This window comes from Microbispora sp. CA-102843, assembly GCF_050936215.1.
GTDB lineage: Bacteria > Actinomycetota > Actinomycetes > Streptosporangiales > Streptosporangiaceae > Microbispora.
Map to the genome: position 1 here is coordinate 1080326 of NZ_JBNJNF010000001.1, position 112452 is coordinate 1192777.

At 71.2% G+C, this 112452-nt stretch carries 109 protein-coding genes and 1 pseudogene (1 of these 110 running past the window's edge); 56 read left to right on the plus strand and 54 right to left on the minus strand.

Annotated elements, in window-relative coordinates; translation table 11 throughout:
- The 4 genes from ACQEVJ_RS05020 to ACQEVJ_RS05035 all read right to left on the minus strand — a co-directional run.
- On the minus strand, window positions 1–317 hold the beginning of the coding sequence (locus ACQEVJ_RS05020) for a serine/threonine-protein kinase (RefSeq protein WP_433097638.1). Its footprint begins 1177 nt before the window's first position; the window shows 317 of its 1494 coding nt (coding positions 1–317); it begins with the start codon at window positions 315–317; the stop codon falls past the left edge of the window.
- 42 nt (window positions 318–359) lie between these two features.
- A complete protein-coding gene (locus tag ACQEVJ_RS05025; protein ID WP_433097640.1) occupies window positions 360–1823 on the minus strand; it encodes a serine/threonine-protein kinase in 1464 nt (487 codons plus the stop codon).
- A gap of 99 nt (window positions 1824–1922) precedes the next feature.
- Window positions 1923–3575, minus strand: a complete 1653-nt coding sequence (locus ACQEVJ_RS05030) for a fumarate hydratase (protein ID WP_433097642.1) — start codon at window positions 3573–3575, stop codon at window positions 1923–1925.
- A gap of 300 nt (window positions 3576–3875) precedes the next feature.
- Window positions 3876–4799: a DMT family transporter gene (locus ACQEVJ_RS05035; protein ID WP_433097644.1), complete on the minus strand. Its 924-nt coding sequence runs from the start codon at window positions 4797–4799 to the stop codon at window positions 3876–3878.
- 67 nt (window positions 4800–4866) lie between these two features.
- Here ACQEVJ_RS05035 and ACQEVJ_RS05040 point away from each other — a divergent pair, with 67 nt between their 5' ends.
- Entirely contained in the window at window positions 4867–6255 is a 1389-nt protein-coding gene (locus ACQEVJ_RS05040; RefSeq protein ID WP_433097646.1) for a PLP-dependent aminotransferase family protein, read from the plus strand.
- Here the strand turns inward: ACQEVJ_RS05040 and ACQEVJ_RS05045 are convergent.
- On the minus strand, window positions 6245–7468 hold the full coding sequence (locus ACQEVJ_RS05045; protein WP_433097648.1) for an MFS transporter: 1224 nt from the start codon (window positions 7466–7468) through the stop codon (window positions 6245–6247). The two genes, ACQEVJ_RS05040 and ACQEVJ_RS05045, sit on opposite strands and share 11 nt — an antisense overlap.
- Before the next feature lie 83 nt (window positions 7469–7551).
- Window positions 7552–9942 carry an ATP-binding protein gene (locus ACQEVJ_RS05050; RefSeq protein ID WP_433097650.1) on the minus strand — a complete coding sequence of 797 codons (2391 nt, stop codon included), beginning with the start codon at window positions 9940–9942 and terminating at the stop codon, window positions 7552–7554.
- 92 nt (window positions 9943–10034) lie between these two features.
- Between ACQEVJ_RS05050 and ACQEVJ_RS05055 the strand changes: the two genes are divergently transcribed.
- Entirely contained in the window at window positions 10035–10688 is a 654-nt protein-coding gene (locus ACQEVJ_RS05055; protein ID WP_433097652.1) for a DUF1707 SHOCT-like domain-containing protein, read from the plus strand.
- Here ACQEVJ_RS05055 and glpX read toward each other — a convergent pair.
- A complete protein-coding gene (glpX, locus tag ACQEVJ_RS05060) occupies window positions 10685–11713 on the minus strand; it encodes a class II fructose-bisphosphatase (protein WP_433097654.1) in 1029 nt (342 codons plus the stop codon). The genes ACQEVJ_RS05055 and glpX overlap by 4 nt on opposite strands.
- A 146-nt stretch (window positions 11714–11859) precedes the next feature.
- Here glpX and ACQEVJ_RS05065 point away from each other — a divergent pair, with 146 nt between their 5' ends.
- Entirely contained in the window at window positions 11860–12453 is a 594-nt protein-coding gene (locus tag ACQEVJ_RS05065) for a TetR/AcrR family transcriptional regulator (RefSeq protein ID WP_433097656.1), read from the plus strand.
- Window positions 12454–12499: 46 nt separating this feature from the next.
- Complete coding sequence (locus ACQEVJ_RS05070) at window positions 12500–13048, plus strand: DUF4245 domain-containing protein (RefSeq protein WP_433097658.1); 549 nt, start codon at window positions 12500–12502, stop codon at window positions 13046–13048.
- Here the strand turns inward: ACQEVJ_RS05070 and ACQEVJ_RS05075 are convergent.
- Window positions 13037–13627 carry a LysR family transcriptional regulator gene (locus ACQEVJ_RS05075; RefSeq protein WP_433097660.1) on the minus strand — a complete coding sequence of 197 codons (591 nt, stop codon included), beginning with the start codon at window positions 13625–13627 and terminating at the stop codon, window positions 13037–13039. The two genes, ACQEVJ_RS05070 and ACQEVJ_RS05075, sit on opposite strands and share 12 nt — an antisense overlap.
- A 73-nt stretch (window positions 13628–13700) precedes the next feature.
- Between ACQEVJ_RS05075 and ACQEVJ_RS05080 the strand changes: the two genes are divergently transcribed.
- A complete protein-coding gene (locus tag ACQEVJ_RS05080; protein ID WP_433097662.1) occupies window positions 13701–14090 on the plus strand; it encodes a RidA family protein in 390 nt (129 codons plus the stop codon).
- Between the two features lie 6 nt (window positions 14091–14096).
- Here the strand turns inward: ACQEVJ_RS05080 and ACQEVJ_RS05085 are convergent, their stop codons facing one another.
- Window positions 14097–14354 (minus strand): exodeoxyribonuclease VII small subunit, encoded by a 258-nt coding sequence (locus tag ACQEVJ_RS05085; RefSeq protein WP_433097664.1) that lies wholly within the window; start codon window positions 14352–14354, stop codon window positions 14097–14099.
- 134 nt (window positions 14355–14488) lie between these two features.
- On the opposite strand from ACQEVJ_RS05085, the gene asnB reads away from it, so the two are divergent.
- Window positions 14489–16330 carry an asparagine synthase (glutamine-hydrolyzing) gene (gene asnB / locus ACQEVJ_RS05090; RefSeq protein WP_433097666.1) on the plus strand — a complete coding sequence of 614 codons (1842 nt, stop codon included), beginning with the start codon at window positions 14489–14491 and terminating at the stop codon, window positions 16328–16330.
- Between the two features lie 22 nt (window positions 16331–16352).
- On the opposite strand, the gene xseA is transcribed toward asnB, so the two are convergent.
- Window positions 16353–17558 carry an exodeoxyribonuclease VII large subunit gene (gene xseA, locus ACQEVJ_RS05095; protein WP_433097668.1) on the minus strand — a complete coding sequence of 402 codons (1206 nt, stop codon included), beginning with the start codon at window positions 17556–17558 and terminating at the stop codon, window positions 16353–16355.
- A gap of 120 nt (window positions 17559–17678) precedes the next feature.
- Window positions 17679–18668 (minus strand): hypothetical protein, encoded by a 990-nt coding sequence (locus ACQEVJ_RS05100; RefSeq protein ID WP_433097670.1) that lies wholly within the window; start codon window positions 18666–18668, stop codon window positions 17679–17681.
- Between the two features lie 128 nt (window positions 18669–18796).
- Here ACQEVJ_RS05100 and ACQEVJ_RS05105 point away from each other — a divergent pair, with 128 nt between their 5' ends.
- Complete coding sequence (locus tag ACQEVJ_RS05105) at window positions 18797–19762, plus strand: 4-hydroxy-3-methylbut-2-enyl diphosphate reductase (RefSeq protein ID WP_433097672.1); 966 nt, start codon at window positions 18797–18799, stop codon at window positions 19760–19762.
- 12 nt (window positions 19763–19774) lie between these two features.
- On the opposite strand, the gene ACQEVJ_RS05110 is transcribed toward ACQEVJ_RS05105, so the two are convergent.
- The gene (locus ACQEVJ_RS05110) at window positions 19775–20275 is read right to left on the minus strand and encodes a DUF6542 domain-containing protein (RefSeq protein ID WP_433097674.1); all 501 of its coding nucleotides are present in this window, start codon (window positions 20273–20275) and stop codon (window positions 19775–19777) included.
- 10 nt (window positions 20276–20285) lie between these two features.
- A complete protein-coding gene (locus tag ACQEVJ_RS05115; RefSeq protein ID WP_433097676.1) occupies window positions 20286–21587 on the minus strand; it encodes a DNA recombination protein RmuC in 1302 nt (433 codons plus the stop codon).
- Window positions 21588–21696: 109 nt separating this feature from the next.
- Here ACQEVJ_RS05115 and ychF point away from each other — a divergent pair, with 109 nt between their 5' ends.
- On the plus strand, window positions 21697–22785 hold the full coding sequence (gene ychF / locus ACQEVJ_RS05120) for a redox-regulated ATPase YchF (protein ID WP_433097678.1): 1089 nt from the start codon (window positions 21697–21699) through the stop codon (window positions 22783–22785).
- A 37-nt stretch (window positions 22786–22822) separates the two neighbouring features.
- Here ychF and ACQEVJ_RS05125 read toward each other — a convergent pair whose 3' ends face one another.
- Entirely contained in the window at window positions 22823–23299 is a 477-nt protein-coding gene (locus ACQEVJ_RS05125; RefSeq protein WP_433097680.1) for a GNAT family N-acetyltransferase, read from the minus strand.
- A gap of 142 nt (window positions 23300–23441) precedes the next feature.
- Between ACQEVJ_RS05125 and ACQEVJ_RS05130 the strand changes: the two genes are divergently transcribed.
- The 11 genes from ACQEVJ_RS05130 (at window position 23442) to ACQEVJ_RS05180 (ending at window position 37804) form a co-directional block, all read left to right on the plus strand.
- Window positions 23442–23888: an RNA polymerase sigma factor gene (locus ACQEVJ_RS05130; RefSeq protein WP_433112570.1), complete on the plus strand. Its 447-nt coding sequence runs from the start codon at window positions 23442–23444 to the stop codon at window positions 23886–23888.
- Window positions 23881–24825 carry a hypothetical protein gene (locus ACQEVJ_RS05135; protein WP_433097682.1) on the plus strand — a complete coding sequence of 315 codons (945 nt, stop codon included), beginning with the start codon at window positions 23881–23883 and terminating at the stop codon, window positions 24823–24825. The genes ACQEVJ_RS05130 and ACQEVJ_RS05135 overlap by 8 nt, the downstream gene beginning before the upstream one ends.
- A gap of 542 nt (window positions 24826–25367) precedes the next feature.
- Complete coding sequence (locus tag ACQEVJ_RS05140) at window positions 25368–26378, plus strand: conjugal transfer protein (protein WP_433097684.1); 1011 nt, start codon at window positions 25368–25370, stop codon at window positions 26376–26378.
- Between the two features lie 50 nt (window positions 26379–26428).
- Window positions 26429–26716 carry a hypothetical protein gene (locus ACQEVJ_RS05145; RefSeq protein WP_139577384.1) on the plus strand — a complete coding sequence of 96 codons (288 nt, stop codon included), beginning with the start codon at window positions 26429–26431 and terminating at the stop codon, window positions 26714–26716.
- A gap of 22 nt (window positions 26717–26738) precedes the next feature.
- Window positions 26739–29495, plus strand: coding sequence for a TcpE family conjugal transfer membrane protein (locus ACQEVJ_RS05150; RefSeq protein ID WP_433097686.1), 2757 nt, complete (start codon window positions 26739–26741; stop codon window positions 29493–29495).
- Between the two features lie 30 nt (window positions 29496–29525).
- The gene (locus tag ACQEVJ_RS05155) at window positions 29526–32003 is read left to right on the plus strand and encodes an ATP-binding protein (RefSeq protein WP_433097688.1); all 2478 of its coding nucleotides are present in this window, start codon (window positions 29526–29528) and stop codon (window positions 32001–32003) included.
- An 80-nt stretch (window positions 32004–32083) separates the two neighbouring features.
- Entirely contained in the window at window positions 32084–34513 is a 2430-nt protein-coding gene (locus ACQEVJ_RS05160) for a type IV secretion system protein (RefSeq protein ID WP_433097690.1), read from the plus strand.
- On the plus strand, window positions 34513–35163 hold the full coding sequence (locus ACQEVJ_RS05165; protein ID WP_433097692.1) for a hypothetical protein: 651 nt from the start codon (window positions 34513–34515) through the stop codon (window positions 35161–35163). The genes ACQEVJ_RS05160 and ACQEVJ_RS05165 overlap by 1 nt, the downstream gene beginning before the upstream one ends.
- Window positions 35160–36320, plus strand: coding sequence for an NlpC/P60 family protein (locus ACQEVJ_RS05170; protein WP_433097694.1), 1161 nt, complete (start codon window positions 35160–35162; stop codon window positions 36318–36320). The genes ACQEVJ_RS05165 and ACQEVJ_RS05170 overlap by 4 nt, the downstream gene beginning before the upstream one ends.
- Window positions 36317–36745: a (deoxy)nucleoside triphosphate pyrophosphohydrolase gene (locus tag ACQEVJ_RS05175; protein WP_433097696.1), complete on the plus strand. Its 429-nt coding sequence runs from the start codon at window positions 36317–36319 to the stop codon at window positions 36743–36745. Before ACQEVJ_RS05170 ends, ACQEVJ_RS05175 begins: the two co-directional genes overlap by 4 nt.
- A 141-nt stretch (window positions 36746–36886) precedes the next feature.
- The gene (locus ACQEVJ_RS05180) at window positions 36887–37804 is read left to right on the plus strand and encodes a hypothetical protein (protein WP_433097698.1); all 918 of its coding nucleotides are present in this window, start codon (window positions 36887–36889) and stop codon (window positions 37802–37804) included.
- Window positions 37805–37904: 100 nt separating this feature from the next.
- On the opposite strand, the gene ACQEVJ_RS05185 is transcribed toward ACQEVJ_RS05180, so the two are convergent.
- From ACQEVJ_RS05185 to ACQEVJ_RS05215, 7 genes are all read right to left on the minus strand, one after another.
- The gene (locus ACQEVJ_RS05185; RefSeq protein ID WP_357043204.1) at window positions 37905–38657 is read right to left on the minus strand and encodes a succinate dehydrogenase/fumarate reductase iron-sulfur subunit; all 753 of its coding nucleotides are present in this window, start codon (window positions 38655–38657) and stop codon (window positions 37905–37907) included.
- Window positions 38657–40543: a fumarate reductase/succinate dehydrogenase flavoprotein subunit gene (locus ACQEVJ_RS05190; RefSeq protein WP_433097700.1), complete on the minus strand. Its 1887-nt coding sequence runs from the start codon at window positions 40541–40543 to the stop codon at window positions 38657–38659. Before ACQEVJ_RS05190 ends, ACQEVJ_RS05185 begins: the two co-directional genes overlap by 1 nt.
- 27 nt (window positions 40544–40570) lie before the next feature.
- Window positions 40571–41374, minus strand: coding sequence for a hypothetical protein (locus tag ACQEVJ_RS05195; protein ID WP_433097702.1), 804 nt, complete (start codon window positions 41372–41374; stop codon window positions 40571–40573).
- A 147-nt stretch (window positions 41375–41521) separates the two neighbouring features.
- On the minus strand, window positions 41522–41959 hold the full coding sequence (locus ACQEVJ_RS05200) for a response regulator (RefSeq protein WP_433097704.1): 438 nt from the start codon (window positions 41957–41959) through the stop codon (window positions 41522–41524).
- A complete protein-coding gene (locus ACQEVJ_RS05205; protein WP_433097706.1) occupies window positions 41952–43523 on the minus strand; it encodes a sensor histidine kinase in 1572 nt (523 codons plus the stop codon). The genes ACQEVJ_RS05200 and ACQEVJ_RS05205 overlap by 8 nt, the downstream gene beginning before the upstream one ends.
- A complete protein-coding gene (locus ACQEVJ_RS05210; RefSeq protein ID WP_433097708.1) occupies window positions 43520–44671 on the minus strand; it encodes a PP2C family protein-serine/threonine phosphatase in 1152 nt (383 codons plus the stop codon). The genes ACQEVJ_RS05205 and ACQEVJ_RS05210 overlap by 4 nt, the downstream gene beginning before the upstream one ends.
- 83 nt (window positions 44672–44754) lie before the next feature.
- The gene (locus ACQEVJ_RS05215) at window positions 44755–45681 is read right to left on the minus strand and encodes a LysR family transcriptional regulator (protein ID WP_433097710.1); all 927 of its coding nucleotides are present in this window, start codon (window positions 45679–45681) and stop codon (window positions 44755–44757) included.
- Between the two features lie 199 nt (window positions 45682–45880).
- On the opposite strand from ACQEVJ_RS05215, the gene ACQEVJ_RS05220 reads away from it, so the two are divergent.
- The 5 genes from ACQEVJ_RS05220 (at window position 45881) to ACQEVJ_RS05240 (ending at window position 50501) form a co-directional block, all read left to right on the plus strand.
- Complete coding sequence (locus tag ACQEVJ_RS05220; RefSeq protein WP_433097712.1) at window positions 45881–46669, plus strand: succinate dehydrogenase cytochrome b subunit; 789 nt, start codon at window positions 45881–45883, stop codon at window positions 46667–46669.
- 77 nt (window positions 46670–46746) lie between these two features.
- Window positions 46747–48678, plus strand: a complete 1932-nt coding sequence (locus ACQEVJ_RS05225) for a fumarate reductase/succinate dehydrogenase flavoprotein subunit (RefSeq protein WP_433112573.1) — start codon at window positions 46747–46749, stop codon at window positions 48676–48678.
- Window positions 48675–49415, plus strand: a complete 741-nt coding sequence (locus tag ACQEVJ_RS05230; protein WP_433097714.1) for a succinate dehydrogenase/fumarate reductase iron-sulfur subunit — start codon at window positions 48675–48677, stop codon at window positions 49413–49415. The genes ACQEVJ_RS05225 and ACQEVJ_RS05230 overlap by 4 nt, the downstream gene beginning before the upstream one ends.
- Window positions 49416–49579: 164 nt before the next feature.
- Window positions 49580–50032 carry an STAS domain-containing protein gene (locus ACQEVJ_RS05235; protein WP_433097716.1) on the plus strand — a complete coding sequence of 151 codons (453 nt, stop codon included), beginning with the start codon at window positions 49580–49582 and terminating at the stop codon, window positions 50030–50032.
- Window positions 50033–50150: 118 nt separating this feature from the next.
- Window positions 50151–50501 (plus strand): STAS domain-containing protein, encoded by a 351-nt coding sequence (locus ACQEVJ_RS05240; RefSeq protein ID WP_433097718.1) that lies wholly within the window; start codon window positions 50151–50153, stop codon window positions 50499–50501.
- Here ACQEVJ_RS05240 and ACQEVJ_RS05245 read toward each other — a convergent pair.
- The 3 genes and pseudogenes from ACQEVJ_RS05245 to ACQEVJ_RS05255 all read right to left on the minus strand — a co-directional run bounded on the left by ACQEVJ_RS05245 (window position 50498) and on the right by ACQEVJ_RS05255 (window position 51292).
- Complete coding sequence (locus tag ACQEVJ_RS05245) at window positions 50498–50887, minus strand: Clp protease N-terminal domain-containing protein (RefSeq protein ID WP_433112576.1); 390 nt, start codon at window positions 50885–50887, stop codon at window positions 50498–50500. The genes ACQEVJ_RS05240 and ACQEVJ_RS05245 overlap by 4 nt on opposite strands.
- Before the next feature lie 30 nt (window positions 50888–50917).
- Window positions 50918–51058, minus strand: a pseudogene (locus ACQEVJ_RS05250) (Clp protease N-terminal domain-containing protein); the annotation flags it as partial.
- Window positions 51059–51292, minus strand: coding sequence for an RNA polymerase subunit sigma-70 (locus tag ACQEVJ_RS05255; RefSeq protein ID WP_079316659.1), 234 nt, complete (start codon window positions 51290–51292; stop codon window positions 51059–51061). It lies immediately after the preceding pseudogene.
- 112 nt (window positions 51293–51404) lie between these two features.
- Here ACQEVJ_RS05255 and ACQEVJ_RS05260 point away from each other — a divergent pair, with 112 nt between their 5' ends.
- Both ACQEVJ_RS05260 and ACQEVJ_RS05265 read left to right on the plus strand, forming a co-directional pair.
- A complete protein-coding gene (locus ACQEVJ_RS05260; RefSeq protein WP_433097720.1) occupies window positions 51405–53123 on the plus strand; it encodes an ABC transporter ATP-binding protein in 1719 nt (572 codons plus the stop codon).
- A 2-nt stretch (window positions 53124–53125) separates the two neighbouring features.
- On the plus strand, window positions 53126–54886 hold the full coding sequence (locus ACQEVJ_RS05265; RefSeq protein ID WP_433097723.1) for an ABC transporter ATP-binding protein: 1761 nt from the start codon (window positions 53126–53128) through the stop codon (window positions 54884–54886).
- A 6-nt stretch (window positions 54887–54892) separates the two neighbouring features.
- Here the strand turns inward: ACQEVJ_RS05265 and ACQEVJ_RS05270 are convergent, their stop codons facing one another.
- Entirely contained in the window at window positions 54893–56968 is a 2076-nt protein-coding gene (locus ACQEVJ_RS05270) for a DPP IV N-terminal domain-containing protein (protein ID WP_433097725.1), read from the minus strand.
- Window positions 56969–57010: 42 nt separating this feature from the next.
- Here ACQEVJ_RS05270 and mshB point away from each other — a divergent pair, with 42 nt between their 5' ends.
- The 4 genes from mshB to ACQEVJ_RS05290 all read left to right on the plus strand — a co-directional run bounded on the left by mshB (window position 57011) and on the right by ACQEVJ_RS05290 (window position 59968).
- The gene (mshB, locus tag ACQEVJ_RS05275; RefSeq protein WP_433097727.1) at window positions 57011–57916 is read left to right on the plus strand and encodes an N-acetyl-1-D-myo-inositol-2-amino-2-deoxy-alpha-D-glucopyranoside deacetylase; all 906 of its coding nucleotides are present in this window, start codon (window positions 57011–57013) and stop codon (window positions 57914–57916) included.
- 9 nt (window positions 57917–57925) lie between these two features.
- Complete coding sequence (locus tag ACQEVJ_RS05280) at window positions 57926–58357, plus strand: DUF6113 family protein (protein WP_433097729.1); 432 nt, start codon at window positions 57926–57928, stop codon at window positions 58355–58357.
- Window positions 58358–58409: 52 nt separating this feature from the next.
- Window positions 58410–58847 carry a hypothetical protein gene (locus ACQEVJ_RS05285; RefSeq protein WP_433097731.1) on the plus strand — a complete coding sequence of 146 codons (438 nt, stop codon included), beginning with the start codon at window positions 58410–58412 and terminating at the stop codon, window positions 58845–58847.
- A gap of 272 nt (window positions 58848–59119) precedes the next feature.
- The gene (locus tag ACQEVJ_RS05290; protein ID WP_433097733.1) at window positions 59120–59968 is read left to right on the plus strand and encodes an MBL fold metallo-hydrolase; all 849 of its coding nucleotides are present in this window, start codon (window positions 59120–59122) and stop codon (window positions 59966–59968) included.
- Between the two features lie 58 nt (window positions 59969–60026).
- On the opposite strand, the gene ACQEVJ_RS05295 is transcribed toward ACQEVJ_RS05290, so the two are convergent.
- Window positions 60027–60173, minus strand: a complete 147-nt coding sequence (locus ACQEVJ_RS05295; RefSeq protein ID WP_433097735.1) for a hypothetical protein — start codon at window positions 60171–60173, stop codon at window positions 60027–60029.
- Between the two features lie 82 nt (window positions 60174–60255).
- Window positions 60256–60618, minus strand: coding sequence for a hypothetical protein (locus ACQEVJ_RS05300; RefSeq protein WP_433097737.1), 363 nt, complete (start codon window positions 60616–60618; stop codon window positions 60256–60258).
- A gap of 115 nt (window positions 60619–60733) precedes the next feature.
- Here ACQEVJ_RS05300 and rraA point away from each other — a divergent pair, with 115 nt between their 5' ends.
- The gene (gene rraA, locus ACQEVJ_RS05305; RefSeq protein ID WP_433097738.1) at window positions 60734–61216 is read left to right on the plus strand and encodes a ribonuclease E activity regulator RraA; all 483 of its coding nucleotides are present in this window, start codon (window positions 60734–60736) and stop codon (window positions 61214–61216) included.
- A gap of 40 nt (window positions 61217–61256) precedes the next feature.
- Here the strand turns inward: rraA and ACQEVJ_RS05310 are convergent, their stop codons facing one another.
- From ACQEVJ_RS05310 to ACQEVJ_RS05345, 8 genes are all read right to left on the minus strand, one after another.
- Window positions 61257–63170 carry a DUF222 domain-containing protein gene (locus tag ACQEVJ_RS05310; RefSeq protein WP_433097740.1) on the minus strand — a complete coding sequence of 638 codons (1914 nt, stop codon included), beginning with the start codon at window positions 63168–63170 and terminating at the stop codon, window positions 61257–61259.
- 521 nt (window positions 63171–63691) lie between these two features.
- Window positions 63692–64804 carry a cysteine--tRNA ligase gene (locus ACQEVJ_RS05315; protein ID WP_433097742.1) on the minus strand — a complete coding sequence of 371 codons (1113 nt, stop codon included), beginning with the start codon at window positions 64802–64804 and terminating at the stop codon, window positions 63692–63694.
- Between the two features lie 65 nt (window positions 64805–64869).
- On the minus strand, window positions 64870–66735 hold the full coding sequence (locus ACQEVJ_RS05320; RefSeq protein ID WP_433097744.1) for a sigma factor-like helix-turn-helix DNA-binding protein: 1866 nt from the start codon (window positions 66733–66735) through the stop codon (window positions 64870–64872).
- Between the two features lie 55 nt (window positions 66736–66790).
- Window positions 66791–68851, minus strand: coding sequence for a UvrD-helicase domain-containing protein (locus ACQEVJ_RS05325; RefSeq protein WP_433097746.1), 2061 nt, complete (start codon window positions 68849–68851; stop codon window positions 66791–66793).
- A gap of 3 nt (window positions 68852–68854) precedes the next feature.
- Window positions 68855–70471 carry a hypothetical protein gene (locus ACQEVJ_RS05330; protein WP_433097748.1) on the minus strand — a complete coding sequence of 539 codons (1617 nt, stop codon included), beginning with the start codon at window positions 70469–70471 and terminating at the stop codon, window positions 68855–68857.
- A 66-nt stretch (window positions 70472–70537) separates the two neighbouring features.
- A complete protein-coding gene (locus ACQEVJ_RS05335; RefSeq protein WP_433097750.1) occupies window positions 70538–71314 on the minus strand; it encodes a class I SAM-dependent methyltransferase in 777 nt (258 codons plus the stop codon).
- A gap of 125 nt (window positions 71315–71439) precedes the next feature.
- Window positions 71440–72531 carry an ABC transporter substrate-binding protein gene (locus ACQEVJ_RS05340; RefSeq protein WP_433097752.1) on the minus strand — a complete coding sequence of 364 codons (1092 nt, stop codon included), beginning with the start codon at window positions 72529–72531 and terminating at the stop codon, window positions 71440–71442.
- Window positions 72532–72617: 86 nt separating this feature from the next.
- On the minus strand, window positions 72618–72851 hold the full coding sequence (locus ACQEVJ_RS05345; RefSeq protein WP_433097754.1) for a hypothetical protein: 234 nt from the start codon (window positions 72849–72851) through the stop codon (window positions 72618–72620).
- A gap of 97 nt (window positions 72852–72948) precedes the next feature.
- Here ACQEVJ_RS05345 and fdxA point away from each other — a divergent pair, with 97 nt between their 5' ends.
- The 7 genes from fdxA to ACQEVJ_RS05380 all read left to right on the plus strand — a co-directional run bounded on the left by fdxA (window position 72949) and on the right by ACQEVJ_RS05380 (window position 78511).
- Entirely contained in the window at window positions 72949–73275 is a 327-nt protein-coding gene (fdxA, locus tag ACQEVJ_RS05350; protein WP_433097756.1) for a ferredoxin, read from the plus strand.
- A 44-nt stretch (window positions 73276–73319) separates the two neighbouring features.
- Entirely contained in the window at window positions 73320–74399 is a 1080-nt protein-coding gene (gene dapC, locus ACQEVJ_RS05355; protein WP_433097758.1) for a succinyldiaminopimelate transaminase, read from the plus strand.
- 11 nt (window positions 74400–74410) lie between these two features.
- The gene (locus ACQEVJ_RS05360; RefSeq protein ID WP_433097760.1) at window positions 74411–75046 is read left to right on the plus strand and encodes a DUF4178 domain-containing protein; all 636 of its coding nucleotides are present in this window, start codon (window positions 74411–74413) and stop codon (window positions 75044–75046) included.
- Window positions 75047–75068: 22 nt separating this feature from the next.
- Window positions 75069–75869 carry a hypothetical protein gene (locus ACQEVJ_RS05365; protein WP_433097762.1) on the plus strand — a complete coding sequence of 267 codons (801 nt, stop codon included), beginning with the start codon at window positions 75069–75071 and terminating at the stop codon, window positions 75867–75869.
- Between the two features lie 24 nt (window positions 75870–75893).
- Complete coding sequence (gene dapE / locus ACQEVJ_RS05370; RefSeq protein ID WP_433097764.1) at window positions 75894–76949, plus strand: succinyl-diaminopimelate desuccinylase; 1056 nt, start codon at window positions 75894–75896, stop codon at window positions 76947–76949.
- Between the two features lie 227 nt (window positions 76950–77176).
- Complete coding sequence (locus tag ACQEVJ_RS05375; protein WP_433097766.1) at window positions 77177–77923, plus strand: TIGR00730 family Rossman fold protein; 747 nt, start codon at window positions 77177–77179, stop codon at window positions 77921–77923.
- A 9-nt stretch (window positions 77924–77932) separates the two neighbouring features.
- Window positions 77933–78511, plus strand: coding sequence for a TIGR00730 family Rossman fold protein (locus ACQEVJ_RS05380; RefSeq protein ID WP_433097768.1), 579 nt, complete (start codon window positions 77933–77935; stop codon window positions 78509–78511).
- 8 nt (window positions 78512–78519) lie between these two features.
- Here the strand turns inward: ACQEVJ_RS05380 and ACQEVJ_RS05385 are convergent, their stop codons facing one another.
- On the minus strand, window positions 78520–78792 hold the full coding sequence (locus ACQEVJ_RS05385) for a hypothetical protein (protein ID WP_433097770.1): 273 nt from the start codon (window positions 78790–78792) through the stop codon (window positions 78520–78522).
- A 43-nt stretch (window positions 78793–78835) separates the two neighbouring features.
- Here ACQEVJ_RS05385 and ACQEVJ_RS05390 point away from each other — a divergent pair, with 43 nt between their 5' ends.
- Both ACQEVJ_RS05390 and ACQEVJ_RS05395 read left to right on the plus strand, forming a co-directional pair.
- Entirely contained in the window at window positions 78836–79282 is a 447-nt protein-coding gene (locus ACQEVJ_RS05390) for a hypothetical protein (RefSeq protein ID WP_433097772.1), read from the plus strand.
- On the plus strand, window positions 79276–79857 hold the full coding sequence (locus tag ACQEVJ_RS05395; protein WP_433097774.1) for a DNA-3-methyladenine glycosylase I: 582 nt from the start codon (window positions 79276–79278) through the stop codon (window positions 79855–79857). Before ACQEVJ_RS05390 ends, ACQEVJ_RS05395 begins: the two co-directional genes overlap by 7 nt.
- 86 nt (window positions 79858–79943) lie before the next feature.
- Here the strand turns inward: ACQEVJ_RS05395 and ACQEVJ_RS05400 are convergent, their stop codons facing one another.
- Window positions 79944–80723 carry an enoyl-CoA hydratase-related protein gene (locus tag ACQEVJ_RS05400; RefSeq protein WP_433097776.1) on the minus strand — a complete coding sequence of 260 codons (780 nt, stop codon included), beginning with the start codon at window positions 80721–80723 and terminating at the stop codon, window positions 79944–79946.
- A gap of 37 nt (window positions 80724–80760) precedes the next feature.
- Window positions 80761–81585: a PaaX family transcriptional regulator gene (locus ACQEVJ_RS05405; protein WP_433097778.1), complete on the minus strand. Its 825-nt coding sequence runs from the start codon at window positions 81583–81585 to the stop codon at window positions 80761–80763.
- Window positions 81586–81711: 126 nt separating this feature from the next.
- On the opposite strand from ACQEVJ_RS05405, the gene ACQEVJ_RS05410 reads away from it, so the two are divergent.
- The 3 genes from ACQEVJ_RS05410 to ACQEVJ_RS05420 all read left to right on the plus strand — a co-directional run bounded on the left by ACQEVJ_RS05410 (window position 81712) and on the right by ACQEVJ_RS05420 (window position 83877).
- On the plus strand, window positions 81712–81879 hold the full coding sequence (locus ACQEVJ_RS05410; RefSeq protein ID WP_076433904.1) for a DUF3117 domain-containing protein: 168 nt from the start codon (window positions 81712–81714) through the stop codon (window positions 81877–81879).
- 77 nt (window positions 81880–81956) lie between these two features.
- Window positions 81957–83405 carry a leucyl aminopeptidase gene (locus ACQEVJ_RS05415; RefSeq protein ID WP_433097780.1) on the plus strand — a complete coding sequence of 483 codons (1449 nt, stop codon included), beginning with the start codon at window positions 81957–81959 and terminating at the stop codon, window positions 83403–83405.
- Between the two features lie 73 nt (window positions 83406–83478).
- Window positions 83479–83877 (plus strand): hypothetical protein, encoded by a 399-nt coding sequence (locus ACQEVJ_RS05420; RefSeq protein WP_433097782.1) that lies wholly within the window; start codon window positions 83479–83481, stop codon window positions 83875–83877.
- A 37-nt stretch (window positions 83878–83914) separates the two neighbouring features.
- Here ACQEVJ_RS05420 and ACQEVJ_RS05425 read toward each other — a convergent pair whose 3' ends face one another.
- Window positions 83915–84544 carry an O-methyltransferase gene (locus ACQEVJ_RS05425; RefSeq protein ID WP_433097784.1) on the minus strand — a complete coding sequence of 210 codons (630 nt, stop codon included), beginning with the start codon at window positions 84542–84544 and terminating at the stop codon, window positions 83915–83917.
- 185 nt (window positions 84545–84729) lie between these two features.
- Between ACQEVJ_RS05425 and sigE the strand changes: the two genes are divergently transcribed.
- From sigE to ACQEVJ_RS05445, 4 genes are all read left to right on the plus strand, one after another.
- Window positions 84730–85338 carry an RNA polymerase sigma factor SigE gene (gene sigE, locus ACQEVJ_RS05430; protein ID WP_079319394.1) on the plus strand — a complete coding sequence of 203 codons (609 nt, stop codon included), beginning with the start codon at window positions 84730–84732 and terminating at the stop codon, window positions 85336–85338.
- Window positions 85335–85898, plus strand: a complete 564-nt coding sequence (locus tag ACQEVJ_RS05435; RefSeq protein WP_433097786.1) for an anti-sigma factor family protein — start codon at window positions 85335–85337, stop codon at window positions 85896–85898. Before sigE ends, ACQEVJ_RS05435 begins: the two co-directional genes overlap by 4 nt.
- Before the next feature lie 106 nt (window positions 85899–86004).
- The gene (locus tag ACQEVJ_RS05440) at window positions 86005–87294 is read left to right on the plus strand and encodes a S1C family serine protease (RefSeq protein WP_433097788.1); all 1290 of its coding nucleotides are present in this window, start codon (window positions 86005–86007) and stop codon (window positions 87292–87294) included.
- Window positions 87295–87427: 133 nt separating this feature from the next.
- Window positions 87428–87775, plus strand: coding sequence for a sec-independent translocase (locus ACQEVJ_RS05445; protein ID WP_433097790.1), 348 nt, complete (start codon window positions 87428–87430; stop codon window positions 87773–87775).
- 13 nt (window positions 87776–87788) lie between these two features.
- Here the strand turns inward: ACQEVJ_RS05445 and ACQEVJ_RS05450 are convergent, their stop codons facing one another.
- Genes ACQEVJ_RS05450 through ACQEVJ_RS05460 form a run of 3 tightly spaced genes read right to left on the minus strand, consistent with a single transcriptional unit; the run spans window position 87789 to window position 90642 of the window.
- Window positions 87789–88928, minus strand: coding sequence for an Mrp/NBP35 family ATP-binding protein (locus tag ACQEVJ_RS05450; protein ID WP_433097792.1), 1140 nt, complete (start codon window positions 88926–88928; stop codon window positions 87789–87791).
- A gap of 17 nt (window positions 88929–88945) precedes the next feature.
- Entirely contained in the window at window positions 88946–89440 is a 495-nt protein-coding gene (locus ACQEVJ_RS05455) for a DUF1003 domain-containing protein (RefSeq protein WP_433097794.1), read from the minus strand.
- On the minus strand, window positions 89437–90642 hold the full coding sequence (locus tag ACQEVJ_RS05460; RefSeq protein ID WP_433097796.1) for a magnesium transporter MgtE N-terminal domain-containing protein: 1206 nt from the start codon (window positions 90640–90642) through the stop codon (window positions 89437–89439). Before ACQEVJ_RS05460 ends, ACQEVJ_RS05455 begins: the two co-directional genes overlap by 4 nt.
- A gap of 85 nt (window positions 90643–90727) precedes the next feature.
- On the opposite strand from ACQEVJ_RS05460, the gene ACQEVJ_RS05465 reads away from it, so the two are divergent.
- Window positions 90728–91672 carry an EamA family transporter gene (locus ACQEVJ_RS05465; protein ID WP_433097798.1) on the plus strand — a complete coding sequence of 315 codons (945 nt, stop codon included), beginning with the start codon at window positions 90728–90730 and terminating at the stop codon, window positions 91670–91672.
- A gap of 4 nt (window positions 91673–91676) precedes the next feature.
- On the opposite strand, the gene ACQEVJ_RS05470 is transcribed toward ACQEVJ_RS05465, so the two are convergent.
- A complete protein-coding gene (locus tag ACQEVJ_RS05470) occupies window positions 91677–92054 on the minus strand; it encodes a hypothetical protein (protein WP_433097800.1) in 378 nt (125 codons plus the stop codon).
- Between the two features lie 35 nt (window positions 92055–92089).
- Here ACQEVJ_RS05470 and ACQEVJ_RS05475 point away from each other — a divergent pair, with 35 nt between their 5' ends.
- The 3 genes from ACQEVJ_RS05475 to ACQEVJ_RS05485 all read left to right on the plus strand — a co-directional run bounded on the left by ACQEVJ_RS05475 (window position 92090) and on the right by ACQEVJ_RS05485 (window position 97709).
- Window positions 92090–93028 (plus strand): HpcH/HpaI aldolase/citrate lyase family protein, encoded by a 939-nt coding sequence (locus ACQEVJ_RS05475; RefSeq protein WP_433097802.1) that lies wholly within the window; start codon window positions 92090–92092, stop codon window positions 93026–93028.
- Between the two features lie 28 nt (window positions 93029–93056).
- Window positions 93057–94202, plus strand: coding sequence for a lysostaphin resistance A-like protein (locus tag ACQEVJ_RS05480; RefSeq protein WP_433097804.1), 1146 nt, complete (start codon window positions 93057–93059; stop codon window positions 94200–94202).
- Between the two features lie 135 nt (window positions 94203–94337).
- Window positions 94338–97709 carry a hypothetical protein gene (locus ACQEVJ_RS05485; RefSeq protein ID WP_433097806.1) on the plus strand — a complete coding sequence of 1124 codons (3372 nt, stop codon included), beginning with the start codon at window positions 94338–94340 and terminating at the stop codon, window positions 97707–97709.
- Here ACQEVJ_RS05485 and ACQEVJ_RS05490 read toward each other — a convergent pair.
- On the minus strand, window positions 97696–98091 hold the full coding sequence (locus ACQEVJ_RS05490) for an NUDIX hydrolase (RefSeq protein WP_433097808.1): 396 nt from the start codon (window positions 98089–98091) through the stop codon (window positions 97696–97698). The two genes, ACQEVJ_RS05485 and ACQEVJ_RS05490, sit on opposite strands and share 14 nt — an antisense overlap.
- Window positions 98092–98163: 72 nt before the next feature.
- Here ACQEVJ_RS05490 and ACQEVJ_RS05495 point away from each other — a divergent pair, with 72 nt between their 5' ends.
- Genes ACQEVJ_RS05495 through ACQEVJ_RS05505 form a run of 3 tightly spaced genes read left to right on the plus strand, consistent with a single transcriptional unit; the run spans window position 98164 to window position 100531 of the window.
- Window positions 98164–98808 (plus strand): DUF6758 family protein, encoded by a 645-nt coding sequence (locus tag ACQEVJ_RS05495; protein ID WP_433097810.1) that lies wholly within the window; start codon window positions 98164–98166, stop codon window positions 98806–98808.
- A gap of 42 nt (window positions 98809–98850) precedes the next feature.
- On the plus strand, window positions 98851–99561 hold the full coding sequence (locus tag ACQEVJ_RS05500; protein WP_433097812.1) for an MBL fold metallo-hydrolase: 711 nt from the start codon (window positions 98851–98853) through the stop codon (window positions 99559–99561).
- Between the two features lie 4 nt (window positions 99562–99565).
- The gene (locus tag ACQEVJ_RS05505) at window positions 99566–100531 is read left to right on the plus strand and encodes a RecB family exonuclease (protein ID WP_433097814.1); all 966 of its coding nucleotides are present in this window, start codon (window positions 99566–99568) and stop codon (window positions 100529–100531) included.
- Here ACQEVJ_RS05505 and ACQEVJ_RS05510 read toward each other — a convergent pair.
- The 3 genes from ACQEVJ_RS05510 to ACQEVJ_RS05520 all read right to left on the minus strand — a co-directional run bounded on the left by ACQEVJ_RS05510 (window position 100482) and on the right by ACQEVJ_RS05520 (window position 104599).
- Window positions 100482–101393, minus strand: a complete 912-nt coding sequence (locus tag ACQEVJ_RS05510) for an oxygenase MpaB family protein (protein ID WP_433097816.1) — start codon at window positions 101391–101393, stop codon at window positions 100482–100484. The two genes, ACQEVJ_RS05505 and ACQEVJ_RS05510, sit on opposite strands and share 50 nt — an antisense overlap.
- A gap of 10 nt (window positions 101394–101403) precedes the next feature.
- Window positions 101404–102288, minus strand: a complete 885-nt coding sequence (locus tag ACQEVJ_RS05515; protein WP_433097818.1) for an alpha/beta fold hydrolase — start codon at window positions 102286–102288, stop codon at window positions 101404–101406.
- Window positions 102289–102607: 319 nt separating this feature from the next.
- Complete coding sequence (locus tag ACQEVJ_RS05520) at window positions 102608–104599, minus strand: DEAD/DEAH box helicase (protein ID WP_433097820.1); 1992 nt, start codon at window positions 104597–104599, stop codon at window positions 102608–102610.
- A 421-nt stretch (window positions 104600–105020) separates the two neighbouring features.
- Here ACQEVJ_RS05520 and ACQEVJ_RS05525 point away from each other — a divergent pair, with 421 nt between their 5' ends.
- Window positions 105021–105680: a ferritin-like fold-containing protein gene (locus ACQEVJ_RS05525; RefSeq protein ID WP_433097822.1), complete on the plus strand. Its 660-nt coding sequence runs from the start codon at window positions 105021–105023 to the stop codon at window positions 105678–105680.
- A 435-nt stretch (window positions 105681–106115) separates the two neighbouring features.
- Here ACQEVJ_RS05525 and ACQEVJ_RS05530 read toward each other — a convergent pair whose 3' ends face one another.
- The 5 genes from ACQEVJ_RS05530 to ligD (ACQEVJ_RS05550) all read right to left on the minus strand — a co-directional run bounded on the left by ACQEVJ_RS05530 (window position 106116) and on the right by ligD (ACQEVJ_RS05550) (window position 109209).
- On the minus strand, window positions 106116–106346 hold the full coding sequence (locus ACQEVJ_RS05530; protein WP_433097824.1) for a DUF3107 domain-containing protein: 231 nt from the start codon (window positions 106344–106346) through the stop codon (window positions 106116–106118).
- 94 nt (window positions 106347–106440) lie between these two features.
- Window positions 106441–107061 (minus strand): TetR/AcrR family transcriptional regulator, encoded by a 621-nt coding sequence (locus ACQEVJ_RS05535; protein ID WP_030507436.1) that lies wholly within the window; start codon window positions 107059–107061, stop codon window positions 106441–106443.
- A gap of 72 nt (window positions 107062–107133) precedes the next feature.
- Window positions 107134–107379, minus strand: a complete 246-nt coding sequence (locus tag ACQEVJ_RS05540) for a hypothetical protein (protein WP_433097826.1) — start codon at window positions 107377–107379, stop codon at window positions 107134–107136.
- A gap of 22 nt (window positions 107380–107401) precedes the next feature.
- The gene (gene ligD / locus ACQEVJ_RS05545) at window positions 107402–108283 is read right to left on the minus strand and encodes a non-homologous end-joining DNA ligase (protein ID WP_433097828.1); all 882 of its coding nucleotides are present in this window, start codon (window positions 108281–108283) and stop codon (window positions 107402–107404) included.
- The gene (ligD, locus tag ACQEVJ_RS05550) at window positions 108280–109209 is read right to left on the minus strand and encodes a non-homologous end-joining DNA ligase (protein ID WP_433097830.1); all 930 of its coding nucleotides are present in this window, start codon (window positions 109207–109209) and stop codon (window positions 108280–108282) included. Before ligD (ACQEVJ_RS05550) ends, ligD (ACQEVJ_RS05545) begins: the two co-directional genes overlap by 4 nt.
- A gap of 104 nt (window positions 109210–109313) precedes the next feature.
- On the opposite strand from ligD (ACQEVJ_RS05550), the gene ACQEVJ_RS05555 reads away from it, so the two are divergent.
- On the plus strand, window positions 109314–110234 hold the full coding sequence (locus tag ACQEVJ_RS05555) for a Ku protein (RefSeq protein WP_433097832.1): 921 nt from the start codon (window positions 109314–109316) through the stop codon (window positions 110232–110234).
- A 230-nt stretch (window positions 110235–110464) separates the two neighbouring features.
- Here the strand turns inward: ACQEVJ_RS05555 and ACQEVJ_RS05560 are convergent, their stop codons facing one another.
- Both ACQEVJ_RS05560 and ACQEVJ_RS05565 read right to left on the minus strand, forming a co-directional pair.
- On the minus strand, window positions 110465–110767 hold the full coding sequence (locus tag ACQEVJ_RS05560; RefSeq protein ID WP_433097834.1) for a hypothetical protein: 303 nt from the start codon (window positions 110765–110767) through the stop codon (window positions 110465–110467).
- A 598-nt stretch (window positions 110768–111365) separates the two neighbouring features.
- Window positions 111366–111911 carry a hypothetical protein gene (locus tag ACQEVJ_RS05565; protein WP_433097836.1) on the minus strand — a complete coding sequence of 182 codons (546 nt, stop codon included), beginning with the start codon at window positions 111909–111911 and terminating at the stop codon, window positions 111366–111368.
- Between the last annotated feature and the right edge of the window lie 541 nt (window positions 111912–112452).

The following is a 112452-nucleotide window of genomic DNA, read 5'->3' on the forward strand; positions in this document are numbered from 1 at the left end:
ATCACCTGTTCCAGCGAGCGCCCCTCGACCAGCTCCATGATGATCCACGGGATGCCGTCGGACACGATCACGTCGTGGATGGTGGCGACGGAGGGATGGCTGACGCGCGCCGCCATGCGACCCTCGCGCATCATGCGTTCGCGCAGCTCCTGCCGTTGCCGGGGGCTGAGCGAGGGGTCCTGGCGGATCTCTTTGACCGCGATCTCCCGGCCCAGCGACCGGTCGTACGCCCGCCAGACGGTGCCCATGGTTCCCCGGCCGATGCGGCTGCGCAGCTCGTAGCGGTCGGCGAGCGGCCGCGGGTGCTGTTCCGGCATATCTAGAAAGATAGCGATTCCACCTTGGAAATCGCTTTCCGGTTACTTGATGAAGATTCTCGGCCAATACCGGCGCGGGAGCAGGATCTTGATCACCTTCGCTACGTGCCGCATCATGGGAATGCGTACGACGTGGTGGAGGGCGGGCTCCGGCGGCTTGCGGTGCAGGCCCTCGCTCGGCCGCCGGCGCTGGGACGGCACGGACGGCATCTCCCGCGAGTAGCCGAAGTCGCGCGGATAGCCTCGGTGGTGGCCGGACTGCCCCAACTGCTGGTGCGGGCCGCTGAATGAGCCGCTGTGTGAGCCACTGTGCCGCAGCTGACCGCTCTGACCGCTCTGACCGCTCTGACCGCTCTGACCGAACTGTCCATACTGTCCGGACTGCCCGGGTTGCCCGCGTGGAGTGAACAGGTCGTACCGCCCCGAGGCGTACAGGTCGTACGCGTGGGACTGGACGGGCTCCCCGGGCCGGTACGGCTGGCCGTACGGCCCCTGCTGGCGGTAGGGCCCGGAGTCGCGGTCGCGTGGGGTCACCTTGGGCGTGGGCCGCGACTCGGCCCGGTGCTGTCCCCGCTGGCTGCGCTGCTGCGGCTTCCGGGTGTCCGGAGCGGCGGGCTGCGGGGCGATGGGCGGCGGCGTGGGCCGGCCGGCCCGGAACGGGGAGACGAACGGGTCCTCGGCCGCGCCTCCGGCCGCGATCCTGGACAGCGCGTGGGCCGCGCGGACGCCGTCGAGCCTGGCCGCGGGGTCGATCTGGAGCAGGCCGCGAAGGACCGGGGCGAGCGGGCCCGCCTTCTCCATGGGGATCGGAGCGCCGCTGGTCAGCGCCGCGAGCGCGGCGGCCGCCGTACGGCGCCCGTGCAGGCCGCGGCCCTCGACGGCGGTGTAGAGGGTTGCGCCCAGCGACCACAGGTCGGCCGCCGGGCTCGCCTTGTCGCCGAGGACGCGTTCCGGGGCGATGTATCCCGCGGAGCCGAGGACGATCCCGGCCTGGGTGATGGAGGCGTCGCCCTCCAGGGCGGCCAGCCCGAAGTCGGTCAGCACCGCCCGGTCGTCGTCGGTCACCAGCACGTTGCTGGGCTTCACGTCCCGGTGCAGGATGCCCTTGGCGTGGACGGCGCGCAGCGCGCCGAGCACCTGCCGGCCGATGTCGGCCACCCGGCGCGGCGGCAGCGGGCCCTCCTGGCGGATCAGCTCCTCCAGCGACCGCGCCCTGAGCAGCTCCATCACGATCCAGGGACGGTCGTCCTCCGTGATGACGTCGAAGACCGTGATGACCGAAGGGTGGGCGACCATGGCGGTCGCCCGGCCCTCGCGTTCGGTGCGCGCGCACAGCTCCGCCCGCAGGTCCTCGTCCAGGACCAGTGGGAGGCGCACCTCCTTGACAGCCACCTCGCGGTCGAGCAGCTCGTCACGCGCGCGCCACACAGTGCCCATCCCGCCGCGCCCGACCGGCTCGATCAGCCGATAGCGCGCGGCTAGCAGGTATCCGGACGGCGCACGCATGGGTGGCAGCTTACCGATTTGTGTAGTGCGACCTGTAGAGACCATGCCGGGAAATTGTTGAGATCTTCTGTCAAAGATCCTGACAACTTCCCCGCAGGGTCAGCGGCGTCCGATGGTCAGGACGGGGCCGGTGGTGTCGGCGAAGAAGTCGTCGCCCTTGTCGTCGACGACGATGAAGGCCGGGAAGTCCACGACCTCGATCTTCCAGACCGCCTCCATGCCCAGCTCCGGATATTCCAGGACCTCGACCTTCTTGATGCAGTCCTGGGCCAGCCGGGCGGCCGGGCCGCCGATCGAACCGAGGTAGAAGCCGCCGTACTTCTGGCACGCCTCGGTGACCTGCTTGGACCGGTTGCCCTTGGCCAGCATCACCATCGAGCCGCCCGCTGCCTGGAAGCGCTCGACGTACGAGTCCATCCGCCCGGCGGTGGTGGGGCCGAAGGAGCCGGACGCGTAACCCTCGGGGGTCTTGGCCGGACCGGCGTAGTAGACGGCGTGGTCCTTCATGTACTGCGGCATGTCCTCGCCGGCGTCCAGCCGTTCGGCGATCTTCGCGTGGGCGATGTCGCGGGCCACGACGAGGGGGCCGGTGAGCGACAGCCGGGTCTTCACCGGATAGTTGCTCAGCTCGGCGAGGATCTCCGGCATCGGGCGGTTGAGGTCGATGCTGACGACATCGCCGCCGAGGTGCTCGTCGGTGGTGTCGGGCAGGAAGCGGGCGGGGTCGGTCTCCAGCTGTTCGAGGAAGACGCCCTCCGGTGTGACCTTCGCGAGCGCCTGCCGGTCGGCGCTGCAGCTCACCGCGATGGCGACCGGGCAGGACGCGCCGTGCCTGGGCAGCCGGATGACGCGTACGTCGTGGCAGAAGTACTTGCCGCCGAACTGCGCGCCTATGCCCAGCTTCTGGGTCAGCTCGAAGACCTTCTTCTCCATCTCCAGGTCGCGGAAGCCGTGCCCGCTCGGGGAGCCCTCGGTGGGGATGGAGTCGAGGTAGCGGGCCGAGGCGTACTTCGCGGTCTTCAGGGCGTACTCCGCGCTGGTGCCGCCCACGACGATCGCCAGGTGGTACGGCGGGCAGGCGGCGGTGCCGAGCGAGCGGATCTTCTCCTCCAGGAAGGCGAGCATCCGCTTCTCGTTGAGCACCGCCTTGGTCTCCTGGTAGAGGAACGACTTGTTGGCCGAGCCGCCGCCCTTGGCCATGAACAGGAACTTGTACTCGTCCGGGTGGCCGTTGGGGTCCTCGGCGTACAGCTCGATCTGCGCCGGCAGGTTGGAGCCGGTGTTCTTCTCGTCCCACATCGTCAGCGGAGCCATCTGCGAGTAGCGCAGGTTGAGCCTGGTGTAGGCGTCGTACACGCCCCGGCTGAGGTGCTCGGCGTCGCGCCCGTCGGTCAGCACGTGCCGGCCGCGCTTGCCCATGACGATCGCGGTGCCCGTGTCCTGGCACATCGGCAGCACGCCGCCGGCCGAGATGCTCGCGTTCTTGAGCAGGTCGAGGGCGACGAAGCGGTCGTTCCCGCTCGACTCGGGGTCGTCGACGATCTTGCGGAGCTGGGCCAGGTGGGACGACCGCAGGTAGTGCGAGATGTCGTGGATCGCGGTCTCGGTGAGCAGCCGCAGAGCCTCCGGCTCGACTTCCAGGAACCTGCGTCCCGCCGCCTCGGTGACCCGCACCCCCTCGGTGGTGATGAGGCGGTACTCCGTCTCGTCCGGTCCAAGCGGGAGCAGGTCGGTGTAGTCGAACTCCGGCATCGTCCTCGGTTCCTCGTGGTCTGCCCGGTCGGGCGCGCCCGCCGCGCGGACCGCCCATGGTCTTTGCACAGCGTACGGCGCGCGGGCCGCGGTCATCATGTCCGGGCTACGAGTAGATTTTGAATAACTTCATACTGAACATCCGTCAAGAAAGCGGGATAATTAAGACATAGGGCGCAGGGGGGGGAGGGGTCATGAACGCCGAAGTATGGGTCATGGTCATCTTCGCGATCGGCATTCTCGTGGCCCTGGCGGTGTCGCTGCTCGTGCTCGTGCTGCGGCAGGTCAAGGAAGGCGACATCACCTGGTGGTCCCCTCGGACGCGAGTGACCTCGCGCGACGAGCCGAGAAATGCCGAGCAGGCGGACGAGAAGAAGGCGAGCGGAGCCCGAGGGCGATCCCGCTGATGACGAGGGCCGCTCCCGCCAGGTCGGCCGGGGAGGGGACGGCGATCCCCAGAAGGGCGGCCGTGGCGAGCGCGCCGACGGGGATCATCCCGGCGAACAGCCCGGCCCGGTCCGCGCCCAGGCGGGGCAGCGAGCGGTACCACAGAAAGAACGCCACGGTCGTCACCACCAGGGCGAGGTAGGCGAGGCCGGCGGTCTCTGCGGCGGTCGGCACGCGCAGCACGTGACGGCCGTCCAGGGCGACGCCGGCGACCAGCAGGAACGGCACCGCGAGCGCGGCCGTCCAGGCCGACAGCCGGACGGGGCCGATCAGCGGCAGCAGCGGCAGGGCGAGCAGCGAGAAGCAGAGCTCGCAGACCAGGGCTCCCAGCGACCACAGCAGTCCGGTCAGGTTGCCGCTGCCTGCGCCGGTCGCCAGCGAGGCTCCGGCGACCACCACCAGACCCGCGGCCACGACGCGCGGGGACGGCCGGGCGCCCGTGAAGATCGGGCCCACGAGGGCGAGCGCAAGCGGCACGGTGCCGAGGACGATGCCGGGCAGCGCGGGCCCGGCCGCCCGGGTCGCCTCGACCACGCAGACGTTGAACAGCACGAGCCCCGTCAGCGACAGCGCGGCGAGCAGTCCCCACTGTCGCGGCCGGAGCCGCACCAGGCCGAGGCCGCGCGCCCGGGCGACGGCGAGCAGGACCACGGCGGCGAGGGCATAGCGGAGCGCCTGACCCCCGTAGACCGGATAGTCCGCGATGACGCCGGAGACGGCCGCCAACGTTCCCACGAGGAACATCGCTCCCGCTGCTCCGGCCACATGAGTGTTCATGTCAGGTGATGCTAGGGACGGCTTGGTCCTGGGCTCTGGTCCAATCGCGGGGCATTAGAGTGGACCAATGGCCGATCTTCATCTCGTGGTCGACAGGGCCGCGGGCGGGCTCGCCGCGCAGATCGCCCGCGGGATGCGCGAGGCCGTCCGGTCCGGGCGGCTCGTCCCGGGCGCCCGGCTGCCCGCCACCCGCGACCTCGCCCGCGATCTCGGCCTGTCGCGCGGCGTCGTCGTCGAGGCGTACGAGCAACTCGTGGCCGAGGGACTCCTCGAATCCAGGACCGGCGCCGGCACCCGGGTCGCGGCGGGGGCCGGGCGGCACGCCGCCGCCGAGCACATCGCGGACGAACCGCACTGCTGGCCCCACTACGGTCACCGGCCCACCTCGCCCGACCTCGGCGCCTTTCCCCGGCAGGCCTGGCTCGCCGCCGTCCGGCACGTCCTGGCCACACTGCCCAACGACGCGTTCGACTACGGCGACCCGGGCGGGGTGCCCGCCCTGCGCCGCGAACTCGCCGCGTACCTCGGCCGGGTGCGCGCGGCGGACACGCCGGCGGACCACGTCATGATCGTGACCGGGGTGGCTCAGGGGCTCAGCCTCGTCGTCCAGGTCCTGGTGCGGGACCGGGGCCGCAGGATCGTCCTGGCCGTCGAGGACCCGACGAGCGGGCGTCAGATACCGCTGCTCCGCCGGGCCGGGGCGGACATCGTCCCCGTGCCCGTCGACGGGGAGGGGATCGTCGTCGAGGCGCTGCCCGGCGACGCCGACGCCGTGGTGGTCACCCCCGCGCACCAGTACCCGACCGGCGTCGTCCTGTCCCCGGCCCGCCGCGCCGCGCTGATCGACTGGGCGGCCCGCACGGGCGCTCTCGTGCTTGAGGACGACTACGACGCGGAGTTCCGCTTCGACTGCGACCCCGTCGGGTGCCTGCAGGGCCTCGCGCCCGACCGGGTCGTGCTCGCCGGCAGCGTGAGCAAGGCCCTCGCCCCGGGACTGCGGCTCGGCTGGATCGCCGCGCCGCCGCGGGTCGCCCGTGCCGTACGGCTCGCGCGCGGGGAGTTCGACCTCGGCTCGCCGGTCATCGACCAGTACACGCTCGCCCACCTCATCGCCGTCGGGGCGTACGACCGGCACCTGCGCCGGATGCGCCGGGAGTACCGGCGGCGCAGGGACGCCCTCGTCGGCGCCCTGGCCGAACACCTGCCCTGGATCACCGCGCGCGGCATCTCGGCGGGACTGCACCTCTACGCCGAGATGAACGACGGGGTGGACGGCGGGGGCGACCCCTCCGGCCTGGCCGAGGCCGCTCGCGCCGCCGGCCTGTCCGCCGAGGTCGTGACGTCGGCCCACGGTTCGCCGGGGCTGGTGATCGGGTTCGCCCGCCTGCCCGCCCACCGCGTCACCGAGGCCGTACGCGCCCTGGCGGGAAACGCCGAGGGGGATGTCAGGGGGTGACGACGGTGGTCGCGGTGGCCGGGTCGGCCGTACGCGGCTGGAAGCCGCGCGCGAGCAGGATGATCGCGGCGGCGAGGACGAGCGGCGCGGCGAAGGCGACGCGGAAGCCGGAGGCGTCGGCGAGGCCGCCGACGAGCGCGGCTCCGACGATGAACCCCACGTAGTTGAACATGTTGACCCGGGCGATCGCCACGCCCGTGCCCGCCGGGTCGAGGCGGCCGGCCGCGGAGAACGACTGCGGGGCGACGACGGACAGGCCGATCCCGGTGAGGGCGAAGCCCGCGATCGCCAGCGGCACCGTCGGCGCCGCCACGATCGCGACGAAGCCCAGCGTCGCGACGGAGCCCCCGGCGCGCACGATGGCCGCCGGGCCCCACCTGCGCACCGCGAAGTCGCCGCCGACGCGCACCAGGAACGTGGTGAGCTGGTAGGCCCCCAGGGCCAGCGGGATCACGGTCGCCGAGGCGTGCAGGACCTTGTCCATGAAGACGGTGCCGAAGTTGGAGACCGACGAGTCGCCGACGTAGAGGAACGCCATCGCGAGGCAGAGGGGGATGATCGGGCGCCACGCGACCCCGGCCGGCCTGCCCGCGCCCGCGCTCTCGTCCTGGACCGCGGCTGCGGGGTGCTCCTCCTCCGGCCGGTAGAGCCAGAGCGAGGAGAGGACGGCGACGGCGGCGGCAGGGACGAGGGCGATCGCGAACGTGACGGGCAGGCCGAGGTCGAGCGTGGCCGCCGCCGAGGCCCACAGCGACCCGATGACCGCCGCCACGCTCCACAGTGCGTGGAACCCGGTGAGCACCGCCCGGCCGTACTCCCGTTCGACCGCGACACCCTGCATGTTCATGCCCGCGTCCACCCCGCCCAGGGAGAGGCCGAACAGGACGTTGGCCGCCACCAGCATGGTGACGTTCGGGGCGAGGCCCGCGAGCACGACGGCGGCGCAGGCGAGCGGCTGCGCCAGGCGCAGGATCAGGCGGCTGCCCCACCGGGACGCGGCGGCTCCGGCGAGCGCGCTCCCGACCCCCGCGATGACCGGGACGACGAGGAGCAGGATGGTCAGCTCGCCGTCGGTCAGGCCGTGCTTCTTCTGCAGGGCCGCCACCTGGGTGAGCAGCGTGGCGAAGGTGAGGCCCTGGACGAAGAACACCGCGAACGTGGCGAGCCGCGCCTGCCGATCGCGAGGAGTGGGCACAGAGTCCTGCGCTGGCATCGTGGGCCTCCACGAACATGAGGGGGGTTCAAGTTTTCGTCAGCGTAGGAGCCGTCACCCGCCCGGTCAATGGGGTGGGCCGGTCAGGACCGGCCGCCTGCCTCGCGTGCGGCCATCCAGGCGGCGATCTGGGCCCTGGAGGCGAAGCCGAGCTTGTCCAGGATGTGCTCGACGTGGCCCTCGACGGTGCGCTGCGAGATGACGAGAGCGGAGGCGATCTCCTTGTTGCTCCGTCCCTGGGCGATCAGCTCGGCGATCTCCCGCTCCCGCCGGGTGAGCGGGGACGGCTCGGCCGCGGAGACCGTCGTCGCGGGGCGCCCGGGCGGCCTGGGCTCGGCCTCCACGACCGTCTCGTCCTGGCGCGTACGCCCGCCCTCGGCCCGGTCCCCGAGCGCCTCCTCGATCGCCTCGTCCGACGTCATCCTGCGGCCCCGGCGCAGCTCCCGGCCGAACGCCTTGTCGCCCATCCTGCTCCGGAGCGTGGCCAGGCAGCTCTCGTGGAACTCGGCGAGCCGCTTGACCCTGGTCGGGGTCAGGCCCATCGTGCGTCCGATCTCCTCGACGGCTCCCAGGAGCCGCGCGGCGTCCGCGTGACGGCCTTTCCTCGTGAGGAGCCAGGCGAGCGTCTGCAGGTTCGTCGCGGTGTTCAGCCGGTCGCCGAAGTCGCGGCCCAGAGCCAGCCCCTCGCGTGCCAGTGCGGTCGCCCGCTCGTCGTCGCCGCACTGCCACAGGTAGATCGCGAAGATCGTCAGGGCCCAGGCCCGGCCGACTCTCTCCCCGTGGCTGCTGGTCAGCTCGATGCTCCGCTCGAACAGCTCCGTCGCGCGCTCGCGGTCGCCGAGCTGGCCCAATGTCGCCGCCAGCGTGGTCAGGGACATCAGTATCCCGGTCTTGTGACCCGCGGCCTCCTGTTCCACGAGGGCCAGGTTCAGCAGTTCGGCGCAGCTCGGGTAGTCGCCCCTGTAGTGCGCCGCCAGCCCGGCGATCAGGGACGCGTGCGCCAGGACCTCCGGATCGCCCAGTTCCTCGGCCAGCGCCCGGCCCTCGTCGAGAAGAGGCAGGCCCGCCGCGGCGTCCCCCTGCGTGAGCGCCATGAAGGCGTCGGAGAGCAGAGCGCGGGCGCGCAGCTCCGTGCGTTCCGGCGCCGCCGCCAGCGTGCGGTCGAGCCAGTGGCGACCCTCGTTGTAGAAGGCGTTGGTCATCCAGTAGGGCTCGCTGAGCAGGGTCGCCATGCGCAGCCCGGCCTCCGCCTCGCCGGGCTCCTGCAGGCAGCAGTCCATCGCGGCGCGGAGGTTCGCCTGCTCCAGGTTCAGCCGCCTGGACCAGGAGAACTGGTCGGGGCCGAACCACTCGGCGGCGGCCTGCCGCACCAGCAGGAGATAGTGGTTCCGGTGCCGCCGCTGGAGCGACCGGCGTTCCGCGGGCCCGCCGAGTCGCTTGCGGCCGAACTCGCGCAGGGTGTCGAGCATCCGGTAGCGGACCACGCCGGCGTGCTCCTCGCGCAGCAGCAGCGACTTGTCCAGCAGCGCGTCGAGCAGGTCGAGCACGTCGTCCCGTTCGATGCCGTCGCCGGTGCACACCGCCTCGACCGCGTCCAGGTCGAAGTGCGAGGGGAAGATCGACAACCGGGTCCACAGCGTCCGCTCGGCGCCGGGCAGCAGCTGGAAACTCCAGTCGACCAGCGCGTGCAGGGTCTGCTGACGCGGCACCGCCGTACTGCTGCCTCCGGTGAGCAGGCGGTAGCGGTCGCGCAGGCGCTCGACGAGCGCGTTCACCGACAGGGCCCGCAGCCGCACCGCGGCGAGCTCGATGGCCAGGGGGATGCCGTCGAGCTGGCGGCACAGCTCGGCGACGGCCGCCTGGTTGTCCTCGGTGACGGTGAAGCCGGGCAGGACCGCGGCCGCCCGTTCCGTCAGCAGACTGATCCCGTCGTACAACTCCAGCGACCTGCGGTTGAGCGGCCGGCCCGGCTCAGGGACGGGCAGCGGCGAGATCTTCATCTGATGCTCGCCGGTGATGCCGAGCGACTGCCGGCTCGTCGCGAGGATGCGCAGCTCGGCAGCCGCGCGCAGGAGCCGGTCGGCGAGCACGGCGCAGGCGTCACGCAGGTGCTCGCAGTTGTCCAGCACGAGCAGGGTCCGCTGCGACGACAGCACCTGCTCCAGCGCGTCAACCGGGCCGGCCGCCGACTCGTCCCGCACGCCCATGGTCGCCGCCACCGTCTCCACCACGAGCTCGGGGTCGGTGACGGTGCTCAGGTCCACCAGGCAGACGCTGTCGAACGCGCGGCGCTGCTCGGCGGCCGCCCGCAGGGCCAGCCGGGTCTTGCCGACGCCGCCCACCCCCGTGAGGGTCACCAGGCGCGACGCCGAGAGCAGCCGCCTGATCTCGGCCAGCTCACGCCTCCGGCCGACGAAACTCGTAAGATCGGCCGGAAGGTTGCCGACCTGCCGTGTCACCGCCCCCGCGACCACCTCCTCACGCTAAGGGCCCTGAAGTCCCTGGTCAACGTCGGGCGTCGCGTCGCATGGTGACCGCCGGGCGGGGAGCGCATACTCTCGATGGTGTGAGCAGCAGCGAGCCCTCAGCCGTGAAGTGGATCTCCGCCTTCCTCTCGCCGCGCACCCCGGACACGCCGGACCCCTCCCTGCTGCGGGCCTCCGACGCCGACCGGGAGCGGATCGTCGCGGTGCTCGTGGACGCCGTCACCGACGGGCGGCTCACGCCGCTGGAGCACGAGGAACGGGTGGAGCGTGTCTGGGCCGCCCGGACCCTCGGCGAGCTGGCCGAGCTGACCGTGGACCTGTTGCCGCCGGAGAGCCAGCCGTTCCGGGTGGACAGCCGTCCCGTCACCGCCTTCTTCCGTACGGAGACCCGCGGCGGCCGGTGGGTCGTGCCCTCGCAGGTGCCGGTGACGTCCCTGGGCGGCACGGTCTCGATCGACCTGTGCGAGGCGCTGCTCCAGTCGCGGCACGTGGTGGTGCAGCTCGCCGTCATGGCCGGCACGATCACGCTGACGGTCCCCGAGGGCGTGCGGATCGTGACCGCCCCGGACGCCCGCGTCCGGTCGCTCAAGAACGAGGTGCGGCTCCCGCCGGGCGCGACCGGCTTCGCGCCGGACGCGCCCGTGATCGAGCTCGCCGGGTTCGTCTTCGGCGGCAAGGTCGTCGCCCGGTCGCCGAAGCGCCCCCGCCCCCGCCGCCGCCTGTTCGGCCTCTAGACGGCTGTGTCGAAGTTGATGGCGCTGTAGGCGCCGAGCTTCCAGAGCTGGTGCTCGCTCTCGATCTTGCGGATCGTGCCCGACCGTCCCCGCATGACGAGGGAGTGCGTCACCGCCGCGCCGCCCTGGAACCGCACGCCGTGCATCAGCTCGCCGTCGGTGATTCCGGTCGCGGCGAAGAACACGTCGTCGGAGCGTACGAGGTCATCGGTGGTGAGCACCTGGCCGAGGTCGAGCCCGGCGTCGAGGGCCTTGCGGCGCTCCTCCTCGTCGCGCGGCCACAGCTTGCCCTGGATGACGCCGCCCATGCACTTGAGTGCGCAGGCGGCGACGATGCCCTCGGGCGTGCCGCCGATGCCGAGCATCAGGTCGACACCGGTGCCGTTGCGCGCCGCCATGATCGCGCCGGCCACGTCGCCGTCGGTGATGAAGCGGATCCGGGCGCCGGTCTCCCGGATCTCCTTGACGATCCGCTCGTGCCGGGGCCGGTCCAGGATCACCACGGTGACGTCGGACGGCTTGGCGCCCTTGGCCCGCGCCACGGCGCGGATGTTGTCGCCCACCGGGGCGTCGATGTCCACATGCTCGGCCGCCTGCGGGCCCGTGACGAGCTTCTCCATGTAGAAGACCGCGGACGGGTCGTACATGGAGCCGCGCTCGCTGACCGCGATCACGGAGATCGCGTTGTTCATGCCGAGCGCGCACAGCCGGGTGCCGTCGATCGGGTCCACGGCGACGTCGCATCCGGGGCCGGTCCCGTCGCCGACCTCCTCGCCGTTGTACAGCATCGGGGCGTTGTCCTTCTCGCCCTCGCCGATCACCACGACGCCCTTCATCGAGACCGTGTTGATCAGTTGGCGCATGGCGTTCACGGCGGCTCCGTCCGCCCCGTTCTTGTCGCCGCGTCCCACCCAGCGAGCGGCCGCCATCGACGCCGCCTCGGTCACCCTGACCAGTTCCAGAGCCAGGTTGCGGTCGGGTGCGCGTTCCCCCGTCGCCAGAGCGGCCGGTACGTGATCAGCCATTGATCCCCTTTTAGGTAGGTGCCGTTCTAGCGATCGTAGTTCGCGAAGCCGTTCTTGTCCGATTGGTCTGAACCTGTTGGGCCAGGTAGGAGGCCATTTGCGGTAGCGGACCCCCGGAACGGACGGGTCGGGGATATCGTCGCCGCATGAGCGGCGACACCGAACGACCAGTGACGATGCGCACGTCGGAGCGCGGCGCGGCGACCCGGCAAGCTCTCCTGGACGCCGCGAAGGAGACGTTCATCACGAGCGGCTTCGCCGAGGCGGGCGTCACCGACGTCGTGGCCAAGGCCGGCGCCAGCGTCGGCAGCCTGTACCACCACTTCTCCGGCAAGGCCGACCTCTACCTGACGCTGTTCGAGGAGTTCCAGAAGCGGCAGACCCAGCGCACCCGGCAGGCCGTGCAGGAGGCCAGGGCGGCCGGGGAGACCGACCCGATGCCCCAGTTCCTCGCCGCCGCGCGGGCCTACTTGGAGGGCTGTCTCACCGAGCGCGACCTCGCCGCGCTCTTCCTGCGTGGCGACGCCCCGCCCGGGTTCGAGGTCATCATGCGCGACCGCCTCCGGCAGTGGGCCAGGCGCACCGCGGCGCTTTTCGAGCACGAGGACGCCTTGGTCGTCGTCGTCACCGGCGCCCTGGCGGCCGTCGTGCAGGAGGTCACGCTGTCCGACGACCCGGAGCAGGCCCGGAGGATGGCCGAGGACGCTCTTCGCATCATCGGCGATATTCGGCACCCGTGACGGCCGGTACGGCCACCGCCCGCTGCACCGACTAATCTCGCATTACGTGGGACGATTCACCCAGGGACTCTACGGCTACGCGTTCGCGCTCCTCGTCTGCCTCGCCGGCGTCGGAGTGTTCCTGCTCATCACACCGCAGAGCCACACCGAGCACATTCCGCGGGTGGACTTCTCGATCGACAAGGTCAACGCGGCGCGCACCGCGCCGTACGAGATCGTCGCCCCGAACCGGGTGCTGCCCGACTGGGTGCCCAACAGCTCGTCGCTGACCCAGAAGAACGGCGTCGTGACATGGCGGCTGGGGTTCGCGACCGCCAAGCGGCAGCACGCCATGCTCGCTCAGAGCGACGAGAGGCCGGCCGCGGACTTCGTCAACCGCATGGCCAGCACCGACAAGCCCGGCGGGAGCCGCCAGATCGACGGCGTGACCTGGGAGGAGCGGTTCCGCCAGGACAAGAACCAGCGGACGCTGGTCCGCGTCTTCCCCGATCACGCGGTGGTCGTCACCGGAACGGCCGACTGGGACGAGCTGACCGCCCTCGTCCGGACCCTCGCACCCCAGGCCAAGCCCTCTCCAGTGCCGTCAACGGGCTGAACGCGCGAGCCGTACGGTCCGGAGGGCGGCCAGCGGGTGTGCGGACGGCAGCACGGCCACGAAGGGCTCGGTGAGCACCGTCCTGAAGGCGAGTTCCCCGGCAGCGTCGTCAGCAGGGGGCTCGCGCAGCAGGCCGACGTCGATGGCCTTGTCGCGCAGGGCGGCGATCCGCGGCGCGGTGGTCATCTCGTGGATGTCCAGGCGGACGTCGGGGAACCGCTCCCGGAACGCGCGCAGCAGACCGGGCAGGACGGTCAGGGCGAGGGAGGCGGCGAAGCCGATCCGCAGGCGGCCGGACCTGCCGCTGCCGAGGGCCCGGGCGGCGGCCAGCCCGTCGGCGAGATCGGTGAGGGCGCGCCTGGCGGCGGGCAGCAGTTCGCGGCCCGCCGAGGTCAGGGAGACGCGTCCCGGTTCGCGGGTGAACAGCGCGTGGCCGACCTTGTCCTCCAGGCGGCGGATCTGCTGGCTGAGCGGTGGCTGGGCGATGCCCAGGCGGGCCGCGGCATGGCCGAAGTGCAGTTCCTCGGCGAGCACGACGAAGGCGTGCAACTGCGCCAGGGGGAGTTCGGGACGCTCCATACGCACAGAGATATCAGGCCATGTCTGAGGGTGTATTAGACGTATCGCTGTGTGTCGGCCTAGCGTTCGGCGCATGACAGAGCGACGCGTGATCCTCAGCGGTTCGACGTTCGAGGAGCAGATCGGCTATGCCCGGGCCGTGGTGGACGGCGACCGGGTGCACGTGTCGGGGACGACCGGTTTCGACTACACCACCATGACGATCTCCGAGGACGTGGTGGAGCAGGCCGAGCAGTGCCTGCGCAACATCGAGGCCGCGCTGGCCGAGGCGGGCTGCGCCTTCGCCGACGTGGTGCGGGTGCGCTACCTGCTGCCCGACCGGGCCGACTTCGAGCCGTGCTGGCCGGTCCTGCGCCGCCGCTTCGGTGAGGTGCGGCCGGCCGCCACGATGATGGAGTGCGGTCTGGCCGACCCGCGCATGAAGATCGAGATCGAGGTCGACGCGCGGCGGCCCGGCATCTGACGGCCTCTAGAAAGGGGCCTCCTCGGGGCCGTTCGGCTGGGGCTCCTGGCGCTGGGCCATCGCGGCGGCCAGCTTCGCGCGGGCGCCCTGGAGCCACTCCTCGCAGATCGCCGCCAGTCTCTCTCCCCGCTCCCACAGCTCTATCGACTGCTCCAGCGTGAGCCCGCCCGTCTCCAGACGGCGCACCACCTCGGTCAGCTCCTCGCGGGCCTGCTCGTACGAGGGGGTCTGCTTGTCCGACGGAGCCTGCTTGTCCTCAGCCACGTCCCCACCTTAGAGGCCGGGACCGACACTCCGCGGCCTCTTAGGGGTGTCCGGTTTGGGCATAAATGTGGTGGTTAGTCTGTTACTTAGATGTACTAACCATCTGCGAGAGCGATGATTCGGGGGTCATCCTTATGTGCGGAATCAGCGGCTGGGTGGACTACGGACGCGACCTTCGTCGCGAACGGGAGACCGTGCAGGCCATGACAGACACGATGGCGTGCCGGGGGCCCGACGCCGAAGGGATGTGGCTCGCTCCGCACGCCGCGTTCGGCCACCGGCGGCTGGCCATCATCGACATCGAGGGCGGGCGCCAGCCGATGGCCGCCGAAGCCGGCGGCGAGGTCGTGGCCGCCCTCACCTACAGCGGCGAGGTCTACAACTTCAGGGAGCTGCGCGCCGAGCTCACCCAGCGCGGCCACCGGTTCCGGACCCAGAGCGACACCGAGGTCGTCCTGGAGGCGTACCTCGAATGGGGCGAGGACTTCGTCTCCCACTTCAACGGCATGTACGCCTTCGCCATCTGGGACGCCCGCCGCGAGGAACTGCTGCTCGTGCGCGACCGTATGGGGATCAAGCCCCTGTACTACTACCCGACGCCCAACGGGGTGCTGTTCGGCTCCGAGCCCAAGGCCATCCTGGCCAACCCGCTCGCCGAGCGGGTGATCGACGCCGACGGCCTGCGCGAGATCCTGGCCTTCGTCAAGACGCCGGAGAGCGCCGTCTTCCGGGGGATGCGCGAGGTGCGGCCCGGCCAGGTGGTGAAGGTGCGCCGAGAGGGCCTGAGCAAGCGCCGCTACTGGCAGCTGGAGGCCCGCGAGCACACCGACGACCTGAAGACCACTATCCGGACCGTGCGGGAGCTGCTCGACGACATCATCGAGCGGCAGCTCATCTCCGACGTGCCGCTGTGCACGCTGCTGTCCGGTGGTCTCGACTCCAGCGCGGTCACCGCGCTGGCGGCCCGTGCGCTCGCCGGCAAGGGCGGGGTGCGGTCGTTCTCCGTCGACTTCGCCGGCTACAGCGAGAACTTCCAGGCCGACGACATGCGCGACACCCCGGACACGCCCTACGTCCACGACGTCGTGCGGCACGTCGGCTCCGACCACACGGACATCGTGCTGGACTCGGCCGACCTCATGGACCCCGCCGTACGCGCGGCCGTCCTGCGGGCGAGGGACCTCCCGCTCGGCATCGGTGACATGGACACCTCCCTCTACCTGCTCTTCAAGGCGATCAGGGGGCACTCGACGGTGGCGCTGTCGGGCGAGTCCGCCGACGAGGTGTTCGGCGGCTACCGGTGGTTCCACGACCCCGAGGCGGTCAACTCCGGCACCTTCCCGTGGCTCGCCACCCACACGCAGACGGGCCTGTCCAGCCGGGGCGAGTTCCTGAACGAGGAACTGCTGCGCAAGCTCGACATCCCCGCCTACCGCGCGGACAGCTACCAGCGGGCGCTGGCCGAGGTGCCCCGGGTGCCCGGGGAGACCGGGCTGCAGAAGCGGATGCGGGAGGTCAGCTACCTGCACCTGACCCGGTTCGTGCAGATCCTGCTCGACCGCAAGGACCGCATGAGCATGGCAGTGGGCCTGGAGGTCCGGGTGCCGTTCTGCGACCACCGCCTGGTCGAGTACGTCTTCAACGCCCCCTGGGCCATGAAGACCTTCGACGGGCACGAGAAGAGCCTGCTGCGCGCGGCGACGGCCGACGTGCTGCCCCGGTCGGTGGTCGAGCGCCGCAAGGTGCCCTACCCCTCGACGCAGGACCCGGCGTACGAGCGCGCGCTGCGTGCCGAGGTGACCCGGGTGCTCGACGGAGACCCGGCCATCGGCTGCCTGGTGGACGCGGGCAAGGTGCGCACGATGCTCGACCAGCCCATGGGCGCGGTCAGTCTGCAGGGCGCCAGGACGTCACTGGAGGGCATCCTGCAGATGAACGCGTGGCTCGGCGCCTACGACGTGCGCCTCGCGATCTGACCCGCCCCGCCCGCGACCCGGGTCATGTGTCCTGGGCGGTCACCGTCACGCGGTCGTCGGAGAAGCGGATCGTGAGCTCGTCCCCCGGCTTGACGTCCCCGGCCAGGCGGACGACCTCTCCGGAAGGACGCTGCGCGATGGCGTAACCGCGCTCCAGGGTGGCGGCGGGGGAGAGGGCCACGAGCCTGGCCCTGAGATGTTCCAGCGAGTCGGCCGAGCGGTCCAGGGACGCCGAAAGGCAGCGCCTGGACCGCTCGCGCAGCGCGTCGACCTGCTCGGCCCGCCGGTCGAGCTCCCGGACGGGATCGGCGAGCGAGGGCCGGGAGCGTACGGACTCCAGCCAGGAGATCTCGCGCTCGACCCAGCCGCGCAGCACCCGGCGGCCCCGGTCCCTGAGCTGGTGGACAAGCGTGAGCTGCTCGCCCACGTCGGGCACGACCTTCTTGGCCGCGTCGGTCGGGGTCGAGGCGCGCACGTCGGCGACCAGATCGAGCAGCGGGCTGTCCTGCTCGTGGCCGATGGCGCTCACCACGGGCGTACGGCAGGCCGCGACGGCCCGCACCAGCGACTCGTCGGAGAACGGCAGCAGGTCCTCGAGGGAGCCGCCGCCCCTGGCGATGATGATCACATCGACCTCGCGGTCGGCGTCGAGCTTGCGCAGCGCCTCGGTCACCTCGCCCACGGCGTACGACCCCTGGACGGCGACCTGCTCCACCTTGAAGCGGACGGCGGGCCAGCGGCGGCGGGAGTTCTCCAGCACGTCACGCTCGGCCGCCGAGTCACGCCCGCAGATGAGCCCGACGGTGCCCGGCAGGAACGGCAGCCGTCTCTTCCTGTCGACGTTGAACAGACCCTCGCCCGCCAGCACCTGGCGGAGCCGTTCGAGCCGGGCCAGCAGTTCACCGATGCCGACGGGACGGATCTCCAGGGCCGTGAACGCGAACGAGCCCTTGTTGACCCAGAAGTCCGGCTTGACGTGCATCACGACGCGCGCGCCGTCGACGGGACGGGGCACGCTCGCCTCGTAGACCGCCCGCGCGCAGGTGATCCGCGCGGAGACGTTGGCCACGGGATCGCGCAGCGTCAGGAAGACGGTGCCGCCCCGGGCGGTCAGCTCGGTGATCTGCCCTTCGACCCAGACGGTGCCCAGTTTGCCGATCCACTGGGCGACCATCTGCAGCACCGACCTGATCGGCAGCGGTGCCTCAGGAGACGTCTTCGCGCTCAAGTGCCCTCCTCGCCTGGCCCGGCTCGCACCTGCAGGCTAGCCGTACCGCCCGACAATCCACAGGCGACCAGGCGGAGGACGCCGTCACCCGCCCGGCGTAAGGGCGGGCGCGGCTCGGGATCAGGACTCGGTCTGGAGCTTGGACAGCCGGTTCTGGAACATCCGGACCACCTCGGGGCGGTTCAGGTGTGCCTGCTCGTAGTCCAGCAGCGCGTGCATCTGCTCGACCGACTTGCCGCGCATCCGTGCCCGCAGCGACGCCACGGAGAGGTCCGCGTAGCCCGGCATCGGCTCGGCCGTCTCGGCCGCTTCCGCGGCGGGCTGCTCCGCCGGCTGTTCCACCGGCGTCTCGGCGGGGCTCTCGGGAGCCTGCTCGACGGCGGTGGTCTTCCTGCGGGTCCTGGTGGCCTTCGGCGCGGCGGTGGCCGTGCTTTCGGCGGCTTCGGTGGTCTCGGTGGTGGCCTTGCGGCGCGTACGCGGCTTCTTGGCCTCGGCCGGTGCGGCCTCTTCCGTGGTTTCGGCGGCTTCGGTGGTCTCGACGGTCCCGGCGGCTTCGGTGGTCTCGGTGGTGGCCTTGCGGCGGGTGCGCGGCTTCTTGGGCGCGGCGGTCCGGTCCAGGACCTCGGCGACGGCCGGAGGCTCGGCCTCGACGGGTACGGCGGGCAGGTCGAGCTTCTCCGCCTCGGCGGCAGGCGCGGCCTCGGGCTTCGGCTCGCCCGCGGCCTCCACAGCCTCCACAGCCTCTACAGCCTCCACGGCTTCGACGGCCTGAGGCTCGGCGGGCGCCGCCTCGGCCGGGGCCGCCTCGGCCGTCGGCGTCTCAGCCGTCGGCGCCTCGGTCGTCACCGGTTCGGCCTGCTCGCCCTGCTCGGCCTGCTTGGCCTTGCTCGGGCGAGGGGCGAAGATGACGGGCTCCCGGCGTGCGGGCCGCTCCTCGGCAGCCTGCTCGGCGGCCTGCTCGGTCCGCGGCGCCTCGGCGGTCTCGGGGCGCTCACCGTCGTGCGCCTCGCCGCCGGCGAAGCGCTCCTTGATGGTGGTCTTGATCTTGTCGCCGACCAGCAGCGCCTGTCCGACCCCGTTCAGAGCGGTCTGAAGTACGAAGACCGGCAAATCACGTAGAGGTTTCGTTATTGCTTTAAGGACGGACATTTCGGCTCCCGGGGAGATGCGTATCTGGTACACCCAGTCTTGCAAGACCAGGGTCAAGAGGCGGCTCGCGTTCCACATAGCATAGGAACATGGACGTGCAGACCTCAGCGAGCCGCCGTGTCCTGGTCGCCAAGCCCCGCGGCTACTGCGCGGGTGTCGACCGCGCCGTGCAGGCGGTAGAGCGGGCGCTTGAGCAGTATGGCGCGCCCATCTACGTACGCAAACAGATCGTGCACAACACCCACGTCGTGAAGACGCTGGAGGAGCGCGGCGCCGTCTTCGTGGAGGAGACCGAGGAGGTCCCCGAGGGGGCCATCGTCGTCTTCTCCGCTCACGGTGTGGCGCCCGCCGTGCACGAGGAGGCCGCGAGCCGCAGTCTCCGTACGATCGACGCGACGTGCCCGCTGGTGACCAAGGTGCACAACGAGGCCAAGAGGTTCGCGGCCAAGGACTACGACATCCTGCTCATCGGGCACGAGGGGCACGAGGAGGTCGAGGGCACCGCCGGTGAGGCGCCCGAGCACATCCAGCTCGTGGACGGGCTCGACGGCGTCGAGGGCGTGTCCGTACGGGACCCGGAGAGGGTGGTCTGGCTCTCCCAGACGACCCTGTCGGTGGACGAGACCACCGAGACGGTCGCCCGGCTGCGGACGCGGTTCCCGAATCTCATCGACCCGCCGAGCGACGACATCTGCTACGCCACCTCCAACAGGCAGACCGCCGTCAAGCAGATCGCCGCCGAGTCGGACCTGGTCATCGTTGTCGGCTCGGCCAACTCCTCCAACTCCAAGCGGCTGGTCGAGGTCGCCAAGGACTACGGCGCCGACGCGTCCTACCTCGTCGACGACGCCTCGTTCGTGCAGGACGAGTGGCTGGAGGGCGTGCGCACGGTCGGCCTGACCAGTGGCGCCTCCGTCCCCGAGGAGCTGGTGCGGGGAGTGCTCGCCAAGCTGGCCGACCACGGCTTCACCGATGTCGAGGAGGTCGATTCGGTGCAGGAGAGCATGCGGTTCGCCCTGCCCCACGAACTCCGCAAGGACCTCCGCGCCGTCTAGCGGGAATCCGGGTTACTCGTCGACGGCCTTGCCGTACACGCGGGGCTCGAAGTAGCCCTCCGGCTCCGGGTCGAACGTGCGGACACGGCCACGGCGGGAACGGGAGCCGGAGGCCTGGGCCGGTGTGGGCGCCGGCGCGCCGCGCAGCTCCCTCAGGTTGGCGGGCAGGCCGCGCACCCATGCGATCCCCAGCGCCAGCGCGGACCCGAGGAACAGCCACGGCGCGCCGGACGACAGCGCGGTGAACATGCCGAGTCCGAACGTCTGGAGCATCGAACCCGAACTGAGCGCCCGTACGAGTTCCACCAGCAGCGCCGCGACGAAGAAGACCAGCGGAGGCGTCACCACCAGCGGCAGCAGGTCCCGGGGACGCACCAGCAGGACCGCCGCGAGGCACCCGGCCGCGAACGCCGGCCCGGGCAGGAACGGCATGCCCACCAGAGTGATCACGAAGAGCATGACGATCGCCCCCCGAGCGGTCAGCCGCAGCCCCGCTCGATCGGTGCCTGTCATCGGGCCCCCCTTACGACAAGTCTCGCGTCAATTTACCGTTCTGACGATGCGGGGGTGGGGGGCTTACCCGCTCTTCACCTTCGAGTTCGGGGATGGCGACCGGCCGGGGGACCTCCTCCACCGCCGACGGGGTGTCGAGCGAGTAGTCCACCAGGCCGAGGTCGTTCATCTTCCGCGCGCTGACCAGGACCCGGCTCTCCAGCGAGCCGACCGTCTGGTTGTACGCGGTGACAGCTCTGGTGAGCGCCTTGCCCAGGCCGTCCACGTGACGTCCGAGACCGCCGAGCCGCTCGTACAGTTCCTTGCCCAGATCGAAGACGGCCTTGGCGTTCTCGCTGACCGAGGTCTGCTGCCAGGCGTACTGCGCGGTGCGGAGCATCGTGACGAGCGTCGTGGGAGTGGCGATGTGGACGCGTCTGCGCATCGCGTACTCCAGGAGCTCGGGGTCGCGCTCCAGAGCGGGCGCGAGGAACGCCTCACCGGGAATGAACAGGACCACGAACTCGGGCGACGGGCTGAACGCCTGCCAGTAGGTCTTGGCGGCTAACCGGTCCACGTGCTCGCGCACGTGCCGCGCGTGGGCGTCCAGCCGGGCCGAGGCGAACGCGGGATCGGCGGCCTCGGCCGCCTCCAGGTAGGCCGCGAGTGAGACCTTCGCGTCCACGACGACGTTCTTGCCGCCGCTGAGCCGTACGACCATGTCGGGCCGGACCACGCCGTCGCGAGTGCTGGCGCTCACCTGCTCGTCGAAGTCGCAGAAGCGCGCCATCCCGGCGATCTCCGCCACCCGGCGCAGCTGCAGCTCTCCCCAGCGGCCCCGGGCCTCCGGCCGCTGGAGCGCTCGCACCAGCGCGTCCGTCTGGGCCTTGAGCCGATCGGAGCTCTCCCGTACGAACTCCATCTGCTTGCTCAGCTCGGCGCGCGCGGCGCGGGCGCCCGACTCGCTCTCCCTGAGCTGGCTCTCCACCTTGGCGAGCGTCTCCCGCAGCGGCGCCACCAGGTTCTCGACCGCCTGCCTGCGCTGGTCGAGGTCGCCTGCCGCCTCGGCCCTCGTGGTGTTCAGCCGGTTCTCGGCGAGTTCGAGGAAACGCAGGTTGGCCACGTCGAGGGCGTGCGCGGAGATGGCCTGGAACCGCTCGGTGAGCTGGTTCTCCATGTAGGCCACCTTGTCCTCGGCCGCCCGCGTCCTCGCCTCGGCCTCGGCGACTTTGGCGGCCGCCTGGGCGGTGCGGCCCGCGGTCCGCATCCCGGCGAGTGCCGCGCCGACCACCACGCCGATCACCAGTCCCAGTGCGAGAGCCACGACATCCACGGTCTGGATGATTTCAGGCATTGGCGTGCCAAACAGGGAGGCGCGCCTGGGAGCAGGCCGAGGCCGTCGATGTCCGGTGCACCCCCCGAGGCCCCTAAACTCGTGGTACGTGAGCCTGAGCATCGGCATCGTCGGCCTGCCCAACGTCGGCAAGTCCACGCTTTTCAACGCCCTGACCAAGAGCGGGAACGCCTTGGCGGCCAACTACCCGTTCGCCACGATCGAGCCGAACGTGGGCATCGTCGGCGTGCCGGACTCCCGTCTGGACAAGCTGGCGGAGATCTTCGGCTCCGCGCGCATCCTCCCGGCCAAGGTGGAGTTCGTCGACATCGCGGGCCTGGTGAAGGGCGCGTCGGAGGGCCAGGGCAGGGGCAACCAGTTCCTCGCCAACATCCGCGAGACCGACGCGATCTGCCAGGTCATCCGGGTCTTCTCCGACCCCGACGTCACCCACGTCGACGGCGAGGTGGCGCCGGAGCGCGACATCGAGACGATCAACACCGAGCTGATCCTCGCCGACCTGCAGACGATCGAGAAGGCGCTGCCCCGCCTGCAGAAGGAGTCGCGCACCAACAAGGACCGCAAGGTCCTCTTGGAGGCCGCCGAGGCCGCGGCGAAGCTGCTCGACACCGGCACGACCCTGTACGCCGGGGGCAAGGCGGCCGGGATCGACCTCGCCGACCTGCGTGAGCTCCACCTCCTCACGGCCAAGCCGTTCCTGTACGTCTTCAACCTCGACGCCGACGAGCTGACCGACGCCGACCTGCGGGCCAAGCTCTCGGCGATCGTCGCGCCGGCGGAGGCCGTGTTCCTCGACGCCAAGATCGAGTCCGAGCTGGTGGAGCTGCCCGACGACGAGGCGCTGGAGCTGCTGCAGTCCGTCGGTCAGGAGGAGTCGGGCCTCGCCCAGCTCGCCCGGGTCGGCTTCGAGACGCTGGGCCTGCAGACGTACCTGACGGCCGGGCCGAAGGAGACCAGGGCCTGGACGATCCGCAAGGGCGCGACCGCTCCCGAGGCGGCCGGGGTCATCCACACCGACTTCCAGCGCGGTTTCATCAAGGCCGAGGTCATCTCGTTCGACGAACTGGTGGAGGCGGGCTCGATGACCGCCGCCAGGTCGGCGGGCAAGGCCCGCATCGAGGGCAAGGACTACGTGATGCGCGACGGCGACGTGGTGGAGTTCCGCTTCAACGTCTGAGCGTTTCCCCGGCTCCTCCTCCTCCTTCGCCTCCGCTTCAGGCGAGGTCGCGGTAGTAGTAGAACATCGGCTCCGTCGCCCCGGGCTCGCTGTTGGCGAAGCCGTGCGCCTCGTAGAAGCGGCGGGTGTCGGTGTCCTCACCGTCGACGTTGATTTCGAGCGTCTCCGCGCCGCGTTCCCTCGCGAGGCGGCACGCCGCTTCCAGCAGGGCGTGCCCGAACCGCTGTCCGCGCATGTCGGGCCGCACGTACAGCTCGTCCAGGATCGCGGCCGGACCCTCCTGCCAGACGCTGGGCCGGAAGGACAGAACCGCGACGCCAACGGCCGGTTCGCCGGTGAGAAGGGCGACGAGGTGGTCCCCGGCGACCATTCGGCGGAGGCGTGTCGTGAGCACCTCCGCGCCCGGTGACGGCGCGTCGAACTCGCGGTTGAAGGCGTCCAGCAACTCGGCGACGACAGCGGCGTCGGACGCCGTCGCCTGCCGTACCAGGTGCTCGTTCTGCGGTATGGCCACCTCTGAAACCTTCCTGCTCTGCCCGGCGGACTGCACGATATTTTCGAGCACCCGGGTAAGAGGCGGGTGACCATTCCTGCCCGGATCGCGTCTGGTCTGTTGTGACAGACACGAAGACGCGGGGGGCATCATCATCGAGGAGCTGTACCGCGAGCACTGGGCGCTCGTGTGCGGGTTCCTGTTACGCCGCACCCGCGACCCCCACCTCGCCGAGGACCTGGCCCAGGAGACGTTCGTCAAGGCGACCAGGGCGCTGCTCGGCTGGCGCGGCGGGAACCCGGCCGCGTGGCTGCTCACCATCGCCCGCAACGTTCTGGTCGACCACGTCCGGCGCCACCGCCGAGAGCTGGCCCTGCCCCACCCCGACGAGCTCGGCGTGCCCCCGCTGCACATCGAGTCGCTGGCCGTGCGCGACGTCCTGGACCGGCTGTCCGAGGAGCACCGCAGGTTGCTCACCCTGGTCTACTTCGAGGGCTTCTCACTGGTCGAGGTGGCCGCGATGACCGGTAAGAAGCACACCACGATCAAGACGGCCGTGTGGCGGGCCAGGGCCGCCTTCGCCGATCTCTACGGAGGTCCTCATGACTGACGACGATCTGCTGCCGCCCATGCCCGACTTCGATCCCAAGGCGACTCGCCGGGCCGTTCGGCGGGGTGTCGCCCGGACCGCGATCACGGTGCTGGCCGCGCTGCTCGTCCTCGTCCTGGCGGCGACTGTGGGCTCCAGCGTGGTCCAGCGGCGCGGCGACCGGGAACAGCGCATGACCGACGTGCTGGGCACCGCCTTGAAGATCTACAACCCCGGCTACGACATCGAAGTTCGAGACCGGGGTGCCACCACACCGCTGTCGATGTCGTTCACCGTGGCCGCCAGGCCCATGCGGGCCGTCGGGGGGTTCGTCGAGGGCTACGGTGGCGCGGAGCACGTCGTCACCCAGGACTTCTTCGGCCGCGTGGGCAGGCTGCCGCTCGGCAACTACGCCAACACCAACCTGAGCAGGGCGCTGATCAACGTGGGCACGGGCAACCAGCCCAAGGAGGACAGCCGCAAGGTGCTGGCCAGGCTCCCGGAGGGGCTCAACGCGCTGGCGGTGGTCGAGTTCGCCAAGCCGCTCACCACCGATGAGTTGGTCGCCTTCACCGCCAGACACAAGTCGTATGCCGAGAAGGTGGTCTTCGAGCGGCGTCCCAGGTCGATCCCCATCACGTGGGGAGGGCCGACGATGTGGGACCGAGCCCCGATGCCGGGAGGCGGAGAGGACCACGCGATCGAGCCCGACGAAACGATCAAGCTGGACCTCGCGAACTTCCGCCGCTGGGTCGGCATCCTCGAGGACCACGACGACGACAACCTGCACGACTTCGATCTGAGCCTTGCACGGCTGCGCAAAGCCGCGAACGACGGCCTGGCCTATGCCTACGTGGACTCGTTGGCGACGATCGGGGAACTGCGGAAGATTATCGAGGATCCGCTGGTCCAGACGGTGCGGGTAGCGGACGTCACCTACGATCTCGAACGGCCCTAGACGCATTCGGGAGGCTCCTTGAAGCATCGAGATGAGGCCGTTTGGCGCGAAGTCGCCGCGTGAATTCTCCCTTTTCGTGACAAATCTCTTCGCTGCCGTGACGGCATGACGGAGGGGGCGACGAGTGAGTCGTCCTCCTCGTCCTCCTTCGAGGCGTGCCGGTGAGGGGGCAGGCGTGGTTCGCGACACGACGGCCCCGCTCCGCGCGGGGCCGTCCGCTGTCCGAGGGTGGGGACGGGCGCGGGGGCGTACGGTCGGTTACGTTATGCCTGCGAGCTGCGAAGACAGCAATAGGTGGCGGTTAGGTAATCGATGTCCTCGCTGGCCAGGCGTAACGTGCTTTTCCGCAGAGTGGATAGATGTGGGGCGTCTCTACGGGATGTGGACCTGGTTTGCTCGGTCGCGGCGATGCTTGCACCATGGGCGTGGCTTACCTGGAAGAATTGGCGGGACCGCTAGGGTGAATACTTCAATGCGGTTAACCGGATCGAGAGCAAGAGGAAACCGCGCCAGCCGGAGGGATCGGCGCGAGCGGAGGCGTGATGGCTCGCAGGTCAGACGTCCAGCAGGATCCGCGGATCGCTGGCGACCCTGACCCATACCCACTGGAAGGCTTCGAGGCGGCGAGCGCCGCGCACGGCACCGCCCCCCGCCGCAGAGGCTGGAGCGGCGGTGGAGGCCGCTGGCTCGTCTGGACCGGGCGGGTCATCCTCTGGGCGCTGATCGTCGTCATCGTGGTCAACGGCGTCCGCGCCCCGTTCGATCGGCTGACGCAGGACGACCCGGCCGGCGTGGCCCCCACCGGCACGGCCACGTCCGGGTTCCCGGCGACGCAGGCGGCGGCCTTCGCCAACCAGTTCGCTGCGGTCTACCTCAACTACGACGCGGCCAACCCCCAGCAGCGCGCGGAACGGCTGAAGTCGTTCCTGCCGGAAGGCGCCGACGAGCAGTTCGGCTGGAACGGCTACGGACGCCTGTCGGCGGGGGCCTTCCAGTTCGCCGGCATCGACGTGATCGACGACCACAACGCCCGGGTGACCGTGACGTACCAGTCCGGGGGCAGCCGCGGTCTGCTGTCCGTGCCGGTCTACTACGACAACGGCAGGTTCGTGGTCTCGGCCCAGCCGGCCCTGCTGCCCGCACCGGGCCCGGCGGGCCTGCCCCAGCTTCCGGACCCCGACCGCGACTCCGCCACCGAGGCCGAACTACGTCCCCAGCTCGAAGGCTTCTTCAAGGCGTACGCCGCGGGCAACCAGGTCGACCTTCAGCGGTACGTCGAGAGCGGAGTGACCGTCAACGGGTTCAACGGCGAGTTCACCCTCGCCGAGCTGAAGGATGTCGTGGTCCCGCCTGGCGGCGCCGACAGCAGGGAGGTCACGGCGGTGGTCGTGTGGGCGGTGGCGTCCGGGCAGTCGGCGGCGGGGGCGAGCCCGGCGCAGGACCCGGCGGCGCAGCCGGCCGGTCTCGAGCAGGCCTATCAGTTGACGATCGAAAAGCAGGGCGGCAAGTGGTTCGTCAGGGACATCCAGGGTGCGAACCGGTCCGTGGGGTAGCGCATGCCCGGCATAGACATCGCTGATCCATACCCCCGGGAGGGCGAGAGTTGATACTGAAGACCATCGCGGACCACGTCCTTGATCTGGCCGCGCCGTCACCGGCGCCGACGACGGGCATCAACACCGAAGGTCTCGCCGACTTCCTCCGGAAGTTCTTCGCTCCGCTCTTCCTCGCGGTCGTCTCGGTCGTGGCGATCTTCTTCCTCTTCACCCGCGAGATCACCAGGTTCGTCCAGTTCATCATCCTGGCGATCGCGATCGGCGTGATCTTCTACGTTCCCAACATCATCGAGGTGACGGCGAAGGCGATCGCGGGCGCACTTGGCATCAAGTGATCGGGCGGAGAGGAGGTTCGGGGTGGATCTGCCCACATATACCAATATCTGGCGTATTGAGAAGCGGCTGTACAAGCTGTACGACCTACGGCTGCCAATGCCGCTTCCGGTCGTCTGGATCGGTGTGTTCGTGGGTGTCTCCGTGCCGTGGTGGGTCTTCCTCTACCTGATCGGACTGCCGTTCGCGGCCCCGTGGCACGTCATCTACCTCGTTCCCCCCGGCGTGCTCACCTGGCTCTCCACCCGTCCCGTCATCGAGAGCAAGCGCCTCACCGAGCTGCTCCAGTCGCAGGTCCGCTACATGAGCGAGCCGAGCACATGGTGCCGCATGGCCCCGTTCGACGAGGCGGACGAGATCGCGCTCACGGCGCGGGTCTGGCGGACCACACCGCCGGCCGCGGCGGCGCACGGCAGGGCGGCCCGCAAGGCGCGGCGCGCGGTCTCGGTCAAGGTGCCCGTCCCGAAGGTGTCCAGGACCGGCGCACGGGCGGCCTCGGGAGCCGCCGCGCGAGTGGGTCCGCACCAGGTGGACCTCTCACGTGTCGTACGCCCGGCCGTGGCGGCCGCGGCGGCCGCCGCCGCGCCGGTCACCGACACACCCCCCGCCACCACCTCCCGCAGCGCCGCCGTCGCCCGGGCCGGCGCCACCGGTGAGCGCGTCTTCTACCTCACGGAACCGCCCGCACTCCCCGCACTCCCCGCGCGCCCGGCCGAGCCGCAGACCGGCCACATCACCGGCCCGGATCGCGAACGCGACCCGCACGAGGGACACGGCTACGAGGACCACGGCCATGAGGAACACGGCCACGAGGACCACGGCCATGAGGGACACGGCGCCGACGAGGGCCACGAGGGCCACGAGGGCCACGAGCAGGGCTCTGTGCAGCCGGCGCCCCCTGCCGCTCCCGCCGAGTCTTCGGAGGCGCCCGCCGTCCCGCCCATCGGCACCGAGACGCTGCGCCGCCTGCGCAGGCTCGCCGCTTCGGCCGAACCCCACGCCGTACGGCCGTCGGGCGTGACCTCCTTCACCGAGCCGGCCGCAGGAGAGCCCGCGCACGAGGAGGGCCCCCGCGACGAGCGTGCTCACGACGAGCGTGCTCACGACGCCGAGGCCGGCGGGGAGGACGCCGGCGACCGGAGCGTCCCCGACCCGGTCCTTCCCGCTGACACCTCCGACATCGCCGACACCGTCCACATCGCTGACCCCAAAGACACCGCTGACCCCATCGACATCCCTGACACCGCGGGGGAGTCGCAGGGGCCCAAGGCTGCGCCCCAGGAGCCCGCCGATGACGCGGGCCAGGGGGACAACACGACGCAGCGGGACGCCGAGGCCCTTGAGCAGCATCGCAAGGGCCGCCCGCCGCGGCTCGTGCGTCCCCGCGTGCCGTGGGGCGAGTCGGCGGGCGAGGCGCCCGCGGCCACGGGGGAAACGGACGAGGGCGTGGCGGCCGGGCGGGCCGCGATGGAGGAGGCGGCGCCCGCAGCGGCTCCTCCTGTAGCGGCCTCTCCTGCATCGGCTTCTCCCGCGGAGGCCACGACGGAGCACGCACCGGCGGCCGACGCCTCCGACGCTTCCACCGAGGACACGCCGCCCACCGCGGACGCGCCCATCTGGATCAGGCCGTCCCACGCGCCGGGGTCCAGGCCGTACGAGAGCGCCGGTGCCCGCATCCCGAGCGTGCCCGCGGAGCCAAGCGTGCCCACGGGCAAGGGGGACGTGACGCCGCCTCCGGCGGGTCCGGCGGCGGTGTCGATCCGGGCCGTGCCCGCGGGGCCCCGTGCGGCCGGCCCGGCCGGCCCCGCCCGGCCGTCGCTGCCCACCCCGGGGACGACCACCCCCGGCAGGCCGGCGCACGAGGAGCCGCCGCGGCTGCGCCGCGTCGAGGCCGTCGTCGGGCGTGACACGTCGGGCGGTTGGCGGCGGCTGGCGCAGGTCGTCGTGGGCGGCAGCCGTACGGACGGCATGGAGATCGACGAGGCCCGGACCCGCGTCCCGCTCACCACGAGCAAACGGATCATGGTGCTCGGCTGCACGGGCGGCGCCGGGCAGACGACCACGGCGTTAATGCTGGGCCACACACTGGCCCGTTACCGCGAGGACCGCGTGCTCGCGCTCGACGCGAACACCGGAGAGGACACGCTCACGACGAGGATCGCCGCCGAGTCCCCCGAGACGCTGAGCTCGCTGATCGAGGGCTCGGAAGAGGTGACCGGCTACCTCGGCATGCGGGCATACACGACGCGCTGCGAATCGGGACTGGAGGTCGTCGGGGCGGACACCGACGACCGGGTGACGCAGCGCCTGGCGGAACGCGCGTTCCTGGCCGACTGGCGCAGGACGCTCGCCGCGCTCGACCGGCACTACCGGCTTACCGTGATCGACCCCGCGGCCGCGCTGGCGGCCCGGCTCCTGCCGTACGCCGACCAACTCGTGCTGGTCGCCCCCGCGAGCGAGGACGCCTCCGAGGCGGTGGCGATGACCTACGAGTGGCTCGACGGGCACGGCTGCTCCGACCTGCGGCGCCGTGCCGTCATGGTGATCAACGGCGTGAGCCGCCGCAGCCTCCCCGAGGTGGAGCAGGCCGAGGCGGTGGCCAGCGGCCGCTGCCGGGCGATCGTCCGGGTGCCATGGGAGGACGAGCTGGCCCCCGGGCGGCCGGGACCGGTCGACGTCAATCACCTCCGAATGGGCGGCCGCAGGGCGTACGTTGCGCTTGCGGGTGTGATCGCGAGCGGCCTGGCGGCTGTCCAGGCCAAGCAGGAGGTGGCCAGATGAGGGGCGAGCGAGGAAGCTGGTGAGAGGTCGATGAGCAGGGCGCGCAGTCGCCTCGCGGTGCGTTACTTCGACGATCGCGTTCTTCTCACCGACTCGGCGGCCTGGGCCTACTTCCGGCTGCCGACGGTGAGCTACGAGTTCCTCACCCCCGAGGAGCGCGAGGCGCTGGCCACCAACATCACGATCGCGCTGGCCGCGATCAGGATGCCCGACGCCGAGGTGCACCTGCGGATCGCGCACCGGGCCTACCCGGCCGCGGAGTGGGCGATGGCGCTCAACTCGACCTCCGACGAGGGCCCGGGCTGGCGGGAGTATCTGGAGGAGATGTACCGCCACGTCTGGGCCAAGGACTTCTGGAGCAAGGAGGTCTACCTCGGCGTACGGCTCGGGCCGCGCGGCGCGCAGCTCGGCACCGGCGTGCTGGCCCAGCTCTTCGGCTTCTACCAGCGCAGCGAGAAGGCGCTCGGCATCGAGGACGACCACGTGCCGGACAAGGAGATCGCCCGGTGGACCGAGGCCGCCGAGCGGCTCGGCCGGGCCCTGGCCTCCAGCGCGCTGTACGCCCGCCACGCCACCTCCACGGAGATCGCCTGGCTGTTCCAGCACGCGGCGGCCGGCGGCCTCGGCGAGCCGCTGCCCTCGGCCACGCCGCGCCGCAGGTGGGGCAAGGGCGAGATCGAGGCGCTGGTCGAGGGGCAGATCCACAACGGCAGGTCGCTGCTGCGGATCGTGCAGCCGGCCGGAGACTCCTACACCGCGCACCTGTCGTTCGCCCGGTTTCCCGACCTCATGCCGTTCCCCGACGGCGAGCCGTGGCTGCACTTCGCCGACCAGCTGCCGTTCCCGGTGGAGGTCTCCAGCCGGATGCGGCTGATCCCCCCGGTCAGGGCGAGCAAGGACGTGGCGCGCAAGCTGGCCCACGCCCGCGACATGGACATCCACATCCGCGAGGCGGGCGCCGAGGCGCCGCTCGCGCTGGCCGAGCAGATCGACGCCGCCCGCATGCTGGAGCACGGCATCACCAAGGAACGCCTGCCGTTCGTGTACGGCTGGCACCGGCTGAGCGTCAGCGCGCCGACCGAGGAGATGTGCGTCCAGCGGGTCGAGGCCGTCGTGGAGCACTACCGCGACATCGGCATCGACGTCGTCAACTCCACCGGCGACCAGTTCTCGCTGTTCTGCGAAGCCTTGCCGGGGGAGCGGCTGCGGGTCAACGCGTACGCCCAGCGGCAGCCGCTGCGCACGATCGCGGGCGGCATGGCCACCGCGACCGTCGAACTCGGCGACCGGGTGGACGAGTCGAACGCCGGGTGGATCGGGCCGTACGTCGGGGAGACCCTGGGACGGGCGCGCAGCATCGTCCACTTCGACCCGCTCGTCGCGGCGGCACGGAACCGCCCGACCGCCATCGCGATCACCGGTGAGCCGGGCGGCGGCAAGACCACGCTCGCACTACTGCTGATCTACCAGATGGCGCTGCGCGGCGTCACGATCGCGGTCATCGACCCCAAGGGCGACGCCGAGTCGCTCGTACGGCTGTTGCGCAACCGGGGCCGTAAGGCGCGGGTCATCCCGCTGGGGTCGGCGGCGCCTGGCCTGCTCGACCCGTTCTCGTTCGGCGACGACATCGCGACGAAGAAGACGATGGCGACCGAGACCCTGCGGCTGCTGCTGCCGAGGATGTCGGAGGAGCGCGAGTCCGCCATGATCCAGGCGGTCGCCGCGGTCTCCAACGAGCCCGACCCCTCACTGGGCAAGGTGGTGGACCACCTGGAGCAGTCCACGGACCCGGCGTCCAAGAACCTCGGCGCCGTGCTGCGGTCGATGTCGGAGATGCACCTGGCCCGGCTGTGCTTCGACGCCTCGGGCGGCGAGCAGATCGACACCGAGGGCTGGACGACCGTGTTCACGCTCGGCGGGCTAACGCTGCCCGACGTGATGACGGTCAGGGACGACTACTCCTACGAGCAGCGGCTGTCGGTCGCGCTGCTCTACCTGGTGTCGCAGTTCGCGCGCCGGCTGATGAACGGGCTCGACCGGCGCACACCGAAGGCGATCTTCCTCGACGAGGCGTGGGCGATCACGTCCACCCCCGAGGGCGCCAAGCTCGTGCCGGAGGTCTCCCGGATGGGCCGCTCGCGCAACACGGCGCTCGTCCTGGTCTCGCAGAACGCCGGTGACCTGCTCAACGAGCAGGTGACCAACTGTCTGTCGTCGGTCTTCGCGTTCCGATCGACGGAACGCGTGGAGGTCGAGCACGTGATGGAGCTTCTCGGCGTGGATCCGTCGGAGGAGCACAAGGCGGTGCTGCGCTCCCTGGGCAACGGGGAGTGCGTCTTCCGGGATCTGGACGGCCGGGCGGGCCGTATCGGGGTGGACCTGATCTCGGAGGAACTGCTGCGCTGGCTTGACACCAATCCGACACACGACAAACCGAACGAGAACGTGCATGATCTTCTTGACGGGGGCTCCGGTCGGTCGGGGGTCGCGCAGGAGGTGCGATCGTGAGCGTGTGCGGGAACGGTCCGAAGGGTCGCACCAGAGAGGGTGCCAGACGCGGTAGGAGGATTCGCCGGAGCCTGGCACTGTTGTTCGTCGCGTTCGCGGCGTTCGTGACGCTGCCGCTGGTCTTCCCCACCAGTACGGCGAGTGCGGTCGGGCCCTGTGACCTGTCGCCCAACCTCGCTCCCGAGATCGTGGGCGGCGGCGTCGACGGGCTGGTTCAGCCGCCGCCGACCGAGGACGCGGCGACCACCGCCGACCAGGGGACCGCGCAGGCGCCGAAGGAACCGGCGACCAACTACGAGCGGTACGGCATGGCCGGCCAGTTCTGGCACACCTACGACCTCGGGTGCTCCGACGTCACGGCCGTGCTCGGCAACGCGTGGGCCAACACGGTCTTCTCGTGGGCCAAGGCCGTCGACCGCCTGACGATCAGCACCTACCAGGCGGCGGCCACCGAGGGCCCGCTGCAGCCCATCAAGGAAGTCGCCGACAAGATCGTCGCCAACCTCGCCAACGCGATGTACTGGCCGTACCTGCGGCCGATCGTCATCCTCGGCGCGATCTGGCTGGCGTGGTACGGCCTGATCCGCAAGCGCGCGACGACGACCACCGAGGGCGTCATCTGGATGGTCCTCGCGGTCACGGTCGCGATCTGGTTCTTCAGCCGCCCGGGTGACTTCACCGGCCTCGGCAAGACCGTGACCGACAAGACCGGCGAGATCGTGAACTCGGCGTTCTCCGGGCTGCCGGGGGCGGGTGGCGCGTCCTGCCTGCCGATGAAGGAGACCGCGCCGGGCGAGGTGCCGAGCGCGCCCACGGCGGGCGGCTACGGCCGCCAGGGCACGCCAGGCGTGGAGCAGAACGCCGACGCCCTGTGGTCGGTCCTGGTCTGCAAGCCGTGGCTGATGGGCGAGTTCGGCACGGCCGACCCCGACTCCGGTCTCGTGAAGGGCCTGGGTGCCAAGCTGCTCAACCTCCAGGCGATCGACGCCGCGGAGCAGGCCGACAAGCAGACGCCGGCAGCCGACGTCCACCAGCAGCGGTTCGAGGAGGAGGTCGCCAAGCCGATGCAGAGCACCCCGGCGTACTTCCTGTTCCAGGGCAAGGACTGGACCAGCCGCCTGGGCATCGCGATCGGCGCGTTCATCGCGGCGATGGTCGCCGGTCTGCTCATCTTCCTCGTGGCGGTGTCGCTGCTCGTCCTGAAGGTCGGCTTCCTGTTGCTGCTGATGCTCGGGCCGGTCTTCCTGTTGATCGGCGTGCATCCGGGCTCCGGCCGCATCATCGCCATGCGCTGGGTGGAGATGCTGGTCGGCACCCTGCTGCGCCAGGCCGTGCTGGCCCTGGTGCTCGGCGTCCTCGTGTACGGCTACGCGCTGATCATCTCGACCAACCTGCCGTGGGGCATGCAGATCCTGTTCATGGCGCTGCTGACGATCGCGGTCTTCTTCTACAGACGGCCGTTCCAGCACCTGTTCGCCTCGATGGACGGGCACACGTTCACCACCCGGGTGCTCGGCGAGGCCGCCACCGCGCCGACCCTCTCGCGGGCGGCCAACGTGCTGCCGCCGGTCGCGGCGGCCCGGGCGGGCCGGTGGGGCCTGCGCAAGGCCGAGCCGGTCATCAGCGCGGCCGCGATGGCGACCGGCGCGGGCACGGCGGGCGTGGCGCAGGGCCGCGTGCGCGGCGAGGAGGGCGCGGGCAACGTCCCTGCCCAGGCCGGAGCGCGTGCGGGGGCGCAACCCGCGCCGCTCGACGCCGACGCGCAGGGGGCCGGTCGCCGCAAGGCCGGGGTCGCCGCCTCACGTCCGGGAACGGCCCCGCCGCTCAACCTGTCGGGGGTGCGGCCCGCCGGGTCCGTACGGTCGTCCATGGCGTCCGTCGCACAGTCCGTCGCACAGTCCGGGGCGAAGGCCGGGGCGTCGTCGGCGGGGAGCCCGTCGGCCCCGCCGCAGCGGGTCACCGGTGCCTCCGCCGCGCCCGTGCCGTCCGCCGCACAGTCATCCGCACAGCCCGCCGCACCGTCCCGCGTCCGTCCGAGCGGCGGTTCGAGCGGTGGATCCAGTGGGGGTTCCGGCGGGGGTTCCGGCGGCGGCTGGTTCAGCGGCAGGTCAGGCGGCTGGGCCTCCCGGCCGTCGTCCACCCGGCCGTCCGGCGGGAGCTCGGGCGGGTTCTTCGGCGGTAGCGGTTCGCGTGGTTCGTCGGGCGGGTCGAGCAGGTCGGGCGGCTCGGGTGGGCTGTTCGGCGGCTCCTCCGGCAGGTCCTCGAACAGGTCGTCAGGTGGTTCGTCCGGCGGCCTGTTCGGCGGATCGTCCCGGCGGGGCGACGGCGGCCGTTCCCGGCCCGCCCCGTCGCGGGACTCCGGTTCGTCCGGCGGTTCGTCGTCCAGCCGTCCCCGTTCGGCCGAGCCGCCCCCGCTCTGGCTGCCGAGCAGGGGAGAGGGCACGCGCCGCGACAGCGACGCGCCGGCCCCCTTCTGGGCCAAGCCCGCCGACCGCGACTCCGGCGACTGATGAGAGGCCGAAACAGCGATCGGGGGAAGGGCCTCGCCTTCGCGGCGGCCGTCGTGGTGCTCGCCGCCGTCGGCGTCTACCTCACGATGAGCCCGCCGTCGGGTTCCTCCTCCGGGGACGACGAGCAGACGAGGGAGCAGTCCGTCGTGGCCACCGCGCGGGCGACGACCGCGGTCCGGGAGCCCAGCCCGGTGGCCACGACTCCCGGCGCCTTCGACGTGTACGCGTACCTGCCGTTGTCGAGGGAGGAGATCGGCGCGGCGGCCGACCTGGCGCGCCGCTTCACCGAGGCGTACGGCACCTTCTCTCCCGGCGAGGAGCCGGCGGCGCGCGCCGACCGGCTGAAGCGGTTCGCGACCGACGAGTTCGCCGGCCAGCTCACCAGGACCGTCACCGACCCCGCGGTGGTTGAGCAGAACGAGGCCGACCAGGTGACGTCCAAGGGGTCGGCGAAGGTGGCGACGATCCGCGACATGACGGCCAGCCAGGTGGTGTTCGTCGTCGACTCGGTCCGGCATGTGACGGACAAGAACGGCCAGAAGGACGTGCCCGAGCAGTTCGCCGTGACCGTGGTCAAGGCGGGGACCGACTGGCGGGTGTACGACCTGCAACTGGCCGACGCCGGTCAGGACGGGGACAACTCGCCGTGACCGCCCCGCCGCGCATGACTTCGCCCGGCGCCTCGACGCGCGTCGTGCGCAGGCTCGCGTCGGCGGGGCGGGACTGGCGGATGATCGCGGTGGCCCTCGTCGTGATCGTCCCGGCCACGCTGCTCGGCTCGATCATCCTGATGACCCCCAGCCCGTCGATCCTCTTCGGCGGCGGCGCGGCCGAGAGCTGTGCCGAGGCGGCCACGGGGGCAGCCGGCGGGGCCGCCGCCGACGTCTCGCAGACGGCCCAGGGCGACATCCCGGGTGACTACCTGGAGCTCTACAAGAAGTTCGGCAAGCAGATCGGCGTGCAGTGGAACGTCCTGGCCGCCATCGGCAAGCGGGAGACGAACCACGGCCGCTCGACGCTGCCGGGGGTGCGCAGCGGCACCAACTACGCGGGGGCCGCAGGGCCGATGCAGTTCCTCATCAGCACCTGGGGCGGCCAGGCCAAGATGAAGATCGAGCCGGGCATCAACGGCTACGCCTCCGACGGCGACGGGGACGGCTACGGCGACATCTACAATCCGGCGGACGCCATCCTCGGCGCGGCCAAGATGCTCAAGCGCAACGGCGCGCCCGACGACCTCAGAAAGGCGATCTTCGTCTACAACCGGGCTACCTGGTACGTCGACCAGGTGCTGGAGATCGCCAAGCGCTACGCGGCGACCGGGGACATCGGCGTGCCGCCGGAGGCCGACCCGGCCTGCGACTCCGGCTTCGTCGACAGCGCCCCCGACGAGGTCGTACGCAAGATCCTCGAGTACGCTCTGGCGCAGCGGGGCAAGCCGTACCGGTGGGGCGGCACGGGCCCGGACGCCTTCGACTGCTCGGGGATCATCTACATGGCCTACCGCAACGCGGGTCTGACCATTCCCCGCACGACCTTCGGCCAGTGGCCCTTCGGGATGAAGATCGAAAAGGGGCAGGAGCAGCCCGGCGACCTCGTCTTCTTCAACGCCGGTCCTGGCACGTCCAAGGACAATCCGGGGCATGTCGGCATGGTCGTGTCGCCCGGCAAGATGGTCGAGGCGCGGTGCACGCTGTGCGGGCCCATCAAGGTCACGACCTACCGCGACCGGCCCAACATCGTGGGCTTCACCCGGCCGCTGGAGAACGAGACCGTCATCGCGCAGTTGAAGCGGGCGCAGACGTGACGGACACGCAGCTCGTCGTCGGGGCCGCGATCGTCGAGGGCGGCCGCCTCCTGGCCGCTCAGCGGTCCGGACCTCCGGCGTTGCGCGGCGGCTGGGAGTTCCCCGGCGGGAAGGTCGACCCGGGGGAGGACGAGCGCGCGGCGCTGGTGCGTGAGTGCGCCGAGGAGCTCGGCGTCCAGGTCGTCCTCGGACGCCAGGTCGGCGGGGACTGGCCGCTGCCCAGTGCCTCCCCCAGTGCCTCCTCTAACGCCTCTCCCGGCGGCTACGTGATGCACGTGTGGCTCGCCTCCGTCGTCGCGGGCGTGCCCCGTCCGCTGGAGCACCTCGCGCTGCGCTGGCTGGAGCCGCACGAGCTGTACGACGTGCCCTGGCTTGCGGCCGACCTGCCGGTCGTCGCCGCGATCGAGAAGCTGCTGCCCGAATAGTCGCCGAATCGTTCGCAAGATCGGGCTTTGCTCCCGCTTTTACCAAACTACAATCGGTGCTGACTTCAAAGCCGGGCCGACGGGAGGCGAGCGGTGATCGGACGCGCTTACATGAGAGCCGCGTCCTCGGCTGTCGCATCCGTGGCCATCGCCACACTGGCGATCCTGGCCGTGGGCCCGGTGATCGGCGCCAACGCCGACCCGGTGGAGCCATGTGACCCCGGCCAGGACCCCCAGTGCGCCGTCGTCACGGTCACCGTCACCCAGACGCCACCGGCCTCCTCCTCGGCGGACGCGAGCCCGACCGCCGAGCCCGTGGTGACCAAGACCGTCACCATCACGCCGACGCCGAAGCAGACCAAGACGCCCAAGCCGGCCACGACGACGACCGCTCCCCCCGCGTCCAGCACGGAGCAGAACCCGCCGCCGCAGTCGCAGACGATCCCCACGCTGACCGACCCCCCCGTCACGGATCCCAGTCCGAGCCCGGAGGACAACGGACAGGTGGTCCTGCCTCCCGCGTCGTCCGAGCAGCAGCCGTCGCCGGACGTGGCGCAGCAGACCCCCAGCACGGGCGTGTCGTTCGAGCAGCCCGATCCCCAGACGGTGCCGATCGAGATCCGCAACGCGTCCCCCGAGTACGACAAGCCGACGCTGGCCCACCGGCTCGCCATCCCCGCCGGGGTGCTCGTGGGCATCGCGCTGATCGCCTGGCTGATCTTCGAGGGCCGGCTGCGGAGGATGGCGCACGCCGCCGCCGTACGGCGGGGAGGCCCGGCCGCGGCGCGGACGCCGGCTCCCGAGGTGGCGGCCTACCCGGCGGCCACCCCCGGCTACGCCCCGATGGTCGGCTTCGTGCCGGTCCAGCACTACACCGTGGGCTATCCGCAGCAGCCCTACGGCTACCCGGTGCCGTACGGCTACGCTCAGGCCCAGCCGTACGGGTACCCGGTGGCCGACCCCGCCCAGATGCAGGCGCAGCAGGCACATCAGCCTCAGCAGCCTCAGCAGGGCATGGCCGACCCCTGGAGCCAGGCGGTCGGCGAGGACCAGCGCTGACGAAGCAGCACTGACGAAGCAGCACTGACGAAACGGCACTGACGAAACGCAGAGGCGCCGCCCGGGAAGCCCGGGCGGCGCCTCTCGTCTGCCGGTCAGCTCAGCGCTGGCGCTTGAAGATCTTCGAGCCCAGCCAGACCAGCGGGTCGTACTTCCGGTCGACCACGCGCTCCTTCATCGGGATGATCGCGTTGTCGGTGATCTTGATGTGCTCCGGGCAGACCTCGGTGCAGCACTTGGTGATGTTGCAGTAGCCGAGGCCGTGCTCCTCCTGCGCCGGCTCCTTGCGCTCCGCGACGTCGTACGGATGCATGTCGAGCTCGGCGATCCGGATGAAGTAGCGCGGGCCGGAGAAGGCCGGCTTGTTCTCGTCATGATCGCGGATCACGTGGCAGACGTTCTGGCACATGAAGCACTCGATGCACTTGCGGAACTCCTGCGAGCGCTCGACGTCGACCTGCTGCATGCGGTACTCGCCCGGCTTGACGTCGGCGGGCGGCGTGAACGACGGGACCTCGCGGGCCTTCTGGTAGTTGAACGACACGTCCGTCACCAGGTCCTTGATGACCGGGAACGTCCGCAGCGGCGTGACCGTGATGGTCTCGCTCTCCTCGAAGGTGGACATCCGGGTCATGCAGCCCAGCCGGGGCTTGCCGTTGATCTCCATCGAGCACGAGCCGCACTTGCCGGCCTTGCAGTTCCAGCGGACCGCGAGGTCGGGAGCCTGCGTGGCCTGGAGCCGGTGGATGACGTCGAGGACGACCTCGCCCTCGTTCACCTCGACGGTGAAGTCCTCCAGGCGGCCCTCGCCGCCCTCACCGCGCCAGACGCGGAACTTCGCCTTGTATCCCATCACGACTCCTTGACCGCGGCGTCGTATTCCGCCAGCTCTTCCTCGGTGAGGTACTTCTCCAGCTCGGAGCGCTCGAACAGACCGATGAGGTCGCCCCGCATGGACGGCTGGACCTTCTCCTCGACCGTGACGGACGTGCCGTCCGGCTTCGCGGAGCAGACCAGCAGCTTGCGCCGCCACTCGGCCGACATGCCGGGGAAGTCGTCCCGGGTGTGGCCGCCGCGGCTCTCCTCCCGCAGGAGCGCGGCCTTCGCCACGCACTCGCTGACCAGCAGCATGTTGCGCAGGTCGAGCGCGAGGTGCCAGCCGGGGTTGTAGATCCGGCTGCCCGAGGAGGCGGTGTTCTTGGCCCGCTCCTTGAGCTTCTCGACGACCTGGAGAGCCTCGCTGATCTCCCCGGACTTGCGGATGATGCCGACCAGGTCGTTCATCGTGCGCTGCAGCTCGTGGTGGACCTCGTACGGGTTCTCCCCGCCGGTCCGCTCCAGCGGGGCCAGGGCCTCGGCCTTGGCCTCCTCGAGGCCGGTCACGGCCGGCCGCTTGGCCAGCCCGTCCACGTACGCCGCGGCTCCGGCGCCGGCCCGGCGGCCGAACACCAGCAGGTCCGACAGCGAGTTGCCGCCGAGGCGGTTGGAGCCGTGCATGCCGCCGGAGACCTCGCCGGCCGCGAACAGGCCGGGGACCGACGCCGCGCCGGTGTCGGCGTCCACCTCGACGCCGCCCATGACGTAGTGGCAGGTCGGGCCGACCTGCATGGGCTCCTTGGTGATGTCGACGTCCGCCAGCTCCTTGAACTGGTGGTGCATCGACGGCAGCCGCTTGGTGATCTCGGCGGCGGGCAGGCGGGTGGACACGTCGAGGAACACGCCGCCCTGCGGTGAGCCGCGCCCGGCCTTCACCTCGGCGTTGATCGCCCTGGCCACCTCGTCACGGGGCAGCAGCTCCGGGGGACGGCGGTTGTTGGCCTGGTCGTCGTACCAGCGGTCCCCCTCCTCCTCGGTCGTGGCGTACTTGTCCTTGAACACGTCCGGGATGTAGTCGAACATGAAGCGGCGGCCCTCGGAGTTGCGCAGGACGCCGCCGTCGCCGCGCACCGACTCGGTCACCAGGATGCCGCGCACCGACGGGGGCCAGACCATGCCCGTCGGGTGGAACTGGATGAACTCCATGTTGATGAGCTTCGCGCCGGCGAGCAGGGCCAGCGCGTGACCGTCACCGGTGTACTCCCAGGAGTTCGACGTGACGACGTACGACTTGCCGATGCCGCCGGTGGCCAGGACCACGGCGGGGGTGTCGAAGACGATGAAGTCGCCCGTCTCGCGCCAGTAGCCGAAGGCCCCCGAGATGGCGTCCCCGTCCTTCAGCAGCCGGGTGATCGTGCACTCGGCGAAGACCTTGATGTACGCCTCGGGGTCGCCGTGCAGCTTCTCGTCCTCCTGCTGCAGGGCGACGACGCGCTGCTGGAGGGTGCGGATCAGCTCCAGGCCGGTGCGGTCGCCGACGTGGGCGAGGCGCGGGTACTCGTGGCCGCCGAAGTTGCGCTGGCTGATCTTGCCGTCCTTGGTGCGGTCGAACAGCGCGCCCCAGGCCTCCAGCTCCCAGACGCGGTCCGGGGCCTCCTTGGCGTGCAGCTCCGCCATGCGCCAGTTGTTGAGGAACTTGCCTCCGCGCATGGTGTCGCGGAAGTGCACCATCCAGTTGTCGTTCGGGTTGACGTTGCCCATCGCGGCGGCGGCGCCGCCCTCGGCCATGACCGTGTGGGCCTTGCCGAACAGCGACTTGCAGACGATGGCCGTCCGCTTGCCCTGCTGCCGCGCCTCGATCGCCGCGCGGAGCCCCGCTCCACCGGCTCCGATGACGACGACGTCGTATTCGTGACGCTCCACCTTGAGATCCTTACAACGACGTGCTGCTTAAGCGAACGGGAAGTTGATGACGCCCTTGGCGACGAGCCGGACGTACAGGTCCGCGATCACGATCGAGGCCATGGACGCCCAGGCGAACTGCTGGTGCCTCGCGTTGAGCTTCGAGACCAGCGTCCACGCCTTGTAGCGCAGCGGGTGCTTGGAGAAGTGATTCAGGCGCCCGGCGGTGATGTGGCGGCAGGAATGGCAGCCGAACGTGTAGGCAAGGACCAGAATCGCGTTCACCACGAGGATGATCGTGCCGAGGCCGACGTGCCCCCAGTTGCCGTTCTCGTCGCGGAAGGACAACACCGCGTCGTACGTCAGGATCAGACCGATGATCACGGCGACGTAGAAGAAGTAGCGGTGGACGTTCTGCAGGATCAGCGGCAGGCGCGTCTCGCCGGTGTACTTGCCGTGCGGCTCGGCCACCGCGCACGCCGGGGGCGAGAGCCACCACGAGCGGTAGTACGACTTGCGGTAGTAGTAGCAGGTGAGCCGGAAGCCGCCGGGGAAGGCGAGGATCAGCAGTCCCGGCGGCAGGGTGTACCAGTCGCCGAACGGAGCGAACCCGAACAACCGGGCCCCTTCCGGACAGGACGTCGCCGCCAAGCAGGGCGACGAGAAGGGGGCGATGTACGACCCGGCGAGCACGCTTCTGTCGAACATCGCCCAGAAGCCGTAAATCAAGAACAAGAAGAGTCCGGCGAACGTGAGCGCCGGAGCCAGCCACCATCGGTCGGTTCGAAGAGTGCGCACCCTGATCTGTGCGCGTTGTTTCCTTGCCGCGCTCTCGGCCGTTGTCTGGGTCATCGGAGACCTTCCACCCTCACTGACTCCGCGCACGCCGGAGTGACCGCGCCGTACTGCTCAGGCCGTGCGCGTTATTGGTGGGGCACACATTACGACGAGCACATCACGAAGTGTGAGGAGCGTCACTCCTCCCCCATGTGATCTCGGTCACTTCCCCGGCAGTTTGACGACGGTCACGAAGAATTCGTCGATCTGCTGTACTACCCGGGTGAACTGGTCGAAATCCACGGGCTTGGTAATGTACGCGTTGGCGTGCAGGTTGTATCCCCGCAGGATATCCTGCTCGGCCTCCGATGTGGTCAGGATCACAACGGGGATGGTCCGCAGGGAGGGGTCCTTCTTGACCTCCTCCAGCACCTCGAAGCCGTTCACGCGGGGCAGGTTGAGGTCGAGCAGCACCAGATCGGGCCGGGGCGCCGAGGCGTACTGCCCCTCGGCCCGCAGGAAGGCCAGCGCCTGCTCGCCGTCGTTGACCACGTGGAGGTTGTTGCCGACCTTGTTGTAGGAGAACGCCTCCTGGCAGAGCAGGACGTCGCCCGGGTCGTCCTCGACCAGGAGCACCTCAATCGGGCGGAACTCATTCATCGGGGTCTCCCAGGGCCGGCAGGGTCCAGCGGAACGTGGCTCCGGCGTCCTCGCTCGTGTCGAGCCAGATCCGGCCGCCATGATATTCGACGATTTTGCGGCACAGGGCCAGTCCGATGCCCGTCCCGGGATAGACGTCCCTCGGGTGCAGGCGCTGGAAGATCAGGAAGATCCGGTCGGCGTACTTCGGCTCGACGCCGATCCCGTTGTCCGAGCAGCTGAACTCCCACATCTCGCCGTCCCGCCGTACGCCGATGTGGACGCGGGGAGGCTCCTCGGAGCGGAACTTGAGCGCGTTGCTGACGAGGTTCTGGAAGAGCTGGGTCAGCAGCGTGCGATTGCCGACGACCTTGGGCAGGTCGTCGTGGGTGACCGTCGCGCCGGTCTCCGACAGCCGGGCGTCGAGGTTGCGCAGGGCGCCGGCCAGGGCGTCGCCGCTGTCCATCTCCTCCTGCTCGCCGCCGACGCGGCCGACCCGCGAGAAGTCGAGCAGGTCGTTGATGAGCAACTGCATGCGGCGGGCGCCGTCGACGGCGAAGCCGATGTACTGCCGGGCGCGGTCGTCGAGCCGGTCGGCGTAGCGCTGCTCCAGCATCTGGGTGAAGCTCGCCACCTTGCGCAGGGGCTCCTGCAGGTCGTGGCTGGCCACGTAGGCGAACTGCTCCAGCTCACGGTTGGAGCGCCTGAGCTCCTCGGTCTGCTCGGCGAGCAGCTGGCGGGCCTTGACGGACGACTGCCACTCGGCCATGATGCGGCGGCGCATCCCGTCGACGTGGCCCGACAGCTCCCACAGCTCGGCCGGCCGCTCGACCCCGATCTCGTGGTCGAAGTCGCCCGCGGCCACCGCCCGGACCTGCCGGGTCAGCCGCGCGATCGGGCCCACGACCGCGCGGCGCACGATCAGCGCGCAGAACACGATCGCCAGCACCATCGCGCCGACCAGCGCCGCGATCGCCGCATAGATGGTGTTCCAGCCGGAGTAGAGCCGATCCCTCGCGACGTCGTGCAGCCGTCCCAGCACGGCCTGCTGCGTGTCGAGCGCGTTCCTGATCGCCGAGAAGCGCTGGAGGTTGTTCTTGGCCAGGTCGGTGAGCGAGCCAGGGCCGCTCTTGAGGGTCCGCGCGACCACGGGCTCGGCGTAGTCGCGCCGCCACGCGGTCGTGGCATCGGTGATCTCGCGGATCTGGTGGCGGACGCCGTATCCCTGGGGCAACTGGGGGACGAGCCTGGCGATCGCGTCGGTGGCCGACTGCTCCTCGGCGACCCCCTGGCGGTAGGTGTCGAGGTACTGCTGCTCGCCGGTGAGCCCGTATCCGCGGATCGCGCCCTCCTGCGCCTGCACCGCCCGGGCGACGCGCAGCGTCTGCAGGGCGGCGGGATCGACCGCGTCGACGAGGGCCTGCCGGGCCTCGTACGTCGAGGAGAGCGCGAGCAGGATGGCGCTGACCGCGATCACGAAGATGAGCAGGACGCCCGCTCCGGCGAGCAGGAACCACCGGCTGACCGGCAGGCGGGAGCCCCGCGCGGACGGCGCCAGCGGGGGCAGCGGCGCTGGCGAGCTCATTTGTCGTCACCCCGGGACACGAGGACGGCCGCGACGTCGTCGTGCATGGCGCCGTCGAGACTGGCGATGATGCGGTCGAGGTCGATCCCCGCCTGGGCGCGGATCAGGTTCGCGAGCCCCTCGGTGCCGAGCAGGTCGCGGTTCTCGCCGACCGTGGCCTCGATCAGGCCGTCGGTGTAGAGCAGCAGCGACCACCGCTCGCCCAGGGTGACGTCGATGGGCGTCCACGCGATGTCCGGGAAGATCCCGAGCGGCGGGCCTGACGGCGTCTCGGTGACCACGCCGAGCACGCCGTCGCGCAGCAGCAGCGGCGGCGGGTGGCCGATCACGTGCAGGCGGGCGGTGGTCAGGTCGGGGGCGATGGTCGCGGTGCACATCGTGGTGAAGATCTCCGGCGACTTGCGCTCGTGCCGCAGCAGCGTGTCGAGCGTGCGCAGCACGTCGTTGCCGGTCTGCCCGGCCAGCACCAGCGTGCGCCAGCCTATGCGCAGTGCCGTGCCGAGAGCGGCCTCATCGGGCCCGTGCCCGCACACGTCGCCGATCAGCACGTGGACCGCGCCGTCGGGCGTCTGCACGGTGTCCCAGAAGTCACCGGCCAGCAGCCCGCCCGTACGTCCGGGAAGGTAGCGGGCCTGGTGGTGGAGGAGCATGGGGTCGAGCAGAGGGACGGGCAGCAGGCCGCGTTCGAGCCGGGAGTTCTCCTTGCTGACGATGCGTTCCTGCAGGAGTTCGCGCATGGCGAGATCGGCACGCTTGCGCTCGATGGCGTAGCGGATGGCGCGGATCAGCAGCCGGGCGTCGACGTCCTGCTTGACCAGGAAGTCCTGCGCTCCGGCGGCGACCGCCTCGATGCCGACGTGTGCGTCTCCGAGCCCGGTGAGGACGAGCACCGCCGTGTCCGTGGCCATGGCGAGGATCTGCTGCAGCGCCTCGAGCCCGCTGGCGTCGGGAAGGGAGAGGTCGACGAGCACGCACTGCACGTCGTCGGTGAGCCGCGCGCATCCTTCGGCGAGCGTCCGCGCCCAGGTGATCTTCGGCGGCCTCTCGGCGCCCGCCAGCAACTCCTCGACGAGAAACGCGTCGCCGGCGTCGTCCTCGATCAGTAGGAGGGTGAGCGGATCGGGCAGCTCAGGGGAGACCGGGGTCACGAACGCCTCTCGTCAGCGTCGGCAGCATCGTCGTGCGTCATCGTCTGCACAAACCTATCGTCTGGGAACCGCTCGGTTAGGGCTCACAGGTCAACGAGCGCCTCTATTCCCTGGGGAAGCGTCCCATCACGGGCAGCCTCGCCGAGGAACGACAAAAGCGTCCCACGGAAGGCCTGCGCCGCCCGAGTCGGCTCCACGTCTTTGCGGTGGGCGAGGGCGACCGTACGGCGCAGTCCGGGCAGCAACGGCGTGCCCGTCAGCCTCGGCCGGTTCTCCAGCACCATCGAGGGCACCACCGCGATGCCCAGCCCCGCCTCGACGAACCGCAGCACCGCGTCCATCTCCCCGCCCTCCACCGCGAAGCGCGGCTCGAACCCCGCCTGCCGGCAGGCCGCCAGCGTCGCTTCGCGCACGTCGTAGCCCCTGCGGAACATGACCATGGGCCGTCCGCGCAGGTCCTCGATCCGCATGTACGACCTGCGGCCCCGGGCCGACGCGGAGGCGACGACGAGGTTCTCGCTCAGGATCTTCTGGGTCACCAGGGACGGGTCGCTGCTCTGCAGCGGCAGGATGATCAGCGCCAGGTCGAGCTGGCCCCGGGCGAGATCGCGGACGAGGTCGCGGGACCCGCCCTCCTCGACCCGCAGCTCCACCCCGGGGTAGTCGCGGTGGAAGCGGGCCAGCGCGTCGGCCAGCAGCCCGGCGCACAGCGACGGGGTCGCGCCGAGGCGCACCCGTCCCCGCCGCAGCCCCGCCAGCTCGGCGACCTCGCGCCGGGCGGTCTCGGCGTCGGCGAGCATGCGGCGCGCGAGCGGGAGCAGCGCCTCACCCGCCGCGGTGAGCGTGACGTTGCCCCGGGCCCGGCTGAACAGGGGCGCCCCCAGCTCGGTCTCGAGGCTCTTGATCTGCTTGCTCAGCGACGGCTGCGCGACCCGCATCCGCTCCGCGGCCTGGGTGAAGTGCCGCGTCTCGGCCACGGCCGTGAAGTAGGCCAGTTGCTGGAGCTGCACACCTCAATAGCCTAGGGCTATCGCCGAAACCGGCTCGATGCGCCCCCCGTGATGTGACCGCGGTGTGAATTTCGTCGCACACCCTCGGGACCTTCGACTCTTGGAAACCGTACGGGGCAGAGCACATAGCCGGGGGCTATCGAAACCAGACCTGTCATGACTTGGACGTCTGAAAAGCGCGAACCTAGCGTGTGCATTCGTGACTGCCACTGTTGACCACTCCGTGGACCGCGGTTCGGCGACCGCGCCGGTTCCCGCGCATACCGCACCTCGCAAGCCCGCCGGGCCCGCGCCGCGTACGCCTGCCCGTCGCGGCCTGCTCGGCACCTCAGCCGGCAGGAAGGCCGTGATGGCCGTCACGGGCGCCGTTCTCGTGCTCTTCCTGATCGGCCACATGCTGGGCAACCTCAAGATCTTCCTGGGTGGCGACTCCTTCAACCACTATGCCGAATGGTTGCGCACCGTGGGCTCGCCCGCGCTGCCGAACCGGACGCTGTTGACGATCACCGAGATCGTGCTCGTGGTCTGCGTCGTGCTGCACATGTGGGCGGCGGTGTCGCTCGCCCGCCGTGCGGCCAAGGCGCGGCCCGTCAAGTACGCGGCCAAGCGGAAGTCGCAGGCCAACGGGTACGCCACGCACACCATGCGGTATGGCGGCGTGATCATCGTGCTGTTCGTGATCTGGCACCTGCTGGACATGACCTTCGGCACGGTGAACCCCGAGGGCGGCGACGCCACGCCGTACGCCCGGATGATCGCCGGCTTCCAGCCCGACCGCTGGTGGGTGGCGCTGTTCTACCTCGTCGCCATGGTGATGGTCGGCCTGCACCTGCGCCACGGCCTGTGGAGCGCGTTCCAGTCGCTCGGCCTGACCCGCCGCCCCCGCGTTCGCAGCGCGCTGCAGACGACCGCCGTCGCGGTCTCCGCGGTGCTGGTGCTCGGGTTCGTCTCCGCGCCCATCTGCATCCTGATCGGAGTGGTCAAGTGAAGTTCCGCCGCCGCACCCAGCAAGAGAACGCCCAGCAAGAGAACGCCCAGGAGGAGAACCGGGGCGCAGCACCGGCCATCACCGGGCATTACCGGGTGGGTGAGCCCATCCAGGACGCCAAGGCGCCGGCGGGTCCGATCGAGGACCGCTGGGACAAGCGCCGTTTCCAGGCCAAGCTGGTCAACCCGGTCAACAAGCGCAAGCTGACCGTCATCGTCGTCGGCACCGGCCTGGCCGGCGGCTCCGCCGCGGCCACGCTCGGCGAGCTGGGATACAAGGTCAAGTCGTTCTGCTACCAGGACTCGCCCCGGCGGGCCCACTCCATCGCCGCGCAGGGCGGCATCAACGCCGCCAAGAACTACCGCGGCGACGGCGACAGCGTCTACCGGCTGTTCTACGACACCGTGAAGGGCGGCGACTACCGCGCCCGCGAGTCGAACGTCTACCGCCTCGCCCAGGTCAGCGTGAACATCATCGACCAGGCCGTGGCGCAGGGTGTGCCGTTCGCCCGCGAGTACGGCGGCCTGCTCGACACCCGCTCCTTCGGCGGCACCCAGGTGTCGCGCACCTTCTACGCCCGCGGCCAGACGGGCCAGCAGCTCCTGCTCGGCGCCTACCAGGCCCTGGAGCGGCAGGTCGCGGCGGGGAACGTGGAGGTCCACACCCGCCACGAGATGCTGGAGCTCATCGTCAGCGGCGGCCGGGCCAGGGGCATCGTGGTCCGCGACATGGTCACCGGCGAGATCGAGACCCACCTCGCCGACGCGGTCGTGCTCGCCAGCGGCGGCTACGGCAACGTGTTCTTCCTGTCCACCAACGCCAAGGGCTGCAACACCACGGCGATCTGGCGGGCGCACAAGAAGGGCGCCTACTTCGGCAACCCCTGCTACACGCAGATCCACCCGACCTGCATCCCGCAGAGCGGCGACCACCAGTCGAAGCTGACGCTGATGTCGGAGTCGCTGCGCAACGACGGCCGGGTGTGGGTGCCGAAGCTCAAGGGCGACAACCGGGCTCCCGGCGACATCCCCGAGGACGAGCGCGACTACTACCTGGAGCGCATCTACCCGGCGTTCGGCAACCTCGTGCCGCGTGACATCGCCAGCCGCGCCGCCAAGAACGTCTGCGACGAGGGCCGCGGCGTCGGTCCCGGCGGGCTCGGCGTCTACCTCGACTTCGCCGACGCCATCACCCGGATGGGCCGCGACGCGGTCGAGAAGAAGTACGGCAACCTCTTCGAGATGTACGAGCGCATCACCGGTGAGAACCCGTACGAGGTGCCGATGCGCATCTACCCGGCCGTCCACTACACGATGGGCGGGCTGTGGGTGGACTACGACCTGCAGTCCACGATCCCCGGGCTGTTCGTGGTCGGCGAGGCCAACTTCTCCGACCACGGCGCGAATCGCCTGGGCGCCTCCGCCCTCATGCAGGGCCTGGCGGACGGCTACTTCGTGCTGCCGACGACGGTCGGCGACTACCTCGCCGGGGCCGGCGCGTTCGGCCCGGTCGAGGAGGACGACGTCGCGGAGGCCAGGAAGGCCGTCCAGGACAAGATCGACAAGCTCCTGTCCGTGAACGGCGACCGCACCGCCGACTCCTACCACCGCGAGCTCGGCCGGATCATGTGGGACTACTGCGGCATGGAGCGCACCGAGGAGTCGCTGCGCAAGGCGCTGGAGCGCATTCCCGAGCTGCGCGAGGAGTTCTGGAACAACGTCAAGGTGCCGGGCGACGCCGAGGGGCTCAACCAGGCGCTCGAACGCGCCGGCCGGGTGGCCGACTTCTTCGAGCTCGCCGAGCTGATGTGCATCGACGCCCTGCACCGTACGGAGTCGTGCGGCGGCCACTTCCGGGCCGAGTCGCAGGACGAGGACGGCGAGGCGCTGCGCGACGACGAGAACTTCGCCTACGTCGCCGCGTGGGAGTGGACTCCGGAGGGCCCGGTCCTGCACAAGGAAGAGCTGAACTACGAGTACGTCAAGATGACCCAGCGGAGCTACAAGTGAACCTGACCCTCAAGATCTGGCGGCAGAACGGCTCGTCGGACAAGGGACGGATGGTGACCTACCGGGTCGAAGACGTCTCTCCCGACATGTCGTTCCTGGAAATGCTCGACGTCCTCAACGAGCGGCTGATCCTGGAGGGCGACGACCCGGTCGCCTTCGACCACGACTGCCGCGAGGGCATCTGCGGCATGTGCGGCATGGTCATCAACGGCGTCGCGCACGGCGAGCAGAAGCTCACCACGACCTGCCAGCTGCACATGCGGCACTTCAAGGACGGCGACGTCATCACGATCGAGCCGTGGCGGGCCGCGGCGTTCCCGGTGGTCAAGGACCTCGTCGTGGACAGGTCGGCGTTCGACCGGATCATCCAGGCGGGCGGCTTCATCTCCGTTCCCGCCGGGTCCGCCCCGGAGGCGCACTCCGTCCCGGTGCCGAAGGCCGACGCCGACGCCGCCTTCGACGCCGCGACCTGCATCGGCTGCGGCGCGTGCGTCGCGGCCTGCCCCAACGGCTCGGCCTCGCTGTTCACCGCGGCGAAGATCACCCACCTGAGCCTGCTGCCGCAGGGCCAGCCGGAGCGCGAGCCGCGCGCCAGGGCGATGGTCGAGCAGATGGACGCCGAGGGCTTCGGCGGCTGCACCAACACGGGCGAGTGCACGGCGGTGTGCCCGAAGGGCATCCCGTTCGACACGATCGCCCAGATGAACGCCGACTACCTCAAGGCCGCCTCCAAGTAGCACGACCGCGTGGCACACGAGTGAACGTACGGCCGGCGCACGGATCCACACCGCGCGCCGGCCGTGTCGTCGCTGCCGGAACGTAATCACGCCTCCTCCCGGGTAACGTGTGATTTGTGTTGCCGTAACACGCCTGCCCTGTACCCGCAGGCGAGGGAGTGAGCATGCCCGTGACCGGTCCACGTTCCACCTTGAAGGTCGCGTCCGCAGTCCATGGCGCGGCCGTCGTCGTGCGCGTGGAAGGCGATCTCGACGCCGGCACCGTCCATCTGCTCCACGACGAGTTGCACCGGGTCTGGGAGTCGGCCGGGACGTCCGTCCTCGTGATCGACGTCGCCGAGCTCATGTTCTGCGACTCGCGCGGGCTGAGCGAGCTGATCTCCGCGTTGCAGCGCGGCCAGGCTTTGAACGTCCGATTGATACTGAGCGGCGTGCAGGGCGTGCTGCGCCGGGTGCTGACGATCACCGGCCTGCGCAACGTGTTCGAGCAGCACCCGACGGTCGAGGAGGCGCTCGGCCACGCGGCTGACGCCGGTCCGCGTCACCCTCGGCCTGGCGACGAGCCGGGCTCGGACTCCGATTCCGGCGGGTTGTACGAGATCGCCGGCGACCGCTGAGCACTGCCGGCCTCCGCCGTCCTGTCCTCCTTGCCTCTCTCTGCCTGCCGGGGTAAGTAGAGGTGTAACTTCTCTGTAGATCTTTCAAGAGGAAGATCGCCCGGAACGAGGACAGGCGATGACGACGAGATTTGGCGTCACGGTGAGCCATGAGGCGACGCACACTCTCGTCACTCTCACCGGCGAGCTGGACGTGATCTCCGGAGAGCGGCTGCGCACCGTGTTCGGCAAGTTGTCGGAGGAGGGCGGCACGCGGCTTGTCCTTGACACCTCCGAGCTGACCTTCTGCGACTCCATGGGCCTGCGGCTCCTGCTGGAGACGCACGATCGCGCCGTCGAGGCGGGCGGGTTCATGAAGCTCGCCGGCGTTCGGGGCGTCTTCCGGAGGATCCTCACGGTGACCGGGCTGCACGCCGCGTTCCCCATCTACGAGACCGTCGGGGACGCCCTGGCGGCCTTGAGTGATTAAGGGATCAGAGCGCTCCTGACCTCCTCCCGCAGCGCGGGCAGGTCGACCCCGGCGTCGGCCAGGATGCGTACGCCCAGACCCTCGCCCTCCCGGATGACGCCGAGCAGGATGTGCCCGTCCTCGATGCTCCGGCTCTTCATCGCGAGTGCCTCGCGCAGCGAGAGTTCGAGCACCTTCCTGGCCCGGGGCCCGAACGGAACGCGCCAGCCGCTGACGAGGACCCCTCGGCGGTCGCGCTGGGGGGCGCGGTCCAGGGCGCCGGGCCCGAAGACGCCCTCGACCTTCTCCCGCACAGCCGACAGATCGATGCCGATCGACTCCAGGGCCTCGGCGTCGATGTCCCCGCCGGTAAGGTCGCCGCGTATGCGGACGATCTCCGCGCGCACCCGCGCGTGGTCGATCCCGTGGGCCGCGAGAAGGCGCGCGGACGGCGTCTGCGGGGTCAGCAGACCGAGCAGGATGTGCTCGGTGCCCGCCTGCCCGTGCCGGAGCTCCCGCGCCTGCTCCACCGCGTGCTTGACGACCTGCCGGGCGTCTTCGGTGAACCGTTCGAACATCTATTTCTCCCGTCTCAGCAGTCCTCGCCCGCCCGCGTACTTCTTGTGCACCGCCTGCCGGGACACCCCGAGCAGGAGCGCGATGTCCTGCCACGACCACCCCGCGGTGCGCGCGTTCTCCACCTGCAGCGCTTCGAGCCGTTCCACCAGGAGCCGCAGGGCCCGTACGGCCCGCAGGCCGACGGCCGGATCGCGGCTGCCGGCGTCGCTCGCCAGCTGTGCCGTATCGCTCATGTCGTCAACATAGGTTGACAGTCCTCCATGTGTCAACCACGGTTGACGCACTGACTGGCGCAGGGAAAACGGTTTGCCCATCGACCTGCGTTTTTGCGAGCCTGGAAGTATCATGCGTGCTCTTCCTGTGGCCGATCCCGGCACTCCCGACGCCCGCGGGCCGCTGCGCTACCTGTGGTGGGTGGCGCGCGGCCAGGCCGCCCCGCTGCTGGCCGGAGTCGGCCTGGCGGTGCTGTGGTGGCTGGGGCAGGCGCTCGTGCCGGCGGCCCTGGGCAAGGCGATCGACGCGATGGCCGCGGCGGACGCCGGCACGCTGATCAAGTGGTCGCTGGTGGTGCTCGGTCTCGGCGTGGTCCAGGCGATCGCCGGCGTCACCCGGCACCGCTTCGCGACCTTCACCTGGCTGTCGGCGGCCTACCGCACCGTGCAGGTCACCGTACGGCAGGCGGCCAGGCTTGGGGCGACGCTGCCGAAACGCCTGTCGACGGGCGAGGTCGTCAGCGTGGGCAACTCGGATATCGCGCACATCGGCAACGCCATGGACATCCTCCTGCGGGGCGCCGGCGCGGTCGTCGCCATCGTCGCGGTGACCGTGATCCTCATCGCCACCTCGGTTCCGCTGGGCCTGGTCGTGCTGGTCGGAGTGCCGCTCATGGCGGCCGCGGTGGGTCCTCTGCTCAAGCCGCTGCACCGGCGCCAGCACGAGCAGCGCGACCTGCAGGGCGACCTGGCCACCCGGGCCGCCGACATCGTGGCCGGCCTGCGGGTGCTGCGCGGGGTCGGCGGCGAGCAGGTCTTCGCCGCGCGCTACCGCGAGGAGTCGCAGCGCGTGCGGCGGGCGGGCGTGCGGGTGGCCTCGGTGGAGTCCCTGCTGGAGGGCGCCCAGATCCTGCTGCCCGGCGTGCTGATCGCGTGCGTGACCTGGCTCGGCGCGCACTTCGCGCTCGAAGGCCGCATCACTCCCGGTCAGCTCGTCGCGTTCTACGGATACGCGGTCTTCCTGATCGCGCCTCTGCGTACGCTGACCGAGGCAGCCGACAAGCTCACCAAGGGGCACGTGGCGGCGCGCCGCGTCTGCCGCATCCTGTCCCTGGAGCCCGAGATCACCGGCGGCGACGGCCGTTTCCTCGCCGGAGCGGGCACGCTGCCGGGCACGCTCCGCGACGGCGAGTCGGGCGTCGAGGTCCGGCCCGGCCGGCTCACGGCCCTCGCGGCGGCCGCGCCGGAGGACGCCATCGCCATCGCCGACCGCCTGGGCAGGTTCGCCCCCGGAGACGTCACGCTCGGCGGCGCGCCGCTGGCGGAGCTGCCGCTCGCCGAGGTCAGGCGGCACATCCTGGTGGCCGACAACGGCGCGCGGCTGTTCACCGGACGGCTGCGCGACGAGCTGGACGTGCGGGGCACGGCCACCGACGAGGACGTCCGCCAGGCGTTGCACGCCTCGTGCGCCGAGGACATCGTGGCGGCGCTGCCCGAGGGCCTGGACGCGCACGTGGCCGAGTCGGGCCGCGAGTTCTCCGGCGGTCAGCAGCAGCGGCTGCGGCTGGCCCGGGTGCTGCTCGCCGACGCGGAGATCCTGATCCTGGCCGAGCCCACCAGCGCCGTCGACGCGCACACGGAGGCGCGCGTCGCCGAGCGGCTGGGCAAGGCCCGGGCGGGCCGCGCGACCCTGGTCTGCACGACCAGCCCGCTCCTGCTCGACCGGGCCGACCACGTGTTGTACGTCGAGGGCGGCGTGGTGCGGGCCGAGGGCACCCACCGGGCGCTGCTGGAGACCGAGCCCGCCTACCGGGCCACCGTCACACGCGAGTTGATGCGGGGAGAAGGCTGAGCATGGCCCGCGAGATCCTGCCTGTCGCCGACCGGGCGCAGGTGCGCGCCTACGCACGGCGGCTGACGCTGAAGTATCCGCGCGAGCTTGGCCTCGCGCTGGCCCTGCACGCGCTGGCGGCGGCCTCCGGGCTGGTCGCGCCCCGCATGCTCGGCGACCTGGTGGAGGGCCTGGCCAAGGGCCGGGCCGACCTCCGCGTGGACACCGTCGCCCTGTCCATCGCCGCCTTCGTGGCCGCGCAGGCCGTGCTGGTCAGGTTCGCGGTGTACGCGTCGTCGCGGCTGGGCGAGAAGGTGCTGGCCGAGCTGAGGGAGGACTTCGTCGGCCGGGTGCTCGCGCTGCCGCTCTCGACGGTCGAGCGGGCCGGTTCCGGCGACCTCATCACCCGTACGTCCAGGGACGTGGACGCGCTGTCCCGGAGCGTGCGGCACGCCGTGCCCGAGACGCTGATCGCGATCGTGACCGGGATCTTCGTCGTCGGCGCGGTCATCCTCGTCGGACCGGTGATGGCGGTGCCGTCGCTGGTCGCCGTGCCGCTGCTGTGGGGCGCAACCCGGTGGTACCTCAACCGCGCCAGGGACGGCTACCTGCGGGAGAACGCGGCGTACGCCGACATGACCGAGGGCCTGGCCGAGACCGTCGAGGGCGCGCGCACGATCGAGGCGCTCGGGCTGGACAGGCGCCGCAGGGACCGTACGGACCGGGACATCGCCCGGTCGTTCGCCGCCGAGCGGTACACCCTGGGCCTGCGCATGGTGTGGTTCCCGGCCGTCGAGTTCGGCTACGTGGTCCCGGTCGTGGCGACCCTGCTCATCGGCGGGCTGTTCTCCATCGAGGGCTGGGTGACGGTGGCCCAGGTGACGACCGCAACGCTCTACGTCCAGCAGCTCATCGACCCGCTCGACCGGCTGCTGTCGTGGGTGGACGAGCTCCAGGTCGGCGGGGCCTCGATGGCCCGGTTGCTGGGCGTGGCCAACGTGCCCGACGACCGGGTCGCGGGCGAAGCCCGGCCGGTGGGGGAGGAGCTGAAGGTCAGCGGCGTCCGGTACGCCTACCGCGAGGGCCACGACGTGCTGCACGGCATCGACCTCGACGTACGCCAGGGGGAGCGCCTGGCCATGGTCGGGCCCTCCGGAGCGGGCAAGTCGACGCTGGGCCGCCTCATCGCCGGGGTGCACGCGCCGGGGAGCGGGTCGGTCACGGTCGGCGGGGTTCCGCTGGTCGAGCTGCCGCTCGACGAGCTGCGCGGGCACGTCGCCCTGGTCACCCAGGAGCACCACGTGTTCCGGGGGACGCTGCGCGACAACCTCCTGATCGCCAGGCCCGACGCCTCGGACGCCGACGTGCGCCGCGCGCTGGAGGCCGTGGACGCCTGGGAGTGGGTGGCGGCCCTGAACCATGGATCTGACGAGGCGCTGGACACCGCCGTCGGCTCGGGCGGCGCGGCGATCTCCCCGGCCCAGGCGCAGCAACTCGCGCTCGCCCGCCTGGTGCTGGCCGACCCGCACACGCTCGTCCTGGACGAGGCCACCTCGCTGATCGACCCGCGGGCCGCCCGCGACCTGGAGCGGTCGCTCGCGGCCGTGCTGGAGGGCCGTACGGTGATCGCCATCGCGCATCGGCTGTACACCGCGCACGACGCCGACCGGGTGGCCGTGGTGGAGGACGGCCGGATCAGCGAGCTGGGCTCCCACGACCACCTGGTGGCGGCGGGCGGTGCCTACGCCGCGCTGTGGGACAGCTGGCACGGCACCGCCCGGTAGTTCCGGTCAGCCGGTGATGTTCAGCGACTTCTTGAGGAAGTCGAGCTGCAGGAGCAGCAGGTTCTCCGCGACGACCTCCTGCGGCGTCATGTGGGTGACGCCCGACAGCGGGAGCACGGTGTGCGGGCGGCCGGCCGCGAGCAGGGCCGACGACAGCCGCAGCGTGTGCGCGGCGACCACGTTGTCGTCGGCCAGGCCGTGGATCAGCAGCAGCGGGCGCTCCAGCTTCTCCGTGTCTCCCTTCTCCGTGTCCTTCTCCGCGTCACCCAGGAGAGACGACCTCTCGTAGTGCCCCTCGTCGGGGTGGCCGAGGTAGCGCTCGGTGTAGCAGGTGTCGTACAGCCGCCAGTCGGTGACCGGCGCACCGGCGACCGCGGCGTGGAACACGTCCGGGCGGCGCAGCACCGCGAGCGCGGCGAGGTAGCCGCCGAACGACCAGCCCCGGATCGCCACCCGCGACAGGTCGAGGTCGCCGGGGTGCAGGGCCACCACGCCCTGCAGGGCGTCCACCTGGTCCTGCAGCGAGATCGTGAAGTCGTGCAGCATCTCGCGTTCGAAGGCCGGGCCGCGCCCCGGCGTGCCCCGCCCGTCGGCCACGATCACCGCGAAGCCCTGCTCGGCCCACCACTGGGACTCCAGGAACATCCGCCGGGCCGACAGCACCCGCTGGGCGTGTGGCCCGCCGTACGGGTCCATCAGGACGGGCAGCGGGCCCGAGCCGGGCACGTGCCACGAAGGCAGCAGGACCGCCGTGGACAGCTCGCGCGAGCCGGCGCGGACGAGCGACACACGCGGCTCCAGCCCGGGCCGCTCGGCGAGGGACTTGATCGATACCGCCCCCACGGACACCGTCGTTCCCTCGGTGTCGAGGCTCTGCCGGACGACGAGCGTCACGCCGCCCGCGCGGCGGCCGGAGTGGACGCCGGGTTCGGTCGTGACGGCGCTGATGGTGCCTGCCGAGTAGGTCCACAGGTGGATCTCGGCGGGCTCGCCGCTCGCCTGGAAGAGCACGGTGTCGCCGTCGACGTCGAGCACCGCGCGGACCTGCAGGGACGGCGGCGTGACCGGCTCGTCGCCGACCACGAGGCGGTGGCCGCCGTCGGCGTCGGCCACCCACACGAGCGTCCCGTCGGACAGCCGGGCCGGGACGCCGGTGACGATGTCCACCCAGGCCGGGTCGGTGTCCTCGCGCAGGAGCGTCGTCTCACCCGTGTCCGGGTCGGCCGCCAGCAGGCGCATGGTCCGCTGGTCCCGCGAGAGCGTGACGATCGCGAGGCCGTGGGCGTCCCAGGCCGCCGTCACCAGGTACTCGTGCTCGAACGGCACCGCCGTACGCGCGCCGTCCAGGCCGATGACGTGCAGCGTGACCTCGGCGTTGGCCGTTCCTGCGGCGGGGTAGCGCTGCGGGACGGGCCGGCGATCGGGGTTGGCCGGGTCGGCGATGTGCCACAGGGTCACCGGCGACTCGTCCACCCGGGACACGAGCAGGCGGTCGCCGGAGGGCGACCACCAGTAGCCGCGCATCCGCTCCATCTCCTCGGCCGCGATGAACTCCGCGAGGCCGTAGGTGACCAGGTCGCCGTCCGGCTCGGCGAGCGCGGTGTCCGCGCCGGTGGCGATCTCCAGCACGTGCAGGGCGCCGCCCGTGACGTACGCGACCCGCGTGCCGGTGGGGTCGAGCCGGGGGTCGATGACCGGCCCGGCCGCCGGGAGCCGCCGCGCCTCGCCCGAGGCGAGGTCGGCCAGGTAGAGGTCGCCCGACAGCGCGAAGGCGGCCTGCCGGACCTCCCGGTCGGTGGCGTACGCCACCACGCCGCCCGCCGACTCCCGCGACCGCTCGCGGCGGGCGCGCTCCTCCGGCGGCAGGTCCTCGTCGGCGGCGCCCAGGGCGAGGGGATCGACGACGAGCCGCTCGGCTCCGGACGCGACGTCCAACTCCCACAGGCAGGTCACCGGGTCGGTGCCCGATCGCGTCCTGAGGAAGGTCACCCGACCGCCGTCAGGGGAGATCGTGAAGTTGCGCGGCACCCCGAGGGTGAACCGCCGGGTCCTGGCATGCAACCGTGGGAAGCTCTCCGTCATAGCTCCTCATACTGCCAGTACGAGGGCACTACCCTCGGAGGCATGACTGACCGTCGCTTGCTGCTCGTGCACGCCCACCCCGACGACGAGTCCATCGGCACCGGCGCGATCATGGCCAAGTACGCCGCCGAGGGCGCGCACGTGACGCTCGTGACCTGCACACTGGGGGAGGAAGGCGAAGTCATTCCCCCGGAGCTCGCCCACCACGCGGCCGACAGGGACGACACGCTCGGTCAGTACCGCATCGGCGAGCTGGCCGCCGCGTGCAAGGCGCTCGGCGTCACCGACCACCGGTTCCTCGGCGGAGCCGGTCGCTGGCGCGACTCGGGCATGATGGGCGCGGCGACCAACGACCGCCCCGGCTGCTTCTGGCAGGCCGACCTCGACGAGGCCGCGGGTGAGCTGGTCAAGGTGATCCGCGAGGTCAGGCCCCAGGTCCTCGTCACCTACGACGAGAACGGCTTCTACGGCCATCCCGACCACATCCAGGCGCACCGCGTCTCCTGGCGGGCCTTCGAACTGGCCGCCGACCCCGCGTTCCCCGGCGGGGAGCCGTGGCGGATCGCCAAGTTCTACCTCACCGCCATGCCCAAGTCGGTGCTGCGGCGGACCATCGAGACCATGCGCGAGGCGGACGTCGACTTCTGGGTGCCGGAGTCGATCGACGACATGCCGGGATGCGCCGACGAGGACGTGACGACGGAGATCGACGCCAGGCCGTATGTGGAGGCCAAGCTCGACGCGATGCGGGCGCACGCGACGCAGATCGCCGTGGACGCGCCGTGGTTCGCGCTGTCGAACAACGTCGGCCAGCAGGCCCTCGGGGTCGAGCACTTCATCCTGCGCGCGGGGGTCCCCGGCCGGCCCGGCATCGGCGCCCCGTCCGAGGTCGGCGGCCTGGGCGAGCCGTACAACCGCGAGACCGACCTGTTCGCCGGCATCGGCTAAGTTGGCGGTATGACCGAGGAGACGCAGGTCGCCGTCGAGGCCGAGGACGCTCCCGGCCCGCTGGCCGGGGCCGTGACCGGCGCGGCGTACGGCGTGCTCTTCCTGCTGGGCGTGGTGCTCGGCGTCGTCGGGGGCTTCGAGCACGCGTGGTACGCCGGGCAGGTGCCGGTCGGCGCGATCGCCTGGCTGGCGGCCCTGTTCGCCGTGCCGTATGCCATGGGCAGGCTGATGGGCGGCAAGCTGGGCGCGCTCGTCCCCGCCGTCGGCTGGCTCCTCATGTCGTTCCTGCTGGCCACGCCGCAGCGGGCCGGCGACCTCGCCATCGCGGGAAACTCGGCCGGCTACTGGTACCTGTACGGCGGAGCCGTCGCCGTCGCGGCGGCGGTGGTCGTCACACGGTCCACAGGTTCGTGGTTGCTGAGGTCCTACGGCCGCCCGTGAGGTTGTCTGGGCTGGGCTTGTTCAGGCGGGGGCGGTCGCCGATCCTGGGGACATGCGGCGGTCGCACCGGGTCCGGCAGGTCATCAACTACGTCAACCTCTCCACGCCCCTCGGGCTGCTGATCGCGCGGATCGGCGGAGCCCGCACCCGCAGAGGGGAGCGGGGCCTCGTCTACGCGCACGGTTACCGCATCCCGTTCCCCGTCGCCGGGGCGTTCACCGTGGGCAATGTCATCCTGACCAAGCACGGGGAGGGTTACCTCACCGGCTGCCTGCTCGACCACGAGTCCCGCCATGCCACGCAGTACGCGTTCTGCGTCGGCCTGCCCATGCTCGCGCTGTACGTGCTCGCCTCGGCCGTCTCGTACGCCGTCTGCGGGCATCCGGCCTCTTGGAACCTTTTCGAGCGCATGGCCGGCCTGGACGACGGCGGTTATCCCCGGGTGCACCCGTGGTGGAGGAGAACATGGAGGAGATCGCGTTCCACCTGAGGGCGGAGGAAACATGAACGGAATCGACCAGTCGTAGGAGGAATACTTTCGGCTCTGCGGGGATCATGGAGAGCGGAAGGGAGTTCCCCATGTCGCAGACGATTCAACCGGAAAGCCCTGAGGCCCCAGAAATCCCCGTTTCTCCCGTTTCTCCCGTTCCGAAAGCGCCGAGTACGCCGATTGTTCGGCCGGTCGGACCCCGCCGGTGGCCGTCCAGCTTCGCCGACAGGCTGACCGCCCCTCTTCCGGACTTCCGCGAGGTCACCAGTGTCATGTGGCACGGGCAGCTGCGGCCCGACATCGGTGACAGCGACCAGATTCCCGTCCACCGCGTCGGCCTGCCCCGCGCCGCCGCGACCGAGACCGTGGTGACCTGGGTCGGCCACGCAACGTTCGTTCTCCAGATCGGCGGGCTGACCGTGCTGACCGATCCGGTGTGGTCCCGCAAGATCCCCGGTGTGCGCCAGAGGCTGACCCCTCCCGGCGTCGCCTGGTCCGACCTGCCCGAGGTCGACGCGATCGTGATCAGCCACAACCACTACGACCACCTGGACGCGCCGACGATCCGCCGCCTGCCGAGGGACACGGCCGTCTTCGCACCCGCCAAGCTCGGGGGGTGGTTCCGGCGGCGCGGCTTCCGCGACGTGACCGAACTGGACTGGTGGGAGTCGGCCCGCCTCGGCGACGTGACGTTCGACTTCGTCCCGGCTCACCACTGGAGCCGTCGTACGCTCTGGGACACCTGCCGCACCCTGTGGGGCGGATGGGTGCTCACCTCTCCCGAGCACCGGGTCTACTTCGCCGGCGACACGGCCTACGGGGAGCGGTTCACCCAGATCGGCGAGCGTTACCCGGGCATCGACCTCGCTCTCATGCCGGTCGGCGCCTACGAGCCGCGCTGGTTCATGAAGGTCTCCCACGTCGATCCCGCCCAGGCCGTGCAGGGCTGCCTCGACGTGGGCGCGCGGCGGATGGCCACCATGCACTGGGGGACCTTCGTGCTGTCGGGCGAACCGCTGCTGGAGCCCGTGCGCGAGGCCCGCGCCATATGGGAGTCACGCGGCCTCGACCCCGCCGACCTGTGGGACCTCGCCGTCGGCGAGAGCCGTACGCTGCCCTGACGGGATGGCACCGGGATGGCACCGGGATGGTGCTTCGGGAGGGCGGCCCCGGCGTCGGCTACGGTCGCTCTCCGAGCATCGCCGCGGCATTGGCCAGCCGCGTCCGCAGACGCCGCCGGAACGCCCGGAGTTCGGGGCCGTGTGTCCTGACGATCGTCCGCTGGGCCTCGATCTCCGTCGTCAGCCGCACGGTCAGATAGTCCACCTGCAGCTTGCCTCCGGCACGCGGATGCCCCTGACCGTCTTCGGCGCCTGCCCGCCCAGGACGGTCTGCTCCTCGGCCGGGGTCATCCCGTGTCCGCTCTCGCCGATCTCGGGGGTTTCTGCTGCGAAGCAGGTCGGAACGGCACGGCGTTGACGAGCCGAGCCTGTTGTTCGGGTGTCGGCTCGAACGCGTCCAGGGGGAACACCGCGTTCTCGACCGTGCGTACCGCCTTCTCTGCTGCCTTTTCTGCTGCCTTCTCTGCGGCTTGCCCGCCGCCCGGCACGGGCGACGCGGTGGCAGCGATGCCCGCCGTGAGGGCGGTGCCGCTCGTCTGACACCCGCTGAGCGCGACGGCGGCGAGCACGGCGAGCGAAAGCAGGCGGAAGCGCGAAAGAGCGTGCACGCCTGCATTCTTTTCCCGGCGGGTCCTGCCCGGATAATCCAAGCATTTACGGAATGGCGAATCGCATTTTCGGGCGGCGGCAGCGGTCCCGGCGCGGCGGCGCCACGTCGCAGGTGTCGCCGGAAAGCGGCCCCGGCGGCCCTGGCACAATGCGGCCATGAGCTTCGCGACCGCTGATCTCTACGACGCCCATGGCGACGCGCTGCGCAGTTGTGTCACCCAGTTCCACTCGTACGGCTCACGCGCGCGATTCTCCGGTCAGATCTCCACAATCCGATGCCTGGAGGACAACGCGCTCGTCAAGCAGGTGCTCGCGACGCCGGGCGAGGGCCGGGTGCTGGTGGTCGACGGTGGTGGATCGCTGCGTACGGCGCTGCTCGGCGACATGATCGCGGCTTCGGCCGTGGAGAACGGCTGGGCAGGCGTCGTGATCAACGGTGGGGTGCGGGACACGGCGGCGCTGGCCGGGCTCGACCTCGGCATCAAGGCACTCGGTGCCAACCCTCGCAAGAGCGCCAAGACCGCCCTGGGAGAGGTCGACGTCCCGGTGACCTTCGGGGACGTGACCTTCGCCCCGGGAGAGTGGCTCTACAGCGACGAGGACGGCATCCTCGTCAGCGACCACCGCCTCGACATCTGATCTCCCGTCCCAGCACCTGATCTCCCGCCTCGGCACCTGCTTAAATCCGTAGCCGTCTGGTGTGGGTCGGGTGGTAGGTGAAGGTCCAGCGGTCGGTGCCGGTCTTGTGGCGGGTGTAGCGGTCGGGGTGGCGGTAGCGGTCGCGGTTGTGGAACTGGCAGGCCGGGCCGAGCAGTTTCAGGTCGGTCAGGCCGCCGGTGCTCCAGTTGTCGGCGTGGTCGATCTGGCACATGGTGGCGGGGAGTGGGCAGCCGTCGATCCAGCAGGTGGCGTAGCGGGCGAAGATGGCCCGTCGTTGGGCGGGGGTGGCCAGGCGGGCCTTGCGGCCCATGTCCAGCACCTGCCCGTCGGCGTCCATCACCAGACGCACCAGGGTGGAGGTGCGGGCCAGTCGGTGGACGCTGGTGAGGGGCAGCATCTGCCCGGTCGCCAGCAACAACCCCGGCACCGCCCCCAGCAACGGCCCAGGCATCCCGCCCGGCGACCACCGCGCCCCGCCGCCGCACCCGCACGCGCCCTGGTCACCCGCCGCGTCCTGCGCATGCCGGCAGTCCCCCGCAGGCCGATGCCCGGCGTGGGCGTGATGTCCAGGTGAGCCTTCGGGGGGAGGATCCGGGTGCTCTGTGCGCGGCTGCTCTGTGCGTGGTTGTGCTGTGTGCGGCTGCGCTGCGTGCGACTGCTCGCTGCCGCCGCGCGCCAACCATGCCGACGCGCGGCTGGCGTGCGTTGCTCCCGTTTGGGCCGAGGCGCGGTCGCGGTCCTCGCCTTCTGCGGGCGCGGCGCGGTCGCCCTGGGCAGAGGCGGTGCTCGCGGTGTCGCGCGGCCCGCACTCGCCGGCCTGCTGCTGACAGCCCCCGCGCTCACGGATCCCGCGCTCACCGATCGTGCCCTTACCGGCTCCGGGGTTGCGAGGCTCCTCATCGCGGGGGCCGGTGCTGGCATGGTCGCCGCTCTCGGCAGCGGCGCCTGCGGCTACATCGGCGCCGGCATCGACCTCCGGACCGGCCTCTGCCTCTGACTCTGCCTCTGCTGCGGCTGTGGCATCGCCGGGGGCGGCGGGATGGCAGGGGCGCTCATCCTGGGCAGGGGCGGCGGCGGTGCTGCCCACGTCACCGGGGTCACCCATCTCGCCGGGGCCGCTGGTGTTGTCGGCGTCGCCGGGGTCGGTGTCTTCGGCGCTTCCGGTGTCGCTGGGGGCGCGGTAGCCGGTGTCCTTGGTGCCGCTCGCGTCGTCGGGGTGATCGGTGGGTTCAGGGTCGGTGGGGAGGGATTCGGCGTTGACCAGGACCAGGAGTTCGGTGGCGATCTTCTGCTCGAGGAACGCGATGAACGCATCGGCGTTACGCACCCGCAGCGGCCGGTCATCCCCCTCAGCCTTCGGCTTGGCGTAGGCGTCCAACAGGCTGCGCAGCCGGGCGGCGGCCTCGCGGGGCAGGTAGAACTCCCCTTCCAGCCCGCCGCCCCCGGTGGGGCGGACCCTCAGGAAACGCCGCCCGTAGTCGGCCTGCTCATCACGGTCCTCACCATCGGGGTCCAGCACCGCGCGCAGGTAGCGGCCGGCCTTGGCCACCTCCGCCGCCCCCGCTTTGCCCGCCAGCTCCAGCAAAATCGGCTCAGCCAGCCCGGCCTGTGCGTCGGTCAACTGGGCGGTGGCGGCGCAGATCGCCTCCACCACCCCCGCCGCCAACTGCCCGGCGGCGAACTTCTCCCGCACCCGCGGCAGGCGGCCCAGCTCCACGGCCAAGGTGAGCAGGCGACCGGCGCCGGGGACACTCATCCCCCCGGCGGTACGCAACCAGCTGCGGGTGGAGGCATGCCCGTGCTGCCTGGCCCGCCCCGCACGATGCACCCGCCCGACGCGGTCCGCCAACGCGGAGGTGATCCGATCCCGCGCGAACATCAGGTCCTCGGCCTCGGCAAGGCAGATCTCCGGCGCATCCGGTACCGCCGCCACAGCCAACGCCTGCGCGGTCTCCCGCAACGACGCCACCAGCACCCACGACGACCGGCCCCGACGAACACCTGACCTACTAGCACCGGCACCGTCCTCAGCGGCATCACTGCCAGGGGCATAATTGTCAGCGGCATCGGCATCACCGCCGCAGGCATGTGAGTCCCTGGACGTCCACAACGGCGAGTCAGCGGTCAGCCGGTCCCACCAGTCGCCATCGGTGTTATTCGAACGACGAGAGCAGTCAGGATCGACAGCGAACAGATCCATCCCGCTCCCTCGGTGAATTCGAATACTTGTATGAATTCTTTCACGGAGCCGCGCCTCGCACACCCGATGAGCAGCGAATTGTTGGAGCGACAGGTGAGGGCGACAGGCGTGGGCGGCGGGCCGGTCCATACGCCGGGCACTGACGCGGTCGTCAGCCTGCCTACGCACCGGATGTGGACCTGTTGCCGGGCCGGCGCGTCGGTACGCGAGAAATGGACCGGCTGGCCGGCCCGTCCGGGCGCGGGAAGCGCCCGTCAGATGCGGCCGATGTCGGCGGGCAGGTCGAGGGCGAGCACGTGGTCGAAGTGGAGGAAGGTCTCGAACTTGGCCCCCGGCGCGACCGACTCGTCGGCCTCCAGGTCGCGCAGCAGGCGTAGCGCCCCGGACGTGTCGAGGTCGTCGTCCAGCGCCCGCTGGACGCGCTCGGCGTGGGCGTCGTCGATCGGGCGACTCGGTGACTTCGCCCATTCGGCCACGCGCCGCCGAAGCCGCCGCAGTTCCTCGTCGGCGGAGCGAAGGGTGTCCCAGGTGAGGTCGACTGGCCGCCGGTAGTGGTGCTCCAGCAGGGCCAGCCGTACGGCGAGGGGATCGAGACCGGCGGCGACGACGCCGGACAGCGGCACGACGTCCGCGGTGCCGGCCGGGCGGCCCTCGAACAGCAGGTGTCCGGAGTGCGCCCAGTGGGCGGCGGCCTCCTGGCCCGTCGCGGCGTTCGACTGAGCCCGCGCCCTCTCGTGGTGGGGGAAGCACAGGTCGGCCCCGCCCACGTAGAGGTCGAAGTGCGGGCCGAGGAACCGCAGCGGCGTGGCCGAGCACTCGACGTCGCGGCCGGGGAGCCCGCGGCCCCAGGGCGCGTCCCAGACCGCTCCGGCGTCACCGTCGGCCGGTTCCCCCAGAGATTCCCCCAGAGATTCCCACAGGGGCCAATCGGACGCTGAGCCCTGCTTGCCGGAGATCTCGCCGTACGTGGGGAAGGACGCCGCGTCGAAGAACACCGCCCCCTCCGGGGTGGCGTACGCATGGCCGCGCTCGATGAGCCGCCCGATGAGCTCGATCACCAGCCCCATCGTCTCGCTGGTCCTGGGGGAGTGCTCGGGGGCGCGTATGTTGAGTGCGAGCGTGTCGGCGTCGAGAGACGCAACGTCGCCGCCGTCTCGGTGAACGAGGTCGGAAACGTTGCGGCAGGCGAGCACCCGCAGCCCGGCGCGTTCGGCGACGCGGCGGACCAGGTCGGAGAGCAGGGTGGGGCGCAGGTCGGCGAGGCCGGTGGGCCCGTGCGCGGCGCAGGTGTACATCCGCAGGATCCGTGAGCCGGTCGGGGCGACGGGCACGACCTGTCGGGTCAGGGTGTCGTGGAGCCGCAACATGCTCCGAGCCTACGTGCTGCCCCCGGCATCCCCGCCCCGACCCCTGATGAAATAGAAAGCCCGAATCAGGTCAGGAAGCGCATGATGTCGCGGTCGCCGCGTTCGCGCAGGCGGTCGAGCACGTCCTCGCGGGCCACCCCTTCCGGCAGGCCGATGCGGGCGCCGATGAGCCGCAGGCCCTCGGCCTCCGATGCCACCGGAGCGGTGTACCCGATCAGGTGCAGCGCCTGGTTGATCGCGGGCAGTCCGGCCCCCGACACGGGCAGGAAGCGGGTCAGCAGCTCGCCGCCGTCGGAGACGGTGAGGAAGACGTGGTCGCCCTCGGACGCGTTGTACTCCGCGAGAACGTTCCTGATCGAGCCGATGGTCGGCTGGTTGTGCCAGCTGATCACCACCTCGCCCGACGCGGTGGAGGCGGTGAGCTGCCCGCCGGGCGCCATGCCGAGGTGCGCGGCGAAGCCGGTCGGCAGCGGGGAGCCCGAGCCGCGCAGGTGCTCGGCGTTCACGTCGACACGATGCCACCAGCGGCCGTCCCTGCTGCGGAAGCAGCGGCGGGTCATCGAGACGTCCCGGCGTGGCTGGTATGGCTCGGCCTGGTCCTGGGCGGCCACCCTGATGTAGCCGCGCTGGGTCCGATCGAACCCGGGCCCTCCGGCGTACGCCCTGATGGAGCTCTCGCTCACGTCGTAGCGGGAGGTCAGGTTGTCCACGACCGTGCTCACGGACGCCTCGCCGCCCGCGCGCTCGATCTCCCGTATGATCATTTCCCGGATGCCGAGGTACTCGTCGCCGCCCCAGCGCCGCAGGCCGTACTTGCTGCGGTCGAGCCGGATGAACCGCTCGTCCGAGGCGAGCTGGTTGCGGATGCCGACGATGCTGTAGTCCTCGCCGATGCGGGCCTGGATCTCCTCGGAGGTGAGCGGGACGCGGGCGACCGCCAGCACGGCCTCCGCTTTGTCGCCCATGCTGCGCGGCCAGGGGACGACATGGCCTTCCATGACCCGCAGGTGCGGCACCGACGCCAGCCAGCGCTCGGCGACGTCCTCCCGGATGCCGAGCTGGGAGACGAGGGAGACCGCCTCCTCCAGTGGCCGGGGGCCGTCGGTGAACAACTGCCGGGTCTTCTCCCTGATCTCGTCCGCGCCGCCCGCGACCAGCCAGCCGTCCACCTGCTCGTACCCGGTCAGCAGCGTACGGACGAATCGCCACGCGGGGATCGCGAGCGTGATCAGCTCGGTGCGGTGCCACGGCACGGCGGCGGCGAGGTCGTCGGCGGGCACGGCCGAGCCCAGCCGGGTGCGCAGCCAGGACAGGTGGGCGTTCAGCGGCGCGGCGGACGGGCCGTTCAGCCAGTCCATCACGTGGTCGCGCAGGTCGCGCTCGATCTGCCGGATGCGCTCGCGGGTGACCGAGAAGCGCTGGGCCAGCTCGTCTAACGTGGCCCGCTGGGCCTGGCCCGGGTGCTGCGAGGTGTCGAAGTAGAGCCGGTCGCGCGCGATGGCCCGCTGGCGGTCGTCCAGCCGGGCGAAGATCTCGTCGACGACCTCGGGCATCGGCCGATCGGGGAGGGCCGGCGGGACCGGAGCCCCGACCGGCTCCCGCGCGGGCTCGGTGGCCAGCAGCTTGTCGATCACGTCGACGTACAGGTCGTGGACGCTCTCCCGGGGGCCGGGCGTCTGGAGGCTCTCCTCGGGGTGGGTGAACCTCAGCAGCGGGAGGATGTCGCCGAGGACCAGGTGCGCCCAGCAGGCGGTGGTGAGGTCGGCGAGCCGGGAGGCGACCTGGCCGGTCCCCACCGCCGCGCAGGCCCGGTCGAGGGGAAGCGCCTGCCACCACGCGTCGGGAAGACCGGGGTCGCTCGCGATCGGCTCTACCTGACTGGGCGCGGTCCAGCGCAGCGGAGGCACGATGTCGCTAAGGCTGAGGTTCATGCAGGTCCAACCGGCAAGGGGAATATATCCGCAGTTCAGACTAGGGGATCGGACGTCAGGCCGGGATGAAGGGACTGGCGCGCCCCGAGTAGGACACGTAGAGCAACTCCCCCGCCCGCGTACACGCCACGTAGAGCAGCCCCCGTTCGCGTTGCAGATCGTGCGCCCGGGCCGTCGGGTCCTCGTCGGCCGGGGTCAGCGCGTCCGGCGCCGGCACGATTCCGTCAGCCACGCCTATCACGGCCACCCGACGGAATTCCAGCCCTTTCATGCCATGAAGCGAGGTGACTTTGACCGTGATGCCCGCTTCGCGTAGCGCGGTGCGGGCGGTACGCACGAGGTTCGAGGTGCGCGCGGCGACCGCGATCTGAGCGGTCGGCACGCCCTCCTCCAGCCATTCGGCCACGGTGGAGACGAGCCCGGCGATCTCCGCCTCCGCGTTCACGTACTCGCGCACCATCGGGCGCGTGCCGTAGTCCAGTGCGCGGTAGCCGTACATCGCGGCGTTGCCCGCGACAAGCCCGTCGGCCGGCCCGCCGCCCCGCAGGCGCACTCCCCACGACAGGATCTCGTTGGGCAGCCGGTGGGAGATCCTCAGGCGGAACCAGCGGGCGGGGATGCCGACGTCCGTCAGCGCGACCCGCGTGTCGAACATGCGCTGGTGCGGGTCTCCCAGGATGAACAGGTCGTTCGCGGCGGCGGGGACCGCCGCCCGCAGCAGCCGCCACTGCGCCGGGTGCAGGTCCTGCGCCTCGTCCACGACGATGTGCCGGTACGGCTGCCGCCCCGGCGCCTCGTCGCCCAGCAGGTCGCCCACGGCTCGCCCGAGCAGGCCCGCCGCCTCCGAGGCGAGCTGGAGCAGGGTTCGCCGGCCGGACTCGCGCAGGCGCCGTACGACCTGCTGGACGGCCTCCCACACCGTCGTCCTGGCCTCGGCGTCGAGGGAGACGCCGCGGCCCGGCCGTGCGGCGGCCTGGTACTCCTCCAGCGTCCGCAGGTCCTGCGCGAGGATCACCTGTTCCCACTCGCGCAGCAGGAACGCGCTGCCGAAGCGCCCGCCGGCCGCCTCCTGCCACAGCTCGGCCAGGTCGTCGGAGGAGACGAGGGCCGGGGCGCGGCCCTCCGCCTCGGCGACGATGCGGTGCGCGATCCTGTCGACGTTGCCCACCTCGACGCGCTTGCGCACCACCTCGTCGTTGATGATCATGTCGAGCCGCGCGGACAGCTCGGTCGCGAGGCTCTGGGAGAACGTGACCAGCAGCACCGGGCCGGTGGCCGCGCGGGCCAGCAGGGCCGCCCGGTGCAGCGCGATGACCGTCTTCCCGGTGCCCGCGCCCCCCGTGATCAGCACCGGCTGCTCGTACGCCGGCCAGTTGGCGTACGTGTGCTGCGGCGGGTAGAGGAACGTGCACCAGCCGGGCAGGGTGAGGACGCGCTCGAGCTCCGCGGCGTCGGCGGCGAACGCCGCCCGGTCGGGGCTGCGCCGCAGCGCCGCCAGGAGATCCTCGGGGTCGACCTCGTCGGCGACGCGGGAGCGGCAGGCGTCCAGCTCGCGCCAGGCGGCCGCGAGCGAGCCGCCGCGGGCGAGCGCCGCGAGCGGCGCGTACTGGCTGTGCGGGAGCAGCGGCTCCACGGCCGCGAGATGCGACTCCGACGTCATCAGGCGCAGCAGCGGCAGCAGGCGGGCGTCGATGCCGATGTTCAGCAGATCGTTGTCGCACCAGTTCTCGAACAGCGGCCGTCGGCCGGTCTCCGACGCGCGGCGCAGAGCAGGCTCGATCCGCTCCAGCGCCTCGGCGTCCCAGGTCTCGACGATCCCGATGGCCGTGTTGACGCCGAACCTGTGCCGCTGCGCGTACGACCACGCCTCGGCGTCCGGCAGCACGGTGAGCAGCCAGTAGACGTCCTCCTGCCGCACCACCACCCCCCGGTGGCGGTCGGCTAGCCGCAGCGTGGCGACGCGGGGATCGCGGCAGTTGCGCACCCTCTCGGGGTGCGGCGCGGCGGACGCGTTCAGCAGGAACCGGCGTACCGCGACGGCGACGTCCCGGCGGACCGGCCGGGTGAGCGCGCCGAGCCCGCGCAGGAACTCCGGGGAGATCGCGAGCCGGGGCATCGGCTATCCCAGCAGGGTCAGCAGGTCGCGGTCCCCGCGTTCTCGCAGCCGCGCGAGGAGTTCGGGCCGCCCGACGGGTCCGGCGAGGCCGACGCGCGTCGCGATCACCCGCGCCGCCTGCTCGGGCGTGCCGCTCGGGGCGGTGTAGCCCACCAGGCGCAGCGCGCGGCTCGTCTCGTCGCCGCCGTTCGCCGCGGGCAGGTGCCGTACGCGCAGCATGCCCTCCTCGGACAGGGTCAGGAAGATGTGACTGCCCTCCTCGGCCGAAACCTCGCTGAGAATCCGCTGAAGGGAGCCCAGGGTCGGCCGCGCGTGCCAGGAGAGGCCGACCTCCCCGGCCGCGCTGCGCACCGTGCGGTCCTCGCCCGGAGCCAGGCCGACGTACGCGGCGAACCCGCTCGGCAGCGGCACCTCGCCGCCGTGGAGGTGGTCGCCTGAGACATCCACCCTGAGCCACCACCTGCCGTCCGGCTGCCGGAAGCACCGCCGGGTCAGCGCCACGTCCTTGAGCCCGCCGTGCTGCCGGTCCTGCTGCCGGTCCTGCTGCCGGTCAGGGTCGATTTCGGAGGCCTTCTGGGCGCGCAGTTGCGGCACGCTCTCCAGCCACTGCCTGGCCACGTCGGCACGGACGCCGAGAGAGCCGATCATCTCCAGCGCCTGGGGGACGGTCGGCGGGCGCTCGGCCGAGGCGATCAGGTTCCGCGTCCTCTCCCGCAGTTCCTCGATGTCCCCGGCCACGAGCCAGTCGCCGAAGAGGCGGTATCCGGGGAGCGTGGCGAGCACGAACCGCCAGGCGGGCACCTCCAGTGCCTGCAGTTCCCGCCCGTGCCACTCGGCGGCTGTGACGAACCGCTCCTTCGGGACCGCGGCTCCAAGCGTGTCGGTGACCTGCGCCAGATGCTCGCTGTACGGCTTCGCCTCCGGCAGCGCGAGCCAGCGGGACAGCCGGTCGCGCAGGGCCGCTTCGAGATCGTGGATGACGGCGGGAGGGAGGGCGAGCAGCCTGGCCAGCTGCTCGGGGTCGGACGGCTCGTCGGCGAAGACGCGGTTCTGCGCCACCATCCAGGTCTGGTCGTCCAGGTCGCCGAACGCCGCGTCGATCAGCTCGGGGATGTCCGCCACCTGTTGTTCCGGGGGTTCCTCCACAGGCTCGGCCTGCTCGGACAGCGGCTCGGAAACCGGCTCGGAAACCGGCGCTGAGACCGGCTCCACCTCCTCCGGGGACATCCGTAAGAACACGGCGGTGAAGAGAGCGGTCAGCACGGGCCGGGCCTTGATGAACGGCTGGTCGGCCAGTTCCCGGCCCGACAGCGCGAGCAGGCCGTGCCAGGACCCCGCCCGGTCGAGCGCGATCGCGACCTGGGGGTCGTCGGCCTCGTCGGGGTCGAGCACGTGCAGCGCGGGCAGCACGTCGCCGACGGCGGCCGCCGGCCAGTGGTCGAGCGCGAGCTCGGTGAGCAGGTCACCCAGCGCCTCGGCGCCCAGGACGGCGAGCACCCGGTGCAGGGGCAGTGTCCGCCACCAGGCATCCGGCAGGCCGGCCCGGCCGGCCAGGGTCGTGATGCGGGCAGCGTCACTCCAGCGCAGCGGTGGCACGAGGTCACTCAGGCAGAAGTTCATGCTTTCCCCATCACTCACAAAGACCAGTCCATTGTCTGGCAAATCGCCCCGTCGTGGTGGAGATGTTCAGTGACGTTCCGCGGCGAAACGGAGGCGGACGTAGTCGGCCATCCAGCCGGTCTCCCGGCGCAGGGCGGGGGCGGCCAGTTCGTTGACCCGGTGCAGCAGCGGCTCCACGGCCGCGGGGGGGACCCGGTCGAGCAGCGAGCCGGCGAACATCCGGACCCAGTCGGCCGCGCCGTTCGGGCACTCGTCGAGCGGGGTGGGACGGTCGAAATACTCCAGCAGCCGGACCGTGAACCCGCCCTTCTCCAGGCGGTGGGCGTACTCCGCCGGGCTGGGGAAGTACCACGGCAGCTCGGGCTCGGGCAGGCCGTACTCGCGCCAGGCGGTGAGCACGGCGGCGGTCAGGGCCGCGCAGTTGCCCGCGCCGCCCATCTCGGCGACGAACCTGCCGCCCGGCCGCAGCGCCTCCCGCACGCAGTCGATCACCGCGTCGGGGTCGCGGGTCATCCAGTGCAGCGCGGCGTTCGAGAAGACCGCGTCGTACGGCTGGGCGACGGTGAAGTCGTAGCCGTCGCCCACGGTGAAGTCGAGTCCGGGGTGCTGCGCGATGGCCTGCTCGATCATGGAATGGGAGCCGTCGATGCCCAGCACGTGGGCGCCGCGCCTGGCGATGTCGGCGGTGAGCACGCCGGTGCCGCACCCGAGGTCGAGCACGCGCTCACCGGGGCGCGGGTCGAGCAGTTCCACCAGCGGCGCGCCCTGAGCCGAGACGTAGCCGAAGGAGCTGTCGTAGGCGCGAGCGTTCCATCGGGTGAGACTGGGAGTTTCGTACCTCAAGATCGGCTCGCATTCTGACACGTGGTGCCCGGTGTCGGGATTGCCGCAATCTCATGCCGACTTGTGAGACTGCTGGGATAACGACACACTTTACGGCTTCCGTCGCCTCCGCGAGATCGGGTGGCTCAGCCGACCACCTGGGCCCAATGCGCGGTCACGTACGACTTGGCTTGGTCCTGCTCGGGGATGCTCAGGATCACCGGGTCGCCGGACGCCTCCGGCAGCCTGGCGGCGGCGCCTCCGTCCAGCGTGTCGCGCATCTCCATCGCCTCCATGCGGGCGGGCCGCGCGAACGCCTTGAGGAACAGGTTCTGGCCCTCGTCGGACAGCAGGAACTCCTCCCACAGCCGGGCGGCGGCCGGGTGCGGCGCGTCAGCGCCGATCGCCTGCATGTAGTAGGAGGCGAGCACCTCGTTCTTCGGGATCGTCACCCGCCAGGCCGCCGCGCCGCGGCCGGACGCGGCACGCGCCGCGTTCATGAAGTCCCAGTCCACCACCGCGGTCGCCTGGTCGGGCCGGCCGAGCATGCCGCCCTTCTTCAGCCGCGCGAACAGGTCCACGCCCCGCGCGGCATCGGGAAGTCCGTTGCCGAGCGAGGCGGCCATCACGGCGCTGAACGCCGAGGCCACCCGGCGCGGGTCGCCCGGCAGCGCCGCCACCGTCCCCGGCCTCACCAGCGCGCCGTACGACGCGGGGGTGGGGACCTTCCTCGGGTCGTAGCCGATCGACATGTATCCGCCGTAGGCGGCGAACCAGCGTCCCCGCTGCTCCTTGGCCTCGTCGGGGATGTCCGCCCAGCCGGTGACCCGGTATGGCGCGAAGAGTTTGGCGTTGGCGACCGCGACCTCCATGGTGAGGTCGAACACGTCCGGCGCCTGATTCGACCCCTTCAGCCGGGCCGCGGTGTCGATCTCCTGCTGGCTGCTCGCCTCCGGCACGATCGAGGTCACCTTGATGCCGTACTTGTCGGAGAAGCGGGCGATGATCTCCTTGTAGCCGACCCAGGCGCCCGGCAGGCCCACGACGGTGAGCGCGCCCTCCTTCTTGGCCGCCTCGACGAGCCTGTCCATGGTGCCGAACCCGGACTCCAGGCTGCCGGCCCGGGGGTTCAGGGGTGGCAGCGGCTTGTCCGACGACGACGACTTCGAGCACGCGGAGGCCGCGGACAGGAGGATCGCCGCCGAGGAGATCGTCACGACGCAGGCACGTATGGTCACGCCGCGTATGCTCCCCGCGCCGCGGCGACCGTCCGCGGCGGCGCGCTGGGGCATTACCGAGTCGGCGTCCGCACCAGGCGCGGGGATTACCGGGCAGGCGGCGCGGGCGGCACGACCTTGGCGGCGGCCAGGGTGTCCTCGGCGATCTCGACGAGGCTTCCGTCCCGCTTTCGCACGGTGAGCACCCCGTGGTGCCAGGATTCCAACACGCCGACCGCGTCCCGGTGTCCACCGGGCACCCTGCGTCGCGTCGTCACCCGTTTCCCCACGTCGGCGGGGGTGATGGCGACCACGAGACGGGCTCCGAGCCGAGGGGCCACGACGATTGCCCCCCTCCTGTTCCGGCTAGTCGGCAGGCACCGCAATACTAGGGCTAGCAACCCGCGGTCGAGCCGTGCAACCCAGAAGGAGCCCGAGGTGACGTACGTCATCGCGCAGCCTTGCGTGGACGTCCTGGACAAGGCGTGCATCGAGGAGTGCCCCGTCGATTGCATCTACGAGGGCGAACGCATGCTCTACATCCACCCCGACGAGTGCGTGGACTGCGGTGCGTGCGAGCCGGTGTGCCCCGTAGAGGCGATTTTCTACGAAGACGACCTTCCCGAGCAGTGGAAGGACTTCTACAAGGCCAACGTCGATTTCTTCGAGGACCTGGGCTCGCCCGGCGGCGCCTCGAAGGTCGGCAAGATCAACAAGGACCACCCGCTGGTCGCGGCGCTCCCGCCGCAGGGCGAGGACCACTGACCGACGCCTGATCAGCGCGGTCCGTGACGACTGGGGGATTTTCTTTGCTTGCGTTGCCGGACTTCCCATGGGATCGGCTCGTGCCCTATCAGGACTTGGCGCGGGCGCATCCCGGCGGGATCGTCGACCTGTCGGTCGGCACGCCGGTCGACCCGGTGCCCCCGGTCGCCCGAGAGGCGCTCGCCGCCGCCGCCGACAGCCCCGGCTATCCCCTGACGTACGGCACGCCGCGGCTGCGTGAGGCGGCCGCGGGCTGGCTGCGGCGGCGGCATGGCGTCACGGTCGATCCCGCCGACGTGCTGCCGACCATCGGCTCCAAGGAACTGGTGGCCTGGCTGCCGACGCTGCTCGGCGTGCGGCCCGGCGAGCGCGTGGTCTTCCCCGAGCTCGCCTATCCCACGTACGACGTGGGCGCGAGGTTGGCCGGGGCCGAGCCCTACGCGACCGACGGGCTCCTCGCGCTGGGCCCCGAGCGGGTGCCCCTCGTCTGGGTGAACTCGCCGTCCAACCCCACCGGGCGCGTCCTGCCCGCCGAGCACCTGCGCAAGGTCGTCGCGTGGGCGCGCGAGCGCGGCGCGGTCGTCGCGTCCGACGAGTGCTACATCGAGCTGGGCTGGGAGGATCACCCCGTCTCCGTCCTCCACCCGGACGTGTGCGAGGGCTCCCACGAGAACCTGCTCGCGGTCCACTCGCTGTCGAAGCGGTCGAACTTCGCCGGATACCGCGCCGGCTTCGTCGCCGGCGACCCCCGGCTCGTACGGCGGCTGCTCGAGGTGCGCAAGCACGCGGGCATGATGATGCCCGCCCCGGTCCAGGCCGCGACGGCGGCCGTGCTCGACGACGACGCGCACGCCGACGAGCAGCGGGAGCGGTACGCCCGGCGCAGGGCGGTGCTGCGGCCCGCGCTGGAGCGGGCCGGTTGGCGGATCGAGCACTCGGCCGCCGGGCTCTACCTGTGGGCCACCGACGGCACCGGCTGCTGGGACCAGGTGCGCGCCCTGGCCGAGAGGGGCATCCTCGTCGCGCCGGGCGAGTTCTACGGCGCCGCCGGGCGCGGCCACGTCCGCATCGCCGTCACCGCCACGGACGAGCGCGTCGATGCGGCGGTGAGCCGCCTCCAGTAGGATCGCCCGCCATGACGACAGCGATCGTGATCGTGCTGGGCCTCGCCACGGTCGTCGTCGTGCTGGGCGCTTTCGCCACGAACCGGCGCACGCGTACGCGCGAGCCGGTCCGCACTCCGCCCGCCGCTCCGGGAGAGTCGCCGCCGCGCGACCCCGCGGCCGACCTCGACTTCTTCGATCCCCGCACGATCAGGGTGGGGGACACCGTCTACGTGGAGGCCGCCCGCTATCGGGCCGTCGGCGCCCTGCACTGCACCATGCAGGGCGAGAAGTGGACGGAGTACCTGCTGGACGAGGGTGCCCGGCGCTACAACTGGCTGTCGATCGAGGAACGGCCGGGCAAGGAGGGCGAGCCCCTCCACCTGGAGGTCCTGCTGTGGACCGACGTGCCGACCCAGGGCATGGTGCCGGCCAGGCACATGCTCATCGTGGACGGCCTGGAGTTCTATCCCATCGAGCGCGGCACGGCCGCCTTCCGCTCCGAGGGGACCACCGGGCTGCCCGAGCGCGGCCTGCTCGACTTCGCCGACTACCGGGCGGGCGACGGCCGCGTGCTGTCGTTCCAGCGTGTGCAGGGCGGCCAGTGGGAGTCCGCCTACGCCCGTGCGCTCACCCCCGGTTCCGTCCGAGTGGATCGGCTGCCCTGATCACCCGGGTAGGTTCAGCTACGTGGAACGGCGCCTTACCAAACCAATCGTCACCGTCATGGTCATCGTCGTCCTGCTGGGCGGGGCCATCTTCTACGGCGCCTATCACCTGTTGAAGCGGACCGAGCCGTTCGCTCTCGGCGAACACTGCATGGTCAAGACTCCTGACGGCACGCTCGACCTCGACATCGAGCAGGCCCAGGTGGCCGCGACCATCGCCGCCGTCGCGGTGCGGCGCAAGCTGCCCGAGCGCGCCCTCCAGATCGCCTACGTCACCGCGATCCAGGAGTCCAAGCTGGCCAACCTGCCGTACGGCGACCGCGACTCCGTGGGCGTCTTCCAGCAGCGGCCCTCGCAGGGCTGGGGGACGGCCGAGCAGTTGCAGGACCCGGTCTACGCGACGCGCAAGTTCTTCGCCGCCCTGGAGAAGGTGAAGCACTACCAGACCCTGCCGCTGCACGAGGCGGCCCAGGCCGTGCAGCGCTCCGCCGACGGCTCGGCCTACGCCGACCACGAGTACCACGCCAAGATCCTCTCGGCGGCGTTCATCGGACACGTGCCCCAGGCCGTCCACTGCTGGTACCCCCCGTCCGACAAGCCGGTCGCGCCGCAGCCCGAGGCCGCGCGCAAGCAGCTCGTGCGCGCGCTCGGCACGGACTCCGCGCCCAAGCGCGGCTGGCTGGTCGCCGCCTGGTACGTCACCCACGCGCAGAAGTACGGCCTGCGCCAGGTGCGCTTCGAGGGCGTCACCTGGACGGCCGCCAGCGGGCACGACGGCTGGCGCAAGGACACCAAGCCCGTCGCCACCGTCCAGGTGGCCTGAAGCGGTGAACTAAGGTCGGATGGCATGCGGCTTGACCTTGCCCAGGACGTGGGCGCGCTGACGGCGCAACTGGTGGACATCGAATCGGTGAGCGGTGCCGAGAAGGCGCTGGCCGACGCCGTCGAGGAGGCGCTCGCTCCGCTGCCGCACCTGACGGTGCTGCGGGACGGCGACGCGGTGGTGGCGCGGACCGACCTCGGCCGGGCCGAGCGCGTGGTGATCGCCGGGCACATCGACACGGTCCCGGTGGCGGACAACCTGCCCAGCAGGGTCGAGGACGGCGTGCTGTACGGCTGCGGGACGTCCGACATGAAGAGCGGCGTGGCCGTCCAGCTCAAGCTCTGCCTGCTGGCCGAGCCTAACCGCGACCTGACCTTCGTCTTCTACGACTGCGAGGAGATCGAGGCCGAGCGGAGCGGCCTGCTGCGGCTCACCCGTACCCATCCCGAATGGATCAGGGGCGACTTCGCGGTCGTGATGGAGCCGACCGACGGGCTGATCGAGGGCGGCTGCCAGGGCACGCTGCGCGCCGAGATCACGGTGAAGGGCGTGCGCGCGCACAGCGCCCGGTCGTGGGAGGGCGTCAACGCCGTCCACGGCATCGCGCCGGTCCTGGAGATCCTCTCCCGATACGAGGCGCGGTGCCCGGTGGTCGACGGCCTCCAGTTCCGCGAGGGGCTCAATGCGGTGGGCGTACGCGGCGGGGTGGCCGGGAATGTGATCCCGGACGAGTGCGTGGTGACCGTGAACTACCGCTTCGCCCCCGACCGCACGCTGGAGGAGGCGTTCGCCCACGTCCAGGAGGTCTTCGACGGCTTCGACGTGCGGCTCACCGACGGAGCGCCGGGCGCGCGGCCAGGGCTGACCAACCCCGTCGCCGCGGCGTTCGCCGCCGCCATCGGCGGCACGCCCCGGGCCAAGCTCGGCTGGACCGACGTCGCGCGGTTCTCGGCCCTCGGGATGCCCGCCGTCAACTGCGGCCCGGGCAACCCGAACATCGCCCACCAGGCGGGGGAGAACGTGAGTCTGGCCAAGATCGTCGAGAGCGAGCGCAGGATGACTGCCTGGCTCAGCGCGTGAACCGGCCGTAGATAGAAGAAAGTGGCTTTCCTCACCGGCCATTTGGCGGGGAAAGCCACTTTCGTCCCGAGCAGCACCCTCGTTTCTTAGACGGGGCCTCGGCGACGACCGGTTCCATCCTTCCGAGGATCTTTTTCAAGATTCTTTCGGCGCGTTTGCAACGCGGGGCGCCAGGGCAGTGTGTGCGCCTTGCACCATTCCCGACCCGGACCGTTAGCGTGACCGTCATGAACCACACCCGACCCGAACGCCGGCAGGGTCCGTCGCTGGTCCGCGGCGGCCTCGTCCCCGAATCCACTCACGACCAGCGCCTGCTCGACCGCCGTGGCCCCACCGGCTGGCTGCACGAGGATCCCTGGCGGGTCCTGCGCATCCAGTCGGAGTTCGTCGAGGGCTTCGGCGCCCTCGCCGATCTCCCACCGGCGGTGACCGTCTTCGGCTCGGCCCGCACCGGTCCCGACAGCCCCGAGTACGAACTCGGGGTGAAGGTCGGCGCGGCGCTCGCCAAGGCGGGCTACGCGGTGATCACCGGCGGCGGCCCCGGAGTGATGGAGGCGGCCAACAAGGGCGCACTCGAAGCCGGCGGCGTCTCGGTCGGCCTCGGCATCGAGCTGCCGCACGAGCAGCGCCTCAACGACTACGTGGACCTCGGCATCGAGTTCCGCTACTTCTTCGTGCGCAAGACGATGTTCGTGAAGTACGCCAGCGGCTTCGTGGCCCTGCCCGGCGGGTTCGGGACGCTCGACGAGCTGTTCGAGGCGCTGACCCTGGTGCAGACGCGGAAGGTCACCTCGTTCCCGGTGATCATGATGGGCGTCGCGTTCTGGTCGCCGCTGATCGACTGGATCCGCGACACGCTGCTGGCCACGCGCAAGGTCTCGCCCCAGGACCTGGAGCTGGTCTCGGTCACCGACGACCCCGACGAGGCCGTGCGCATCATCATGGAGGCCGACCGGCGCACCGCCACTCAGTAAAGTTGCGGTGTGTTCGTCTGCGTGTACTGCTCGTCCAGCCAGAAGATCGACCGCAAGTACGTCGACCTCGCCCGGGAGGTGGGCACCGAGCTGGCCCGCCGCGGCCACGGCCTCGTGAGCGGAGGCGCCATCGTCTCCTGCATGGGCGAGGTCGCCCGAGCCGTCCGCGACGGCGGCGGCCACACGGTCGGGGTGATCCCCCAGGTCCTCGTCGACGTCGAGATCGCCGACACCGACTCCGACGAGCTGATCGTCACCGCCGACATGCGCGAGCGCAAGGGGATCATGGACGCCAGGTCCGACGCGTTCCTCGTGCTCCCCGGCGGCATCGGCACCCTGGAGGAGCTGTTCGAGATCTGGACCTCCCGGGTGCTCGGCATGCACGAGCGGCCGCTGGTCGTCCTCGACCCGTGGGGCCTGTACGGGCCGCTGCGCGACCTGGTCGACGGCATGTACGAGCAGGGCTTCACGCGGCCGAACGTCTTCGACGCGATCTCGTGGGCGACCACGGTGGACGAGGCGCTCGACATGCTGGAGCAGCCCACCCTCCACCTCAGCCCCACGGGCGAGGAGCTGGGCGAGAGCTAGGGGAGTCGCTAGGCCAGGCCGCGGCGGGTCAGGACGGGGGACCGGCGGCCCAGCAGGGCCTCGGTCATGTCGAGAGCCTGCCGTACATCGTGGGACGTCCGGAACACGCTCGCGCCCGCCCAGGCGTAGGCGGCGGCGGCCGCGATCGCCTCGGTCTCGTCTTCGGGGAGCGTCACCACGACGGTGTGTCCCGCCCCGGCCAGCGCGGACACCTCCGGCAGCGAGGCGGCCTCGGCCCAGCCGGGCTCGATCTCGTCGTCGGGCCCGATCACGCGCGTCATGCTTCCATGCTCGCACGCAAAAGAGTTGTGGCACGATTCGTATGTGCTGGTCGTACTCGTCATCGCCGGACTCGCCGTGATCGCCTGTGTGGTCATGGTCTCGCTGGGACACGGCGGCGAGATGGCGGACTTCCCCCCTGACGTTCCGCCGCTGGAACTGCCCGCGGCCGGTCAGATGACTCCCGCCGACCTGATCGCGCTCCATCTTCCGATCGGTCTCGTGGGCTACAGCACCCAGGCGGTGGACGAGACGCTGCACCGCGTCTCGGTCGCGCTCGGGGAGCGTGACACCCGCATCGCGGTGCTGGAGCAGCGTGTGGCCGAGTTATCGTACGCCCGGCTGCAGGCACGCCAGGAGACGCGGCAGCCTGAAACGGAGCAGCCTGAAACGGAGCAGGCCGAGACGAAGCAGGCCGACGACGAGGTACCCTCGGCGACGGCCCGCGAGGGCTTGGACGGCGACCGCGCCGACGCGGAAGAGGCATGGTGATGGTGCACGACGGGCTGGTCCGCTGCGGATGGGCGGGCACGGCGCCCGACTACGTCGCCTACCACGACGAGGAGTGGGGCCGTCCGGTCCGCGGGGACGACCTCGTCTTCGAGCGGATCACCCTGGAGGCGTTCCAGTCCGGCCTGTCGTGGCTGACGATCCTGCGCAAGCGCGACAACTTCCGCAAGGCGTTCTCCGGGTTCTCGATCCCGGCGGTGGCGGCGTTCGACGAGGGCGACGTGGAGCGCCTGCTCGCCGACGCGGGCATCGTCCGCAACCGCGCCAAGATCGAGGCGGCCGTCGCCAACGCCCGCGCCGCCCTGGAGGTGCCGGACGGGCTGTCGGCGCTGGTGTGGAAGTACGCCGAGGAGCCCGGGAGGGTCCCGGCCACTCTCGCCGACGTCCCGGCCCGCACCGCCGGCTCCACGGCGCTGGCCAAGGAGCTCAAGAAGCAGGGTTTCCGCTTCGTCGGCCCCACCACGGCGTACGCCCTGATGCAGGCCATCGGCCTGGTCAACGACCACGTGGCCGACTGCCACGTCCGCCAGGCAGTCACCGCCCTCCGCCGTGCTTGATTGCTTCGAAGCGCCTACCGGCCTTCGCTGTGCTTGATGCTTCGAAGCGCCTATCGGCCTTCGCTGTGCTTGATGCTTCGAAGCGCCTATCGGCCTTCGAAGTGAGGCCTCTCCTTGTTGAGAAACGCCTTGGTCGCGGCCGCGTGGTCGGCGGTGGCCGCGCACTCGTCCTGAAGCTCCGCCTCCCGCTCCAGCGCCTCGGCGAGGGAGGACGACGCCGCGTGGTCCAGCGCCGCCTTCGTCGCGGCGTACGCCCGCGTGGGCCCCTGCGCGAGCCGTACGGCGAGGTCGCGGGCGGCGGACGCCAACTGGTCGGCCGGGACCACCTCGCCGACCAGGCCGAGCTCCAGGGCCCTGGCGGCGTTCACGACGTCGCCGAGCAGCAGCATCTCCCGGGCGCGCGCGGGACCGACGAGCCGCTGGAGGGTCCAGGACGCGCCGGAGTCGGGCGCGAGCCCGATCCCGGTGAACGCCATCGAGAACTTCGCGTTATCGGCCGCCACCCGGAAGTCGCACGCGAACGCCAGCGAGGCCCCCGCCCCGGCGGCCACCCCGTTGACGGCGGCTACGACGGGCTTGCCCATCGTGGCGATGGCCAGCACGACCGGGTTGTAGTGCTCGCGCACGGTGTTCGCCAGGCCGAGGCCCCGGTCGAGGTTGTCGGCGTGCTCGCGCAGGTCCTGCCCGGCACAGAAGGCCCGGCCCGCGCCGGTCAGGAGCACGGCCCGCACCGACGCGTCGTCGGCGGCGCGCCGCACGGCCGTGAGCAGGGCGGTCTTCATCGCGACGGTCAGCGAGTTCATCGCGTCGGGGCGGTTCAGCGTGATCGTGGCGACGGCTTCGTCGACGTCATACGTCACGGTCATCTCAGGCGGCTCCATTCAGGTCGTCGTCAGGTCGTCATCAGGTCGTGGTCAGATTGCGCTCGACGAACGCGGCGGCGGCGGGCAGCAGCCGGGCGGCCTCCTGCTCGAAGAATGTGCGGGCCTTCTCGCCCGGCCAGCCCGGCGGCAGCAGGTCGGCGGGCAGCCCGGGGTCGCGGAACAGGAAGTTGCGCCAGCCGTGCACCAGTCTGCTGCGGACCGCGAAGACCCGGTCGTCCGGGGCGTCCTCCGGCAGCGAGCCCACCAGGTCCGCCGCGCTGGCCAGCCAATCCTCGTACGCGCTGCCGATGGCGTCCAGGTCCCACGCGCGCGCGAGCAGGTCCCGCGGGTCGCCCTCGTACGCGGCGTCGAACCGGTGGCCGGGGACCCGCAGCGCGTCGAGCTCCGGCGAGGGCCGCGGGCCGATCCAGGTCGTCTCCGACAGCGGGGCGTACCCGAGGAAGGCGAGGTCGGCGCGCAGCCGCTCGCGCCGCGCCCGGTCCCTGACCGGTTCGAGCACCAGGACGTGCCAGCGGCCGGCCCACGGTGTGTCGCCCCGCCGGTAGACGCGGGCCGCCGTCTCGTCGAGCCTGCGTTCGCACTTCGGCGTGACCTCGTACCCCGGCCCCTGCGGCAGCCGTACGGGGTCGAGCCAGCCCTGCCTGACCATGCGGGATATCGCGGTTCGGACGGCCGGCGCCGCGATGTCGAGCGGCGCGAGCAGCCTCACGAGCGCGGCCACGGAGGCACGGCCGCCACGGGTGCGAAGGTGGTCCCCATAGAGATCGAAAAGCGCGGCTCGGGCGTTCACCCCACCCAGTGTGGGGTCACGTCCGGTCCGCCCACAACGAGTGTCCCGTCCCATTGATCCACTGACCGGATCCGGGCCGTTACCTTTTTGAGCTCGGAGGCGGGATAATAGAACATCACAGAAACGTGAATACGCCGGTTACCCTCCGGGGCGGCCGACAACGCGGGAAGGGATACACGCATGGCGGCGATGAAGCCGCGGACCGGTGACGGTCCGCTGGAGGTCACCAAGGAAGGACGGGGCATCGTCATGCGGGTCCCTCTCGAAGGTGGCGGCCGACTCGTCGTGGAGCTGTCCGCGGACGAGGCCAGCGCCCTCGGTGACGCGCTGAAGAAGGTGGTCGGCTGATCCGTCAGCCGACCTGTTCGATTAACGGCCCTGGCGGCGGATGATCCCGCGCCGGGGCCGCCCTGTTGGAGGTGGACGTGCCCATCGAGACCACGCCGGTCTTCGCCGGTTCTCACGGTGCCGGGCCGGCGCCGGACGCCGACCTGGTGGCCGTGCCTTTCGGCCCCGGACCGGCCCCTGCCGCGGCGCCCTGGCTGGAGTCTCCCGTGCCGGTGGACGCGCTGCTGGCGCACTATGAGGCCAAGGGAGAGCCCGGCGAGGTCGTGGAGGTCCCCACCGTCCGGGAGGGCGGCGTGCGGCGCGTCCTGCTGTACGGCACCGGCGACGGGTCGGCCGCCGCGCTGCGCAAGGCCGGGGCGGCCGTCGCGAGGCGGGCGAAGGGCCGGGCGTCGCTGTCGGTCGTCGTCCCGTCCGAGGGGAAGGCGGCCGCCCTGGTCGAGGGCGCGCTGCTCGCGGCGTACACGTTCACCATCGGCAACGGCCGCACGAAGCCGGTCGGGGAGATCGTCTTCATCGGCGGGGACGAGCAGGACCTGAAGCGCGGCGAGGCGGTCGCCCGGGCCACCGCGCTCGCCCGCGACCTCGTCAACACCCCGTCCTCGGTGAAGACGCCCGCCTGGCTCGCCGAGCAGGCCAAGGGCGTCGCCGCCGAGTCCGGGCTCGACGTACGCGTGTGGGAGGAGCCCGAGCTCGGCGAGTTCGGCGGCATCCGGGCGGTCGGCCAGGGGTCGATCAGCCCGCCGTGCCTGGTCCAGCTCTCCTACACGCCGGAGAACCCGCGCGCCCACGTGGTGCTCGCCGGCAAGGGCATCACGTTCGACACCGGCGGCCTGTCCCTGAAGCCCACCGAGGGCATGAAGGCGATGAAGACGGACATGGCGGGCGGGGCCGCCGTCATCGCCGCGATGAGCGCGCTGGCGGCCTTCGAGGCGCCGGTGCGGGTCACCGGCCTCGTGGCGTGCGCGGAGAACTCCATCTCCGGCTCGGCGCAGCGGCCCGGAGACGTCATCACCCAGTACGGCGGGCGCACGGTCGAGGTGCTGAACACCGACGCCGAGGGCCGTCTCGTGCTGGCCGACGCGCTGGCGTACGCCGACGCCGAACTGGATCCGGACGTCCTGATCGACGTCGCGACGCTGACCGGGGCGGCCAAGGTCGCGCTCGGCGTGAACCTGGGCGCGCTCTACGCCACCGACGAGTCGCTGGCCGCTTCCCTGGCGGAGGCGGGAGAGGCCGGTGGGGAGCGGCTGTGGCGGATGCCGCTCGTCGAGGACTACCGCGCGATGCTCGACTCCGACGTCGCCGACCTGGCCAACGTCGACAGGACGTTGTCGGGCGCGGCGGGGTCGATCGCCGCCGCGCTGTTCCTGCGGGAGTTCACCGGCGGGCGGCCCTGGGCGCACCTGGACATCGCGGGGCCCGCGCGGGCCACCTCCGACGAGGGCGAGATCACCAAGGGCGGCACCGGCTTCGGCGTCCGCCTGCTCCTCCGCTACCTCACCACCGCTTCTGCGAACGGCCTCTGACCGCCGCTTCGAACTTTCCGGCGACTTCCGGTCTCCAAACCACTGGAAGCCGCGCAAACGGAAAGGAACAGCGATGAAGAAGCTGCTGCTCGCCACGGCCGTCGCCGGTCTGGCACTCGCCACCGCCACCGTCGGCACCGCCGCCTCCGCTTCGGCCTCGCCGCTCGCCACGGCGCGGATCAGCGACGGCCATGGCAACGCGCTGGCGGAGGCCACGCTGACCGACCGCAACACGATCGTCATCTGCGACCGCAGCACCGACCACCGCTACGCGATGGCCAAGATCCGCTACGGCGGTCACACCTACCGCTACATGAACTTCTACAAGGACGTGGACTGCGTCGAGCAGAAGACGAAGAAGATGAACAGCGGAAGGATCGAGTTCTGGGCCTGCGTGAGCAAGCCGTACAAGCTGCGCTTCGCCCGCTGCGGGGCGAAGCAGACCCTGGTGAGGGCGTACAAGATGACATGAGGCGGAGCGCTCCGGCGGAGCGCTCCTCGGGCGCAGGTCAGCCGAGCTTGACGGCGGCCAGCAGCCCGGAGCCGAGCGGCAGCATCAGCGGGCGCAGCCGCTCGTCGTTCCTCACGAGCTTGCCCAGTTCGCGGATCGCGACCGTGTCGGGGTCGCGCTGGGTGGGGTCGGCCACCTGGTCGTCGCAGAAGGCGTCGCCGAAGACGACGACCCCGCCCGTGCGCAGGAGCCGTACCGACTCGGTCAGGTAGTCGATGTACTCCTGCTTGGCCGCGTCGCAGAAGACCATGTCGTAGCCGCCGTCGGCGAGGCGGGGAAGGACGTCGAGCGCGCGGCCGCCGATGAGACGGATGCGGCTGCCGGAGAACCCCGCCTCCGCGAACGTCTGGCGCGCCATGCGCTGGTGCTCGGGCTCCACGTCCACGCTCGTGAGCGTGCCGTCCGGGCGCATGCCGCGCAGCAGCCACAGGCCGGAGACCCCGCACCCGGTGCCGACCTCCACCACCGAGCGCGCGTTCACCACGGTGGCGAGGAAGCAGAGCGCCGCTCCGCACCCGGGCAGGATCGGGCGCGCCCCGACCTCGATGCCACGCCGGCGCGCGGTCCGCAGGATGTCGTCCTCCGGGACGAACTCCTCCGCGTACTCCAGGCTGGCCGGTGTCGCCATCGGCCTCTCCCTCCCCTGCTTCATCTTGGACGCAGCCTAGGGGAGTCGGACCGGAACGGGAACTCACGCCACAACGGGGACGTTGCACGCTTTGAACGGTCTTTGTTCGAGACCGCTCAGCCCGCGGTGCGCAGGAAGGGGCGAAACCAGGCACTATGGCTGTAGCGACGATCCTGCAGAGAGGAATGCCGGTGGACGAGCACGACCACCAGGCGGAGACTTCGGTGTCCGACTGGACGCCTCCCACCTGGGAGGAGGTCGTCCGAACTCATTCCGCTCGGGTCTACCGGCTGGCCTACAGGCTGACGGGCAACGTCCACGACGCCGAGGACCTCACTCAGGAGGTCTTCGTCCGGGTCTTCCGGTCCCTGTCGAGCTACACCCCGGGCACGTTCGAGGGGTGGCTGCACCGGATCACGACGAACCTCTTCCTCGACATGGCGCGGCGCAGGCAGCGCATCCGCTTCGAGGGGCTGGCGGACGACGCCGCCGAGCGGCTGCACGGCCGCGAGCCGTCCCCGGCGCAGGCGTACGACGACGCGCACCTGGAGCCCGACATCCAGGCCGCGCTCGACGCCCTGGCGCCGGAGTTCCGGGCGGCCGTGGTGCTGTGCGACATCGAGGGACTGTCCTACGAGGAGATCGCCGCGACGCTCGGCGTGAAACTCGGCACGGTGCGCAGCCGCATCCATCGCGGCCGCGCCCAACTGCGGGAGGCGCTCGACCACCGGGCGCCCTCCGCGAACCGGAACGGCGATCAAACCCCCCCTTCAATCAGCAGGGAGGGACTGTGAGTCATCTTGGCGAGCGCGTCTCCGCGCTCATCGACGGCGAACTCAGTCACAACGAGCGAGAACGCGCGCTCGCGCACCTGACCTTCTGCGCGGACTGCCGCGCGGAGGTCGACGCGATGCGGGCGCTGAAGACCCGTCTGCGGTCCATGGATCCGCCCGCCATGCCGGCGGACCTCACCATGTCGCTGCTGCGCATGGCGGAGCCGGGAGGGCCGTTGCCGCCGCGGATGCGGCCCTTTCCCGACCACCCGGCCTTCGGCGCCGGGCGGCTACCCGGCATGCACGCCGCCGGGCCTATGGACAACCGGCCCCGGGGCCGGGACGAGGGACGATCCAGGCCGGGACGGCCCGGAAGGGCCAGACGCGCGGGATACGTCGCCGTGGGAATGGCCGGCGCCGCCGTCGCCCTCGGCACCATGCTCATGGCCGGAGGATCCACGGCCACCCCGAACCCGACGCCCGGCCAGATGTTCGTACAGCATCCCGCCCAGAACAGGGCACCCGTGGTGAGCGTGTCGCCCACCCCGTCACCCAGCGTCACCAGGGGGCTTTCGCGCTGATCCGAGGAATCGGCATACGATCGGACACCGTAGCCGTCGTGTGCCGCTTTCCTCGTTACCGCGGCTGCCCAGCGGATGACGCCGTGCGCGAGGAGTGACTGCCGCGATGACCGACAACACGCGTTCGTTCGGCGCGTCGGACCGGCCCGAGTTCCTTCCCGCGGGCGAGGAGCCGGAGCAGTCTCCTGGTGGCCCTCCGCCTTCCACCGGCGCGTACGGCATGGGCCCAGGATGGGCTCCGCCGCCGCTGTATCCCGTCGCGCCGCAGCGGGAGCCGCGCGGCCCCAACATCGCGCTGTACGCCGCCCTGGCCGTGGTCATCGCGCTCGTGGCGGGCGGCGTGGCGAGCTGGGGCACGTTCCTGCTGACGCGTCCGTCCTCCGGCATCGACCCCGGCTACGCGCTGAGCACGCCGTCGAAGCAGCCCACGGCCCGGCCGCCGCAGTCGGTGGCCGGGGTGGCCGCCAAGGTCCTGCCCAGCGTGGTCTCGCTGGAGGTCAAGGGCAACAGCGAGTCCGGCACCGGGTCGGGCTTCGTCATCAAGGGCGGCTACATCGTCACGAACAACCACGTCGTGGCCGTCGCCGGACAGGCCGGGGAGATCCGCATCCGCTACAACGACCGCACCTCCTCGGGGGCGCGCGTCGTCGGCCGCGACCCCAACTCCGACATCGCGGTCGTGAAGCCGGACGGGGCCGTCAGGGCGCCGGAGCTGCCCCTCGGCAACTCCGACGGCGTGGTCGTCGGCGACCCGGTCATCGCGGTCGGCTCGCCCCTCGGCCTGACCGGCACGGTCACCACCGGCATCGTCAGCTCGCTCAACCGGCCCGTCGAGGCGGGCGGCAGCACCGGGTCCGACTACGCGCTCATCAACGCTATCCAGACGGACGCCGCCATCAACCCCGGCAACTCGGGCGGCCCCCTGGTCAACGCGGCGGGCGAGGTGATCGGGGTGAACTCGGCGATCGCCACCGTCGGCGGCTCCCTGCTGGGCCAGCAGTCCGGCAGCATCGGCCTCGGCTTCGCGATCCCGGTGAACCAGGTGCGCCGGATCGCCCAGGAGCTCATCACCACCGGAACGGCCCGCACCTCCAGGATCGGCATCACGATCGACCAGAGCTACCAGGGCCAGGGGGTGCGGATCTCCACCCAGACCGAGGGCGGCGCCGTGCCGGTCACGCCGGGAGGTCCGGCCGCCAAGGCGGGCCTGCACCCGGGGGACGTCATCCTGGAGGTCGACGGCCAGCCCGTGAGCGACAGCCGGGAGCTGATCGTCACCATCCGCAGCAAGGCCCCCGGCGACCAGGTGCGGATCAGGTTCCGGCACGACGGCGAGGTGCGGACGGCGACGGTCACGGTCGGCGCGGCCCCCGCCCCCAGCGCGCGCCCCTCATGAAGCCCGTCTCATGAAGCCCGTCTCATGAAGCCCGTCTTATGAAGCCCGTCTCATGAAGCAGGGCGTCCCCTGTCCACAGCTTGGGGCGCGGGCATTAGTCTGATTTCAGTCGCACATGCAGGAGGAGATCGCCATGTTCGGACTCGGCTGGGGAGAGGCCCTGGCACTGGTGGTGATCGCCCTACTCGTCTTCGGGCCGGAGAAACTGCCCCAGGCCGCCTCGCAGGCGGGCCGTACGCTGCGGCAGCTCCGGCAGATGGCCAACAACGCGAAGGCTGACCTGCAGGCCAACATGGGGCCCGAGTTCGCCAACTTCGACCCGGCCGACCTCAACCCCAAGAACTTCGTGCGCAAGCACCTGCTCGACGACCTCGAGAACGACTGGAACGGCGGCCCGGAGACGACGGCCGAGCCGGTCGGCGCCCCCACGCCGGAACTGGGCGTGGGGGAGATCCCGCCGTACGACAACGAGGCGACCTGATCCGGCCGCCGGTCTAGTGCTTGACCGGCGAGATGTCGAGCTTCAGGCCCTTGAGGCTGGTCGACTTCTTGCCGAGGCCGGACGCGATCCGGCGCAGCTCCGCCGCCGCCGGGGCGTCGGGGTCGGTCAGCACGAGCGGCTTGCCCTCGTCGCCGCCCTCACGCAGCCGCATGTCGATCGGCACCTGGCCGAGCAGCGGCACGCGCGCGCCCAGCGTGCGGGTCAGCGCGTCGGCCACGGACTGGCCGCCGCCCTCGCCGAACACCGAGATGCGCTCGTCGCAGTGCGGGCAGGGCAGCCACGCCATGTTCTCGATGACGCCAGCGATCTGCTGGTGGGTCTGGGCGGCGATCGACCCGGCGCGCTCGGCCACCTCGGCCGCGGCCTGCTGCGGGGTCGTCACGACCAGGATCTCGGCCGTGGGCAGACGCTGGGCGACCGAGATCGCGATGTCGCCGGTGCCCGGGGGCAGGTCCATCAGCAGGACGTCGAGGTCGCCCCAGTAGACGTCGGTCAGGAACTGGTACAGCGCGCGGTCGAGCATCGGGCCGCGCCAGACCACCGGCGTGTTGCCCTCGGGCTTGAACATGCCGACCGAGATGACCTTGATGTCATGCGCCACCGGCGGCATGATCATGTCCTCGACCTTGGTGGGCCGCTCGCTCACGCCGAGCATGCGCGGCACCGAGTGGCCGTAGATGTCGGCGTCCACGACGCCGACCTTCAGGCCCTGGGAGGCCATCGCCGCGGCGAGGTTCACCGTGACCGACGACTTGCCGACGCCGCCCTTGCCGCTCGCCACCGCGAACACCCGGGTCAGCGAGCCGGCCTTGGCGAAGGGGATCTCCTTCTCCGGCCCGCGGTCGCCGCGCAGCTTCGTCTGCAGTTCCTTGCGCTGCTCGGCGCTCATGACGTCCATGTCCACGTGGACGCGGGACACGCCGTCGATCCGGGACACGGCCCCGGTGATGTCGCGGGTGATGGTGTCCTTCAGGGGGCAGCCGGCGACGGTCAGGTACACGCCAACGCGCACCACCCCGTCGGGGGCGATGTCGACGTTCTTGACCATGCCGAGCTCGGTGATCGGCCGACGGATCTCCGGGTCGTTCACCGTCGCCAGCGCGGCCATGACCAGTTCAGGGGATGGTGCCATGAATCCATGCTATGGACTCAGCGGGGATCCTCCGAACCCGCCCCACGCGATCTAGGCGTATCGGCGCTCAGCTCGTCCTGCAGACGCTGGAACTCAGAGCGGATGTAGTCGCGCGTGGCCACCTCGCCGAGCGCCATGCGCAGGCCGGCGATCTCCCGGGTGAGGTACTCGATCTCGGCCTGGTTGCGCTCGGCCGTCACCCTGTCCTGCTCGTACTGGATGCGGTCGCGGTCGGCCTGCCGGTTCTGCGCCAGCAGGATCAGCGGCGCGGCGTACGACGCCTGGAGCGAGAGCATCAGGGTCAGGAAGATGAACGGGTAGGGGTCGAACTTGAACGGCGCGAGCACGTTCCACAGCAGCCAGACCCCGACGAACACGGTCATGTAGACGATGAAGCGCGCGGTCCCCAGGAAGCGCGCGATCCGTTCGGAGAGCTGGCCGAACGCCTCGGGGTCGTAGTAGAGCCGCAGGCGGTAGGTCAGCTCGCGCGGCTGGTCGAGGCGTTCTGTCATGGGCGTTCCCGCCAGTCCTCCGGCAGCATGTGGTCCAGCACGTCGTCGACGGTCACCGCGCCGAGCAGCCGGCACAGCTCGTCCACGACGGGGACCGCGACCAGGTTGTACGTCGCGAGGTACGACGCCACCTCGTGCACCGTGAGCTCGGGCCTGATCGGGTCCACGGTGATGTCTATCACGCTGCCGAGCAGCGTCGACGGCGGCTCCCGCAGCAGCCGCTGGAAGTGCGCGACCCCCAGGAAGCGCCCGGTCGGCGTCTCGCTCGGCGGGCGGGCCACGTACACCTGGGCGGCGATGGCGGGGGGCCGCTCCTGCTGGCGGATGTGCGCGAGGGCCTCGGCCACGGTCGAGGTCGGCGGGAGGATGATCGGCTCGGTCGTCATCATGCCGCCGGCGGTGAACTCGCCGTAGGTCAGCAGCCGCCGGACCGGCTCGGCCTCCTCCGGCACCATGAGCCGCAGCAAGCCCTCGGCCTGCTCGGCGGGCAGCTCCTGCAGCAGGTCGGCGGCGTCGTCCGGGCCCATCTCCTCCAGCACGTCGGCGGCACGCTCCCGGTGCAGCCGGCTCAGCACGAGCACCTGGTCGCGCTCGGGCAGCTCCTCCAGGACGTCGGCGAGCCGGTCGTCGTCCAGTGCGGCGGCGACCTCGGCCATCCGCTTGGTGGGCAGCTCATGCAGCATGTTCGCCAGGTCGGCCGGGCGCAGCGCCTCGAAGGCGGCGAGCAGGTTGGCCGCGCCCTGGTCCTTCTGGATCCCTGTGAAGCCGTTGACCTCGTCCCAGTCCACGATCAGCGTCTCGCCCCTACGCCGCCTCCCGCGGCGTACCGCGACCTTCGTGATGAGCCAGTCGGACGGCCGCGGCTGCTCCATGGCCAGGTCCTGTACGGTCACCCGCTCGCCCTTGTACTCGACGGTGCGGTCGAGCATCTCCCCGATGGCCAGCGTCTCGGCGTCCCGGCACTCGAACCTGCGCATGTTGAGCTTGCCGGTGAAGATGAGGGCGCGGGCCTCGATGCTGGTGATCCTGGTGATCGGCAGGAAGACCCGGCGGCGCGGCTGGACCTCGACGACGAAGCCGTGGACCCTGGGGAGCAGCGGTCCCCGCAGCGAGACGACGACGTCCCGGATCCGGCCGATCTGGTCGCCGGCCGGGTCGAAGACCGCCAGCCCCGCCAGGCGGGCCACGAAGATCCGATCCACTCTGTCAGGTTACGCAAGGATGCGGACCGCTCCGCGTTATGACAGGATCAAAGCCGTTTGTTGGTAATTACATGGGCAGGTGACGATGAGGGCTGTCAGCCTGGCGATCGCGGGCGTCTCGGCCTTCTGTTTCGGGTTCTCCGGACCGATGGCGAAGATCCTCGGCATGGCGGGGCTCACGCCGCTGCAGGCCGTGTGGGTCCGCATGGCGGGGGCCGGCGTGCTCCTGCTGGCGGTCCTGGCCGCCGTCAGGCCGCGCGCGCTGCGCATCCCCCGTGACCGCCTGCTGTTCTTCGCGGCGTACGCCGTGGTCGCCGTGGCCGCCGTGCAGGCTTTGTATTTCGTGGCCATCACCCGACTGCCGGTCGGCGTCGCGCTGCTGCTGGAGTACACCTCCCCGGTGATGGTGGTCCTGTGGGTGCGGTTCGTCCGGCGGGTACGGCTGCCGCGCTCGGCCTACCTGGGGGCGCTCATCGCGATCGTGGGCCTGGCGATCGTCGTGCAGGTCTGGGAGGGACTGCGCCTCGACGCACTCGGGCTGCTGCTGGCCCTGCTGGCCGGCGCCGGCTGCGCCGGATATTTCCTGATGAGCGACTCGTTCGGCGACGACGTGGACACGCTCGGCCTGATCGGCTGGGGCATGCTCGGCTCGGCGGTGGTCCTGCTGCCCGTCTCCCGGCCCTGGAACATCGACTGGCCGGCGTTCACCCACGCCGTCGAGGTCTCCGGCCACACGGTCCCGGTCGCCGCGGCCGCCGTGGTGCTGGTCGTGGTGGCCACCGTGGTCGCGTACACGACCGGGGTCACGGCCGTGCGGCGGCTGTCGGCGGCGGTCGGGGCGACGGTCGCCTCGGTGGAGGTCATCGCGGGAGCGCTGATCGCCTGGGTGCTGCTCGGCGAGCGCCTGGGGACCGCCCAGATCACCGGAGGCCTGATCGTGCTCGCCGGGGCCCTGCTGGCCCAGACCGCGACCGTACGGCTTGGCTCGGAGCGCCACGCCGTCGAGGCGGCCGAGACCGTACGCGTCTGAGCGTTCAGGCGCGGGGGACGAGCCGTACGACGGTGGACCCCTCGGCCCAGCGGGTGGTCAGGCCGGCGGCGTCGCGGGCGTTCAGGCGCTCCTTGGCCAGCGCGGCCACGGCCTCGGGGGCGGCCGCCTGGTCCACCACCTCGGCGACGGCGGGGAAACGGACGAGCTCGGCGCCGTTGTCCTTGCTGCGCAGCACGACCTCGACCTCGCCCCGCCCGGCCGCGACCTCGGTCAGCCCGGGCAGGGACTGCTCCCCTCCGCCGGTCACCACGTAGACCGCGCCGTCGTGCCACACGTGCCAGGCCAGCCGGAGCCCGGACGGCAGGCCGAGCCACAACACGTTGGACTTCTTCGCACCCTCTTCGATCACCGCCAGCCTCATGAAGCAGAGCTTATTCACCGCGCTACCGTGTGCCCATGCGCGCTCGACGTTCGTGCCTGGCGGTGCCCGGCAGCAATCCGCGTTTCCTGGAGAAGGCCCAGGGCCTCGCCGCCGACGAGGCCTTCCTCGACCTGGAGGACTCCGTCGCCCCCGGCGCGAAGGACGAGGCGCGCCGCAACGTCGTCGCCGCGCTGAGGGAGGGCGACTGGACGGGCAAGACGGTCGTCGTCCGGGTCAACGACCTCACCACCCAGTGGACCTATCGGGACGTCATCGAGGTCGTCGAAGGCGCCGGCGACCGGCTCGACTGCCTCATGCTGCCGAAGGTCGCGGACGCCTCCCACGTGGCCTGGCTCGACACCCTCATCGGCCAGATCGAACGGGCCACCGGCCTGCCCGAGGGCGGCATCGGCATCGAGGCGCAGATCGAGGACGCCCGGGGCCTCGTCAACGTGGACGACATCGCCGCCTCCTCGCCCCGGCTGGAGACGCTGGTCTTCGGCCCGGCCGACTTCATGGCCTCGATCGGCATGCGGACGCTGGTCGTGGGCGAGCAGCCCCCCGGGTACGGCGAGGGGGACGCGTACCACTACATCCTCATGCGCATCCTGATGGCCGCCCGCGCGCACGGCCTCCAGGCGATCGACGGGCCGTACCTGCAGATCCGCGACCTGGACGGCTTCCGCCGGGTGGCGATGCGGTCGGCCGCCCTGGGGTTCGACGGCAAGTGGGTGCTCCACCCGTCGCAGGTGGAGGCGGCCAACGAGGTGTTCTCGCCGTCCCAGGAGGACTACGACCACGCCGAACTCATCCTCGACGCGTACGAGTACTACACGACGGTCGAGAAACGGGGCGCGGTCATGCTGGGGGACGAGATGATCGACGAGGCGTCGCGGAAGATGGCCCTGGTGGTGGCGGCCAAGGGCCGCGCCGCCAGCCTTCCCCGGTCCAGCTCCTTCACCCCGCCCAGCTGATCGCCCGCGGTACGCGAAGAATGGACACATGAACGAACCACAGCCGGATCCGGCCCAGTCACCGGGCCCGGATCAGGCCGCCGGCCCGAACCAGATGCCCGGTCCCTACCTGGCACCCGGGCCGTACGCGGGCGGGACCGCCTGGCCGGCCGGCCCGCCGCAGCCGCTGCCGCACCCGCCGCCACACCCTGCGGCCCAGCCGCAGTGGTCATATCCAGGGCCATATCCAGGGCCATATCCGGGGCCCTACCCGTGGGCGCCGCCCCCGCGTACCCGCTGGGACGTCCCGCCCCCGCCCGGCACCCGTTACGACCGTCTGGCCCGTACGCCGTTGCACCGCTGGTGGCGGCCGATCGCCGGCACGGTGGCGATCATCGCGGCCTTCCTGGCGCTCTCGATCGCCGTCGGTCTGGTGGCCTTCGTGGTCTCGCTGGTCACCGGCGTTCCCATGGTGCGGTCGGGGACCCGGCTGTTCGCCGATCCCGTCCTCGACCTCGGGTTCCAGCTGGGGGTCATCGCGCTGCTGCTGCCGCTGGTGCTCGGCGCGGCGTGGCTGTTGCAGCGAAGACCACCGGGGTCGCTGTCGTCGGTGGCCCTGCGGCTGCGGTGGCGGTGGCTGGGGGCCTGCCTGCTGGTCGCGCTGGTGGCGGTCGTGCTCGGCCAGGCGGTCGAGGCGGGGATGCTGATGTCCGCCGGGGTGGATCCCGGATTCCGCTGGGCGGGCTGGGGGGAGTTCCTCCCGGCCATCATCGTGATCCTGCTGCTGGTGCCGTTCCAGTCGGCGGCCGAGGAGTACGCCTACCGCGGGTGGATCATCCAGGGATTCGGGGCGTACCTGCGTAATCCGTGGCCGGCGATCCTGGTGGGCGCGGCGGCCTTCGCCGCCTCACACGGCTACACGGGCTGGGGGATCGTCTACGTCTTCGCGTTCGGCATGCTCATGGGGTGGCTGGCGGTCCGCACCGGCGGGCTGGAGGCGCCGATCGCCCTGCACGCGACCAACAACATCGTGGCGTTCGGAGTCGTCGCGGCCTCTGGGGACATGGGCAGCGCGATGGAACAGGGCGCGGTGCCCTGGGAGGCGCTGATCGGATCGGCCGTCCAGTTCGCGATTTTCGGCATCGGCGTGCTGATAATCGCCCGAAAGTGGGCAATTCAGACCCTCTCCCGATAAATCTCACTAGAGAGGTATGGCTCCCACGCTCTTCCCGTGTTGCTCTGGATCCGTGATGGGGTATCACTGTGATCGCTTTGCCTTACCACAGGTGGAACGGTCCGGATTGACCTCTCCGGGGAGGAGGTACTGAGCGTGGCCTCGGGCCCCCACGAGCGCGACCGCCGACGTGATGCCGGCGAACCCTCCTCCGCGCCCCCGCCGGAGCTGCACCACCGGCCGCCCGGCCCGTCTCCGTGGGCGATGCCGCCGTTCGCCGCCCCGATTCCCGATGACGCGGTACCCGATGACGCGGGCGGGCCGGGAGACGACGAGGACACCCGGCCATACCCCAAGATCGGCGATCCGGACCCACCCGACCCGGACTTACGCGGCGACACCTGGGCGCCGCGCCCTGCGGCGGACGAGGGATCGGACGCACCCCGCAACCGCGGGCCCCGGACCGGCCGCAGGCCGTACGCGGCGCCGTACGGGACAGGGCCGCACGGGACAGGGCCGCACGGGACAGGGCAGCACGGGACGGGCGAACCGCGCCACAGCCGCTCAGGCGGACGGAGTCCCGAAGCTCCCGGGGAGCCCGGCGACGCGGGCGCGACCGGCCCGCCCGGCCCCGGGCAGGCCCCCACGACCTGGCATGGCGAGGGTGCCAGGTCGGCGGGGGAACCGGCGGCGTCCCCCACGCAGGAATCACCCGGGCAGGAGTCACCCGGGCAGGAGGAGGGCCGGCGTCGCCGGATCGTGAACCGGCCGGACAAGCTGGTCGCCTCCGGCCCGCCCCGGCGGCGGCGTGCCCAGATCCCCCGCGAGAACCCGGACGGGCCCGGCGCCCCCGAAATCGACACCCCTCCGTCGGGGCCGCTGCGCGAGCACGACCCCGGCGAGCAGGATTCCGGCGAGCGCGGGGAGCACGTGTGGGCGCACACGCCGCCAGAGCCCGCCTCGCGTCACGGCCTGGGGGAGTCCGGCGGCATCCGCATGAGCCCCGAGATCCCGGTCGAGCCCGAGCACGACGGGCCCGGGGAAGACAGGCCGGTCGAGCCGGTTGAGCCGGTCGAGCGCATTGGTCGTCCGCCGGGGGGCCGCCCGGCCCGTCCCGACGTGCTCGTGGCCGCCGGCTCGCCCCGGGCGGGCGGCGGACGCCGCCACAGGCGGGTGCTGCCGGTGCGGCGGTTCCCTCCACGGTTACCCATGCGGTTACCCCGGCTTGTCGCTCCGGCGTTGATCGCCGTGGTCCTCGTCGCGGCCGCCGTGCTGGGCGTGGCCGTCGTGAGGTGGGCCGGCGGCCCGTCCACGGCCGGCTTGCGCCTCGCCGCCGGCGACGGCCAGTCGGGCGACGCGGCGTTCTCGGCGCCCGGGCTGCCGGGCAACGGCTCAAGCCAGGTGCTCAACGCGTTCGCCGCGGCGGGCGCGACGGTGGTGGCGGCGGGCAGCGACACGACGAGCCCGCTCGCGCGGCCGCTGTTCCTCGTGTCCGCCGACGGCGGCGAGCACTGGCAGATGGGCCGGGTCGCCGACGCCCCAGGATACGAGTCCGCGCCCGGGGCGGTCGGCAGGGTCGCGGGCGGCGACGGCCGCTGGCTCGCCGTCGGGACCGACGCGCCCGGCTCCGCGGGCCCGGCCGCGCGCGGCATGTGGGTCTCCTCCGACGGCCGGTCCTGGACCGCGGTGGACCCCGCCCGGCTGACCGCGTTCTGGAGCCAGGACAGGATCACCGACGTGGCGCGGACCGCGACCGGCTTCCTCGCCGTGGGCGCCACGACCCTGCGTGACGGCACGGCGGGCCCGGTCGCCTGGGTGTCACCCGACGGCGCCGGCTGGACGAGGGTGGACACCGACCAGATCGGCACCCCCGACAAGGTCAGGGCGATGCGGGCGGTGGCCGCCCGGGGCGACCGGGTGGTGGCGCTCGCCGATCCGGGGTCGGGCGACTCGATCTCGGTCGTCCTGCGCTCCGACGACGGCGGCCGCACCTGGTTGCGCACGGCCGCGGCCCTGGCGGACGTACGAGCAGAGCCCGGCGCGCTGGCGGCGACCAAGAAGGGCTTCGTGCTCGTGCCCACCCGGCAGAAGTCGGACGGCGGCGAGGTCCGGGTCTACTGCTCGCCGGAGGGCGCCGACTGGAGCCAGTGCGGCACGATAGGGCCGCTCGGCGCGGAGGGGACGGGCGTGCGCGGCCTGGCCGCGTCGGCGGCGGGCGTGGCGGCGGTCGCCGAATCGGCCTGGGAACGGTACGCCGTCTACACCAGCCAGGACGGGCGCAAATGGACCAGGAGCGCCGATCTCGGCGGGATCCCCGGGACGCTGCGCGGGCTGGCCATCACCGACGCCGGGGTCCTCGTGGCGGGCGGCGACAAGCGCGGGCCCGGCGACGTGGAGAACCTCCCCGTCCTGATCACCGCGGGCAAGGGCGAGGCGGCGCGCACCGTGCCGCTCAAGGACATCGCCGGGCTCAACCGGCTCGCCAGGGACACCGCGGACGTCGCCGCCTCCGGCGGCACCTTCGTGGCCGTGGGCGCGGCCAACGGCGACGCCGCGATCTGGACGAGCGGCAACAACGGAGCCAACTGGAAGGACGCGGCGTTCCCCGACCTGCTGGGCGGACCGGGACGCCAGGCGCTCAGCGGCGTGGCGCACGGCCCCAGGGGATGGCTCGCCGTGGGCAGCACGACGACCGACCCGGCGGTGACCCGGCCGCTGCTGGTCACCTCGGCCGACGGGAAGACCTGGCGGCCCGGTCCCGCGATCGAGGTGCCCGCGGGCCACTTCCTGCTCGCGCCGGGCGTGGTGGCCGCCGGGCCGAAGGGCTACCTCCTGGCGGGGGAGGACCGGTCGGCCACCGGGACGCTGCCCGCCCTGTGGTTCAGCCCCGACCTCAAGCGGTTCACCCGTTCCGCGCCGGGCAGCATGCCGGCCGGAGGGGCGGGGGTGCGCCTCTACGACGTCACGGCGACGCCCGAGGGGTTCATGGCGGTCGGCGGGTCGGGCACGGCCGACCGTGAGACGGGGGTGGTCTGGGTCTCCTCCGACGGGCTCAACTGGAACGCGCGCGGCCGGGTCCTGCCGCCGGACACCACCTCGGCCGGGCTGCGCCACGTGGTCGCGACCGAGGCCGGCGTGGTGGCCGTCGGCACCGCGATGACCGAGGACGGCCCCCGCCCGTTCTCCGCGCTGTCCACCGACGACGGCGCGAGCTGGGAGTACGGGATGCTGCCCGCCGACGCCGCCGCCTCGGTCCTCGACCTGACCGCGACCGGGCGGGGACTGGTCGCCGTCGGATCGCACCGGTCGCCGGCGGAGGGCGGCGAGGCCGACAGCGCCGCCTGGGTGTCCGAGGACGGAGTGAACTGGGCGCGCCAGACGCTCACCCAGGACGGCCTCGGCGGCCAGGGGGCGCAGTGGCTCGGGGCGGTGGCGGTCTCCGGCGACCGGGTCGTGGCCATCGGCAGGTCGGCCGGCTACGCCGACGACCACCTGACGATCTGGCGCAGCACGGTCACGGAGCGATGACTCCCCACTCGGTGAGGGCGTCGGTGAGGCCGTCGGTCAGCGGAAGCCGTACCAGGTCGGACGGCGCCCACCAGCGGGCGTCGGCGGCGTCGTCCCCGGCGACCGGCACGCCCGAGGCGGTCGCCACGTAGTCGTGGATCTCGTAGGTCCCCCCGCCGGGGGCGGGCCGCAGCACGGTCCCCGCGAGCCGTACGACGGTGACGTCGAGGCCGGTCTCCTCGCGCAGCTCGCGGCGCAGCGCCTGTTCGTCGGTCTCGCCGGGCTCGACCCTGCCGCCGGGCAGCGACCACAGCCCCTCGCCGGGAGGGTGGCCCCGCCGCACCAGCAGCAGACGCCCTTCGGCGTCGGCGACGATCGCGCCCACACATCTGATGCACCGCACATCACCAAGATTACGACTAGATAACGGGCAGACTCTTGACGTACGGACATCACGGAAGCACCGTGAATATTTGTGAGAACCGCGCCAACATGTCCGCGGTGCTTCGGGCCGCTACACGAACCGAACGTCTGGTCGAGTTCCTGGCGATGCGCCGCCCACGGGGACGTCCTGCCCTTCCAACCGCCCCGGCGGCCCTCACGGGCCGCGCTGGAGGCCCTGTGCGAGGCGGCCAGGGTGCCCGTCTGGCTGCCGTGGCCGCTGCCCACCGGGTGGCTGGTGACGGGCTTCGCCGAGGTGGGTGACGAGCGCACCGGCATGAGGGCGAGCGTCGTCGCCCTCTCCGGTCCGTCGGTCACCCCCGGTCCCGCAGACATGCTGCTCATCGCAGAGGAACCCGGCATCGGCCTCGGCGCCGCGTACGCCGGGCTGCCGGGCCCGGACCCCGGAGCGGGCTTCGACGCCGGGCCCCCGCACGCCAAGATCGACGCACGCGGTCATCCGACGGCGCTGTGGTGCGCGGGGCGGGGAGTGCCGGGAGACCGGGCCGTCTACGTGGGCGAGGCCCTCGGCAACTGGCTGTGGACGGTCGCCTGGCCGGTCGAGGCCGGCTGCTTCATCGCGCTGGCCAACCTGTCCCTGCGTGACCTGCGGGACCAGGACCAGGCGCTCGACCTGCCCTTCGGCGCCTTCTCGCCGCGCCTGGACGGGGATGTCTAGTACGGCGGGTCCGAAGCGCCGGGGATAGTAAGGTTCTGAGCCGTGACAGCGCGTATCGAACGAGTGGTGACCTCGGGCCTCGTGGACATTGAGGGCGACGAGCACAAGGTCGAGAACAACACCTGGATCGTGGGCGACGACGACGAGGTGATCGTCATCGACCCGGCGCGGGACGCCGAAAAGATCCTGGAGAAGGTCGGCGACCGCGAGGTCCTCGCCGTCATCTGCACCCACGGCCTGCCCGACCACGTGGGCGCCGCGATCGAGGTGGCGGCCAGGGACGAGGCCGTCATCGCCGTCCACCCCAAGGACAAGCGCCTGTGGCGGCAGACCTGGGAGGAGACCTGGCCCGACATCGAGATGGAGGACGAGGGACTGTTCTCCGTGGCCGACGTCGAGTTGGAGGTGCTCTCCACGCCGGGGGTCACGCCGGGCGGCGTCTCGCTCTACTGCGAGGGCCTCGGCGCGGTCTTCACCGGCAAGACCCTGCTCATGGACGGCCCCGGCAAGCTCGGCGGGGAGTACCCCGCGCTCGCCGACCAGCTCACCTCGATCGGCGAGAGGCTGTTCACGCTGCCGCACGAGACGAGGGTGCTGCCCGCGCACGGCGAGGAGGGCAGGATCGGCGACCTGGAGCCCGAGTTCGACCGCTGGCTGTCGGGGTCGCTGACCGGCGCCCAGGAGGCCGACCCGGCGCCGCCGCTCGTGGACGGCACCACGGCGTCCGGCATCAAGCTGAACCTCGACGAGTAAGGCCGTGGAGCAGCTCGGCCTCGACGGCATGCCGAGGCGGCTCTACACCTGCACCCCGTCGAGGCTGAACACCTGGCTGGACTGCCGGCGTCGCTACCGCTTCACCTATCTCGACCGGCCCGCTCCGCAGAAGGGGCCCCCGTGGGCGCACAACAGCGTGGGGGCCTCCGTGCACAACGCGCTGGCCGCGTGGTGGCGGGAGCCGTACGACCGGCGCACGCCGGTGATGGCGGCCGTGCTGCTCACCAACGGCTGGATCCGCGAGGGGTTCAGGGACGAGGAGCAGTCGGCCACGTGGCGGGACCGGGCCCGCGAGATGGTCTCCTCCTACGTCGCCACGCTCGACCCGGGCGACGAGCCGGTGGGCGTCGAGCGCACCGTCGCCACGCGTACGTCGGTCATCGCCGTCTCGGGCCGCGTCGACCGGCTCGACCGGCGCGGGGACGAACTGGTCGTGGTCGACTACAAGACCGGCCGCCGCCCGCCGACCTCCGACGACGCCCGTTCGTCGATCGCGCTGGCCGTCTACGCGATCGCCTCGTCCCGCATGATGCGGCGGGCCTGCCACCGGGTGGAGCTGCACCACCTGCCCAGCGGGACGGTCGCGGAGTGGGAGCACACCGACGAGTCGCTCGCCCGTCACCTGCGCCGGGCCGAGGACATCGCGACGGAGGCGGCCGACGCCGACGACGCCTACCGAGAATGGGCCGGACGCGCCAAGGGCTCCGTGCCGGCCCCTCGGCGGGAGGACGGCGGCGGGGCGCTCGCGGTGCCGCCCGAGATCGACCGGCTGTTCCCGCCCGAGCCGGGCTCCCTCTGCTCCTGGTGCGACTTCCGCCGCCACTGCCCCGAGGGGCGGGCCGCCTCGCCCGACAGGCTCCCCTGGGACGCCCTGGCCGAGACGCCCGGCTCTTCCGGCGTCAGCCCCGCGCAGGGCCGGGATGGCGGCGAGGATCGACCAGCGCCCTGAGGCCCTTGCCGACGTCGTATCCGGCCGCGCCCAGGCGTTCGCGTGAGGCCCGCAGCATGGCCCTGGTGCCATCGTCCAGCACCTGCTGGTGCATGAAGTCGGGGATCGTGTTCATGGTCAGCCGGAAGGCCCGCAACGCCGCCGTGACCGCGATCTGGGGCACCTCGGGAAGCGTGCCGTACAGGCGGCGGGCCCAGTCGGGCAGCGTGTAGTAGCACAGCGCGCCGAACGGGAAGTAGGCCGGCTTGGCCGGGGACAGGAAGCGCATGCTCTCCGGCAGTCGCGGCCAGAGCAGGAACCGCACGGCGGCGGCCGACTCGGGGATGACCCGCAGGACGGGCCGCATCCGGGCGAAGTAGTCGTTCATCTCGCCGACGGAGCCGGGCACGTCGTCCGGGTGCAGCCCGACGTACGCGGCGCTGTGCCGCTGCTCGGCGAGGTACTGGTCGGCCTCCCGGTCGCTGATCGGTGCGCCCGCGCGGCGGACGACCTCCAGATAGGACATGACCTCCGCGCAGTGGACCCACAGCAGCAGCTCGGGCTCGTCCACCCGGTGGGTCCTGCCCGAGTCGGGGTCGCGGATGCGCAGGGTCCTGTGGATCGCGCGCACCCGCCTGCCGATCTCCTCGGCCTCCTCGGGGCTTCCGTACGTCACGCGGCCCACGAAGTCCGCCGTACGGCGCAGCCGGCCGAAGGGGTCCTCCCGGAAGTTGGAGTTCTGCCACACGCCCCGCATCGCCAGCGGATGCAGGGCCTGCAGCATCAGGCCGCGTACGCCGGCCACCCACATGGTCCGGTCGACGTGGACCAGCCACGTCGCGGACTCCGGAGGCTGGGCGGTCAGGCCGCTTGTCCCGGGCATGGCGGCCGGGTCATCCGTGCTGGTGCTGGAGCAGCCGGCTTTCCGCCGCGTTCCAGAATCGGGTCAGGGCCGCCGCGGTGGTCTCGGGGGCCTCGACGGCCGGCGAGTGGAGCGCCCCGGGCACCACGACGCACTCCGCGTCGAGCCGGCGGGCCATCTCGGCCTGCAGCAGCGGCGGCCAGCCGTCGTCGTGCTCGCCGTACAGGACCAGGAGGTCGAGCCCGCACCCGGCCAGCTCCGCACAGCGGTCGGAGGCGCCCAGGACCTCCTCCGCCATCGCCACGAGACCGGTGGGGTGGTTGGCGAGGAGCCGCTTGCGCAGGAACGCGACGATGTCGTCAGGGACGCCCGCCGCCAGCGCCTCGGGCTCCATCCTGTTCGACCACATGTAGTCGAGGCCGTACTCCGGAAGCTCCGCCAGCATGACCCGGCCCATCCGCTCCCGCGGCCCGACGATGCCCGCGGGTCCCGAGCTCATGAGCGTCAGCGAGGCGAGCTTGGCGATGCCGTTCAGCGCCGTCTCCCGGGCGACCAGCCCGCCGAAGGAGTGTCCCAGCAGGTGGACGGGCTCACCCTGGCCGACCACCGCGGCGATCGCGTCGATGTCCGCGCCGAGGGCCGCGCACGTGTACGCCGCCGGATCGTCCAGGCCCGACGTCTCGTACTGCCCGCGCATGTCGACCGCGATCACTCTGCGGCCGGCCTGCGCGAGCGTCTGCAGCACGGCGATGAAGTCCTCCTTCGACCCCGTGAAACCGGGGACGAGAAGGGCGGGCCAGCGCTCGGGGACACCGCTGACCGGAAGCGCTTCGAGGACCGCGAACGAGCCCAGCGGCGTCTCGATCTGCTCACTGCTGACACCCGGAGGAAGGGTCAGGAACCGCGGCGTGCTCACGAGGCCTCCTCCACCTCACCCCGGATCCCGGGAACCGATGGGCCGGACCGGCCCCACGTCCTGGACCGTCTGCTGAAGGCTCGCTCACTCACGTGGCATCACGATACCCAGGGAAGATCCCGACGACACTGTCGAAGCGACTATGCGGGTTTCGGATGGTCATTTCGCATGCCTCCTGTCCAGGTCATACCCACTGCGGGGCGAAGCGGCCCTCGAAGCACGGGCTCTCAAAGCACGGGGGCAGGGAGAGCGCCGGCTGTCCGGTGCTCTCCCTGCCCCTGCTGTCGTGCTCATCGCCGAGCGGGCCTGTGCCGGCCCCTCACCCCGTACGGCGGGGCCGCGGCCGGGGCGGGCGGCGCCGCTGCTGGGCGCGCTCGCTCGCGGCGGACGGCGCGGGGTCGTCGTCATCGGTCGCGAGGTCGGGAGACCTGAACACGATCATGAACGGACTGGCCGGGATGATCGGCTCCGGCTCCGGCTTCGGGGCCGTCCGCTCGGCGGGCTCGTCGGCGACCTCGCTCGCGGGTGCCTCCACGGCCGGCTCCTCCGCCGGGAGTGCCCGGTCGGCGGTGTCGGCGGCGCGGGTCCTGCGGCGCCGGGCCGGGCGCTCCTCCGCCGGCTCCTCGGCCGCGGGCGCCTGGTCGGCGACGCGGGTCCTGCGGCGGGTGGTCCTGCGCGTGGTCGCCGCCTCGGTCTCCGGCCCGTCACCGGCCTCGGCGTCGTCCACCATGCCGTCCACCATGCTGTCCACAGCGCCGTCCACAGCGCCGTCCACAGCGCCGTCCTTGCCGGGCCGTACGGCCGCGACGTCGGCCAGCGCGCCGGTCAGGGCCGAGGCGTTCGCGCCCCTGCGCCCACGGCGCCCCGACGCGGCCTCGGCAGTGGTCTCCACAGTGGTCTCCGCGGGAGTCTCCGCGGGAGTCTCCGTAGGAATCTCCACCGGGGCCTCCACCGACACCGGCGCCTCGATCTCCCCGGCGTCCTGGAGGCGGCCCCCACGGGTCCGCCGCCGCTCGCGGGTGCGGGCGGGGCGCTCGCGGCGCTCCTCTGCGTTATCGCGGGTGTTATCGCGGGTGTTGTCGCGGACGTTGTCGCGGGTGTTGTCGCGGGCATCTCCACGACGTGACTTGCCGCGGGTGCGGGTGCGCCCGGTCTCCCCGAGGTCCTCGATCTCCTCGGCCTCCAGGCCCGCCCGGGAGCGCTGGGCGCGCGGCAGCACGCCCTTGGTCCCCTCGGGGATGTCGAGGTCGGTGAACAGGTGCGGGGAGCTCGAATAGGTCTCGACGGGCTCGGTGAAGTCCAGTGAGAGGGCGTTGTTGATGACCTTCCAGCGGGTCAGCTCGGTCCACTCGACGAAGGTCACCGCGACGCCCGTGCGGCCCGCCCGGCCCGTACGGCCGATCCGGTGGACGTAGGTCTTCTCGTCCTGCGGGCAGTCGTAGTTGACGACGTGGGTGACGTCGTCGATGTCGATGCCGCGCGCCGCGACGTCGGTCGCCACCAGCACGTTGATCTTGCCGTTGCGGAACGCCCGCAGCGCCTGCTCGCGCTGGCCCTGGCCGAGGTCGCCGTGGACGGCCGCCACCGCGAAGCCCTTGTCCTTGAGCTGCTCGGCGACCATGTCACAGGCCCGCTTGGTCTCGCAGAAGACCATCGTGAGCCCGGAGCCCCTGCTCTGCAGCAGGCGGGCCAGGATCTCGATCTTGTCCATGCGGTGCGTGCGGTAGACGTGCTGCGTCGTCAGCGTGGTCGTCTCGGCCTCGGCCGTGCCGCTCTCCGCCCGGACCCGGGTCGGCCGGGTGAGGTAGCGGCGGGACAGGTTCACGATCTCGCCGGGCATGGTGGCCGAGAACAGCATGGTCTGCCGACTCTCCGGCACCAGCTTGATGATCCGCTCGATGTCCGGAAGGAAGCCGAGGTCGAGCATGCGGTCGGCCTCGTCGAGGACGAGCATGGTGATCTGGCCGAGGTCGAGGTGCTTCTGCTTGACCAGGTCGAGCAGCCGCCCGGGCGTCCCGACGATCACGTCGACGCCGTTCTTGAGCGCCTCGATCTGCGGCTCGTACGCGCGCCCGCCGTACACGGTGAGGATGCGCGACCCCAGCTTCCCGGCGGCGAGGACCAGGTCCTCGGTCACCTGGAGGGCCAGCTCGCGGGTCGGCACGAGGACCAGCCCGCGCGGCTTCTTGCGGTTCTTCCGCGGCTTGCCGACGAGCTGGAGCATGGCGACGCCGAAGGCATAGGTCTTGCCGGTGCCGGTGCGCGCCTGTCCGATGACGTCCTGGCCGGCCAGCGCCAGCGGGAGCGCCATCTCCTGAATCGGGAATGGTGAAGTGATGCCCTCGGTCTCGAGCGCATCGGCGATCTCTGGGATGACTCCCAGGTCTCGGAACGTCGTTGTCAGCGTGGCCTGCCTCAATCGATGCGAAGGCGGCCTTCCGGGACATCCGGCCGGCAGAGCCTTCCCGGTCCGGGTCCTCGCGGACAGTCGCGCCCTCGTCGTGATCAGCGACCGCGGCATTCCAGTGGTTCCTGGGGGTCCGGGGGGATTGACCCCGGATCGACACAGTGATCGGCACAGTGCGGTCGCACTTCCACGAAGCAGTCTACTCGATACCACAACACGGAACCGATTTCTGCGTCTTCTCGCTAAAAGCTCTTGCTGTGTCGCCCGGGAAGCCGGTGACGAGCGCGGCACCGGCGGGGCCGCCCGGGAGCCGTACGCTGCACCCATGAGTGATTCCTCTCCCGGGAGCGTGGACCTGCTCGGTGTCCTCGCGTACGCCGAGCTCACCGCCTTCCTTCGGCTGGCCGAGGACGCCGCACTGCTGGCTCCGACGCTGAACGACAGGGCCGCCCTCGGGGACGTGGCCGCGACCGAGTACGGGCACTTCCGGGTGCTGCGGGACCGACTGGCCTCACTCGGCGTCGATCCGGAGGAGGCGATGGCCCCCTTCGTGGAGGCGATCGACGCCTGGCACGCCCAGACCAGGCCGAAGGACTGGCACGAGGCGCTGATCAAGGCGTACGTCGGCGTAGGAATCGCGGGCGACTTCTACCGCGAGGCGGCGCGCCACACCACTCCCTCGATCAGCGCCCTGGTGGACGAGGTGCTGACCGACGAGAGCCGTGGGGAGTTCGCGGTGGAGCGGGTGCGCGCCGCGCTGGACGCCGACCCGCGGCTGTGCGGCCGCCTCGCGCTGTGGGCGCGCCGCATGGTCGGCGAGGCGCTGAGCCAGGGGCAGCGGCTCGCCGCCGCCCGGCCGCAGCTCGCCGCTCTGCTGGTGGGCGAGAAGGGCGAGGACCTGGCGGAGGTCGGGCGGATGTTCGCCAGGCTGACCGAGGAGCACGGCAAGCGGATGGCCGCCCTCGGCCTCACGCCCGGCCCGTGATCTCCACGGCTTCGCGCGAGCGTGGTCGACGCGGGTGCTTCGTGCTGTCAATCCCCGCTGACCTGGCCTGACACCCGCAACAGCGGCGATCGGGAGGGCCGGGGGGCCGCTCCGCGCACCGGCCGGTCCGGCGTTCATGGGTCGCGAACGTGCCAAACGGATGTACGGTGCGAGCATGAGGGCCTCGCGCCGCTACGGCACTTCCTTGACGAGATGTGGGCCGAACACCTGGACTCCGCGTGCGGTGTTGCGGAGAGGAAGCGCGTGCTGTCCGACGATCAGCGGGAGGCGGGATCCCCATCGCGCGGATCTGACCCGCCGTCCCCGCGGATGCGGTTACGGACGCACCTGACCCGCTGCGGATCACGGTAAGCCGCCGGGACGGCGCGCGTGGTGGGCGCGCGCCGTCGGCGGCCGGTGGCGGTCGCGGAGACGCTAGAGAGTCCCGCCGAAGCCGACGGGGCGCGACTCGTCCTCGCCGATCTCGACGAAGCCGAGCGATTCCACGGGGACGACCACTCGGCGGCCCTTGGTGTCGGTGAGCGAGAAGACGCCCTTGTCGGAGGCGAGCGCCTTGCGGAGCTCCTCCTCGATCTCCTCGGCCGACAGGTCGGTCTCCACGACGAGCTCACGGTGTACCGACTGCACGCCGATCTTTATTTCCATCGGGCTCCCCTTTCGCGAGGGCTTGTCCCTACCCATCGTCGTCGCCTCAGGGGGCGGCAAGCCCCGTGATCGCGTGAAGCGAACAGGATTCCGGTCAGCCGGTGCGCGGGAAACCGCTGATGCCGCGCCAGGCGAGGCGCGCCATCAGCTGGGTCGCCGCCTCCTTGGGGATCGAGCCGTGGCTGCTCAGCCAGTAGCGCGCGCTCACCTCGGCCATGCCGACGAGGCCCACGCCGAGCAGGTGCGCCTCGTCGCTGGAGCAACCGGTGTCCTCCTGGATCACCCGGCTGATCGCCTCGGCGCTCTCGTGCAGCGAACGCTCCATCCGCTGCCGTACGGGCGCGACGTTGCGCAGGTCGGATTCGAAGACGAGCCGGAACGCCTCGCCCTGACTGGAGACGAAGTCGAAGAAGGCGCCGATGGCGGCCTGCACCCGCTGCTTGTTGTCGGTGGTGGACTCGAGCGCCTGCCGGCACCGGGTCACCATGTCGTCGACGTGCAGATCCAGCAGCGCGAGGTACAGCTCCAGCTTGCCCGGGAAGTGCTGGTAGAGCACCGGCTTGCTCACACCGGCCCGCTCGGCGATCTCGTCCATCGCCGCCGCGTGGTAGCCGTTCTCCACGAACACTTCCTGTGCCGCGCTCAGCAACTGGCGGCGGCGGGCCATCCGGGGTAGCCGGGTGCCCCGGGGCTTGGCGTCCGGGGTAGCGGTCACGGCAGTCTCCTTGCAAGATGCGCATCGGGGGCTCCCGCCCCGAGGCCTCATCCTACGTGTCGGTAATCCGGCTCAGCGATAGTCGTCGTCGTCGAGGTCGACCGTACGCTCCTGCTCGGCCACGTCGGCCGGGTCGGCGTCGAAGGGAACGCGCTCGGGCCAGCGCCTGTCGTCGGGGACATTGAGGAGCTGGTGCTGCTCGACCGCGTCGGCCTCCGGCGCCTCGATCGAGATCTCCTCGACCACCTCGTCGAGGGGGTCCATCTCGGGCATCTGCTTGTCCTTCCGTTCGAAGGTCGGCTGCGACAGGTCCAACACTACGGCCAGGGTGGCGGCCGGGCTAAGCGGTGAGGGGTGCGAACAGGTCGCCGTGTTCCGCCACGCGTTCCAGCACGTCAGGTGCGGTGAACACCAGCTGGTCCGGGCTGTCGCACGCCTCGACCTCCTCCCACAGCAGGGGAGTGGACGCGGCCGGCCGCGCGGAGGCGCGCAGTGAGTAGGGTGCGACCGTCGTCTTGGCCGGGTTGTTCTGGCTCCAGTCGATGAAGACCCTGCCCGGCCGTTCCTTCTTCGCCATCACGCTGGTCACGAAGGGGTGCTCCGCCTGCATCCGCCGGGCGAGCGCCTTGGCGTAGCCGGAGGTGCCCGGGCCCCGGTCCCAGGGGACGTAGATCTGCATGCCCTTCTGGCCGCTGGTCTTGGGGTGGCTCTCCAGGCCGTCGTCGGCCAGGGCCTGCCGCAGCAGGACGGCGACCCGGCAGCAGTCGACGATCGTGGCGGGGGCGCCGGGGTCGAGGTCGAAGACGAGGGTGTCGGGCGGCTGCGGCTCGCCGTCCTTGGCCACCCGCCACATCGGCACGTGGATCTCCAGGGCGGCCAGGTTGGCGTAGTAGACCAGGGTCGGCAGGTCCTCCACGACGGCGAAGTCGATCTCCTCGCGGTTCTTGCTGCTGCCCGGCGCGGGCAGGGTCACCGTGCGGACCCAGTCGGGCGTGTGCTCGGGGACGTTCTTCTCGAAGAAGAACTGGCCGTCGACGCCGTTCGGGTAACGCTTGACCGTGAGCGGGCGGCCCTTCAGGTGCGGCAGCAGGACCGGTGCGATCCGGGTGTAGTAGTCGATCACCTCGGCCTTGGTGAACGCGGCGTCGGGGTAGAGAACCTTGTCCAGGTTGGTCAGAGCCAGCAGTCGGCCCTCGACCTTCACCCGCACCTTCTCCGTCATCGCCGCTCCTCCCGCCGCACCTCCGCGGGGATCTTGTCGGTGCGCACGCCCCGCCACACGGGGTTGCGCAGCCGCCCGTCACGCGTCCACATCGTGTACGCCACCTCGCCGGCCACTTCGGGCCTGACCCACCGGGCGTTCCTGGAGATCTCCCTCGGAAGCCCGTCAGAGAAGGGGCTCTGCCCGATCTCGAGCGGCTCAATCAGGCGGAGGATGTCGCCGAGCATCGCGTCGGTGAACCCGGTGCCCACGTGGCCGGCGAAGAGGAACTCGGCCGGAGAGGTCCCGGCGTACACGCCGAGCAGGAGCGAGCCGACGCCGCCCGCGCGGCGGCCCTTGCCCGGCCGCCAGCCGCCGACGACCACCTCAGCGGTGCGCAGGTTCTTGACCTTGATCCACCACTCTGCCCTGCGCCCCGGCCGGTATGGCGAGTCGAGGCGCTTGGCGACCACGCCCTCCAGCCCCTGCCGCCTGGTCGCCTCCAGCACGGCCGGTTCGCAGGGGAAGTAGGGCGGCGCGCCCAGGCCGAGCGAGTCGAGCAGCGCCCGCCGGTCCAGGTATGGCAGGTCGAGCAGCGTGTGCCCGTCGAGATGGAGCAGGTCGAAGGGCAGGTAGGAGACCGGCAGCCGGCCGAGCACGTGGGCCCCGGCGGGATCGGTGAGGTGCATGCGCCTCTGCAGCCGGGCGAAGCTGGGCCGGCCCTCGGGGTCGAAGGCCACCACCTCGCCGTCGACGACCGCCCTGCGCCCGGCCAGCGGGGCCATGGCGGCGGAGACCTCGGGATATCGGGGGGTGAAGTCGGCGCCGTGCCGCCCGGTGACCCGCACGCCGCCGTCGACGTACGCGAGCGCGCGGATGCCGTCCCACTTCACCTCCAGGGCGTACGCCCCGGGGTCGGAGGGGATTTCTCCTGGAATGGCAAGCATCGGCTCGATCGGATACGGCACCGCCATAGTGGGTACCTGCCCATGAGGTAACTCCCTTGAATCCCACCATAGCGTTGTTCGAACACAGAGACGAGAATGTGGCTATGCGCAGCATCTGGAAAGGCGCGATCTCGTTCGGTCTGGTCACCATCCCGGTGAAGCTCTACTCGGCGACCGAGCAGAAGGACGTCGCGTTCCACCAGGTGCACCGGGAGGACGGCGGAAGGATCAAATACAAGAGGGTCTGCTCGGTCGACGGCGAAGAGGTGCCCTACTCCGACATCGCCAAGGGATACGAGCTCGCGACCGGCGAGATGGTCGTGCTGACCGACGAGGACTTCGCCGACCTGCCGCTGACCACCTCCCGCAGGATCGACGTGCTGCAGTTCACCCCCGCGGAACAGATCGACCCCATCTACTTCGCCAAGTCCTACTTCCTGGAGCCGGACGGGCAGGGCGCCAAGCCGTACGTGCTGTTGCGGGACGCGCTGGAGCGGTCGGGACAGGTCGCGGTCGTGAAGGTCGCCCTGCGGCAGCGCGAGTCGCTGGCCGCGCTCCGCGTCCGGGACGGCGTCTTCGTGCTGGAGACCATGCTCTGGCCGGACGAGATCCGCGAGGCCGACTTCGGGTTCCTGGAGGAGGACGTCGACGTACGGCCCCAGGAACTGAAGATGGCCGAGTCCCTGATCGAGACGATGGTGGCGGACTTCGATCCCACGGAGTACAAGGACGCCTACCGGGAGGCGCTGCAGGAGGTCATCGAGGCCAAGGTGGCGGGCAAGGAGGTCGTCGCCCCCGAGGCCCCCGCCGAGGCCGGGCCGGCCGTCGACCTCATGGCCGCGCTGCGGGCCAGCGTCGAGGCGGCCAAGCGGGAGCGCCAGGGCGTCGCCGCGGCCAAGTCGCCCGGCGGAGCCGCCAAGGCCAAGGCCGCCGCCTCCGGCGCCGCCGCCAAGAAGGCGGCGTCGAACGGCGCGGACGAGGAGGAGAAGGCGCCCAAGAAGCGGAAGACGCGCCGCTCCGCCTGACTGCCAGGTCTGTTCAGAGGAGCCCCGGCGGGCTGTCCCGCCGGGGCTTTCTTCACCGCACGGAAGTGGGCGATCCGTACAGGGCCGCAGCTATTGGCCGCCCGTTCACCCGGCCGCCCAATTCACCGCCGCCCGATCGACATGGAGGTGGCGGAGGCGTGATCAGGGCGAGCCCGGACATCGCGGCTTCGCGCTGACGACCCCGTACGAGTGGGTGTCACCCGTCAGTGTCAGTCGTCGTCGTCGCCGTCGATCTCGACGACGGCGTCACCGGAGGCGAAGGCCGCGTTGCTGCGGTGGACCTTCTTCTCCTTCTTGAACTTGAAGAAGCGGAAGTCGTTGCGGTTGACGGCCGTGTTACGGCAGCCACGACCGCGACGTCCGTAGTGATCCGGGCCGTGCCACCAGGTGCCGGACATGGTGGCGGTGGTCGGGGTGGCGGCGTGGGCGGCGGTGGTGGTCAGAGCGAGCGCGCCGCCGGCCATTACCGTACTGACCGCCAGACCGGTGATGACGTTCCGGAATTTGGGCATTGAGGTCCTCCTCGAAGGATGGAGTGCCCGAGTACGACATTCCCAGTGTCTGTCGGAAATGTCCGGGTGATGTCCTGTATGTCCGGTCATCGCCCGTGGCGTCATGATTGCCGATGCGGCCTGCCGGCAAACTCGGCCGGAGGGGATTTGGGTTCGCGTTGTGGTGCAATACCCCGGGTTAGGCGACCGCTGACCTGATCGACGTTCATGCCTGACGTGTCCGTGCGGGATCCGGGGTAGGCCGGCTCTGGTTCCCCGTCGCGGTATCGCTCAATCCCCTGTCCTCGTTCGCTTCGGCCTGCGGGAGCCGGTTCACTCAGGGGGCGCCGTGAGGCGGTGGCGGGGGCGGGATCGGGCGCGCAAAGGTCAGGGCTCCGGCGAGGATCTCGCCGGAGCCCTTGTCTCATGCCATCCGGTGGAAGGTGTTTCCAGGCTTCCTGTCGCTCGGCGCGCGGATGCGCTGGAAACACCTGGCTGCACTCACCGGCGCCGTCGTCCCCGGCCGGTGGCGGAGAGGCACTCGTGGGCGGTCCCGCCCACCGGCTCCCGTCACCCGGCCGGACGGCGCGGTGTCGCGCGAGGCGTCAGGCCTCGCGTATCAGACGTCGTTGTTGCGGTTGTCGCGGTTGTTGTTGTTGTGCTCGCGGTCGTTGCGGTTCCACCAGTCGTTGTTGTTGTGGTCCCACCAGTTCTGGTCGGCCCACCAGTTGTTGTTGAGCCAGTTGAAGGCCTTGTCGTCCTTCTCCTGGAAACCGAAGGCGACGTCCTTGGCGACGAGGCCGAAGGCGTCGTGCTCAGCCTTGTCGTCCTTGTAGAGGTTCTGGCCCCACCAGTTGTTGCTGTCCCACCAGTTGTTCTGGTTGCGGTCGTTGATGTTGTGGTCGCGGTCGTTGCGCTCCCGGTTGTTGCGCGGGGAGAACGTGCGCGGGAAGAAGTCCTCCCCCTTCTTGTTGTCCTGGGCGATGCCGCCCGTGCTGTCGTCGACGCCGTTGGCCGCGCCGTCCTTGACGATGGGGCGGTCCTCCTTCTTGAAGAAGAAGGGGTTGTCGTCGGCGCTGGCGGCCGTGGCGCCCATGGCGACGGCCCCGCCGACGAACGCGGTGCTGAGCGCGAGCCCTGCGAAGATCTTCTTGAGGTTGGGCATTATGGTTCCTCCATGACAGGATTCGATTTCGAATTGCCCTGCGTCTATCGGTATTTCCCGTCCGCCTACTGCGAGCAGGAATTTCTCCGTGGCCCTTATTGAGCCTTGCTTCCGACGCTAGGGTGATTTCCTGCCGGGCGGCCCGACAAACTGATGTCTGCTGCTTTTAGTTAATGATTAGCTGCGTATAGGCTTGATTCGATGGATAATGCGCCTTATGTAGTGATAGGTACGATTTGCCCCCCTGGTGCGGCCGAGTCCTTGCGCCCGGCGAGCGGGGGCGCCGGCTTACCTGCGTTTGCCATCGGTGGGGCTGGTCGGGGAGGCCGTGGAGCGGCTGCGACCGTGGGCGAGGGGAAAGGCCGCGGAGGGAAGTGAGTGGCGGTGACGACTGCGGTCAGGCAAAAGAGCAGGGCTCCGGCGGAGCCTTCCCGCCGGAGCCCTTGGTTGTCACTGTAGGAGGATTGACGGCCGTTCCCGTTCAGGCCGCCGTCGCTCGGTGAGCGAGCGGCCGGCCGGTCGAGGAACGTGTCTCTGCACT

Coding starts and splice junctions, on each gene's coding strand:
- ACQEVJ_RS05025 (WP_433097640.1), bottom strand. CDS start 1,823: ATGCGTGCGCCGTCCGGATACCTGCTAGCCGCGCGCTATCGGCTGATC.
- ACQEVJ_RS05030 (WP_433097642.1), bottom strand. CDS start 3,575: ATGCCGGAGTTCGACTACACCGACCTGCTCCCGCTTGGACCGGACGAG.
- ACQEVJ_RS05035 (WP_433097644.1), bottom strand. CDS start 4,799: ATGAACACTCATGTGGCCGGAGCAGCGGGAGCGATGTTCCTCGTGGGA.
- ACQEVJ_RS05040 (WP_433097646.1), top strand. CDS start 4,867: ATGGCCGATCTTCATCTCGTGGTCGACAGGGCCGCGGGCGGGCTCGCC.
- ACQEVJ_RS05045 (WP_433097648.1), bottom strand. CDS start 7,468: ATGCCAGCGCAGGACTCTGTGCCCACTCCTCGCGATCGGCAGGCGCGG.
- glpX (WP_433097654.1), bottom strand. CDS start 11,713: ATGGCTGATCACGTACCGGCCGCTCTGGCGACGGGGGAACGCGCACCC.
- ACQEVJ_RS05065 (WP_433097656.1), top strand. CDS start 11,860: ATGAGCGGCGACACCGAACGACCAGTGACGATGCGCACGTCGGAGCGC.
- ACQEVJ_RS05075 (WP_433097660.1), bottom strand. CDS start 13,627: ATGGAGCGTCCCGAACTCCCCCTGGCGCAGTTGCACGCCTTCGTCGTG.
- ACQEVJ_RS05080 (WP_433097662.1), top strand. CDS start 13,701: ATGACAGAGCGACGCGTGATCCTCAGCGGTTCGACGTTCGAGGAGCAG.
- asnB (WP_433097666.1), top strand. CDS start 14,489: ATGTGCGGAATCAGCGGCTGGGTGGACTACGGACGCGACCTTCGTCGC.
- ACQEVJ_RS05105 (WP_433097672.1), top strand. CDS start 18,797: ATGGACGTGCAGACCTCAGCGAGCCGCCGTGTCCTGGTCGCCAAGCCC.
- ACQEVJ_RS05110 (WP_433097674.1), bottom strand. CDS start 20,275: ATGACAGGCACCGATCGAGCGGGGCTGCGGCTGACCGCTCGGGGGGCG.
- ACQEVJ_RS05135 (WP_433097682.1), top strand. CDS start 23,881: ATGACTGACGACGATCTGCTGCCGCCCATGCCCGACTTCGATCCCAAG.
- ACQEVJ_RS05140 (WP_433097684.1), top strand. CDS start 25,368: ATGGCTCGCAGGTCAGACGTCCAGCAGGATCCGCGGATCGCTGGCGAC.
- ACQEVJ_RS05155 (WP_433097688.1), top strand. CDS start 29,526: ATGAGCAGGGCGCGCAGTCGCCTCGCGGTGCGTTACTTCGACGATCGC.
- ACQEVJ_RS05165 (WP_433097692.1), top strand. CDS start 34,513: ATGAGAGGCCGAAACAGCGATCGGGGGAAGGGCCTCGCCTTCGCGGCG.
- ACQEVJ_RS05185 (WP_357043204.1), bottom strand. CDS start 38,657: ATGGGATACAAGGCGAAGTTCCGCGTCTGGCGCGGTGAGGGCGGCGAG.
- ACQEVJ_RS05195 (WP_433097702.1), bottom strand. CDS start 41,374: ATGACCCAGACAACGGCCGAGAGCGCGGCAAGGAAACAACGCGCACAG.
- ACQEVJ_RS05200 (WP_433097704.1), bottom strand. CDS start 41,959: ATGAATGAGTTCCGCCCGATTGAGGTGCTCCTGGTCGAGGACGACCCG.
- ACQEVJ_RS05205 (WP_433097706.1), bottom strand. CDS start 43,523: ATGAGCTCGCCAGCGCCGCTGCCCCCGCTGGCGCCGTCCGCGCGGGGC.
- ACQEVJ_RS05235 (WP_433097716.1), top strand. CDS start 49,580: ATGCCCGTGACCGGTCCACGTTCCACCTTGAAGGTCGCGTCCGCAGTC.
- ACQEVJ_RS05240 (WP_433097718.1), top strand. CDS start 50,151: ATGACGACGAGATTTGGCGTCACGGTGAGCCATGAGGCGACGCACACT.
- ACQEVJ_RS05255 (WP_079316659.1), bottom strand. CDS start 51,292: ATGAGCGATACGGCACAGCTGGCGAGCGACGCCGGCAGCCGCGATCCG.
- ACQEVJ_RS05260 (WP_433097720.1), top strand. CDS start 51,405: ATGCGTGCTCTTCCTGTGGCCGATCCCGGCACTCCCGACGCCCGCGGG.
- ACQEVJ_RS05265 (WP_433097723.1), top strand. CDS start 53,126: ATGGCCCGCGAGATCCTGCCTGTCGCCGACCGGGCGCAGGTGCGCGCC.
- ACQEVJ_RS05270 (WP_433097725.1), bottom strand. CDS start 56,968: ATGACGGAGAGCTTCCCACGGTTGCATGCCAGGACCCGGCGGTTCACC.
- mshB (WP_433097727.1), top strand. CDS start 57,011: ATGACTGACCGTCGCTTGCTGCTCGTGCACGCCCACCCCGACGACGAG.
- ACQEVJ_RS05280 (WP_433097729.1), top strand. CDS start 57,926: ATGACCGAGGAGACGCAGGTCGCCGTCGAGGCCGAGGACGCTCCCGGC.
- ACQEVJ_RS05285 (WP_433097731.1), top strand. CDS start 58,410: ATGCGGCGGTCGCACCGGGTCCGGCAGGTCATCAACTACGTCAACCTC.
- ACQEVJ_RS05290 (WP_433097733.1), top strand. CDS start 59,120: ATGTGGCACGGGCAGCTGCGGCCCGACATCGGTGACAGCGACCAGATT.
- rraA (WP_433097738.1), top strand. CDS start 60,734: ATGAGCTTCGCGACCGCTGATCTCTACGACGCCCATGGCGACGCGCTG.
- ACQEVJ_RS05315 (WP_433097742.1), bottom strand. CDS start 64,804: ATGTTGCGGCTCCACGACACCCTGACCCGACAGGTCGTGCCCGTCGCC.
- ACQEVJ_RS05320 (WP_433097744.1), bottom strand. CDS start 66,735: ATGAACCTCAGCCTTAGCGACATCGTGCCTCCGCTGCGCTGGACCGCG.
- ACQEVJ_RS05325 (WP_433097746.1), bottom strand. CDS start 68,851: ATGCCCCGGCTCGCGATCTCCCCGGAGTTCCTGCGCGGGCTCGGCGCG.
- ACQEVJ_RS05330 (WP_433097748.1), bottom strand. CDS start 70,471: ATGAACTTCTGCCTGAGTGACCTCGTGCCACCGCTGCGCTGGAGTGAC.
- ACQEVJ_RS05360 (WP_433097760.1), top strand. CDS start 74,411: ATGACGACAGCGATCGTGATCGTGCTGGGCCTCGCCACGGTCGTCGTC.
- dapE (WP_433097764.1), top strand. CDS start 75,894: ATGCGGCTTGACCTTGCCCAGGACGTGGGCGCGCTGACGGCGCAACTG.
- ACQEVJ_RS05375 (WP_433097766.1), top strand. CDS start 77,177: ATGAACCACACCCGACCCGAACGCCGGCAGGGTCCGTCGCTGGTCCGC.
- ACQEVJ_RS05385 (WP_433097770.1), bottom strand. CDS start 78,792: ATGACGCGCGTGATCGGGCCCGACGACGAGATCGAGCCCGGCTGGGCC.
- ACQEVJ_RS05395 (WP_433097774.1), top strand. CDS start 79,276: ATGGTGATGGTGCACGACGGGCTGGTCCGCTGCGGATGGGCGGGCACG.
- ACQEVJ_RS05400 (WP_433097776.1), bottom strand. CDS start 80,723: ATGACCGTGACGTATGACGTCGACGAAGCCGTCGCCACGATCACGCTG.
- ACQEVJ_RS05405 (WP_433097778.1), bottom strand. CDS start 81,585: ATGGGACGGGACACTCGTTGTGGGCGGACCGGACGTGACCCCACACTG.
- ACQEVJ_RS05410 (WP_076433904.1), top strand. CDS start 81,712: ATGGCGGCGATGAAGCCGCGGACCGGTGACGGTCCGCTGGAGGTCACC.
- ACQEVJ_RS05420 (WP_433097782.1), top strand. CDS start 83,479: ATGAAGAAGCTGCTGCTCGCCACGGCCGTCGCCGGTCTGGCACTCGCC.
- ACQEVJ_RS05425 (WP_433097784.1), bottom strand. CDS start 84,544: ATGGCGACACCGGCCAGCCTGGAGTACGCGGAGGAGTTCGTCCCGGAG.
- sigE (WP_079319394.1), top strand. CDS start 84,730: ATGCCGGTGGACGAGCACGACCACCAGGCGGAGACTTCGGTGTCCGAC.
- ACQEVJ_RS05440 (WP_433097788.1), top strand. CDS start 86,005: ATGACCGACAACACGCGTTCGTTCGGCGCGTCGGACCGGCCCGAGTTC.
- ACQEVJ_RS05445 (WP_433097790.1), top strand. CDS start 87,428: ATGTTCGGACTCGGCTGGGGAGAGGCCCTGGCACTGGTGGTGATCGCC.
- ACQEVJ_RS05450 (WP_433097792.1), bottom strand. CDS start 88,928: ATGGCACCATCCCCTGAACTGGTCATGGCCGCGCTGGCGACGGTGAAC.
- ACQEVJ_RS05455 (WP_433097794.1), bottom strand. CDS start 89,440: ATGACAGAACGCCTCGACCAGCCGCGCGAGCTGACCTACCGCCTGCGG.
- ACQEVJ_RS05465 (WP_433097798.1), top strand. CDS start 90,728: ATGAGGGCTGTCAGCCTGGCGATCGCGGGCGTCTCGGCCTTCTGTTTC.
- ACQEVJ_RS05470 (WP_433097800.1), bottom strand. CDS start 92,054: ATGAGGCTGGCGGTGATCGAAGAGGGTGCGAAGAAGTCCAACGTGTTG.
- ACQEVJ_RS05475 (WP_433097802.1), top strand. CDS start 92,090: ATGCGCGCTCGACGTTCGTGCCTGGCGGTGCCCGGCAGCAATCCGCGT.
- ACQEVJ_RS05480 (WP_433097804.1), top strand. CDS start 93,057: ATGAACGAACCACAGCCGGATCCGGCCCAGTCACCGGGCCCGGATCAG.
- ACQEVJ_RS05510 (WP_433097816.1), bottom strand. CDS start 101,393: ATGCCCGGGACAAGCGGCCTGACCGCCCAGCCTCCGGAGTCCGCGACG.
- ACQEVJ_RS05520 (WP_433097820.1), bottom strand. CDS start 104,599: ATGGCGCTCCCGCTGGCGCTGGCCGGCCAGGACGTCATCGGACAGGCG.
- ACQEVJ_RS05525 (WP_433097822.1), top strand. CDS start 105,021: ATGAGTGATTCCTCTCCCGGGAGCGTGGACCTGCTCGGTGTCCTCGCG.
- ACQEVJ_RS05530 (WP_433097824.1), bottom strand. CDS start 106,346: ATGGAAATAAAGATCGGCGTGCAGTCGGTACACCGTGAGCTCGTCGTG.
- ligD (WP_433097828.1), bottom strand. CDS start 108,283: ATGACGGAGAAGGTGCGGGTGAAGGTCGAGGGCCGACTGCTGGCTCTG.
- ligD (WP_433097830.1), bottom strand. CDS start 109,209: ATGCTTGCCATTCCAGGAGAAATCCCCTCCGACCCCGGGGCGTACGCC.
- ACQEVJ_RS05555 (WP_433097832.1), top strand. CDS start 109,314: ATGCGCAGCATCTGGAAAGGCGCGATCTCGTTCGGTCTGGTCACCATC.
- ACQEVJ_RS05560 (WP_433097834.1), bottom strand. CDS start 110,767: ATGCCCAAATTCCGGAACGTCATCACCGGTCTGGCGGTCAGTACGGTA.
- ACQEVJ_RS05565 (WP_433097836.1), bottom strand. CDS start 111,911: ATGCCCAACCTCAAGAAGATCTTCGCAGGGCTCGCGCTCAGCACCGCG.